We start from the raw sequence: 115,343 nt of genomic DNA, 5'->3' as shown, positions 1-115,343 counted from the left end.
TTCTGAATTGTGCGGATAATATTCTTCAGCTGTACCTCGCCGTTGCTGCCAAGCTCCGCCTTTAAAATATCATCATCAATTTTCACATCACTCTCAAATCCGTAAATCATCTTTCCATCCCGGATCTTATACTGCCACTTGGAACAGATTTCCCCTGTCATCTCGCCGCCCGGCGCCAGATAGGAAGCCGGCCCGCGGTCAAAATCGTAGAAAAGACCGCTGACCGGGCTTCTCCAGTCGTAAATCAGCGGCAGCTCGCCCGGCCGCTCCGCAAAATTGCCGATGCCGATATAGAAAATTTCCGGCTCATCATCCCCGTCATAGCGGAAATCCACACGCCCGAAGAACGGAGAATCCAGCATTTTCCGGAAGCGGCTCCGCAGAAGAAGCTGCTCCTGATTCGCATTCACCTGATGCAGCAGCGCCTGCTGATTGTCGTAATCCTCATATCCGTACTGGTCCATCTCGGTATAGTTCTGCCAGTAATAATCGTGCATATTTTCAATCTCTTTCTGTCCGTCCAGCAGAGACTGGCTGATCTCGGCAAGACGCGCCTGCAGCTTTTCCAGCACAAAAGAAAGATATTCCTGTCCGTTTTTCTGGTCTGTCATAAAAGGAAACCTCCTCTTAAAAATATAATGTCGAGTGCCGGAAAACCCGGCTGATCTTATCAGTATAGCAGACAGGCACGTTTCCTGCAATTCAAACATAAAATAAAGAAAAATCCCCTTTGAGGTGCCGCTTTTCTTGGAACCCTTTTTAAAACCACTGTCTGCACAGGAAGAAAAAAGCTGTCTGGATGCGTATCAGAGGGGCGATACAAAAGCCAGAGACATTCTGGTCGAGCGGAATCTGCGCCTGGTCGCGCACGTTGTGAAAAAGTATCAGGGTCTGCCCGATGATCTCGACGATCTGATTTCCATTGGAACGATCGGCCTCATCAAGGCGGTGATGACATATGATTCGAAAAAAGGAAACCGGCTGGCCGCATACGCCGCCCGCTGTATTGATAATGAGCTGCTGATGTATCTTCGGAGCAAAAAGAAAACGGCACGGGAGATTTCCCTCTACGAGCCGATCGGAACCGACAAGGAGGGAAATGAGATCCATCTGCTCGACATCGTGGAGGGCGGCGGGGAGGATATCGCGGAACAGTACAACCGGAAAGAGGACGCGGTGCGGCTGTACTGTTATCTGGATTCGGAATTAAAAGAGCAGGAAAAACAGGTGCTTCTTCTCCGGTACGGCCTTGGCGGAAAAGCAGAATACACACAGAAACAGGTCGCTGCCCGGCTCGGCATCAGCCGTTCGTACGTGTCGCGGATCGAGAAGAATGCAATTGAAAAGTTGCGGTTACGGTTTGCCGCTTCGTAAATGCTTGACATTTCAAACGGACTGCTTCTATAATAAAGGGTAAGGAAATCAGGTGCAGAAAAGGTTTCCTTATCCTTACTTTTTCGAACAAAAATCAAAGATAATATCTTCCCGGTGTTCTTGCCGGACATTTTCCCAAAATGAAAAATAAATAGGAACTATACGACCTGCTACTGAAAGAAAAGGAGGTTTTCTTTGTATTGCAGTGTATTATCAGCCACCGTCTCGGGCATGGAGATGATTCCGGTGCAGGTGGAGGCGGATGTCAGTGACGGCATGCCGCAGTTTACGATGGTCGGCTACGTGAGTGCCAGGTAAAGGAGGCGCAGGACCGCGTGCGGACAGCCCTCAAAAACATGGGAATTTCCCTGCCGCCGAAACGAATTACGATTAATTTATCCCCGGCGGACGTCCGAAAAGAAGGATCGCGTTTCGATCTTCCGATTGCAGCGGGCGTTCTGATGACGCTCGGCCGGATTCCGCCCGGGTCACTCCGGAAAACGATGGTGCTCGGCGAACTCGGCCTTGACGGCCATGTGCAGGAGATCAGCGGTGTATTTCCGGCAGCGGCGAAGGCGCGGGAGCTTGGATGCACAACGCTTCTTGTTCCAGCCGGAAATGCCGCGGAAGGGGGTCTGGTCGGCGGGCTTCACGTCGTTGGAATCCAGAATTTACAGGAGCTTTTGAACTACTGCTGTGAAGGGAAAATGCCGTCGCTTCCGTCTATAGAAAATCAAAAGAAGGAGGACGGAAAAGAGCCGGACTTTTCCGAAGTGCAGGGCCAGACGGCGGCGCGGCGGGCGGCGCTCATCGCTGCGGCCGGATTTCACAATCTGCTGATGCTGGGGCCGCCGGGCAGCGGAAAATCCATGATCGCAAGGCGGATTCCGACGATCATGCCTCCGATGTCTGAGGAGGAGCAGATGGAAGTAACGCGGATCTACAGCATCGCCGGAATGCTTGCCAAAGGAGAGGGTGTCCGCCGGGAGCGGCCCTTCCGTGCTCCGCATCACACGATGTCGCCGCAGGCTCTTGCAGGCGGCGGAAAACAGCCGTCTCCGGGCGAAATTACGCTGGCACACCGCGGCGTTCTCTTCCTTGATGAACTCCCGGAGATGACGCGCACAACCATTGAGATCCTGCGCCAGCCGCTCGAGGAGCACCGGATTGTGATTTCACGTGTCAGCGGAAACTATGTGTTCCCGGCGTCATTTCTGATGGTGGCGGCAATGAACCCCTGCCCCTGCGGCTTTTACCCCGACTTATCGCGCTGTACCTGCGCACCCGGCGACATCAGCCGGTATCTCTCGAGAGTCAGCCAGCCGTTCCTCGACCGCATGGATCTCTGCGTGCAGGTGGAAGCACTTTCCTACGAGGATCTGCACGGCGAGGAGCGGTGCGAATCCTCGGGCAGGATGCGGGAAAAAGCGACGGCAGCGGCGCAAATTCAGGCGGCGCGCTACCGGCAGGAGTCGATTCATTTCAATAGCGAACTGAAAGCAGGCCAGATCGAGAAATACTGTATCCTGGAAAAGGCAGCGGAAGAGCTTTTAGAGGATGCCTTCCGCCGCCTGCGCCTCAGCGCGCGTTCCTACCACGGGATTATCCGCACCGCGCGGACAATTGCGGATCTGGACGGGGCGGTCAAAATCGGCGTGCCGCATATCAGCGAGGCGATCTGCTTTCGGAGCGCCGACAAAAGTATATGGAGGATCTGACGTATGGCGATGGAAATCTTTACAGTCGGCCGCGGGCAGGAGGGCTATCCGGAGCGGCTTATGCCGTTCGCGGACATGCCGTCCCGCCTTTTCGTGCGGGGCGCGCTGCCGGCGGATGAGCAGAAAACAGCGGCGATTGTGGGCGCGCGGATATGTACGGCGTACGGAAAGAGCCAGGCGGCCTTTTTCGCGCAGGTGCTGGCGGCAAACGGCGTGGCGGTGATCAGCGGACTGGCGTGCGGAATCGACGCGGCGGCGCACGAGGGGGCACTGCGCGGAAAGGGAAAGACGTTTGCCGTGCTTGGCTGCGGTGTGGATATCTGCTATCCGAAACAGAATTACCCGCTGATGCGGCGGATGCTGGAAAACGGAGGCGGTGTCTTAAGCGAATTTCCTCCGGGCGCAGAGCCGCTTCCGTGGCATTTCCCGATCCGCAACCGCGTGATCAGTGCGCTGGCAGATGTCGTTCTGGTAATTGAGGCAAAAGAGAAGAGCGGCTCGCTCATTACGGCGGACTACGCGCTGGAGCAGGGAAAAACGGTATTTGCCCTGCCCGGACGGACAACGGATGCGACAAGCCGCGGCTGCAACCGCCTGATCGCGCAGGGAGCGGAAATTGCGATTTCACCCGAAACGATTCTCGAGGAGCTGGGCGTGAAAAAGGCCGGGACAAAAAGAGCCGCACCGCGTCCGCGCTATGGAAAAGAGGCGGAAATGGTTCTGAAAACACTCGCGGCAGAACCGCAGAATCTTGCACAGCTTGCCGGCAGCACCGGAATCCCGCTGCAGGAGCTGACCGGCATTCTGCTGGCACTCGAAATTGACGGCGTTATTGCGGAAAATCCGCCGGGCGTGTACATGGCGTTATCGTAAAAGGGACGAGGAAAAGAAAGGTTTTGTGATATTCCGCCCGGTGCACAATTATAATAGAAGAAAAAGAAAAAAGGGGGCTCTTCTGCGCCGCGTGCATGTCTGAAAAAGGAAAAAGAAAAGAAAAAAATCAGGAAAAATCGTTAAAAAATTGAAAAAATCCTGTTATTTTGTCGGGAAACATCGAAAAATGGTACATTTTAAAAATGGAAAACACTTGCAAGAAAAAACTTTTTGGTGTATAGTCAGTGGAAGTTACGACTAATTTAGGAATTATTCTGGAATTTGTAATGATGCAGAACTATGCGATATGAAAAACGCAATATAGATCTGGACAGTTATAAAAATATGTATTCAGGAGGCATCAGAGGTGGCAAAATATCTTGTAATAGTGGAATCACCGGCAAAAGTCAAGACGGTGAAAAAGTATCTCGGGGCAAATTACGAAGTTGCAGCATCTATGGGCCATGTGCGCGATCTGCCGAAAAGCCGGCTTGGAATTGATGTAGAACATGACTTTGAACCAAAATATATCACCATCCGCGGAAAAGGAGAGCTTCTGGCATCTCTTCGAAAAGCCGCAAAAAAAGCAGATAAAGTTTATCTCGCAACTGACCCTGACCGCGAGGGAGAGGCAATTTCCTGGCATCTGTCGATTGCGCTGAATCTCGATGAGAACAAGATGCGCCGCATCACCTTCAACGAGATCACAAATCAGCAGTCAAAGCGTCGATCAAACAGGCACGCGACATCGATATGAACCTGGTGGACGAGCAGCAGGCGCGCCGCTGCCTCGACCGTATGGTAGGTTATGAAATCAGCCCATTGTTATGGAAGAAAATCAAACGCGGACTTTCCGCCGGCCGTGTGCAGTCCGTTGCACTGCGCATCATCGGCGACCGCGAGGATGAGATCAATGCGTTCATTCCGAAAGAATACTGGACACTGGAAGCAGATCTGAAAATTCCAGGCGAGAAGAAACCGCTCGTCGCAAAATTCCACGGAAAAGGCAGTGAAAAGATGGCGATCGAGACGAAAGAGCAGCTCGATGAAATCTTAAAGGGACTGGAAAATGAGACCTTTACCGTATCCGAAGTGAAAAAAGGAGAGCGTTCCAAGAAAGCGCCGCTTCCGTTCACCACGAGTACCCTGCAGCAGGAAGCATCGAAGGTGCTGAACTTCTCCACACAGAAGACGATGCGTCTGGCGCAGCAGCTCTACGAGGGCGTGGAAGTAAAAGGAAAGGGAACGATCGCTCTGATTTCCTATCTGCGTACCGATTCTACACGAATCAGCGAGGAGGCCGATGCGGCAGCACGTTCCTTTATCCAGGAGCAGTACGGCACAAAATATACCGCAAGCGGAGACACGACGGAGAATAAAAACAGCAAGGCACAGGATGCGCACGAGGCCATCCGTCCGACCAATGTGACGAATACACCGGTAATGGTAAAAGAATCCCTGCCAAGAGATCTGTTCCGCCTGTATCAGCTGATCTGGAAACGCTTTGTGGCAAGCCGCATGCAGCCAGCCGACTATGAGACAATTTCCGCACGGATCAATGCAGGAGAGTATCTCTTTACAGCAGCTTCCTCCCGTCTGGCATTTGATGGTTTCATGTCCGTTTACACCGATCCGGATGAGGAAAAGAAAGAGAAAAACGCCGCTGTCCGGAGCCTGGAGGCAGGAACGGAGCTGGCACTGGAAAAGATGGATCCGCAGCAGCACTTCACACAGCCGCCGGCACACTACACCGAGGCATCCCTTGTCAAAATGCTTGAGGAACTCGGCATCGGCCGTCCAAGTACGTATGCGCCGACCATCACAACGATCATCAACCGCCGTTACGTGGCAAAGGAGAACAAGAACCTTTACATGACAGAGCTCGGCGAGGTGGTCAACAACATGATGAAAGAGGCATTCCCGAGCATCGTGGATGTCAACTTTACGGCAACGATGGAGCTCTGCTCGACAGGGTTGGAGATGGAAGTGTTCCGTGGAAGACAGTAGTCGAGAACTTCTGGCCGGATCTCTATGAGGCGGTCACAGAGGCAGAAAAGAACCTCGAAGAAGTTAAGGTAGAGGATGAGGTGACGGATGTCATCTGCGAGAACTGCGGCCGCAACATGGTGGTCAAATACGGCCCGCACGGAAAATTCCTCGCCTGCCCGGGATTCCCGGACTGCAAGAACACGAAGCCGTATCTGGAAAAGATCGGTGTTCCGTGTCCGAAGTGCGGAAAAGAAGTGATCCTGCGCAAGACGAAAAAAGGACGGAAATATTATGGATGCGAAAACAATCCGGAATGCGATTTCATGTCCTGGCAGAAACCGTCTGCCAAGAAATGCCCGCAGTGCGGCGGCTATATGCTGGAAAAAGGCAATAAGCTGGTCTGCGCGGACGAGCAGTGCGGCTATGTAGAAGCACGCGAAAAGAAAGACGAAGACTGAGAATGACAAAGCGGTCTGTACTGGTGAAAAACTGGTGCAGGCCGTTTTTTTTTGCTTATCGAGGCGGAAAAACAGGAAGATCCGAAAAAATTTAGCATGAATTTTTATAAAATTTATAGTTTTCTGAAAAATATATTGATTTCCGGAAAACTACATGATAGAATGAGCTTAGTTTTAAGGGTTGTCTGAAAAAGGCATCAGTGTGCATTTTTTTCGGCGGATACGCCAAAAAAATGCAGAAAATAAAGAAAGGAGAAGAACATGAGCGTACAACTGCTGGATAAAACCAGAAAAATCAACAAACTGCTTCATAACAATCACTCCACGAAGGTCGTGTTCAACGATATCTGTGAAGTCCTGATGGAAACGTTAAGTTCCAATATCCTGGTGATCAGTAAAAAAGGAAAAGTGCTGGGCATCAGCCTTTGCCCGGGCGTGGAAGAAATTACGGAGCTGATCGAGGATAAGGTGGGCGGTTATGTCGATGCCGCATTAAACGAGCGTCTCCTCGGCGTACTCTCCACAAAAGAGAACGTCAATTTACAGACCCTCGGCTTTGAGCGGCCTGGTGTAGAGCGCTACACCGCAATTATCTGCCCGATCGAGATCGCCGGAGAACGCCTTGGTACCGTATTTATGTACCGCTGCACCCCGCAGTACGATATCGACGATATCATCGTCAGTGAGTACGGCACAACCGTTGTCGGACTGGAAATGATGCGTTCCGTCAACGAGGAAAATGTGGAGGAAAACCGCAAGGTTCAGGTGGTTAAATCCGCATTCAACACGTTGTCCTTCTCCGAACTGGAAGCCATCATCCATATCTTTGATGAACTGAACGGGGATGAGGGCATTCTGGTTGCAAGCAAAATTGCAGACCGCGTCGGCATCACAAGATCCGTCATCGTAAATGCCCTCCGCAAATTCGAGAGCGCAGGCGTCATCGAGTCCCGTTCCAGCGGTATGAAGGGAACGTATATCAAGGTATTAAATGATTATATCTTTGATGAACTCGACGAGATCAAAGCAAGAAAGAACCTGAAAGGAAAGGGCGATGCCCATCCGGACGAGGCGAAAAAATAAAAAAGTGGAATGTAGAAAAGAATCGGAGCCGTTTAAGAATGGCGCCGTTTCTTTTTGTGCAAAAAAGCATTCGTGGAGCGGAAAAAAATGGTATCATTCCCGTTTTTAGGAATAAACTATAATTAGATTCTAAAGAGAGTATAAAATATGAAAAAGTTGCCAAAATAAGAAAAAACGAGGAAATAAGAGAAATTAAGAGTTATCACGAGAGAAAAAAAGAGAATTACAAAATTCATGCATTTGCGAAATGAGGTGGAAAACACTATAGTAAGAACCATCAAGTAGCACTCGAATGAACTGAGTGCTAATAAATAAAACTGAATGAAATCTTGAAGGAGGAAACATAAATGAAGTTAGTACCTTTAGGTGACAGAGTTGTATTAAAAGAGTTAAAAGCAGAGGAAACCACAAAATCCGGTATCGTACTTCCGGGACAGGCACAGGAGAAACCGCAGCAGGCTGAGGTTATCGCAGTAGGACCTGGAAAAGTAGAAGACGGCAAAGAAGTAAAAATGGAAGTTGCAGTCGGAGATCAGGTAATCTATTCCAAATATGCAGGAACCAACGTCAAACTGGAAGACGAAGAGTACATCATCGTAAAACAGGATGACATTCTGGCAGTTGTAAAATAAAGAATAATCAAGTAAAAATCAGGAGGCATGACAATCATGGCAAAAGAGATTAAATATGGAGCAGAGGCAAGAAACGCTCTTCAGAATGGTGTAAACCAGCTTGCAGATACCGTACGTGTAACCCTTGGACCGAAAGGAAGAAACGTTGTTCTGGACAAACAGTACGGCGCTCCGCTCATCACAAACGATGGTGTTACGATTGCAAAAGAGATCGAGCTGGCAGACGGCTTTGAAAACATGGGCGCACAGCTCATCAAAGAAGTTGCTGCAAAGACCAACGACGTAGCAGGTGATGGTACCACAACCGCAACCGTTCTGGCACAGGCTATGGTAAACGAAGGAATGAAAAACCTGGCAGCAGGTGCGAACCCGATCGTTCTTCGTAAGGGAATGAAGAAAGCAACCGATAAAGCTGTTCAGATCCTTGCAGAGATGAGCCAGCCGGTAGCAGGCAAAGAGCAGATTGCAAAAGTTGCAGCTGTTTCTTCCGGAAGCGAAGAAGTAGGCCAGATGGTAGCTGACGCTATGGAAAAAGTTTCCAAAGACGGCGTTATCACCATCGAGGAGTCCAAGACCATGCAGAACGAGCTGGAGCTGGTAGAAGGTATGCAGTTCGACCGTGGATATATCTCCGCTTACATGTGTACCGATATGGAGAAAATGGAAGCCGTTCTCGACAATCCATATATCCTGATTACCGATAAAAAACTCTCCAACATTCAGGAAGTTCTTCCGCTGCTGGAGCAGATCGTACAGAGTGGCGCAAGACTGCTGATTATCGCTGAGGATGTAGAGGGAGAAGCTCTCCAGACACTCGTGATCAACAAACTGCGTGGAACCTTCAACGTAGTAGCTGTCAAAGCACCGGGCTACGGCGACAGAAGAAAAGCAATGCTCGAGGATATCGCAATCCTGACCGGCGGCCAGGTGATCTCCGAGGAAGTTGGTCTGGAACTAAAAGACGCTACTCTGGAAATGCTCGGACGTGCAAAATCTGTTAAAGTTCAGAAAGAGAACACCGTTATCGTTGACGGTGCCGGCGCAAAAGATGCCATCGCTGCAAGAATCGGCCAGATCAGATCCCAGATCGAGGAGACCACTTCTGAGTTCGATAAAGAGAAACTGCAGGAGAGACTGGCAAAAATGGCAGGCGGCGTAGCTGTGATTCGTGTAGGTGCAGCAACCGAGACCGAGATGAAAGAAGAAAAACTCCGTATGGAGGATGCTTTAAATGCAACGAGAGCAGCCGTAGAAGAGGGTATCATCGCAGGCGGCGGTTCTGCATACATCCATGTAACAACACAGCTTGCAGAGCTGATTGACAGCCTGGACGGCGACGAGAAGATCGGTGCAAGAATCGTACAGAAAGCACTTGAGGCTCCTCTGTTCCACATCGTAACAAACGCAGGTCTGGAAGGCGCTGTTGTTATCAACAAAGTAAAAGAGTCCAAAGTAGGTGTTGGATTTGATGCATACAACGAAGAGTATGTAGACATGATCCAGGCTGGTATCCTTGATCCGGTTAAGGTTACCAGAAGCGCACTGCAGAACGCTACCAGCGTTTCCGCAACGCTGCTGACCACCGAGTCCGTAGTTTCCACCATCAAAGAGCCGGCTCCGGCTATGCCGGCAGGCGCAGACGGCGGAATGGGAATGATGTAATTTCCGGGATAAAAATGTCTGGTAAAACAAAATAAGAAAACCGGCTGGCAAAGACCGTAGCGGAACATGGGTTCCGAAGTCCTGTCTTTGCCGGCCGATTTTTTAGTGGAAAGTTTTTCTTCCATTTCGCATGGCCCTGAATCGTTACAAAAAATTTCAGAAAGTTTTCATGCTTTCGCCGGGCGGCGTATATGGACGCTTCCGGCGTTTTATGCTATACTGATTTGTAGGATGTTGGGGGAAATACAACAAAGGAGAAGAAACACACATGGCAAGTCGTTATGAATCCGACATGACAAGGAAGGAGAAGATGCAGCTCGAAAAAGAGAAGCTGTCGAAAATGAATTTTAAAGAGAAACTGGCCTATATCTGGGAATACTACAAGGCTGTCATTTTCGGCATCATCGCTGTTATCTTCATCATCGGCACGATTGTGAATATCCATGAAAATGCGAAGTATTATGACCTCGTGAGCATTGCCGTAGTGGATTACGCAGGACTGCAGGATGTAAGTCCGATCGAGGAGGACCTAAAAGAAGCGCTCGGAACCGGAGATAAGTACGAAAAGGTAAGCATCGATACAAGCTACAGCTTCGGTGAAAACCTGGAAAACGCGGATTACAACACGCTGATGAAATTCACAGCCGTGATTGCCGCACAGAGCATGGATGTTCTGATCTGTTCACAGGCCGTGTACGACAACTACAGCAAAGACGATTATTTTCTGGATCTGTCCACACTGTTTGACGAAGCGACGTGTGAGAAGTACGGGATAAAGGCGGGAGATACCTGCCTCGACATTTCCAAATTGAAAAAGTACCAGGATATGGGCCTTACGTACTATGAGCCGTGTTATCTGACCGTCGTAGTCAATACAAAGAACACGGACAATGCAGCAAAACTGATCGAATATCTTGAGGAGGATGGAGTAAATGAGTGATCTGTACACAGAAGTGCTGGTGAAAAAACAGCAGACAGGAAAAGACAAGGCGATCAAAGGAGTTCTGATCTTCTTTACCGTTCTTTTTGCAGCCGCAGGAATTATGATGAATCCGCTGATTCTGCTTCTTGCGCTGGTACTTGGAATCGTAGACTATATTTTTATCCCGAAGCTTTCGGTAGAGTTTGAGTATCTGTACGTCAACGGCGAGCTCGATATCGACCGTATCTATTCGCAGTCAAGAAGAAAAAGAGCCGCAAGCTATGAGCTTTCCAACATGGAAATCCTGGCTCCGTACCAGTCCCATCAGCTTGATTCCTACAAAAACAACCAGAGTATCAAACGTTACAACTATTCCTCCGGCATCGAAGGACAGGGCCACAAACCGTACGCATTCGTCATCTCCAAGGACAATGCCATGCAGATGGTGATCTTCGAGCCGGACGAAGTGATGTTAAAAGATATCCGCAACCGTGCACCAAGAAAAGTATTTATGGATTGACAGCTTTTTTGTTTTATGTTAAATTAGGTGATAAATCAAAAAGACTTAAGAAGAAAGGAAGAAATGAAAATGGGTACAATTATTGGTGATGGTATTACCTTCGATGATGTGCTTCTGGTTCCGCAGTATTCTGAAGTAACCCCAAACATGGTAGATCTGACTACGCATCTGACCAAGAAGATCAAGCTGAACATCCCGATGATGAGCGCCGGCATGGATACGGTTACAGAACACCGTATGGCAATTGCATGGCACGTCAGGGAGGAATCGGTATTATTCACAAGAATATGTCGATTGAGCAGCAGGCAGAAGAAGTAGACAAAGTAAAACGTTCTGAGAACGGTGTTATCACCGATCCGTTTTATCTGTCTCCGGAGCACACCCTGGAAGATGCCAATAATCTGATGGCAAAATTCCGTATTTCCGGTGTCCCGATTACCGAGAACGGAAAACTGGTTGGTATTATTACAAACCGTGATCTGAAGTTTGAAACTGATTTCACCAAGAAAATCAAAGAGTCCATGACCAGCGAAAACCTGATTACTGCAAAAGTAGGCGTTACGCTGGATGAGGCGAAAGCAATCCTTGCAAAATCCAGAAAAGAGAAACTTCCGATTGTCGATGACGATTTCAACCTCAAAGGTCTGATCACCATCAAAGATATCGAGAAAACCATCAAGTACCCATTGTCCGCCAAGGATGAGCAGGGACGTCTGCTCTGCGGTGCCGCAGTCGGCATCACGGCAAACGTGCTCGATCGTGTCGATGCGCTGGTAAAAGCACACGTAGACGTGATCGTCATCGACTCCGCTCACGGACATTCCGCAAATATCTTCAAAACACTTCGCCTCATCAAAGAGCATTATCCGGATCTGCAGGTAATCGCCGGAAACGTGGCAACCGCAGAGGCAACAAGAGACCTGATCGCAGCCGGAGCAGACGCTGTTAAAGTCGGTATCGGACCTGGTTCTATCTGTACGACCCGTGTCGTTGCAGGTATCGGTGTACCGCAGGTCACAGCCGTTATGGACTGCTATGAGGAAGCAAAGAAGACCGGAACTCCGATCATCGCCGACGGCGGTATCAAGTACTCCGGAGACATGACAAAGGCTATCGCAGCCGGTGCCAATGTCTGCATGATGGGAAGCATCTTCGCAGGATGCGATGAGAGCCCGGGAGATTTCGAACTGTTCCAGGGAAGAAAATACAAAGTATACCGTGGAATGGGATCCATCGCAGCCATGGAGAACGGAAGTAAAGACCGTTACTTCCAGACCGGCGCCAAGAAACTGGTTCCGGAAGGTGTGGAAGGCCGTGTGGCATACAAGGGTCTTGTAGAGGATACCGTATTCCAGCTGATCGGCGGACTTCGTTCCGGCATGGGCTACTGTGGAGCAAAAGATGTTGAGACCTTAAAGGAGACTGGAAAATTCGTGAAGATTTCTGCAGCATCCTTAAAAGAGTCCCATCCGCATGATATCCACATTACCAAAGAGGCTCCGAACTACAGCGTAGACGATAAATAAGAATAAAAAGTCGCAAAAGGCAGAAGGAGGAAAGGGCAGAAACTTTTCAGCTTCTGCCTTTTCAAATGAGGGGGCGCTTATTTGCAGCGGGGAGAGAACATATGGCACAGAAGAGACGGGGAAAAATGACAAGAAAACAGAGGCAGCGCCAGCTTCACCGCAGAATGTTTCTGACGGGAGTTCTGGTGGTGCTGATCTGCGTCGGCATTTACAGCGGCATCCGCCATCTGGCAAAGACGGAACCGGCCATGAGCGATGCACTGGCAGACGGCAGCAGCACTCAAGGCGGTCTTTTGGCAGATGACTATGAGGACAATGATATCACCGACTGGACCGGTGCTCCGCCGATCGATGTGGAGCTTCTGACGCCGAACAGCTGGTCCAGACCGCAGACCCGGCTGAAAAAAGTGAATGGCATTGTCATTCACTACACGGCAAATCCGGGAAGCACAGCGATGCAGAACCGTGATTATTTCGAAAATCTGCCGGAGACGCAGGAGGCACAGGCCAGCAGCCATTTTGTGATCGGTATCGAGGGAGAAGTCGTTCAGTGTATTCCGACGAGCGAATGGTCGTATGCATCGAACCAGCGCAATTTCGACACGATCTCAATTGAATGCTGTCACCCGGATGACAGCGGTGAATTTACCGATGAGACATACAATTCTGTGGTCCAGCTCGCCGGTTTCTTATGCAAGCGGTTCAATCTGACTTCGGACGATGTGATCCGTCACTATGATGTAACCGAAAAGCTCTGCCCTCTGTACTACGTGGAGCATGAGGATGCCTGGATTCAGATGAAGGCAGATATTCAGGCGTATGCGGATTCACTTTCCTAAGAGCTGTTTTTAAGAAAAATGAAAAAATCCCCGTTGGGAAAATCAGTTTCAGGAGAAATGATTTTTCCAACGGGGATTTTTCTGTTATCCAATATTTTTAGTAATAGTAACGCCGTCTGCGCCGCTTTCTTTTTTTCGTATTTCCGCCGAGTGCAATCCAGCAGAACAGCCGTACAAACGTGATGCCGAAGAGAACGCCGATGCTGTCGATGCCGACGTCCTTTACCGACGGGCCGCGGTTGGCGACCATCGTCTGGTGGAACTCATCGCTCGCGGCAAAGGCGACACAGAGGATGCCGGCAAGAAATGTGAGCGCGAAGCCGCGCAGGCCGTAGACGTAGAGCGGAAGCGAAACACAGATTGCAAGCAGACAGTACTCTGTCATATGAGCCAGCTTCCGTACCGGGTACTGATACTCGTCAGCCAGTTCCTGGATCTTCTCATCATCCCATCCGCGGTCCATGACGTGGTCGATTGTGATGAAAATGCCGCGCGCCACTTTTTCACTGAGCTGTGAGGATTCCGTTCCGTTCTGGGAAGAGAAGGAGAAAATCATCGACATCATCAGAATCGCCGGGATGAAGGAAAACGGTTTTAACAGTGCAATTACAATTCGATTCATAAAATACCTCCAGTAAAACAAAGCAGGTCAGATCGGAAACTTTTTATGCGGTATGCTCGCGGATTCCGGCAATCGCAGAAAAGATCAGGAATGCCAGCAGGTTCACGATTACGACCGTCGCTCCGGCAGGGGAGGACAGGAAAAATGAGAGGGACATGCCAAGAAGGAAGCACACCACCGAGAGAACCGCGGAGCAGATCACCACGCTCTGGAAGGTATGGCAGAGACGCATCGAGGTCAGTGCCGGGAAAATCAGCAGGCTGGAGATCAGAAGCGCGCCCATCATGCGCATGCCGAGGACGGTGGTGATGGCGGTTAAGAATGCCAGCAGCATGTTGTAAACCTCTGCGCGGACACCGGTTGCTTTGGCAAATGTCTCGTCGAAAGTGACGGCAAAAATACGGTTGTAATACAGGACGAACAGGATCAGCACGACGATGGAGAGCACCACGGAGAGAACAACGTCCTCATCACTCATCGCAAGGATGCTTCCGAACATGTAGTTGTTGACATCGGTGTTCATGCCGCTCGACCACGAAACCGTGATGACACCGATCGCAAGCGCAGAGCTTGAAATCAGGCCGATGGCGGCGTCGCCTTTGATCTTGCTGGATTCGTTCATGCGGAGCAGCAGAAAGGCGGCAAGCACGACGACAGGGATTGTGAAGGCAAGCGGAGCAAAACCGAGTGCCGTTGCAATCGCAAGAGAGCCGAATCCGACATGGGAGAGGCCGTCGCCGATCATGGAGTAGCGCTTTAACACGAGGCTGACGCCAAGCAGTGCGGCGCACAACGAGACGAGAATACCGACCACAAGGGCACGCTGCATAAACGGATAAGAAAGCATTTTCAGCAGATTCGAAATCATAAGTCGGCACCTCCTAAAAACTGTTTTCCAGCCTCGGTTTTCAGATACTCGTTCGTCGGACCGAAGAAGACCTGCTTCTGGTCGAGCTGGAGAATGTGCGTTGCGTCCGGCAGAATATTGCGGATATCGTGGGAAACCATGATGATCGTAACGTTCTGCTCGCGGTTGATGCGGCGGATGAGCTGGTACATTTCGTTTGTCATGACCGGGTCAAGGCCAGTGACCGGCTCGTCGAGGAGCAGCAGTTTCTTTGTGGCGCAAAGCGCACGAGCGAGAAGCACACGCTGCTGCTGGCCGCCGGAGAGATCACGGTAGCATCGTTTCTTTAATGGAAGGAGGTCGAGAAGCTCCATATTGCGGAGCGCGTCCTCTTTGTCTGCCTTTGTGTAAAACGGCGGGAAATGCGGGTGGTTCTGCCGGCCGGACAGCACGACTTCCCAGACGCTCGCCGGGAAATCCTTTTGTGCGGCGGTCTGCTGCGGCAGATAGCCGATCTCGCTTGGATGAAGCCCGTCGCCGGTTGTGATCGAGCCGGTGGACGGATTTTTTAAGTGAAGCAGTCCCTTGATCAGAGTACTTTTTCCGGAACCGTTCTCGCCCACAATACAGAGGTAGGAGCCGGCTTCCAGGGCAAAGTTGACATCGGTCAGGACCGGGATGCCCTCGTAGGAGAAGGTGACATCACTGCAGGTAAGTAGAGCCATTTAGTTTAAAGCCTCCTTTAATGCGGAAACGTTCTGTTCCATGAGGGAGAGATACGTAGCGCCGCTTTCGAAATCATCTTTGGATACATTGTGACAGGAATGAAGCAGCAGCTTTTTCGCGCCGGTCGCCTCACAGATGGAGTCCGTCATTTGTTCATTGGACAGCTCGGTGTGGAAAACGACGGGAATCTGTTCTTCCTTGATTTTATCAATTAAAAAAGAAAGGGTTTTGGCACTTGCCTCGGATTCCGAGGAGCAGCCGGGAAACGCCGCGTAGTAGTCGAGGCCGTAGGTGTCCGCAAAGTAGCGGAACGGGAAACGGTCGCCGAAAACAATGGTATGGCGGCTTGCAATTGCGGTGACATCGGAAAATTCCTCATCGAGGGAGGCAAGCGAAGCAAGATACGAGGCGGTGTTTGCCTGGTATTCATCCGCATGCTCCGGGTCGAGGCGGCAGAGGGAATCACAGAGCTTCTGGACAATCCGCATTGCATTTTTCGGCGAGGTCCAGACGTGCTCGTCCTGTTCGCCGTGGGATTCGTGCGCATGATCATGGGAAGATTCGTCGTGTGTATCCTCGTCCTCATGGTCGTGTACATCCTCGTGATCTGCATCTTCGTCCTCATGGTCGTGCGCATCCTCGTCCTCATGATCGTGTGCGTGGCCGTGGGTCTCCATTCCCTCGACGGTTTCCTCGGCAACGGTGTCAACGCAGTCCATCAGCGTCACTACCTCTTTGTTCGAGGTATCGACAGAATCAAGGATTGTCTCGACCCAGGCATCGGAATCGCCGCCGACGTAGACGAAGAGATCACATTCGGAAACCGTAATCATATCGCCCGGTGTCGGTTCAAACGAGTGACTTTCCGCACCCGGGGAAAGCAGCATGTGGAGATCGAGATGATCGCCGCCGATGGCGCGCAGAAAATCATACTGCGGAAAAATCGTAGCCACGGCGGAGAGTTTCGTGTTCTCCTGGGAATCCGCCGTCTCTTTTGAGGATCCCGCACAGCCTGTCAGAAGAAGGAGGGCAGGAAGGAGGAGAAGGCGTAACGTTTTTTTTGAAAAAAATGTCATGATACTCCTTTCTGAAAGAAAACACGGAGGCATTCGAAAAAGCTCCGTATCAGACTGTTTCGTGACAAATGCCGCAGGAGTGGGAAGCGGCAGACGGGAACAAATGTCCCCGAAAAAAGATCAGTTATCATCATATAGCAGGGAGGATTCATTTGTCAAGGAAAGGAAAACCAGTTATAGAAAAGAGGGAAAAAAACTGCCTTTCCCTGTAAAAAAGAAAGGCAGTTTTGAGAAAATTTCTTGATTTTAGGATACCCGGCGGAACTGTGCCTGGTAGAGCTGGTAGTACGCGCCCTGCTTTGCCATCAGTTCGTCGTGGGTTCCCTGCTCGAAAATCTTTCCGTGGTCGATCACGAAAATCCGGTCCGCATTTTTAATAGTAGAAAGACGGTGCGCAATGATGAACGAGGTACGGCCCTTCAACAGGCTTTCGATTCCCTGCTGCACCTGAATTTCTGTCTGTGTGTCGATGCTGGACGTCGCCTCGTCGAGAATCAGAATCCGCGGATCAGACACCATCGTTCTGGCAAAGGCGAGAAGCTGGCGCTGGCCGTTGGAAAGACGGGCACCGCGCTCGCTGATCTCGGTGTCGTAGCCGTCCGGCAGTTCTATGATAAAGTCATGGGCATGCACGGCCTTTGCGGCGGCAATGATTTCTTCCTCCGTGGCATCGAGCTTTCCATACGCAATGTTGTCGCGGATCGTGCCGGAGAAGAGAAAGTTGTCCTGGGTCATAACGCCCATCTGGGCACGCAGGCTGTTGATGGAGACATCCGTCAGGCTGTGGCCGTCGACGCGGACCGTTCCCGAAGTAATATTGTAGAAACGGCTGATCAGATTGACAATGGTCGTCTTTCCAGCGCCGGTCGGGCCGACGAGTGCGATCGTCTCACCGGGAGCCGCTGTAAAGCTGACATCTTTTAAAACCAGCGTGTCCGGATCATCGGAGTAGGCAAAGCTGACGTGGTCGAATGTTACTTCTCCTTTGATCGGCGGCAGTTCTGTGACGCCAGGCTTGTCGGCAACCTCCGCCGGTGTGTCGAGGATCTCAAAGATTCGCTCCGCAGCGGAAAGGTTCGTGATCAGCTTGTTGTAAAAACCGGCCAGGTTCTGGATCGGATCCCAGAACATCGTCAGATACATCGCAAACGCCGTGAACGTACCGATCGGAACGGCATCCACGCCGAGCACGGAAATACCGATAAAATACAGAAGAAACGTTCCGATGCCCCAGGTCACCTCGATCACAGCGGAAAAACCATCCGCCAGGCGGACCGCATGGATGAAGGAGTTCTGATGCTCAAGAAGAAGCCGGTCAAACTCGCCCTGCGATTCCTGCTCTGCGGTAAAGCTCTTGATGATGCGGATACCGGAGAAGTCCTCGTGGATATACGCCGTAACATTGGAAGATTTTTTCCGGAACGTCTGCCATCTCTTGTGTGCGACGATCTGAATAAAATACATGCCGATAGCGATCAGCGGCAGCACGAGAATCGCACTTAAGGAGAGCCAGATGTTTTTGATCATCATGATCACCAGAATAGCGATGATCGTGAGAATGTTCGGAATCAGCTTTGTGACACCGTCGTTCAGCACATCCTTTAACGAGTTGACATCGCCGATGATGCGCGCCAGAATCTTTCCGGCCGGACGGGTATCGAAAAAGCTGAAGCTTAAGGTCTGGATATGCGTGTAGAGCTCGTCACGGATTTCCAGAAGAATGTTGTTGGTAATGCGCGCCATCAGAAGCATCCGCAGGCGGACACCGGCCGCGTAAACCAGGTTGATCACAACCATGAATACGCAGAGGGCAACAAGCCCGCGCCAGTCTTTCTGCGCAATATTGACGTCGATGGCGTACTCCAGGAGCAGTGGGTTCACAGTGGAAATCGCAATGGTAACGGCGAGAACCACGAGAACAACGGCAACCTGGCGTTTATAATTTTTTAAGTAGGAGAAGAGGCGGCGGATGGTCGCGCTCTTTAAGACCTCTTTCTGCTCTTCATCTACTTTACTGGAATTGATAGCCATAATCGTATTGTTCCTCTCTTAACGGGTAAGTAAATACAGAAGTTGTCGGGTAACAGATTAAATTGAATTAAGCATTGGCAGGAAGTGCCTGCTCGAGGGCTGCCTTTGCTTTATGGTAATCACCGTACTGAGCCTCCCAGGTGGAGTAGTACAGGCCTTTCTGTGCCATCAGACTCTCATGCGTGCCGCGCTCGGCGATGCGTCCGTGATCGAGATACAGGATCTCATCGGCATTCTGCACCGAAGAAATGCGGTGGGCAATGATGATCTTGGAAACATCTTTTTTCTCGGCGAGATGGCTCTGGATTTCGTATTCGGTCTCCATATCGAGCGCCGAGGTGGAATCATCCAGTACGAGGATCGGAGCCTGTTTTGCCAGGGCGCGTGCGATGGAAAGACGCTGCTTCTGACCGCCGGAAAGTCCCATGCCGCGCTCGCCGATGACGGTTTCGTACTGATCGGAAAGGTGGTCGACGAACTCGGAAGCACACGCAGCGGAGACGGCGTTATGTACCTCTTCGGATTTCATTGTGCTGCGGCTGCCGAGGCGGACATTCTCAGAAATCGTGTCTGAGAACAGGAAGACGTCCTGCATGACGACGGAAGAAGTATCGCGCACGGTGCGCAGCGGCAGGGTGCGGATATCGTGGCCGTCGAGACAGATGGAACCGTTGGTGACATCGTAAAAACGCTCGAGCAGATTGACGATGGTTGTTTTTCCGGAACCCGTCATACCCATGATGCCGAGTGTGTGGCCCTGCTTTAAGGTAAAGTCGATATCCTGCAGAATCGGTGTGTCATGCAGGGAGAAATCGACGTGATGGAATTCCAGGTCACCCGGAAGTTTTGAAAGCTCCACCGGATTTTCCGGTTCTGCGATCTGCGGCTCCTCTGCGAGAATTTTGTTCAGCTTCTTGTTGGAAGCAATCGCAGAAGCGAAGCAGTTGCCGAGCCAGCCGACGTTTTCGATCGGCCAGGTGATCTTGGAGGTGTACTCCATAAAGGCCGTTAAAACACCGAGCGTAATGCGTCCGTGGATGACACCGTAGCCGCCCGCGAGAAGGACGAGCACGCGCATCAGCTTCGTAAGAAACGAGATGGCGGGATCGTATTTCATCAGGACGCGCGCCTGATCCATGTTGAGATCGCAGTATTTCTGATTGTGTTTCCGGAATTTTTTGATCTCATACGGTTCCCGTGCAAAGGATTTGACGGTGCGGACACCGGCGAGATTTTCCTGTGCAACGGTATTCATGACGGCGTTTTCCTCACTGATCGCATCGTAGACACGGTCGAGTTCTTTTTCGAGGCGGATTGCGATGCCTGCGACGAAAGGAAGGATCGCCACGGAGACGAGTGTCAGCGGCAGATCCAGTTTGACCATACTGACCATTGCCATCATGATACAGATCAGGCCTTCTAAGATCAGCATGCCGGCAAAGCCGAGGATATCCCAGATCCGGTCGACGTCATCGCGCACGCGGGCGAGGAGTTCGCCGGTATTGTTTTTGTCAAAGTATTCCACCGAAAGCCGCTGGACGTGGCGGAACAGGTTGTCCCTCATCTGGCTGGCGACGCGGACGCTGCTGACATCGAATAAAAATTCTTTGATGTACTGAAACAGGGCTTTTGCGGCACCGATCAGAAGAAAGGCGGCAAGGTATTTCCAGAGCAATTCCATTTTGTGACCGACCAGCACGTCATCCACGATGTGCAGCGTGACAAGCGGCGCGAGCATATCGAGAAAGACACTTAAGGCCATGGAACCAAAAGCGAAAACGTAGTAGTACCAGTTCTGGAGCAGGTACTTACCGATTGGATTTTTCTTCATGAATGTTAAAACCTCCTCATTGATGTCGTTTGGGTGTCTGGCAGAACATAGGCTTTCAAAAGCTCCGTAAGTGTGGGAACGGAACAACGGGAAACGAAAGCGAAGGCTGCGTTTGTATATAAAAGAAGGGAATCGATGCGGTAAGAAGACCGCGGAATCTGCCTGCCGGAAACGGAGCGAAGCCGGAAAGAACGGTTTCGTACTGTTTATAGCAATAAAAAAAGCCGCAGTATCGACGTACCGCGCCTTCTGTGCGAAATAGCAGGCATAAAGAATGCATAGAGATTTGTTATGCAGAGTTAATGCTTACAAAGAATTTCGAAAGAAGGGCAGCCACCTGGTTTGATCGCCATACGAAGTTTATTCTGTTTTACGCTGGATGCATAAATAAGATTGATCATAAGTGGTGTTCTCCTTTCATGATTTTTTCTGCCGCATCTGATCGAACACGACAGCTTATGATTCTAAGCTACTCCTGTTTTCCGGATTTGTCAATTGTTATTTTCAAAAATTAAAAAATAAAAGCTGCAAAAGGTATGAAAATTGCGAATTTGGGTAGCTGTTTTGGGGAATATGCGATATAATAAACGAGAGTATAAGCGGAAAAATCACAAGATAACATGTGAAACGAGGGGACAAAAAGATGGAAAAAATAATTGCAGGCCTGGTGCAGATGGATTCTGGGCCGGATATGAATGAAAATATGCGTATGGCCGAGCAGTATGTGCGGGAGGCGGCGGAACAGGGAGCGAAGCTGATTCTTTTCCCGGAGACCGCAGAATACACGGGAGCAGACATGCCGGGCCACGCAAGTGCAGTGCCGGGCTACGTCAGCCGCCGGTTTTCCAGCCTTGCCAAACGGTACGGTGTCTATCTGCACTGCGGCAGCATGACGGTACGGCGCCATCCGGGGCGTCCGTCCAACACGTCGTTTCTGTTCGGACCAGATGGAGAAACGATTGCAGAATACAGCAAAATACATATGTTTGACGTAAATATTCCGGGCAGTGTCTCCTACGAAGAATCACGCGAGATCTGCCCGGGAAATGAAATTGTTCTTGCGGACACGGCGCTTGGCCTGTTCGGCATGAGCATCTGCTACGATATCCGCTTTCCGGAACAGTACCGGCTGATGGCATCCTCCGGAGCAGATGCATTTCTGATAGCGGCGGATTTTACGAAAGCAACGGGAGAGCGCCACTGGGAAGCACTGCTGCGCACGCGCGCCATTGAAAACGGATGCTACGTGCTCGCCGCCAACCAGTGCGGCCAGAAAGCGCGGTTTGAGGCGTACGGCCATTCCATGATCATTGCGCCGGACGGCGAAATTCTTGCGGAGGCAGATGATACCCCGCAGGTACTCATCGCAGAGCTGGATCCGGAAGTGCTGGAGCGGACAAGAAATGAAATCCCGTCTCTGGAAAACAGGAGAGACGATCTTTACCGTGTAAGCTCGGGAAACGTACGGATTTATGAAGAATAAAAATGCAGGGAGGAAATAAGAAGATGGATCAGTTTATACAGTATACCCCGACGGAAGTCGTGTTCGGAAAAGAGACCGAAAACCAGGCAGGCGCTGAGGTAAAGAAATGGGGCGGCACAAAGGTGCTCGTCGTTTACGGAGGCGGAAGTGCAAAACGGAGCGGTCTTCTGGACCGAGTGGAAGCATCTCTTGCAAAAGAGGGCCTTGCCTTTGAAGAGCTTGGCGGCGTAAAACCAAACCCGAGACTTGCCCTTGCCGAGGAGGGTGTGAAAAAAGCAGTGGAAATGCAGGCAGACTTTATTCTTGCCGTCGGCGGCGGAAGCTCGATTGACACCGCAAAAGCCGTTGCACACGGAGCTGCAAATCCGGAGGAGGCACTCTGGGATATCTGGACGAAAAAAGTACCGCTGACAAAATCTCTCCCGGTAGGAGCGGTTCTGACGATTCCGGCAGCCGGAAGCGAGATGAGTGATTCCGCCGTTCTGACAAACGAGGCAATCGGCAAAAAGGCAGGCATCAACACGCCGTTCAACCGCTGCAAATTTGCCATCATGAATCCGGAGCTGGCAGCAACCCTGCCGAAATACCAGATTGCCTGCGGCGTAACCGACATCATGATGCACACGATGGAGCGCTATTTCATTCCGGAGAGCCAGTGCGAGATGACGGACGAGATCGCAGAGGGACTCCTCCGTACCGTAATCAAAAACGGACCGAAGGTTCTGGAAAACCCATCCGATTACAATGCGATGGCGGAAATCATGTGGTGCGGAAGTCTGTCACACAATGGACTGACGGAGTGCGGACGCGGCAAAGATTTTTCGGTACATAAATTCGGCCATGCGTTAAGTGCAAAATACGATGTAGCACACGGCGCATCCCTGGCGGCAGTCTGGGGTGCCTGGGCGAAATACCAGTACGATGATGAGACGGTTCTCTGGCGGTTTGCACGGTTTGCAGAAAAAGTCTGGGGCATCACAGAGGGAAGCGATCACAAACGGGCAACGGAAGGCATTGAGCGCACAGTAGCGTTCTTCCATTCGCTCGGCATGCCGACCTCCCTGCATGAGCTTGATATCCCGAACCCGTCGGATGAGGATCTGCGTGCCCTTTCCATGGATGCAACACAGCAGGACACTGTAAAACTGTCCCGCATCCGCAAGCTGGGCGCACAGGAAGTATATGAGATTTACCAGATGGCGCGATAAAAGGAGGAAAACCAGATGGCAAAAAAGAAAATCGCAGCACTGCTGATCGCAGCGGCCGTTGCGGCAGGAGGCTGGGCGCTTCCGGCAAGGGTAAGCGCAGCAGAAAATGACGGCACGGCCGTAACCTGGCAGCAGGATGAGACGGAAAGTTCCGAGCAGAATTCGGATGAGGAAGCGGCAGTGCAGGAGCAGAGCGGTACTTCGGAAAACGAGACGCCGGCTGTTACGATTCCAGGTGAGGACAACGAACAGGAGCCGGAAGAGAAACTTCCTGCCGGCTGGGTGAAACAGGAGGACGGAAGCTGGAAATACAGAAAAGAGGACGGCACGATGGCCGCCAGCGAGTGGATCACCCATCTGAACCGGAGATATTATCTGAATGCAGACGAAATCATGTGCACGGGTCTTTCGATGGTCAACGGAAAGCTCTATTATTTTGAGAGCTGGGGCGGAGCCGGATACAAAGGCTGGAAAAAAGTCGGCGGGGCATGGTACTATCTGAACGAGGACGGAAGCGTCAAAACGAATGAATGGTTCGTTCACGACAAGAGAACATACCATGTAGATGAAAACGGTGTGATGAGCACCGGACTGCAGAAGATTGACGGAACGCTCTACTACTTCGAGAGCTGGGGCGGAGCCGGATTCCAGGGCTGGAAAAAAGTCGGCGGAACATGGTACTATCTGAATGAGGACGGAAGTCTCAGAACGAATCAGTGGTTTGTGCATGATAAAAGAACGTACCATGTAGACGCAGACGGTGTGATGAGTACCGGCTGGCAGACGATTGACGGCGTTGATTATTACTTTGAAAGCTGGGGCGGCATGCGCGTGAACGCCTGGGCGGCCAAGGGCAGTGACTGGTATTACATGGACAGCAACGGAACCCCAAAAGGGGAAGGCTGGCTGCTGTATGACAAGAACTGGTATTATCTGAGGCAGGACGGCAAAATGATGCACAGTGAATGGCTGTGGTATGATAATAACTGGTATTACCTGCAGAGCTGGGGCGGCATGTATAAGAGCCAGTGGGTAACGATCAAAGGCGCAACGTATTACTTCCGGAGCTGGGGCGGTATTTACAAGAACGGCTGGCAGGAAGTGGACGGAAAAACGTATTACTTCCGAAGCTGGGGCGGCATCTATAAGGATACCTACATCGACGGCTATTACGTTGATAAAAACGGTGTCCGCCGGAACAGCAAAAATATCTGCGTGGCAATCGACGCAGGACACCAGAGAAGAGGAAACAGCGAGAAAGAGCCGATCGGACCGGGATCATCGACCTATAAGGCGAAGGTTGCTTCCGGAACATGCGGTGTGGCAACCGGCATCAATGAGTATGAGCTGAACCTTGCGGTATCCTTAAAGGTACGCGATATCCTTGAGGAGCGCGGCTACGATGTTTACATGATCCGCGAGACGCACGACGTCAATATCAGCAATTCCGAGCGTGCAAAACTTGCCGCGCAGAACGGAGCAGACATTCTCGTGCGTGTACACGCGAACGGCGATTCGAACCAGTCGGTTTACGGAGCACTTACGATGGCACCGAGCAGCAGAAATACGTATCTTTCCGGTGATGTGGTCAGCAAGAGCCAGAAGCTCTCCCAGAAGATGATCGCAGCATTCTGCAAAGACACCGGTGCGAAGAACCGCGATGTGATTTACACCGATTCCATGAGCGGCATCAACTGGAGTACCATTCCGGTCACGATCATTGAGCTTGGCTTCATGAGCAATCCTTCCGAGGACCGTTTGATGGCAACCGAGGATTACCGAAACAAGATGGCACAGGGAATTGCGGACGGAATCGACGCATATTACGAATAAACAAAGGGACCTGCCTGAAATGGGCGGGTCCTTTTTGCATGCAAAAAAAGAAAGCGGAGCGAGTCCGCTTTCTTTTGGGAATCCATAGGATCAGATCTTATTTGTTGTTGTTTTTCTCCAGCTCCTGCATTTTCATCGCACGAACCTTCAGCGGCAGACCGAACAGTGTGATGAATCCGTCTGCATCGTGGTGATCGTAGAGATCGCCGGTGGTGAAGGAAGCAAGAGACTCATTGTACAGGCTGTACGGAGAAGACTCGCCGGCTTTGATGATGTTGCCTTTGAACAGTTTGAATTTTACTTCGCCTGTTACGTATTTCTGGGTTACATCAACGAATGCCTGGATTGCTTCGCGCAGAGGAGTGTACCATTTTCCTTCGTAAACAACCTCAGCAAGCAGGTTTCCGAGATCTTTCTTTGTTTTCAGGGTCTCACGGTCGAGAATCAGCTCCTCTAACTGCTCATGTGCAGCCATCAGGATGGTTCCGCCAGGAGTCTCATAAACACCGCGGGATTTCATGCCGACAACACGGTTCTCAACGATATCAACAATACCGATGCCGTGTTTTCCGCCCAGCTTGTTCAGCTCGGTGATGATTTCAGAAACTTTCATTTCTTTTCCGTTTAAGGTCTTCGGAACGCCGGCCTCAAAGGTCATGGTTACGTACTCGCCTTCGTCCGGAGCTTTTTCCGGAGGAGTGGTCAGTACGAGAAGATCGTCGTAGTTCGGCTCGTTGGACGGATCCTCAAGCTCAAGTCCCTCATGGCTGATGTGCCACAGGTTACGGTCACGGCTGTAGCTGTGGTTTGCATCAAACGGAAGGTCGATGCCGTGTGCTTTACAGTAAGCCAGCTCGTCTTCACGGGACTGCATGGTCCATACATCGGTCATTCTCCAAGGAGCGATTACTTTGATATCCGGAGCAAGGGCTTTGATGCCGAGCTCGAAACGGATCTGGTCATTTCCTTTACCGGTAGCGCCGTGGCAGATGGCAACAGCACCTTCTTTTCTTGCGATCTCAACGAGTTTCTTTGCGATAACCGGACGTGCCATGGAAGTACCGAGCAGGTATTTGTTCTCATAAACAGCGCCTGCTTTTACGCACGGCATGATGAAGTCTTCACTGAACTCGTCGATAACGTTTTCGATATATAATTTGGAAGCGCCGGAAAGTTTTGCTCTCTCATCGAGGCCAACCAGCTCGTTTCCCTGGCCGCAGTCGATGCAGCAACAGATTACTTCGTAGTCAAAGGTCTCTTTCAGCCACGGAATAATGGCAGTAGTATCAAGTCCGCCGGAATAGGCAAGTACAACTTTTTCTTTCATAATGTAAGATCCTCCTTGGATTTCTCGTGCACCTATATGCGCGGTGCATCGTCAATGACTAAAATATACATCATACGACAGGATTATGCAAGCTTTTTTCAGAAATTCAAAAAAAACTTGCATAATATACATTTGAGGTGTATACTTATGCAATCGACGGTATATGACAGCAGAAAACAAAGATTTTTCATTGAAAAAAGAAAATAATTGAGCTATCATAAAGAGAAAAGAAAAAATGTCCGGCAAGACAAGAAAACGGGCGAAAGAAAAAAGGAGAAAAAGGTATGATCAGAGCAGGAATTATCGGTTCTACAGGATATGCAGGAGGCGAGCTGGTGCGTATTCTCCTGGGACACAAAGATGTGGAGATTAAATGGTATGGTTCCAGAAGCTATATCGATAAGAAATATGCGTCGGTTTACCAGAATATGTTTCAGTTAGTAGACGATGTCTGCAAGGACGACAACATGGAGCAGCTTGCAAAGGAAGTAGACGTCATTTTTACAGCAACTCCGCAGGGACTCTGTGCTTCCCTGGTAAATGATGAAATTCTTTCGAAAGTAAAGGTCATCGACCTGAGCGCCGATTTCCGTATTAAAGATGTAAAAACGTATGAAGAGTGGTACAAGATCGAGCATAAATCCCCGCAGTATATCGACGAGGCGGTTTACGGACTGTGCGAGATCAACCGTGAGAAAGTAAAACAAGCGCGCATCGTGGCAAACCCGGGATGCTATCCGACCTGCTCAACTCTTTCGATTTATCCTTTATTAAAGGAAGATCTGATTGATGGAAACACCATCATTATTGATGCAAAATCAGGAACTTCCGGAGCAGGAAGAGGAGCGAAAGTGGACAACCTCTACTGCGAGGTTAATGAAAATATCAAGGCATACGGCGTTGCCGGCCACCGCCACACACCGGAGATCGAGGAGCAGCTTTCCTATGCAGCCGGCTACCCGATCACCCTGAACTTCACCCCGCATCTTGTTCCGATGAACCGCGGCATTCTCGTAACGGCATATGCATCCCTGAAAAAAGATGTGACTTACGAAGAGGTTAAAGCCGTTTATGATAAGTATTATGCCAACGAGCAGTTTGTACGTGTTCTCGATAAGGATGTCTGCCCGCAGACGAAATGGGTCGAGGGAAGCAACTATGTGGATGTCAACTTCAAGATCGATCCGAGAACGAAACGAATCATCATGATGGGTGCGATGGACAACCTGGTCAAAGGCGCAGCAGGACAGGCGGTACAGAATATGAACCTGATGTTCGGCCTGCCGGAAAACGAGGCCTGTGCATGCCGCCGATGTTCCCGTAAAAAAGACAGAAGCAGACAACAGACGGAATTTACGAAAAGTGAGGATAAAAGAATGAAAAAGATTGAAGGAGGCATCACTGCTGCAAAAGGTTTTCAGGCAGCAGGCGGCGCAGCAGGAATTAAAAAACAGGGCGTAAAGGATATGGCACTTGTCTACAGCGAGGTACCGTGCGTAGCAGCAGGAACCTTTACTACAAACATCGTAAAAGCAGCTCCGGTCAAATGGGACCAGGAGATTGTATACAACCATCCAACCGCACAGGCAATCGTCTGCAACAGCGGAATCGCCAATGCATGCACCGGCGAGGAGGGCTATGGCTACTGCAGAAAAACCGCAGAGGCAGCATCAGCTGCACTTTCCATTCCAGAGGACTCCGTTCTCGTTGCATCGACCGGTGTTATCGGAAAACAGATCCCGATCGATAAGATCGCAGCCGGCGTGGAAATGCTGAAACCGCAGCTTGCAGCTACAAGAGAAGCCGCAGCTACAGCAGCACAGGCGATCATGACAACCGACACCGAGCCGAAGGAAGTTGCTGTTCAGATCGAAATCGGCGGAAAAACCGTAACGATCGGCAGCATGTGCAAGGGCTCCGGCATGATCCATCCGAATATGTGCACCATGCTGAGCTTCGTGGCAACCGATGCCAATATTTCAAAAGAGATGCTGCAGAAAGCGTTAAGCGAAGTCGTACCGGACACCTACAACATGGTTTCCGTAGACGGGGATACTTCCACAAACGATACCGTTCTCCTTCTGGCAAACGGTCTTGCCGGAAACCCGGAAATTACGGAAGAAAACGAGGATTACAAGATTTTCAAAGAAGCACTCTTTGAAGTCAATAAAACACAGGCGATGCACATCGCAGGCGACGGCGAGGGCGCAACCGCACTGTTCGAAGTGACGATTCAGGGAGCCGAGAGCAAAGAGCAGGCCGTGACACTGGCAAAATCCGTCATCACATCGAGTCTGACGAAAGCGGCAATCTTCGGCCATGACGCCAACTGGGGAAGAATCCTCTGCGCGATGGGTTACTCCGGAGCAAAATTCGATCCGGAAAATGTAGATCTCTACTTTGAGAGCGCAGCCGGAAAACTGCAGATTATCACGAAAGGTGTTGCCGTTGACTACAGCGAGGAGGAGGCAACGAAGATCCTCTCCGAGCCGAAAGTAACTGCGACCGCCGACATCCACATGGGAGAGGCGACAGCAACGGCATGGGGCTGCGACCTGACCTACGATTACGTAAAAATCAACGCAGATTATCGTTCCTGACCGGATCCGGAACAGGCACGGGAAAAGAGCATAAGAGGAGAAAAAATCATGGTAAATCAGATGTATCTGGACAAAGCAAATGTGCTGATCGAGGCACTTCCTTATATTCAGCGGTTCAATCGCAAAATCATTGTCATCAAATACGGCGGAAGCGCAATGGTGGATGAAGAGTTAAAGAGAAACGTCATCCAGGACGTGGTTCTTCTGAAACTGGTCGGCTTCAAACCGATCATCGTACACGGCGGCGGAAAGGAAATCAGCCGCTGGGTCGGAAAAGTCGGCATGGAACCGAAATTCGTCAACGGCCTTCGTGTAACGGATGCCGATACGATGGAAGTGGCAGAGATGGTGCTGAATAAGGTCAACAAAGAGCTTGTCACCATGATTCAGTCACTCGGAGTTAATGCTGTCGGCATCAGCGGAAAAGACGGCGGACTCTTAAATGTAGAGAAGAAGCTGTCCAAGGGCGAGGATATCGGCTTCGTTGGAAATATCAAGAACGTAAACCCGAAGGTGCTGTACGATCTTCTGGAGAACGACTTCCTTCCGGTTGTCTGCCCGGTCGGCATGGACGATGATTTCAACACCTATAACATCAATGCAGACGACGCAGCCTGCGCGATCGCAGAGGCGTTAAATGCGGAAAAACTGGCATTCCTGACCGATATCGAGGGTGTCTACAAAGATCCGAAGGATCCGGAGAGCCTGATTTCCGAGCTCCACGTACAGGAAGCAAGAGATCTCATCACAAATGGAAATGTCGGCGGCGGCATGATTCCAAAACTGCAGGGCTGCATCGATGCGATCGAGAACGGCGTATCGAGAGTCCACATCATGGACGGAAGAATCCCGCACTGCCTGCTGCTTGAGATCTTTACGAACAAAGGAATTGGTACGGCTATTTTAGGGGAAAACAAGGAGAAATTCAATCATGAAGACGAATGAGTATATGGAACAGACCGAGCAGTACGTGCTCCACACCTATAACCGGTTCCCGCTTGTGATCGACCACGGCGAGGGCGTTCATCTGTATGACACCGACGGAAAAGCATATCTGGACTTTGCGGCAGGTATCGCGGTATATGCGCTCGGCTACAGCAATGACGATTATAAAAAAGCAGTGAAAGACCAGGTGGACAAAGTCATCCATGTTTCCAACCTGTTCTACAATGTTCCGATGGGCTCCGCGGCAGAAAAGCTGGCGAAGGCATCCGGCATGGATAAAGTATTCTTTACGAACAGCGGTACGGAGTCGATCGAGGGAGCCATCAAAGTAGCGAGAAAATACGCTTACTTAAAAGACGGCAGCAACGATCACGAGATCATCGCGATGAACCATTCCTTCCATGGAAGAAGCCTTGGAGCGCTTTCTGTAACAGGAAATACGCATTATCAGGATCCGTTCAAACCGCTGATCGGCGGCATTAAATTTGCGGATTTTAATGATCTGGAGAGCGTAAAGGCACAGATTACCGACAAGACATGTGCGATCATCATGGAGACTGTACAGGGCGAGGGCGGTATCTATCCGGCAACGAAAGAATTTTTACAGGGCGTGCGCGATCTGTGTGACGAGCACGACATTCTGCTGATCCTCGATGAGATCCAGTGCGGCATGGGAAGAACAGGAAAGCTGTTCGCATGGCAGGATTACGGCGTACAGCCGGATGTCATGACGTGTGCAAAAGCACTTGGCTGCGGCGTTCCGGTCGGCGCCTTCGTGCTGAATAAAAAGACGGCAGAGCATTCGCTCGTTCCGGGAGACCACGGAACGACATACGGCGGAAACCCGCTGGCCTGCGCGGCTGTCAATGCTGTATTTGAATGCTATGAGAAACAGCATGTCGTAGAGCATGTAGCAGAGACGGCTCCGTATCTGGAGAAAAAGCTGGACGAACTGGTGGAAAAATATGACTGCCTCGCAGCACGCCGTGGAAAAGGCTTTATGCAGGGCCTTGTCGTAACGGGCCGTCCGGTCGGAGAAGTCATCAACCGCGCGATTGAGAACGGACTTCTTGTGATTTCCGCCGGAAGCGACGTTCTTCGTATGGTACCGCCGCTTGTGATTACGAAAGATGACATCGATGAGATGATTGAAAAACTGGAGAAAGCATTACAGTAATGTGAAATAGACAGCCGTCTGGTTTCCTAGGCAGGAGACCGGGCGGCTGTTTTCCTGCTGTCCCTGAGTTCTGTATAAAAACGGGGAAAAAAGGAATAGTATAAAATGTACTCTCGGAGCCTTTCTGCACTTGCTTTTATGGCCGATTTTCCGCCAGCTGCACCCAAATTTCATCAACGTACGCACCGCGTACGCCTCAGAAATTTGGGCACAACTGACAAAAAATCTTCTCGTAAAATCAAGCGCAGAAAGACTCCGAGAGTACATAAAAAAAACAGCAGGAGGAAAAATCAATGGCGGGAATTTTAACAGCGCTGCTTTCCGGCGCACTGATGAGTATTCAGGGCGTTTTCAACACAGAGGTGACGAAGCAGACGAGTACATGGCTGGCGGCCGGCTGGGTGCAGATTAGTGCGTTTGCCGTCTGTCTTGCGGCATGGTGCATCACCGGGAGGGAGCCGATCGGGGATTTGTTCCGCGTAAAGCCGTGGTATCTGCTGCTCGGCGGTGCAATTGGCGCGTTTATCACGATCACGGTTATCTGGAGTATGGCAGGGCTCGGCCCGGCGAAGGCGGCGATGCTGATCGTCATTTCCCAGCTCGCAGCGGCGTGGCTGATTGAACTGTTCGGCCTTTTCGGTATGGAAAAAACGGATTTCACCGTGCGCAAGCTGCTCGGCATGGCAGTGGCAGTTGTGGGAATTGTAGTGTTTCAGTGGGAATAACGATTAAGATTTCTACTTGTATTTTTATGCTTTCTTCGATACAATAGAAACGTAGTTATGCGTACACAAGGGACCCTTGCGCGTCAGATGCGAAGCGGAAGGGAGTACACAGCATGAAATTGAAAAAACAGCAGGACAGAGGCAGAAAACATGCAAAAATACTGGCGGCGATGCTGGTTTTTTTGCTCTGCGGATGCAACCACAGGGATACAGAATACAAACTGTCAGATAGCACAGGCGGGAGCACGGCGAAACCGTTTTCGGGAATCAGAAGGAAGTGGATGAGGAGCAGACGGTTTCCGAAAAAAGCGCCGGAGAAACCACAGGCATTCCGGAAAAACGTGAGGCACAGGAGGCAGCACCGGAAGAAACGGTGCAGGTTTATATCTGCGGTGCGGTCGCTTCCCCCGGTGTCTACACGCTGCCGGGCGGAAGCCGCGTAGTGCAGGCTGTGGAAGCGGCAGGCGGATTTCTGCCGGATGCTGAAGAAAAAATCCTCAATCTTGCACGGAAAATCGAAGACGGAGAGCAGATCACCGTCTGGACGCGCGAGGAGGCAGAAAACATGGAAATCACGGAAACGCCGCAGCAGAATACGGGCGGCACGGAGCAGGCTTCCGGTTCCGGCAAAGTCAACCTGAACACGGCCGGAAAAGAAGAACTGATGACACTCTCCGGCATCGGAGAGAGCCGTGCGGATGCCATCATCGCCTACCGCGAAGCAAACGGCCCGTTTGGTTCGATTGAGGAGATTATGAACATTGAGGGCATCAAGGGAAAGATGTTTGAAAAGATAAGGGGTTCTATCGAGGTTTAGAACAAGAAGGAGAAGAAATGGCAAAGAAAGTTCTTGTAGTTGATGATGAAAAACTGATCGTAAAAGGAATCCGCTTCAGCCTGGAGCAGGACGGCATGGAGGTTGACTGCGCATACGACGGCGAGGAAGCACTCTCCATGGCAAAAGAAAAAGAATACGATATGATCCTTCTGGATCTGATGCTGCCAAAGCTGGACGGATTGTCCGTCTGCCAGCAGATCCGTGAATTTTCCAACGTTCCGATCGTCATGCTGACCGCAAAGGGCGAGGACATGGACAAAATCCTGGGACTGGAATACGGCGCAGATGATTACATCACAAAGCCGTTCAACATTCTGGAAGTAAAAGCACGCATCAAGCCATCATGCGCCGTGCGGCCCGCCAGGAGCCAAAAGAAGAGAAAGCAAAAGTCGTACAGGTGAAAGACCTGCGGATCGACTGCGAGAGCAGAAGAGTCTTCATCGGAGACCGCGAGATCAATCTGACTGCGAAGGAGTTCGATGTGCTCGAGCTTCTCGTCTTCAATCCGAACAAGGTGTACAGCAGAGAGAACCTGCTGAACATTGTCTGGGGCTATGAGTACCCGGGCGACGTGCGCACCGTAGATGTACATATCCGCCGTCTGCGCGAAAAGATTGAGAAAAATCCAAGTGAACCGAAGTACGTTCACACAAAGTGGGGAGTTGGTTACTATTTCCAGGCTTAAAAACAAAGAAAAATGGAAGTTTCTGCGGAGTCTGCGCTTCCGCATCACGGTGATTCTTGTGATCATCGGCATTGTACCGTGTGTGATCCTTGAGAAGAGCATCGTAAACAGCTATGAGGACCGTGCGGTATCGGTGCGCAGCATTACCGTAAAAAATCAGTGCGATATTATCTGCAACCAGCTCATCCAGCAGAATTACATGGAAGATCCTGGATCTGATGTCATCAACGGACAGCTCAGTATGCTGACGAATATCTACGGCGGCAGAATCCTGATTATCGACCAGGATTTCCGCGTCATCAAAGATACGTACGATATGGACCGCGGAAAGACGATTATCTCGCAGGAGGTCATCCAGAGTTTTCAGGGCAAGGAGACGAGCCAGTACGACCGGAAAAACAGCTATCTGGAAATGACGGTGCGGATTCAGAATACCGAGACGAAGGAGACGCTCGGCGTTATGCTCGTCAGCATTTCGACGGATGAGATCCGTGCGAATATGAAAATTCTGGAGACGAAGGGAATGACGATTCTTTCGATCATTGCGCTTCTCGTGCTGGTTTTTGGCTATCTGCTCGCGGGCATTCTGATGAAGCCGTTCCAGAAGGTCACCCGTTCCATCGAGGACATCACCGACGGCTATCTCGACGAAAGCATTTCTGTTCCGGATTACCTCGAGACAGAGCTGATCACGGACGCATTCAACAAGATGCTGACCCGCGTCCGCACGCTCGACGATTCCCGCCAGGAATTTGTTTCGAACGTCTCGCATGAGTTAAAGACGCCGCTTGCGTCCATGAAGGTTCTGGCGGATTCGCTGAACGGGCAGGAGGGCGTTCCGGTGGAACTTTATCAGGAGTTCATGCAGGATATTACCTCGGAGATCGACCGCGAAAACCAGATTATTACCGACCTTTTGTCGCTGGTCAAGATGGATAAAAAGGTGGCAGACCTCAATATCACCCAGGTCAATATCAACGAGCTGTTAGAGCAGCTGCTGAAGCGGCTTCATCCGATTGCCGCACAGAAAAATGTGGAGCTCATTCTCGACAGCTTCCGCCCGGTCAATGCGGAGGTGGATGCGACGAAGCTCTCGCTGGCGTTCTCGAACCTGATCGAAAACGGCATCAAATACAACAACGAGAATGGATGGGTGCGTGTATCCTTAAATGCGGATCACAAATATTTCTACGTGACGGTGGCAGACTCCGGCATCGGCATCCCGGAGGAGTCGATTGCGCATATCTTCGAGCGTTTCTACCGCGTGGACAAGTCCCACTCGCGGGAAATCGGCGGAACCGGCCTTGGCCTTGCGATTGCGCGGAGCGCGATTGTCATGCACCGGGGAGCGATCCGTGTATACAGCAAAGAAAACGAGGGAACGACATTTTCCGTGCGGATTCCTCTGAATTACGTGATGTAGGAGGTGGCGCACATGAAACGGATACTTGGCGTACTGCTGGCCGGCGTGCTGCTTCTTAGCGGCTGCGGGCAGTGGCAGAAGAGCCAGAAGGAGTCGGCGTATCACCTGTACTGCCTGGACAAAACCGGCACAACACTGGTGCAGGAGCCGTATGAACCAAAAGAAGGAACGGATCAGAAACTGATCAAGGAGCTGGTTGACGCGCTGCAGGAGAAACCTGCCAAGGACGGAAACCAGGCACTTCTTTCCAATGGGATTTCCATCAAGACGTATACGCTGGAGAACGGGCTCCTTACGCTGAACTTAAGCGGAGAATACGGAGAGCTTGCGCGGCCGCAGGAGGTTTTGGTGCGTGCAGGACTGGTGCGTACCTTTGTGCAGGTTCCGGAGGTGGAGCGCGTGACGCTTCTGATTGACGGGGATCCGTTAAAGGATTCCAAAGGACGCGAGATCGGAACGATGACGGCGGACAGCTTTCTGGAAAATTCCGGAAGGGAAATTTATCAGTATCAGTATGCGACGCTGACACTGTATTTTGCAAATGAAGCAGGCGATCATCTTGTGAAAGAGACGCGGCGGGTGCCGTACAGCACGAACATTCCGCTGGAACGTGTCGTGGTGGAGCAGCTGATGAAGGGACCGAAAGAAGACGGCCACTATGCAGTGCTGCCGGATACGATGAATGTCTTAAGTGTCACGACATCCGATCGGATTGCCTATGTGAATTTTGACAAATCTTTTAAGGATTCTGCGCTTTCGAGTGTGGCGGAGCAGATTCCGATTTACGCGGTGGTGGATTCCATCACGGCGAACTGTAAGGTGGATAAGGTGCAGTTTTCCATCAACGGAGAGAGCGATGTAACCTTCCGTGAAACGATGAAACTCAATCAGTTCTACGAGGAAGACCTGTCTTATCTGGAGGAAAAAGATACATGAGAAAACGGCCCATGTGCCTGGCGTGTCTTGGATTCATGCTGGTGCTTGTGCTGCTGCGGATTGCGGGCGTGCCTCTTGGCACGCCTTTTTCTGACCCCAAATACGAAAACAAAGCGCAGCAGGGCAGGAAGGTGTGGATTGCAGGGACAATTGAAACGTATGAGAAAAAGAGCAGCAACAACGGGTATGTGCTGCGCGGGGAGGGAAGCAAAGGGAAAATTTATCTGCTCGCAAAGCGGGGAGATCTGCCGGTCGGAGCCGCTGTGCGGGTGTACGGAACTGTAAAAAAGCCGGAAAGCCCGCGCAATCCGGGGATGTTTGATGAGAAAACATATTATGAGGGAAAAGGCTGTGCGTTCTACGTGATTTCGGAGCGGGAGGAAGTTGTGGATGCCGGGCGGCGGAATCTCGGCGAAGCGCTCCGGCTGGAGCGGGAGCGGTGCTGTGCCGTTTTAAAAGAAATGATGCCGGAGGAGGAGGCAGGTGTGCTTTCTGCGATGCTGCTCGGGGAACGGTCGGAACTCACGGAAGAGACGTATCTGGCGTATCAGCAGAGCGGTCTGCTGCACCTGATTTCCGTTTCCGGCATGCATCTGATGCTGCTCGGCATGGCACTCCGACGGCTGCTGATGGCGCTGCATCTGCCGAAAACTCCCGCGTCTCTGGCAGCGGCCGCCGGTATGGTGCTGTATGGCATGTTTACTGGCAGCGGAACGGCGACCGTGCGTGCAGTGATGATGTTTGCGGTGCGGATGGGAGCTGTCGCAGTGGGAAGGACGTATGATTCCTTAAGTGCGCTCTCTCTTGCGGCAATTCTGATGCTGGCAGAAAACCCCTCGTATCTGGAGCAGAGCGGGTTCTGGCTTTCGTTTGGAGCAGTAACAGCCATTTCCGGGGTTTATCCGGTTCTGGCGGGGGAGAAGGCGGAACGGAAGAGACGCGGGGAAAAAACGGGGTTGGAAAAGCTTGCGGCGAAAGGAAAAGAGGCTGCGATGGTGTACCTTTCCCTGCAGCTTGTCATGATCCCGCTGCAGGCGTGGTATTTTTATGAGATTCCGCTCTTTGCGTTTCTGCCGAATCTGTTTGCAGGAGCTGTCATGACGGCGGTGCTGCTGACGGGTGCTGCGGGGCTTCTGGCGGGACTGGCAAGCGTGAAAGCGGGAAGTGTTGTTCTGCTTCCGGCGCGGTTCCTGCTCACACTTCTGCGGCAGATGACAGCGGCGGTCGCACAGATTCCGGGAAATGTGTGGATCTGCGGTCAGCCGGAAAAATGGCAGATGGCAGGATATGGAATCATTCTGACCGGTCTGCTGGTGATACTGTATGTGCGAAAACGAAAACGGGAGATGAATCCGGATGGGGCAAAACGAACAGGTGCGCAGGCACGAAGGCGGGAGCGGATGCTCTTTGGTATTACCATGTTTTTTGCCTGTGTTCTGCTTTTTTACCGTCCCCGGGAAACATTTTCCATTACAGCGCTGGACGTCGGCCAGGGCGATTCGCTGGTGGTGGAGAGCGGCCGTTTTGTGATGCTGAATGACGGCGGGAGCAGCAGTGCGTCTGCGGTCGGGGAAAAAAGGATTCTCCCATATCTGAAACAGCGCGGCATTGCCGCTCTTGATGCCGTTGTTATCACGCACCCGGACGCAGATCACACGAACGGAATCCTCGAACTGCTGGAGCTGATCGGGGAGCAGAAAACGGCGCTTCGCATCCGCCATCTGTTCCTGCCTGTGTGGATGAAAGGAAGCGAAAAAGAAAATCCTTTTATTTTGGCCGCACAAAAAGCGGGAATTATGGTAGAATATCTAAAAAAGGGAGACGAGATCCGTGCAGGAGAACTCACCGTATCGGTACTTCATCCGGGAACGGGCGAAGACTATACGGGAGAGGAAAACGCCGGAAGTGTTGTATTACAGCTTTCCTGCGGTGCCTGCCGCGCACTTCTGACGGGAGATCTGGAGGGAAGCGGAGAAGAAGAGGTCCTGGGGGCGGCAGAGCGGTGCCAGATTTTAAAGGTGGCGCACCACGGTTCGAAAAATTCAACGAGCGAGGCATTTCTGAACCGCATACAGCCGCAGATCAGCCTGATTTCCTGCGCGTGGCCGGGACGGTACGGCCATCCGCACCGGGAGCTGCTGGAGCGGCTTCGTGCCTGCAAAAGCCATATCTACGGAACACCGGTGGATGGAGCCGTGACAGTACAGCTGAAGCGTGACCGCCTGGCGGTTCACGGATACCGGGCGGATGTGGAATTTCCCGTCTCCTGAATGGTCAAAAGCTCCGGCTGCTGCGGCACTGCGCAAACGTGTTTCTGCCGGAACGAAAGAAAGAGGATGGAATGAAAAGCATTTTAGAAGATATCAAAACGCAGAATTTTAAGCAGGCCTACCTGCTCTACGGAGAAGAAGCCTATCTGAAGCATCAGTATAAAAACAAGCTGAAAAACGCACTGCTGCCGGAGGACGACACGATGAATTTCTCCCGCTTTGAGGGAAAAGGAACCGAGATTCCCAAAGTGATTGACCTTGCGGAGACGATGCCGTTTTTTGCGGACCGCCGTGTGATTCTGCTGGAAAATACAGGATTTTTCAAAAACAAAGCCGACGCGCTGGCAGACTACATGGGATCCCTGCCGGATTATCTGGTGCTGATCTTCGTGGAGGAGGAAGTCGATAAGCGGAACCGTATGTACAAGGCGGTGCAGAAGCAGGGAAGAGCAGTGGAATTTGCTCGTCAGGACGAAAAGACGCTGATGACCTGGGTACTCGGCATGATGAAAAAAGAGGGAAAAAAGATTACGCGCCAGGATATGGAAGATTTTCTGGAAAAGACGGGCACGGATATGGGAAATATCTCGCAGGAGCTGGAAAAACTGCTCAGCTATACGATGGGAAGAGATGTGATCACGCGGGCGGATATCGAGGCAGTCTGCACAACGCAGATTACGAACCGGATTTTCGAGATGATCCGCGCGGTAACGGAGAAGAAGCAGCGGAAAGCGCTCGATCTGTATCAGGATCTGCTGGCTTTAAAGGAGCCGCCGATGCGGATTCTCTTTCTGCTGGCACGCCAGTTTAATCTGCTGCTGCAGGTCAAAGAGCTGCTGGCAGAGCACTGCGATCAGGCGACGATCGCAAAACGGACGGGACTGCAGAGTTTCGTTGTGCGGAACTATATTCCCATGTCGCGCCAGTATGCGGCGGAGGAATTAAAAGCGGCGGTCAATGACTGCGTGCAGATGGAAGAGGACGTGAAGACGGGAAAAATTTCCGATCTGCTGAGCGTGGAGCTGCTGATTACGAAATACAGCAGGGCGGCGTAAGAGCAGAGTTTTCTATAGCAAGACCCGAAAATAATGCAAAAAAGGCAGTGCTGCTGAGCGCGAATTGCAAGGAACAGATTTGAAGGCGTACCGGGGTACGACGAAAATCTGTGACGCAGTAATTCACGCTCTGCGGTGCTGAATTTTTTGCATTATTTTCGGGGATTGCTATAAAAAGAACAAGGCGTACCGGTACAGGAAAACTGGCCGATACGCCTTGTTCTGTGTTTATCAAAAGATCTGTCGCGGCGCACTCTTTTGGTAAGCATAAAAAAAGAACCCAGCCACATGACGGTATGACTAAGTTCTCTTTGGTTTATATCTTTATTATGCGATTGAGTTTACAGCTTTGCTCAGATTGGATACTTTTCTGGCAGCGTTGTTTTTATGATAAACGCCTTTAGAAGCAGCCTTGTCGATGGTAGAGATCGCATTTACTAATGCAGCAGCAGCAGCCTCTTTATCGTTTGCAGCAACAGCAGCATCTACTTTTTTCATAGAAGTCTTAACTGCAGAACGGATTGCTTTGTTGCGGTCTGCCTTTGTCTGATTTACCAGGATTCTTTTCTTTGCGGATTTAATGTTAGCCAAACTGTACACCTCCAATATTTTTAAAATTAATGTGATTTAAGGGATGTTATTCAATGGAACAGACACGGGCGCTCCACTGAAACATGCTTTATTATCCTATAATATTTCGCATGTTTTGTCAATACATATTTTTGAAAAAATTGCAAAAACTACAACAAAAATACAGGAGAAGGAGAAAAGTATGATAGGAAAGTATAGGATGCGGACAGACCTGGCGATGGAGAATCAGGAAAAATTTGAGAGGGACCATGTGGAGATCTCCGGGGTCGAGATTGAGAAGAAGAAAAGAAAGGCGGAAATTCAGACAACCATTGTGAAAATCACATCGGAGCAGGGTGCAAAAATGATGGGAAAGCCGAAAGGGACGTATGTGACGATCGAAGCGCCGCTGCTTTTGACGGCAGACGAGGAGGAGAGCCGGAAAGCGGCGGAGGAGTTTTCTCACTGTCTGATGGAAATGGTGCCGGAAGCGTGCGGATCCGTTCTTGTGGCCGGCTCGGCAACCGCGGCATCACGCCGGATGCGCTCGGGCCGGAGACGGTGGAGCAGCTTAACGTTACGCGCCATCTGGTGCGCACCTACGGAAAGAAGGGCCGGGAAGTGAGTGCCCTTGCTCCCGGCGTTATGGCACAGACGGGCATGGAGGCAGTGGAAATCCTGCGCGGAACGGCAGAACAGACCCATCCAGATGTGATTCTCGCCGTGGATGCCCTTGCCGCATGCAGTATTCACCGGCTGAACTGTACGATCCAGCTTGCCGACACCGGAATCTGGCCGGGCTCGGGCGTCGGAAACCACCGCAATGCCTTAAATCAGGAGACGCTCGGCGTGCCGGTCATCGGAATCGGTGTGCCGACCGTTGTAGGGGCAGGAACGATCGTCCACGATGCCGTCGCAGGCGTTCTGGAATCGCTGGAGGAGTCCGAGATGGATGAATTTCTGGGAGAAGTCATTTCACCGGCGCTCGAAAGCCTTTACGTGACGACAAAAGAGATCGACGAGATGGTCCGCCGCCTGGCCGGGGTTCTTGCGGCAGGTATGAATCAGGCATTTTCCGGGGAAATGTAACATATCATGAATATGGTGATAATATGTGGAATGCCAGGCGAAATGGACGATGGTTCGGATGGGGATGTCTTTTCCTGTCCTGCAGTATACTGCTGTTCCGCAGTGCAGCGGTTCTCCGGAAAAATCATTTCTCAGAGGGGAAAGTTCTGCTGCAGCGGGCGGCAGCACAGGCGGAGCAGTTATCCGTGGATGTGATGATGCCGCTTCTTTTTTATGACGGAAAAGAGGACGGAAGGGGATGGATGGAAAATCTCCTCGCGGCAGTGCGGGATCAGATACCGGCGCTTCGGGAGGGAAGCACGGCAGAAAATACGCTGTCTGCCGGGACAGAAGCAGCGGAAACGGATACGGCGAAGCAGGATTCGAATCCGGGACCGGGAGCAGAAAGAGGGCAGACAGAATCGAAGGAGCAGGGAACTGAGGAAGATCAAAAGGATGGAACTCAAAAAGATGAAACTCAAAAAGATGGAATGGAAATCACGGAGCCGGAGCAGACGGAAACAGGAATCACAGAACCGGCAGCCGGAGAGTCGGCATCAACGGCAGAACCCGAAGCGCCGCAGTCTGTCCCGGAGGAGACCATCGAAACCGGCGGCGCACCGCGTGAGATTCTCTACCCGGAGGCCGACACGATTCAGGAGACAATTTCCCCTGACCTTCTTGCTGACCCGCAGGCGCTCCTGAACCGCTTCTTCGTTGTCGATCCCAACACTTCGGTCCTGCCGGGCGAGATCGACGGCAGCACCCTGCTCGGAAAAGACCTGACCCTGCCGGAAAATGCCGAGGCCCGCAGATTCTGATCTATCATACCCATTCGCAGGAAACCTTCGCCGATTCCCGTCCGGGAGAAAGAGCGGACACGGTAATCGGCCTCGGTGATGATCTGCAGGAGCTTCTGGAAAAGCAGTACGGATACGAAGTGCTTCATATTACAGAGGCATTTGACATGAAAGAAGGCTGTCTCGAGCGGAGCCGCGCCTACAACTACGCGGAGCCGGTCATCGCAGCGGCGCTGGAAGAACACCCGTCCATTCAGGTCGTGATCGACCTGCACCGGGACGGGGTCAATGGTTCAAAACGTCTTGTGACAGAAATCAACGGAAAGCCGACCGCGCAGATCATGTTTTTCAACGGCCTTTCCCGCACGAAAGAAAGCGGCGAACTGACAAGCCTGCCCAATCCGTATCAGGCGGAAAACCTTGCATTTTCCTTTCAGATGGAGTATGAGGCAAAACAGTATTATCCCGGCTTTTCGCGCTGTATCTATTTAAAAGGCTACCGCTACAACCTCCATCTCCGCCCGAGATCTGTTCTTCTCGAGGTTGGTGCGCAGACGAATACGGTCGAGGAGGTGAAAAATGCAATGGGGCCGTTTGCGGATATCCTGCATAAGGTTCTGTCGGGCAAAAGTCCGGCATCAGGCGGATAAATTTATCTTGCTTTTTTGAGTGGAATTTCGTATCATACAAAATAGACAGATTGCGGGAGTACGAAATATGGAGCAATCTGGTATCGTAGGGAAAAAGCAGGAGGAAAAAACTTGTCAGGAATAGATCAGAGTAAAATTCGTAATTTTTGTATTATTGCCCATATCGACCATGGAAAATCAACCCTTGCGGACCGTATTATTCAGAAAACAGGCCTTTTGACCGAGCGTGAGATGCAGGATCAGGTGCTGGACAATATGGATCTGGAGCGTGAGCGCGGCATCACGATCAAGGCACAGGCAGTCCGTACCGTATACAAAGCGGCCGACGGCGAGGAGTACATTTTAAACATGATTGACACCCCGGGCCATGTTGACTTCAACTATGAGGTTTCCCGAAGCCTTGCCGCATGCGACGGCGCACTGCTCGTTGTCGATGCATCGCAGGGTATCGAGGCGCAGACCCTTGCCAACGTCTACCTCGCCCTTGACCATGACCTGGATGTGTTCCCGGTCATCAACAAAGTAGACCTTCCAAGCGCCGAGCCGGACCGTGTAATTGCAGAGATCGAGGATGTCATCGGACTGGAAGCGCAGGATGCTCCGCGGATTTCCGCAAAAACCGGCCTGAACGTGGACGAGGTGCTCGAACAGATCGTACAGAAAATTCCGGCACCGGAAGGTGATCCGACGGAACCGTTAAAAGCACTGATTTTCGACTCCGTCTACGATGCATACCGCGGCGTCATCATTTCCTGCCGTGTGATGGAAGGAAGCGTGAAAAAAGGAACGAGAATCCGCATGATGGCGACAGGCGCTGTCGAGGAAGTTGTCGAGGTCGGCTACTTCGGCGCAGGCCGTCTGATCCCGTGCGACGAGCTCTCCGCCGGAATGGTAGGCTATATCACCGCCAGCATCAAAAACGTGCGCGACACCCGCGTGGGTGATACCGTGACCGATGCCGACCGTCCGTGTGCAGAAGCACTGCCGGGCTACAAAAAAGTCAACCCGATGGTATACTGCGGCATGTACCCGGCCGACGGCGCACAGTACGGCGATCTGCGCGACGCGCTGGAAAAACTGCAGTTAAACGATGCATCCCTCTTCTACGAGCCGGAGACATCGGCAGCACTGGGCTTTGGCTTCCGCTGCGGTTTCCTTGGACTGCTTCACCTGGAAATTATTCAGGAGCGCCTGGAGCGTGAGTACAATCTGGATCTCGTGACGACCGCACCGAGCGTTATCTATAAGGTTCACAAAACCGACGGAACCGTCATTGACCTGACCAACCCGTCGAATCTGCCGGACCCGTCCGAGATTGATTATATGGAAGAGCCGCTGGTAAAAGCAGAGATTATGGTGACGACCGACTACATCGGACCGATCATGGAGCTCTGCCAGCAGAGACGAGGCCAGTATCAGGGAATGGAATACATGGAGACGACGCGTGCGATGCTTCATTACCATCTCCCGCTGAATGAGATTATCTACGATTTCTTTGATGCCTTAAAATCCCGCTCCAAAGGTTACGCGTCATTCGACTACGAGCTGCTCGGCTATGAGAGAAGCGAGCTTGTAAAACTCGATATCCTCGTCAATAAAGAAGAAGTGGATGCGCTGTCCTTCATTGTATTCGAGGGATCTGCCTACGAGCGCGGAAGAAAGATGTGCGAGAAGCTCAAAGAAGAGATTCCGCGGCAGCTCTTCGAAATCCCGATCCAGGCGGCTGTCGGATCGAAGATTATCGCCAGAGAAACCGTCCGCGCGATGCGCAAAGACGTCCTCGCCAAGTGCTACGGCGGCGATATTTCCCGAAAGAAGAAGCTGCTGGAGAAGCAGAAGGAAGGTAAGAAGCGGATGCGCCAGGTAGGAAACGTGGAGATTCCGCAGAAAGCCTTTATGAGCGTGCTGAAACTGGATGAAAATTAAGAAATAAAAATGAGACCGGCCTGTCGGCGCCGCCTGCTGTTGCGGGAGCGCAGGGGCCGGTCTTTCGATCGTACGGAGGAAAAGCAGAATGAATAAAAAAAGAAAACCACTGGAACTCTATGTGCATATCCCGTTCTGCATCCGGAAATGCGCCTACTGTGATTTTGTCTCGGGACCGGGCACGAAAGCAATGCAGAAGGAGTATGAAGAGGCTCTGCTGGCAGAAATCGATGCAGCGGAAGAGACGGCAGAAAGTGAAGTGATTTCCGTCTTTTTCGGCGGCGGAACACCATCCGCAGTGGATGCCGGAATGCTCGCCCGTGTGATGGAAAAACTGCGGAGCAAGTACGTTTTTTCAGAGGATGCTGAGATTACGCTGGAGGCCAATCCGGGAAGCTGGATGCGGAAAAACTGAAATGTTACAGGAAGAGCGGCTTCAACCGGATCAGTATCGGCTGTCAGTCGGTTCACGATGAGGAGCTGAAACGGCTGGGAAGAATCCACACGTTTGCGGAATTTCAGGAGAGTTTTGCACTGGCACGGGATGCCGGGTTTGCGAATATCAACGTGGATCTGATGTCAGGTCTGCCGGAGCAGAGTGAAGAGAAATGGGAAGAGAGTCTTCGGACGATCGCGGAGCTTTCTCCGGAGCACATTTCCGCCTACAGCCTGATCGTGGAGCCGGGAACCCCGTTTGCGGAGCAGAAACTGGATCTGCCGGATGAGGACACAGAACGCGAAATGTATGCCAGAACGGCGGAAATCCTCGCAGAATACGGCTTTTTCCAGTATGAGATTTCCAATTATGCAAAGCCGGGCTTCGCATGCCGCCACAATATCGGCTACTGGAAAAGGACGGATTATCTGGGGTTCGGGCCTTCCGCGGCATCGTTATTCGGAAACCGCCGGTGGACGAACACGGCAGATCGATCTTTGTATCTGAAAGCGTGCGGAGCACTGGAAAAGATCCGTGAGGATGAGGAAATTCTTTCCCGGCAGGATGCCATGGAAGAATTTATGTTTCTCGGCCTCGAATGACACAAGGGATCTCGACGGCGGAGTTTGAGGAGAAGTTTGGAAAGGAGATCCATGCCGTATACGGCGGGGTTCTGAAGAAATACGAAGCGATGCATCTTTTACAGGAACACAGCGGGCGCCTGGCTCTGACACGCGATGGGATTTCCGTCAGCAATGTGATTCTGGCAGATTTTCTGCTGTAAAAAGATGATAAAGAAATAGAACAAATGTTTGCATAACGCACGGCGGTGTGCTATAATGGGAGAAAACGAGACAAGATTCCTGTCCCTGTCCGGACAGGGATTCCAATTAATAAGAGGAACAGTTATGGCAGAGAAAAAAGAGTTTATCAGAATACGGGGAGCCAGGGAGAACAACCTGAAAGCACTGAATGTCGATATCCCCAGAAACCAGTTTGTTGTATTTACGGGCCTCAGCGGTTCAGGAAAGAGTTCGCTTGCGTTTGACACGATCTATGCGGAGGGCCAGCGGCGGTACATGGAGAGCCTTTCCTCCTACGCGCGCCAGTTCTTAGGACAGATGGAAAAACCGAATGTGGACAGCATCGAAGGCCTGCCGCCTGCTATTTCGATCGATCAGAAATCGACGAACCGGAACCCGCGTTCCACCGTCGGAACCGTGACGGAGATTTACGATTACTTCCGTCTTCTGTACGCGAGAATCGGTATTCCGCACTGCCCGAAGTGCGGAAAAGTCATCAGCCGCCAGTCGGTGGACCAGATGGTCGATCAGATCATGGCACTCCCGGAGCGGACGAAAATCCAGCTTCTCGCGCCGGTTGTGCGCGGCCGCAAGGGAAGACACGAAAAGGTGCTCGAACAGGCAAAACGCAGCGGCTATGTCCGCGTGATGATCGACGGCAGCCAGTATGAGCTGTCCGAGGAGATTACGCTGGATAAGAACCTGAAACACAACATTTCCATTATTGTGGACCGTCTTGTAGTCAAACCGGACATTGAGAAACGTCTGACGGATTCCGTCGAGAACGTACTGGATCTGGCGGACGGCCTTCTGGTGGTCGACACGATGGACGGAAATCAGCTCAACTTCAGCCAGAGCTTTTCCTGCCCGGACTGCGGCATCAGCATGGAGGAGATTGAGCCGAGAAGCTTTTCCTTCAACAACCCGTTCGGCGCCTGCCCGAGCTGTGCCGGCCTTGGCTACAAGATGGAGTTCGACGAGGATCTGATGATTCCGGACAAGACCGTATCCATCGCAGACGGAGCCATCACCGTGCTCGGCTGGCAGTCCTGCACGGACAAATCGAGCTATACGAGAGCCATTCTCGATGCGCTCGCAGAGGAGTACGATTTTTCCCTTTCCACTCCGTTCTGTGAATATCCGAAAAAAATCCACGATATCCTGATTTACGGAACGAACGGAAAATCCGTCAAGGTGCATTACCGCGGTCAGCGCGGCGTCGGTGTGTACGATGTGGCTTTTGAGGGGCTGATCAAAAATGTAGAGCGCCGCTACCGTGAGACCGGATCGGATTCTACAAAACAGGAATACGAAACCTTCATGCGTGTGACCCCGTGCCAGGCGTGCCATGGCCAGCGTCTGAAACCGACGTCGCTTGGTGTGACGGTCGGAGATAAAAATATTTTTGAAGTAACATCCCTTTCCATCGACAATCTGCAGAAGTTTATGCAGAACCTCGAACTCTCCGAACAGCAGCTGCTGATCGGAAAGCAGATTTTAAAAGAGATCCGTGCGCGTGTGAGCTTCCTTGCGGATGTCGGATTAAACTATCTGACCCTGGCGCGTGGAACGGCATCGCTGTCCGGCGGTGAGGCGCAGAGAATCCGTCTGGCAACGCAGATCGGCTCCGGCCTTGTCGGTGTCGCCTATATTCTCGACGAGCCGAGCATCGGTCTTCACCAGAGAGACAACGACAAACTTCTCGCGACGCTGAAACATCTGCGTGACCTCGGAAACAGCCTGATCGTCGTGGAGCACGACGAGGATACGATGCGCGCCGCTGACTGCGTTGTCGATATCGGCCCGGGAGCCGGTGAGCACGGCGGAGAGCTGGTGGCGATCGGAACGGCGGAAGATCTGATGAAAAATCCGAATTCCATCACCGGAAAATACTTAAGCGGAGAGCTGAAAATTCCGGTTCCGTCTGAGCGCAGAAAGCCGACGGGCTGGCTGAAGGTAGTCGGAGCAAAAGAGCACAATCTGAAAAATATCAACGTGAATTTCCCGCTCGGTGTCATGACCTGCGTGACCGGAGTCTCCGGATCGGGAAAGAGTTCCCTTGTCAATGAAATTCTGTACAAACGGCTGGCAAGAGATCTGAACCGTGCGCGGACGATTCCGGGTGCACACAAAGACATCATCGGTATGGAACAGCTCGATAAGGTCATCGACATCGACCAGTCCCCGATCGGAAGAACACCGCGTTCCAATCCGGCAACGTACACAGGTTTGTTTGATCAGATCCGCGACCTGTTTGCGGCAACGCAGGATGCCAAGGCGCGCGGCTACAAGAAGGGAAGATTCAGCTTTAATGTGAAGGGCGGCCGATGCGAGGCCTGCGGCGGCGACGGTATCCTGAAGATCGAAATGCACTTCCTGCCGGATGTCTATGTGCCGTGTGAGGTCTGCCATGGAAAACGGTACAACCGTGAGACACTGGAAGTCAAATACAAAGGAAAGAGCATCTACGATGTGCTGAATATGACGGTCGAGGAGGCACTGGAATTCTTCAGGCCGGTACCGTCGATTTTCCGGAAATTACAGACCCTGTACGATGTCGGCCTTTCCTACATCCGCCTCGGCCAGCCGTCCACCACGCTGTCCGGCGGAGAAGCGCAGCGTATCAAGCTCGCAGCAGAGCTGAGCCGCCGCGGCACGGGAAAAACGATCTACATTCTCGACGAGCCGACGACGGGACTTCATTTTGCGGATGTCCACAAACTGGTGGAGATTCTGCACCGCCTGTCCGAGGGCGGAAATACCGTCGTTGTTATCGAACACAATCTGGATGTCATCAAGACGGCGGACTATATTATTGATATCGGACCGGAGGGCGGAGACGGCGGCGGAACCGTGATTGCGTGCGGAACGCCGGAGGAAGTGGCCAAGAGCCCGGTATCCTACACCGGAAAATATGTCGAAAAATATCTCTAAAAAATCCTTTCCATTTTAAAAGGGATTGTATATAATAAGAAGCGGGTTGGGTTCAGAACACATTCGATCCTTTTGTGTTTCGGGTGTTTTGAACCCGAACTTATTCTATACAAATTTCAAACAGATTAAAATAAAGAAAAATAAAAGAGAACAGGAAAGGGGATTACTATGGCTGCAACGACCGATATCGGAATTGATCTGGGGACGTCCAGCATCCTGGTCTATGCCAAGGGAAAAGGCATTGTATTAAAGGAGCCGTCCGTAGTTGCGTATGATAAAGATGCAGATAAAGTACGGGCAATTGGAGAAGAAGCGCGTCAGATGATTGGACGGACACCGGGCAATATTATGGCGGTCCGGCCCATGCGGCAGGGCGTGATCACGGACTTTCTGATCACCGAGCGCATGCTGCGCTACTTTATCCAGAAGGCAATGGGAAGAAGAGCATTCCGGAAACCGAGAATCAGCATCTGTGTGCCGTCCGGTGTGACGGAAGTAGAGCGGAAGGCTGTGGAGGAGGCAACGTACCAGGCGGGAGCCCGGGAAGTGCTGATCGTGCCGGAGCCGGTGGCAGCGGCAATCGGATCCGGAATTGACATTACGAAACCATGCGGAAATATGATCGTGGACATCGGCGGAGGCACGACGGATATCGCTGTGATCTCGCTTGCGGGAACCGTTGTTTCCAATTCGGTCAAGATTTCCAGTGAGACATTTGACCAGGATATCATCCGCTATGTACGGAAAACATACAACGTATTTATCGGAGAACAGACCGCAGAGGCAGTGAAAATCCGGATTGGTTCCGCTTATCCGCGGGCCGAGGAGAAAACGATGGAGATCAAGGGAAGAAACGTCATCACCGGACTTCCGGCGACGATTACGGTTTCCTCCGACGAAATCCGAGGTGCCCTTGCCCAGACGACAAACCAGATTGCGGACGCGATCTGTGCCGTACTGGAAAAAACGCCGCCGGAACTGGCATCCGATGTTTCCGACCGCGGCATTATCCTGACCGGAGGCGGCAGTCTCCTTGCCGGAATGGACGAGCTGATCCAGGAGCGGACCGGCATCAATACCGTGACAGCAGAAAATCCGGCGAGCGTCGTTGCGCTTGGAACCGGCCAGTACCGCGAAGTGATGAATGAATTTGAAAGCCAGTTTTGATAAAAGATGAGTGAAAAAGAAAAAGTAGAAGGCTACGTAGAACACATTATTTTCCGAAATGAGGAGAACGGCTATACCGTCCTGAATCTGAGCATGAAGGGGCGCGAGCTGACATGCGTCGGCACGCTTCCGATGATCGGAGAGGGCGAGCTGATCGAGGCTTCCGGAGATTATATTGAACATGCTGCCTATGGAAAGCAGTTCCGCATTGAATCCTATGAGACGAAAGTTCCACAGGATTCTGTTGCATTGGAGCGGTATCTCGGTTCCGGTGCGATCAAAGGAGTCGGTGCGGCGCTGGCGGCAAGAATTGTGCGCCGCTTCGGTGACGATACGCTTCGGATCATCGAGGAAGAGCCGGAGCGCCTCGCGGAGGTAAAGGGAATCAGCGAGCGGAAAGCGCGTGAAATTGCACAGCAGGTGGCAGAAAAAGCCGAAATGCAGAATGCGATGATTTTCCTCTCGGGATATGGCATTGCACTGAATCTCGGTGCAAAGATTTATCAGCAGTACGGGGACAATGTGTACCGGATTTTAAAGGAAAACCCGTATAAAATGGCGGAAGATATCGCAGGCGTGGGATTTCGGACGGCGGATGAGATTGCCGGAAAAATCGGGATTGCCGTGGACAGCGAATTCCGCATCAAGAGCGGTCTTTCGTATGTGCTGAATCAGGCGACGGCAGAAGGCCATGTCTATCTGCCGGAACCGGTGCTGCTTCGGAGAGGGCAGGAACTTCTCGGCGTAGAACCGGAGCGGATGCAGAAATCTCTGCAGGATATGGCAATCGACAAAAAAACGGTCATCCGCGAGCTCCCGGCCGAACGGGAAGGGGATGAGCCGCTGCGGATTGTGTACGCCAGCCAGTATTATTATCTGGAACTGAGTACGGCGCGCATGCTGCATGAGCTGAATATTACATGCGAGGAAGACCGTGAGGCAATCGAAAAGCGGATCGGAAAGATCGAGAAAAAATATCAGATCGAGCTGGATGAGATGCAGAAGACGGCAGTCGTTGAGGCGGCATACAGCGGTCTTATGATCCTGACCGGAGGTCCCGGAACCGGAAAAACGACGACCATCAATGCGATGATCCATTATTTTGAGGCAGAAGGCCTCGACATTTTCCTGGCAGCGCCGACCGGAAGAGCGGCGAAACGAATGACAGAGGCAACTGGCTGTGAGGCATGCACGATCCATCGTCTTCTGGAACTGACGGGAAATGTGGATGACTCCTCGGCAAATGTGCATTTTGAGCGGAACGCAGATAATCCGCTCGACGCGGATGTCATCATCATTGATGAGATGTCGATGGTTGATATCCACCTGATGCATGCCCTTCTTTCCGCGATTGTGCCGGGAACAAGGCTGATTCTGGTGGGAGACCAGAACCAGCTTCCAAGTGTCGGCCCGGGCAGTGTCCTCCGGGATCTGATCCGTTCGGAATGCTTTCCGATTGTCTGCCTGACGCACATTTTCCGGCAGGCATCCCAGAGCGATATTGTTGTCAATGCACATAAGATCCATAATGGGGAAGAGGTTATACTGGACAATAAGAGCAAAGATTTCTTCTTTTTGAAACGGTACGATGTCAACGTGATCTGGAAAGTGCTGGTGACGCTGGTGTCCCAGAAACTGCCGCGTTATGTGGATGCCCGCCCGCAGGATATCCAGATTCTGACTCCGATGCGGAAAGGTGCACTCGGCGTGGAAAATCTGAATCAGATTCTGCAGAAATACCTGAACCCGCCCGCACCGGACAAAGCCGAGCGGGAAAATGGAGGTAATATCCTCCGCGAGGGCGACAAGGTCATGCAGATCCGCAACAATTACCAGATGGAGTGGGAAATCCGCGGCATCAACGGAATCGTGGCGGAGCGCGGTATGGGTGTATTCAACGGAGACCTCGGCATGATCCGGAGCATCAACCCGTATACCGAGGTGATCACTGTGGAGTTTGAGGAAGGAAAATTCGCAGACTATACGTTCAAACAGGCGGACGAGCTGGAGCTCGCCTACGCCACAACGATACATAAAGCGCAGGGAAGCGAGTACCCGGCGGTTGTGATTCCGCTGCTCGGCGGCCCGCGCATGCTGATGACGCGGAATCTTTTGTATACGGCCGTGACGAGAGCCAGAAAGTGCGTCACCATCGTTGGAAGTGATGTGACATTCCAGGCAATGATCGGAAATCATATCGAGGCGAACCGGTATACAACGCTCGCCAGAAGAATCTGGGAAATGCGGGAAGAAAACGCGTAAACACGTTTTTCCGGGGCATGGATGCGGCTGCATCCGGCAGAGTGGATAAGGGAAAGCGCAGGTTACATGAAAGAAAAAAATAAAACAGGAAACTGGCTTTTAAACGCAGTTTATCCGAGACGATGTCCCATCTGTGACGGACTGCTGTCACGTGAGGAGCCGTATCTATGCCGGAATTGTGTGGAAAAGATCCATCCGATTCTGGGCGCGCGGTGCAAAAAATGCGGGAAACCCGTGGGCAGTGAGGAAGAGTTCTGCCGGGACTGCAGCAGAACGAGGCACAGCTTCGACCGCGGTTTTGCGCCGTACGGTTACCACGGGGAACTTGAGGCTTCCCTGATGCGGTTCAAATATCATGAACGGCAGGAATACGCCGGATTTTATGCTCACGCGGCGTTTTTCTATGTGGGAAAGCAGATCCAGAGAAGAAATCCGGAGGTGCTCGTTCCGGTGCCGCTTCATCCGGCGAGACAGCGGCAGCGCGGCTACAATCAGGCGGAGGTATTTGCAGAAAAGCTGGCAGAAGAAATGGAACTTCCCATGAATGCCCGCCTGATCCGCCGTGTGAAAAAAACAAAACGCCAGAAAGAGCTTAGTCCCGCCGAGCGGCGGAAAAACCTGGAGGGAGCTTTTGCATTGGCAAAGCCGGGACAGATGAAATACTGCCGGATTCTTCTGGTAGATGACATTTTCACAACGGGAAGCACGGTTGATGCCATTGCGTCACTGTTGAAAGTGAATGGAGCAGAACAGGTGGATTTTGTTTGTGCGGCAATTGTAAAATAGTGTGTGAATATTTTGAGAATAGCTTTCCAATATCGGAAACATATGGTAAAATAAACATAATTTAGAACGGGAAGAGGAGACCAAGAGGCATGTTGGACGAAAAAAGGATTCGTCAGATGACAAAACTGGCTTTTTTCGAAAAAAAGAAGAAAAAAATGCCTTACGAATCGGCCGCTATTTTCGGAGTGATTACATCGGAAAAGAGCTTCTGAAAAATTTTTTTCTGGCTTCCATCGGATACATTCTGGTACTTGCGGTTGCAGTCTTATATCATATTGAATGGTTGGTGGACGAGATAGACACAATCGACCTGCAGTTTGCAGCAGGGTGTCTGATCGCGTCCTATCTGTGTTTTCTGGCAGTCTATTCCATTGCCGTGTATGTGATCAGCACGATCCGTTACCAGGGAGCACAGAAAAAGCTGAAATGGTATGGAAAAGAGCTGGATGACCTGCAGAACATGTATGAGGAACAGGAAAAAAGCGGGAAGAAATCCGGGCGCAGGAGGAAGGAAACATGACAGTATTGATTGAACTGAAAGAAAAATTAAAAGAGTTTTACGGCTCCTGCAGCGGAATCGTACTTCCGATTGTGAAATTTCTGCTCGCTCTTGCTGTATTTCGTGGTATTAATTCCAATCTCGGCTATCTGAAGATGCTGGACAGCATGTATGTGGTATTGATTCTGTCACTGATCTGCGCCATCCTGCCATTGAATGGAATGGTTTTCCTTGCAATGCTGGTGATCATCGGCCACTGCTTTGCACTTCACATGGTAATCGCGGGTCTTGCGGCGCTGGTTCTGCTGGTGCTCTGGTTTCTATATCTTCGCTTTGTGCCGAAGGATGCGCCGGCACTCCTTTTGACACCGCTCGCATTCTGGCTTCACGTGCCATCTGCTGTTCCGGTTGCCTATGGTCTTGCCGGCACGCCGCTCTCTGCATTTTCAGCAGCCTGCGGTGTCGTTGTCTACTATATGTGCGACATGATTCACGGAAAAATGGAGCCGCTGCTTCATGCGGCGGAAGCACCGGAGATCACGGCAGTCGTACAGGAATTTTTCAACGGCCTCTTCCGCAATGAGGAAATGCTGCTGGTTCTGATCGCCTGCGCACTGACCGTACTTCTTGTCAATGCAATCCGCCACAGCAGTGCGGACTATGCATGGCAGATTTCCATTGTGGCAGGTTCGGTTGCCTATGCGGTTATTATGATTGCCGGAAGCCTGGCACTGGATGTACAGATTGCACTCCCGATGGTTCTGATCGGGGCGGCGGCCGGCTGTCTGGTTGGATTTGTTCTGGAGTTTTTCCTGTTCGGTGCAGACTACACCCGGACAGAATACCTGGAATATGATGACGACGATTATTATTACTACGTAAAAGCCGTTCCAAAATTCAATGTGACAAAGGCACAGCGCTGTGTGACTTATATTCGGAATGAAAAGAAAAAAGAACCGGATCTGACAGACGAGGAACTCGATGCTCTGGCAAATCTTGGACATACAGAAGAATCCGGGAACAGCAGGGATCTTGATGAGATCGAGGAAAAAGAAGAAATAGAAGAAATAAACGAAACAGAAGAAATAAACGAAACAGAAGAAATTCAGGAAGAAGAAATTCCGCCGCTGGACGAGGGCGATTATCAGGATGTGGATTATAAGAGCATGCTGGAGGACACCTTAAAGGATCTTTAAAAGAATTTTGAAAATCAGAAGAAAACCGGCCGTGGGAAAAGAAAGGAAGTGACAGTGTGCGTGGCGTGTGGAACTGGATTGTCACAAGAACGGCAGACTACGGGCTGCCAAAACAAATTGAACTGATTGATATTGTGCAGATTCTGCTCATTGCATTTTTCGTCTATCACCTGATCCGCTGGCTGCAGAATACAAAGGCCTATACGCTGATGAAAGGTATTTTTCTGATTGGTGTCTTTGTCATCATTGCAAACGTGCTGAAAATGCAGACGATTCTGTGGCTGTTCGGAAACATCGGCGGGGCGGCGATCACAGCGGTTGTAATTATCTTTCAGCCGGAGCTTCGAAGAGTGGTCGAGCAGATTGGAGAAAAGAATCCGCTGTCTGCCATTTCTTTTGCGAGCGGCCAGGAGGAAAATGAACGGTTCAGTGACAAAACCATCAATGAACTGGTAAGGGCCAGTTTTGAAATGGGAGAAGTAAAGACCGGAGCGCTGATCGTCATCGAAAAGACCATCACCCTGGAGGAATATGAAAAGACCGGAATCCCGATTGACGGCGTTCTGACCAGCCAGCTGCTGATCAATATTTTCGAACACAATACGCCGCTGCACGACGGAGCCGTGATTGTACGGAACAACCGTGTCACGGCAGCAACATGTTACCTGCCGCTGTCCGACAACATGGATCTGAACAAGAATCTTGGAACACGCCACCGTGCAGGTGTCGGCATCAGTGAGGTGACGGATTCCTTTACGATTATTGTCTCCGAGGAAACCGGAAATGTGTCGTATGCTTCCGGCGGAGAACTCCACACGGCAGTAACACCGAGCGACCTTCGGGACCAGCTTCACAAAATCCAGAAGCTCGCGAAAAAACCGGAAGAGAAGAAAGGATGGCATATCCGCGGAATGCGTCAGAAAGTGGAGGGAGAGAAGAAATGAAAAAGAAAATTCTGAAAAAGCTTCTGAACAATCTCCCTTTGAAAATTCTTTCTATCCTGATTGCCATTGTAATCTGGTACGTTGTGGTCAGTGTGAATGACCCGATTGTGAAAGAGCGCTTTGATGTCCCCGTGCAGGTGACCAATGAAGCCTACATCGCAGCCGGAAAGAAAACATACCAGATTGAGGAGGAATACCAGACGGTCACAGTTACTGTCACGGATAACAACTCGGTTGTCAGCCGGCTGAAAGCATCGGATATCACCGTCACGGCCGATCTGACCCAGATTGTGACGATGGATACAAACCCGGTTTATGTGCCGATTAAGGCAACGTGCTCCATGGTAAAACAGGAAAAACTGAGCACAGTGACAGCAACGATCCCTGTGGAAATCGAGGATGTGGACAGCGAAAAATTCCCGATCACAATTGACGCAGGAAATACGAAACCGGCAAAAGATTACGAAGTGGGAACGATGACTTCCGATCCGGAGAGCATCACCATTTCCGGCCCGACGTCCCTGATCAATAAGATCAGCAGTGTGGTGGCAAAAGTAGATGTAACCAATATGCGGAACTCCGGAACCGTCACGGCGGATCTGATGATTATTGATAAAAACCAGGATGAGATGTCGGAATCCCAGATGGAATTTTTGAATTTCGACAGCGGCTCCCCGCAGGTGGATGTGGATATTGAACTGTGGCGCCGTGTATCCGGTATTAAGCTGAGTGCACTGTACAGCGGAACTCCGGCAGACGGCTATCAGATTAAAAATATCTATACCACACCGGAGGAAATCACCGTTGCCGGATCCGAGGAGGCACTTGCAAAGCTGGCGGATGAAGGCAATACGATTGAAATTCCGGAAGACTATACCTCCGTTGCAGGACAACGCTCCGATGTGGAGACGACGGTTGACTTAAGCGATGTTCTCGCCGATGTGACAGATCTGAAAGTATCCTCCAGTTCGTCTGCATCCGTTACCGTTCACGTAACGGTTATGCCGAATGAGAGCAGGGAATTTGAACTTGATGTCGATCAGATCGAGACGAGCAATCTTCAGTCCACTTATACCGTTCTGTATGATCAGACACAGCTTGCAATCCGCATTAAAGCATCGGACAAAAATCTGGCCAAATTAGATACTTCCCAGATCAACGCATCCGTAGATCTGAATGGAATGGGTGTCGGGGATTACGAGGTACCGGTAAAAATCACACTGCCGGATGGCTATGAGCTCGTAGACAGTGTCAAGACAACGATTCATATCAAAGAAAAAGCAGTAGCAAATAAAACGACAGGAACAAATTAGGAGGGAAACCAATGGTAAGCGGAAAAGTGACCGTGAAAAATCCAACCGGCCTTCATCTTCGCCCGGCCGGAACCCTGTGCAAACAGGCAATGCAATTTAAATCATCTATTACATTCCACTACGGAGATGGAAATACAGCAAATGCAAAGAGCGTCTTAAGCGTCCTTGGCGCATGCGTCAAATGCGGAGACGAAATTGAGCTGTTCTGCGAGGGAGAGGACGAGGAGGAAGCTCTGCAGTTCCTTGTCAATTCCATCCGGACGGGACTTGGGGAAGAACTGTAAGGAGAAAGAACAATGAAGAAATATGATTATGTTCTGGTTGGCGCCGGTCTGTATTCCGGAGTGATTGCTTATCTTGCCGGTCAGGCAGGGAAAAGCTGTCTTGTACTGGAACGAAGAGATCATACAGGCGGAAATATTTACTGTGAAGAAATCGAGGGAATTCATGTACACAAGTATGGAGCGCATATTTTCCATACTTCGAATAAAGAGGTGTGGCAGTTTGTCAATTCGCTGGCAGAATTCAACCGTTATACAAACTCGCCGATTGCCAACTACAAAGGCGAAATTTATAATATGCCGTTCAATATGAATACCTTCAGTAAAATGTGGGGAATCCGCACACCGGAAGAGGCGAAAACAATCATCGAAGAGCAGAGAAAAGCTGTTCCGGGAGAGCCGAAAAATCTGGAAGAGCAGGCGATCAAACTGGTTGGAAAAGATATTTATGAAAAGCTGGTTAAGGGTTATACAGAAAAGCAGTGGGGAAGAGACTGCAGTGAGCTGCCGAGCTTTATCATCAAACGGCTTCCGGTGCGCTTTACGTATGACAACAACTATTTCAATGACCTTTATCAGGGAATTCCGATTGGCGGTTATAACGTTCTGACAGAGCGGCTTTTTGAAAAAGCGGATGTACAGACAGGTGTTGATTTTCTGGAAGATAAAGAAAAGTACCTGGCGATGGGTGAGACGGTGATTTACACCGGAGCGATTGATGCGTTTTACGATTATGCACTTGGCAAGCTGGAATACCGTACGGTGCGCTTTGAAACAGAAGTGCTGGATACCGACAATTATCAGGGCGTGGCTGTAGTAAACTACACCGATCGGGAGACACCGTATACGCGTGTGATCGAACATAAGCATTTCGAATTCGGAACCCAGAAAAAGACCGTCATTTCCAGAGAGTATTCCACCGACTGGAAAGAGGGGATGGAGCCGTACTACCCGGTGAATGATGCCAGAAACCAGGAACTTTATCAGAAATATGCCGCACTTGCGGAAAAAGAAGAGAAGGTTATCTTTGGCGGAAGACTTGGAGAATACAAGTATTACGATATGGACAAAGTCATTGAGGCTGCACTGAACCAGTGGGAGAAAATGCAGCGGTAGGAAAAAGAACTGCAAACGGAAATCAATCAAAACGGACTGCACACTTGACAGCAGCCCGTTTTTTGACTATATTATAAACGATATCCGGCTGAAAAATACCGGAAAATAAGAAAATGAAAGAGGTCGTTATGAGAAAAGAATATGATGACGAGGATGAAATCCCGGAAAGACGCCATTCCTCAGGAAAGAAAAAGAAGAAATTCGGCTGGGTTAATGTGCTCACCATCCTTCTCGTAGTTGTACTGGTTGTGCTCGTCGGTGTCTATGCTGTAATCAATCACTATTACAGCAAGAGTAACTACGTAAGCGATGATAAAATCACGATCAATAAATCCACAGAGGTTGAGACCGAAAGTACCGGGCTGACCGATGAGGAGACGGATGCCCTGCAGTCTGAGATTTTAAATGAGACACAGGACATTGAACTTCCAAACAACAATAACGTGTACAACATTCTGCTGATCGGTGTTGACCGTCGTGACAAAACGTGGTATGGAAACTCAGATTCCATGATTCTGTTATCCGTCAACAAAGATACAAAGCAGATTCACATGACATCCTTTATGCGTGACCTGTATGCAAATATTCCGGATGTCGGTGTAAAGAAGCTGAACGCAGCCTGCGCATACGGCGGCGGCCCGCTGGTTGTCCGTACCATTGAAGACAACTACAAGCTGCCGATTGATAACTACGCAAGCGTTGACTTTGATTCCATGATCGATATCATTGATGCCGTCGGCGGAATCGAGCTTTCCCCGAGTGATGATGAGGTACGTGTGGCAAACAACTATATCAACGAAATGTGCAAGCTTCGCAATGCAGATGCATCCGCACATCAGTATACGTCAAGCGGCGATCAGCACGTGGACGGTTATCAGGCGGTTGCATATGCACGAATTCGTTACGTCGGAAACTCGGATTATCAGAGAACCGAGCGCCAGAGAGAGGTATTAAGCAAAATGATGCAGGAGATGAAATCTTCCAGCGTAACAGAACTGAGCGCGCTGGCAGATACCATTCTTCCGAGTGTCACCCATAACATCGATCAGTCTACACTGATGACGCTGATCGGCGAGCTGCCGACGATCCTCTCCTATGAGATTGTACAGAGCCGTGTACCATACGATGATCTGTACTCCAGCAAGGGTGAGATGCTTGTTCCGGATTTCTCGGCAACCATTTCCAGACTTCAGACAGAAATCTACGGATCTACTACCGTAAACGAATAAAAAAGAAACAAATGAAAAACCTCCTGTATCCGGCAAGAAAACCGGAGCCGGGAGGTTTTTTCTGCCCGAAAAACCGGAAAAAACCATAAGAAATTTGTAAGGTATTTTACCGGCGGATAACTTGAAATAGATGGAAAAATGTAGTAAGCTATAAATTGTATAAGAGTAAAAAAATGGGAGGATGAATAAGAATGAAAAGAAAGTTTCTGGCCGCAGCCGTACTTGGCGTCATGGTAAGTGTTACACCAGCCGGTGCATATGCAGCTTCTACAGAAACCAGTCCATTACCGGTAAATTCGGAAAGTGATACTGTAGCTCAGGACGAAGACGAAGAAACGACTCCGACTCCGGCGCCAACTGAGACCCCAGAGGTTACACCGAGTGAGACTCCGGCTCCAACCGAAGCACCGACCGCAACACCAACCGTAACACCAACTGAGACCCCTTCCGAGACACCGACGCCGAGCGCAACTCCGGCTCCGGAAGTAAGTAATCTGAAGGAAGGCTGGAACAGCGTTGAAAGAGATGGAAAGAAACAGTTTCAGTACGGAGTTCTGGATGAGAATAATAAGGTGGTAGCTGCTACCGGACCAATAGAAATCGACGGTGTCGGTTATGTGTTTGATGAAAACGGCTACATGCTGACCGGTGAAGTAGAACTTACGGATAAAGATGGAAAAACCGGAACCTACTACTTGGATACAGAAGGGGAAGATCCTGCAAAAGACGGACTTGGTTCGATGCAGCAGGGTATCTGTGAAGGAAAAGTATTTGCACCGGAACTGAAAAGAAATGAACTTGTTACACTTGAATTTAATGATGGAAGCGTAGACGATTACTATGCGGATGAAAACGGCTATGCCATCTGGAGCAAGACCCAGAAGGTAGGAGATAAAACATATCTGTTTGGCGATGACGGCACCCGCGTAAAAGAGGCAGGTTTCCAGACTGTTGTCGATGAAAAAGGGGTAACGCATACCTACTATCTGAATGCAGACAGCACCGTATCTCTTGGAAACCACACCGTATATCAGCAGGAAGACCGTACCGTAAGCTGGCTGACAGTAGGTTCTACCTGGTATCTGGTAGATGCAGAAACTGGAGAACTCCTTTCCGGCTGGCAAAAGGTAGATACAGCAACCTACTATATGAAACCAGGTTCCTTTGATGCGAACGGAGACATGAAAGACGGAAGCTCGAGATGGAGACCGGCAATCAGAAAAATAAATCCGGCTGGGCTGAAATTGATGGAAAATGGTACAGCTTCCGAAGCTGGGGCGGCGTACGAATCGGCTGGTTCAATTACGATGGAAATAAATATTATCTCCACGAAGACGGCCATATGGAAGACAATGCACTGAATCTGAATGGAACCTTGTACTTCTTCCGAAGCTGGGGCGGTATGCGCGTCAATGATGTTGCTGAATATGAAGGCAATTATTACTATGTCGGAGCTGACGGAACCGTTTCGACCACAACTGGCTGGAAAAAAATTAAAACCGCAACTCAGACGATCTGGTACTGGGCAACGGCAGACGGCGGAAAACTGCTGACGAATTCCTGGCTGGATTACAATGGAAACAGCTATTATCTGAAAGCCGATGGAAAAATGGCTTTTAATGAGTGGCTGGATAACACCTATTACTTCCGCAGCTGGGGTGCGGCCTACAAAAACGCATGGGCAAAAGTCAACAATGTATGGTATTATTTTGACGGAAACGGAAAGAAATATACCAGCGGCTGGCTGACCTACAAAGGAAATAAGTATTATCTGAAATCCGATGGAACCATGCTTGCCAATGAATGGCTCGATGGAAAATACTACTTCAAGAGCTGGGGTGGTATGTATAAAAACGAATGGGGCAAGTCCGGCGATACCTGGTACTGGTTTAATGCAGATGGAACCAAACGGACGCAAAAAGGCTGGTTCCTCTATGATAAAAATTATTATTATCTGGATAAAGATGGAAAAATGCTGACCGGCTGGGTTTACCATGACGGTAACTATTATTACATGAAGAGCTGGGGCGGCATGGCACATGACGAGTGGATTCTTCATGATAAGAACTGGTACTACTTCAAGAGCTGGGGCGGCATGTACCATGATCAGTGGCTGACACTGAACGGTTCTCAGTATTATTTCCGCAGCTGGGGCGGAAGATATCAGAACTGCACAGCTACGATCAATGGAAAACAGTACAAATTCGATGCTTCCGGACGCAGAATCACGGAAGGATGGGAGTACATCGGAAAATACCGCCGTTACCGCAAAGCAGACGGTTCTCTGATGGAGGATGTGACAAGCATCTTCAATCCGTCATCCAAATACATCACAGTAGACAGAACCCGCGGACGTGTCACCATTTACGGCTATAACAGTGCAACCGGTTCTTACGATACCCCGATCAAATCAATGATCTGCTCCGTAGGAAATCCAATCAGTTACACTGCAGCAGGAACATATAAAATCGGCTGGCAGTTGAAAAAGAAGCAAATGAGAGGTGAAGATTATGTGTGCTGGGCACCATATGTATCACAGATTTATGACGCTGTTTACTTCCATGGCGTAGCAAGCAGCACACCGGATCTGAATATGATCTCTGCCGTAGACTTCAATTCCCTGGGATCACCGATGTCACATGGTTGTGTCAGACTGACTGCAATCGATGCAAAATGGATTTATGATAACGTCAGCAGCGGAACAACGGTCCGCATTGGCGACAATCTGGATTATCCGCTGACAAACCCGACCCGTTATACCTGGACAGGCGGTGCTTTCGGAAGCGATCCGACATATCGATAAAAAATAGAACAGGAATACCTGTATGAGAAAATCCATCGGGGCAGCAGTGCCGCCGATGGATTTTCTGATAAGAAGACATCGGCCATTTTACAGGAAAGGAAGACAGATACGATGGAATTACAGGAAAAGAAAAAGAACCGGACAGAACAGAAAACAGATATGCAGAATAAGGAAAAGGCATTGCTTACCCAACTTGACGAGATTGCAAAACAGGATCTCTGTCTGGCATTCTCCGGCGGTGTGGACAGCAGTCTGCTGCTGAAGCTTGTCATGGATGCATCTGCAAAATATGGAACAAAGGTTTATGCAGTAACCTTTCAGACACGGCTGCATCCGCCCTGCGACCTGGAGACAGCGACAAGAGTAGCAAAGGAGGTTGGCGCTGTTCATGAGGTCCTTTTTGTTGATGAGCTGGAGCAGGAGGCAATCCGTTACAATCCGGAAAACCGCTGCTATCTCTGTAAGCACTATCTATTTGGGAAACTTCTGGAATTTGCCCGCGATCACGGTGTCACCCAGGTACTCGACGGAACAAATGAGGATGACCTTCATGTCTACCGGCCGGGGCGAAAAGCGCTGAGAGAATATGGTGTCATCAGCCCGCTTGCAGCGTGTCATGTGACAAAAACAGAGGTAAAAGCACTTGCTGCAAAGTACGGCGTTTCCGTAGCACACCGTCCATCCACTCCATGTATGGCGACACGCCTTCCCTACGGGGCAGAAATTAACTATGACGTTCTGGATCGGATTGCGGACGGCGAAGCATGGCTTCATACGCTGTTCGGTGCGGAAGAGAATCTCCGTCTGCGTGTACATGGCGATGTGGTGCGTCTTGAAATCTCACCGGAGCGTATGGGGGAAGTGCTTGAGAAGAGAGAAGAAATGATTGCATATCTGAAAAAGCTCGGCTTTTCTTACCTGACGATGGATCTGGAAGGGTTCCGTTCCGGCAGTATGGATGAGAAAATAACACAGAAAGAGGAAACAAAATGAAAGCAATTTTAAGTGCGGACCGCAAATGGGGTCTGGGATATCAGGGACGGCTGCTGGTAAGTATTCCGTCTGATCTGCGGTTCTTCCGTGAAACTACGATGGGACACGTTGTCGTGATGGGAAGAAAGACACTTGCTACACTACCGGCAGGGCAGCCCTTAAAAGGCAGAACGAATATTATTTTAAGCCGTGATCCGGAATGGACTGTCCGCGGCGCAACCGTTGTCCACAGTATCAAAGAGCTGATGGAAGTATTAAAGCCGTATGAGGACGACGATATTTATGTTGCGGGCGGCGGAGAAATTTACCGTCAGCTTCTCCCATACTGTGATACGGCATACGTCACACGAATTGACATGACGTATCAGGCGGATACCTTCTTTGAGGATCTTGACGAATCACCGGATTGGGAGATGGTAGAAGAGGGTGATGAGCAGACCTGCTTTGATATTGAATTTTATTTCACGGAATACCGAAGAAAGAATGAAAAGGCAGAACGCCCGAGATAAGGGTAAGACAGGACGTAAAAAACGGAGAAACCACAGAAAAAGCGGCTTCTCCGTTTTTTTCATATAGGATACAAAAAGTATCAGTGCTGTCCGCCTGCAGAAAGCTCCAGCATTTTTTTCTTAATATCATTTTCGAGCTGTACCAGCTCAACTTCAGCGGCGGCACGTTTCTGGCGGCCGTCCTCCTGAATCTTCATCACTTCATCGAGGGTAGAGATCAGGCTCTGGTTCGTCTGTTTTAGGTTTCCATATCGACGATACCGCGCTCAGATTCTTTTGCAGTCTCGATCGTTGCCATCTTCAGATTCTCCGCATTCTTTTTCAGAAGCTCATTTGTCATATCCGAAACCTGGCGCTGTGCTTTGGCAGCTCAGTCGAGTGATGAACGCCGAGTGCAATGATCATCTGGTTTTTCCAGAGCGGAATGGTGTTGACGAGTGTGGATTGGATCTTTTCGGCCATTACAGAATCGCTGTTCTGAATCATGCGGATCTGCGGCGCTGTCTGGATCGAAACCATACGGGTCAGTTCCAGATCATACAGTTTCTTCTCAAATCGGTTGCAGAGATCTTCGAGATCCTTGGCAGCCTGTGCATCTTCGGCCTTTCCGGTCATCTGCGCTTTATTCTGCAGATCACGGAGTTCTGTGGAACGTACCAGCTCCAGCTTTTTCTTTCCAGCGAGAATGTACATGGTCAGCTCTTTAAAATAATTCAGGTTCTGTGCATACATCTGATCCAGAATGGCAATGTCTTTCAGAAGCTGCCGCTGGTGGCCGTCGAGCACGTCACAGATTTTATTGACATTCACCTCTGCCTTGTCATACTTCGCTTTCATTGCATTGATTTTGTTCGTGCTTTTCTTAAAGAAAGAGAATGGTCCCTTTTCTTCTTCTGCGTCAAACGTTTTCAGCTCTGTCACAACAGAGGTGAGCAGATCGCCGATTTCCCCGAGATCTTTGCTTCTGACGTTCTCCAGCGTTTTCTCGGAGAAGTCTGCCATTTTCTTCTGTGCACCGGCACCGTACTGCAGAATGCCGTTTGTATTGGCAAGATCAATCTGGGAAACAAAGGCATCCACCATGGCTTTCTGTTCGTCGGACAGAACAGAATCATCCATGACCTCTTTCTTTTCTTCCGGCTGCTGTACCGGAAGTTCCGGTTCCGGCTCCGGAGTGCCGAAACTTAAGCTTGGAATTTCAGTGGTGTCCTTTACAAAATCATTCATGTTTTCTATTCTCCTTTTCTTCGGTACGGAAACGTAACCGGTGATTTGATTTCAATTGTATAGCTTTGAATAGTTACATGTGAAGCGGCTCAATATCCTGCGTTGAAGGACCTGCCTGATTTGTCAGTCCCTCCTGCGCCAGCATCGTCTGCAGAACAGAGATATCAGAAGAAATATCCCATGCCGTTGTCTGGAACAGATCATCAAGCAGCTTTTCGAATGCGGCATTGATGGTATCCAGTGTGTCCTCGATTTCCTTCTTGGTTCGGAGGATATTGTCGCTTTGAATTGGTTCGTTCTCAAAGGAACGGTAAGCGTCGAGCAGCTTCCAGGTTGTCGGCATATAGTAATCCATAAATTTCCGCAGGGCGGCGGCTTCTTTTGGGCGCTTTTTTGCCTCCTCGAGAATCCGGGTAACAACCGTTTCGAGACGACTCAGCTTGGCTGTGATGACTTCACCCGGCAGATCCAGGTTGCACTGATGGATCTTCTGAATATACGATTCACATTCTTCCAGCATCTGCTGGTATTCCGGCGTTACACCGGAGGCCTCCAGCTGTTCACGTGCTTTCTGCTCAGCAATCTGCTGTTCCTTCTGGCTGGCGAGCATTGCGCGGTACTGGTCGTAGCAGTCATTTGTCACCATCAGACAGGTACCATTCTCGTCGAGGTGGCCCTGGCGCAGCATGGATTTATCAATCATGGTCGTAATATCGGTCAGAAGCTCACCTTTCTCACAGTGCATACTGTCGCAGAGTTCTTTCGTGGAAATATATTCCTTTGTGCCGATCAGCGTACAGATCTGGCGGAAATGGCGGACCAGACGCCGGTTTTTACTTCCCTTTTTCAGAAGAATGCCGCCGCCGATGGTAAATGCGGCAAAAATAAGAGAAGGAATCAGCGCGCTGTTGTCTGGACCTGCAAATAAGGAATAGAGACTAAGCGCTGTGCAGCAGCCGAACAGTCCGGTGACACCCCAGCCGGCGGCCGTCTGAAATCCGCCGACAAGTGCAAGATCGGTGGATGGCATAAAGCGCTCGCGCAGTACACGGCGTTCTTGTATGCGGCTGTTCCATTCCGTATTCTGGGGGGTCTGCCAGGTATGGGAAGGTTTGGGAACCGGGTTCGCGCTCTTACCCGGCATCGTGCCTCCCGGCCCGTAGGAATAGTGATGCGGTCCGGTCTGCTGCGCTGTATTATTATGGGAAGAATGCTGGCTGCTGTAGGAAGTATCTGCGGAATAGCCGCGGGACGGCTCCTGTGTGCCATTTGCACGGAATGGTCCCTTCCGGTTTGGGTAGACAAACTGGTTGATGGTGTCTGAAATCTTCCGGTTTAATTCCTGAAAATCCTGAGAATTTACAGCGTTATCCACAAGCTTTCCAATACTGTCGCCGACATCCTTTAAATCATCTTCAAAACTCATGACAGTTCCTTTCTGATGAGGTACTTTTTCTGTGTACCGTTTTCCATTTATTATACAATGCGATTGGAAATCTTACAAGCATACAGTGCTTAATTTTCTATGAAGCTGGAGCTGACGGGAATGGTTACAGTTCACAGGAAATGATTTTGTTTTTGGATGAGTTGAAAGAAAGCAGTAACTATTATATACTAAAGAATATCGAATGTCAGAAAAAATCAAATCAGAATAAAGGGGCCGCAATACTAAATGAATAAAAACGAAATTATCCAGATACAGGGAATGGAATATAAAGAAATGACAAAACAGCTTTTGAACAAATGTGCCTTAGCTACGCTCATTCCTTCGAAGGTCAGTCTCATCGGTATTAAGCCAAATCTGGTAGCACCTGTCCCGGCGGAGTTTGGAGGGACGACACATCCGGAGGTGGTTGCGGGGATCATCGAATATCTTCAGGAAAACGGATTTACTAACCTTCAAATCATGGAAGGCTCCTGGGTGGGAGATAAGACGGAGGAATCGTTTGAGGTCTGTGGATACCGTATGCTTTCGGAACAGTACGGCGTTCCGCTTATCGATGCGCAGAAGGAAAAAAGCATGCCGGTGCAGTGTGGTGATATGGAACTTCAGATTTGCGAATGTGCGAAAAAGGTGGATTTTATGATCAATGTCCCAGTCATGAAAGGCCATTGCCAGACTAAAATTACCTGCGCACTGAAAAATATGAAAGGTCTCTTGCCGAATAAAGAAAAACGTCATTTTCATGCCATGGGACTTCATCGGCCAATTGCGCATCTGGGGCTTGGGATTCATCAGGATTTTATTTTGGTGGATAATATCTGCGGAGACCTTGACTTTGAGGATGGCGGTAATCCGTTTATTATGAATCGCCTTTTCGCTGGGTTAGATCCGGTGTTGATCGATGCATATGTCTGCGCGGAACTGCATTATAAGCCAGAAGATGTCCCGTATGTCAAAATGGCAGAAGAGTTGGGCGTGGGCAGCGCTGATCTCACACGGCTTTCAAACCGCCAAATTGGCGAAATTGGTGAAAAAAGAGTGATTCCGGAAAAACGGAAGATCGTGGAACTGCAGGATGCCGTAGAGGAAGTTGAGTCCTGCAGTGCCTGCTACGGCTATCTGATCCCGGCGCTCGAACGGCTGAGGGAGGAAGGACTGCTACCGGAACTCCACGAAAAAATCTGCATCGGGCAGGGATACCGGGGAAAGAGCGGGGCGCTTGGTGTGGGAAGTTGTACTTCAGGGTTTAAATACAATCTGAAAGGCTGCCCACCGACCGATGAGCAGATGTATGAATTTTTGAAGCAGTACATTGCAACTAGACGAAAAACAGAAGCAGAAAAATAGCAACAGAGGAGAGAGTAAATGAAAAAAGCAGTCAAAGCCATTTTAAATGTATTGTCCTACGGCGGAATTGAAGTAGAATCCGCCCGTCGGCTTGCCGATATCAAGAAGCTGGATCCGATCCGTATTTTTCTGCGAAAATTGGATATGGAAATATATAATGGGGACTACAAGGTTCCGATTCGGCTGTTCTTCCCGGATGAAAAAATGGAGGAGCATGGTGCAAAAGAAGCGATTCTGTTCTTCCATGGCGGCGGCTGGACAACCGAGAGTGTGGAGACATACGACCGTGTCTGCGCACGCATGGCGCAGTCGACGGGGCAGATTGTTGTATCGGTAGAATACCGTCTTGCACCGGAGCATCGTTTCCCGACAGGCTTAGAAGACTGCTACGCCGCCGCCCAGGCAATGCTGCGCGGGGAGATTCTGCCGGAGGTAACGCCGGAAAATGTCACGATCATGGGCGACAGCGCAGGAGGAAATCTTGCGGCTGCGGTCTGCCTGATGGCGAGGGACAAAAAAGAACTGCTGCCGGGGAAACAGATTTTGATTTATCCGGCGGTGAATTCCTGTTACACAGAGAAATCACCGTACAAATCCGTGAAAACCAATGGAACCGGATACCTTCTGACCAGTGTCAAAATGGAAGATTATGTAATTCTGTATCAGCGGACCGAAGAAGACCGCAAAAATCCGTACTTTGCACCGGTGCTGGCAGAAAATCTGCAGGGACTGCCGGACACGCTGGTACTGACGGCGCAGTACGATCCGCTGCGCGATGAGGGCGAGGATTATGCGAAAAAGCTGAAAAGGGCTGGCAATCTGGTTGAACATCATCGGATCAAGGGCGCATTGCACGGCTATTTTGCGCTTGGCATTGAACACCTATATGTGCAGGAAAGTTTTCAGTATATGAATGCATTTTTAAGGAAAGAAAAACAGCAGAAAAATGCAGACGAAGAACTGGAAAACATAGCAGCAGTGAAGAAACAATTGACACACGGGAAGGCGTAAGGAGGCATAGAAAATGAAGAAAGAACATTCTTCGCGCTGGAGAAAGCTGGACAACGCGGCACAGGCATTTCCGGCGGCCACCGGAAAAAAGGATACGAGAGTCTTCCGGTTTTACTGCCAGCTGAAAGAGGACATCCAGGCGGATCTGCTGCAGAAAGCGCTGGAGCAGACAATGGAGCATTACCCGGTGTTTTCCATGGTACTGCGGAAAGGTCTTTTCTGGTTTTATCTGGAGCAGCGCGATCTGCCAGCAAAAGTAGAAGAGGAAAAGCGTCCGCCGTGCAGTGAGATTTACGTACCCGACCACAAAACGCTTCTTTTCCAGGTTTCTTACTATAAAACCCGAATCAATTTCGAAGTATTCCATGCCCTGACAGACGGTACCGGTGCGATGCTGTTTTTGAAAGAACTGGTAAGCAATTACCTGATCCTGCGCCATCCAGAGGAAACATTTTCCAAGGTCAGAGAAGATATGCTGACGGAAACGGATTTCGAGGAGGACAGCTTTTCCCAGTATTACACCGGAAAGAAAAATGAAAAAGAAAAAAGCCGCCCGGCATACCAGATCAAAGGCGAGTATCTGGAGCAGGAGGAGATGGAAATTACTGAGATTCTGCTTTCCGCGGAAGCAGTTCATAAGTGCGCAAAAGCACATGGCGTGTCGGTGACGGCGTACCTTGCGGCGGCGCTGGTATATGCGGTATATGAAGAAATCCCGAAAAGCAGGCTGAAAAAGCCGGTTTCTCTGATGGTTCCAGCCAACTTGCGTAACTTTTTCCCATCCGCATCGATGACGAATTTCTGGAGCTGGATCGAGATTGCCTGTGATCTTGGGCCGGAGGCATCGTTTGAGGATGCCCTGCAGATCACGGGAGCCGCGATGCAGAAAGAGGCGCTGAAGCAGGAGATTTCCACACGTATGAACGATCTGGTGCGGATTGAGCGGAATCCGGTGCTGCGCGCCGTGCCGCTGGAAATCAAAAATCTGGCGCTGATGGCGGGCACGACGCTCGGCGGACGAAGCATTACGACCGTCTATTCCAATATCGGCCGGATTCAGATGCCGCCGGAGTATGAAACATATATTGAGCGGTTCGGATTTTTCACCAGCACCGACAAAGTACAGATGTGTTCCTGTTCCTACGGTGACAGCATGGTGCTTGGAATCACATCTAAAATCGCTGATTCCAATATTGAACGGAACCTGATGCATCTGCTGCAGAAAGAGGGCATCGCCTGTGAACAGGAGGAAAATGATTTTCCGGGACAGAAAGAACAGCCGCACGGGACGGCCAAACTGGGATTGAAAATTTTTTCTTTCACCTGCATCGCGGCTGTCGTACTCTGCTGGATGATGAATTTCCTTGCAACGCCGCAGATGTGGTGGGCAGGTTATGCGACAGCGGGTGTGTTCTGCGCCTGGCTTCTGATCCGGGTGGGATATCAGAAACGGAAAAATCCACTCAAAAACAGTATGTGGCAATTGATCTTTATTATGATCGGTGCGATTCTGTGGGATTATGCGACGGGCTGGATCGGCTGGTCTGTCGATTTCGCAATTCCGCTCGCCGTTCTTATGAATGGCGCGACGATGCAGATTCTGGCAAGAGCGTACAAAATGGAGGTCAGTGAATATCTTTTTTATCTGATGCAGTCCGGAGCAGCAGGAATCGTTCCGGCGATTTTGTGGCTGACGGGAACTGTCCGCATTACCTGGCCGTCCGTGATCTGCGTGGGCCTTAGTGTGCTGTATCTGATCGGGCTGTTTTTTTTCCGCGGAAAAGATTTTATGCGGGAAATGCAGAAAAAATTCCGGGTATGAAGGGAAAAGGTGATAGAAAAAATAAGAAGAGCAGGTAAGAAAAGTGGATGTTGGTCCCTTTTCTTACCTGCTCTTTTGAAACTTGTGTGTGTCTGCGGCGGAAAAGCCTGGAGAGATATCTACTGCGCCTTCTCCTCACAGCCGCAGGAATCCCACGACGGCATTTCATCCCCATTTTTAATCGCATCGCGAACCGCGCTGTAATACCGCACTTTCTGCTGAATATGCTCGAGATCAGATTCCATGCGCTCGATTTTCTCGCGTGTATTCTGCTCATGTTCCTTGAGAATGGCAACCATCTGGTCAATATTTCCCGGGATATCGTTCTCAAGCCGGAAAAACTCCTGAATCCCCGCAATCGGAAGCCCGGTGCGTTTGAAGCAGAGAATTGCGGTCATGCAGTCAATGTGCTGCTGGGTGTAAATTCGTTTCTTACTTTCGGTATGAATGACATCCGTCAAAAGTCCGATCTCCTCATAATAACGAAGCGTAGAGGCCGGAAGTCCAAAACGCTCGGACATTTCACGAATGGTGTAGGTCTGCTGTTCCATGGAAAAACCTCCTTGAAATAATGAAAAATCAACTGCTTCAAGTATACTTTAGGAAGACAAGTTTGTAAAGTGTAAAACATGATTTCTGAAAAACACAGACCATAAAAAAGAGAAAATCAGAGCAACTTGTGACTGGACGGAACAGCAATTGGTTGTTAAAATGGTGTTAATGAGGTTTTATTTTGCAGAAAATGTTTAAAAACGAATGTGCAGATGGGGGATGGAGAAAAAATGGGGAAGCCAAAAAAGAGAAAAGAATATTCCCTGAAGAAAATTGTTTTAATGGTATTTGCATGCAGCAGTCTGCTCTGTCTTCTGCTGATTATTTTTGTCACGCGGATTTCCATGAAAGCCATGCGGGAATCTAAAATGGAAACATCGCTGAAAGCAACACTGGAGGAAGTGAATCAGGGCTTTGAGTCAGAGTACAATGTGCTGCTGCGTCTGTCACAGACGATGGCATCGAATGGACTGGTCGGGGAAAAATATGATGCTTATCGAACGGCAGAAGAGCAGTATGATAAAATTCTGGAGTATCAGGACTTTTATCAGACCCTGAATGTCGCAACCTGGGAGATGGAAGATGTTATGCTGGGCGCTTATCTGATTCAGGGGGAGAGCCGGGAAATGACACCGGAGATTCTATTTTCCACGTACAGCACAAAGAAGGAGACATTCCAGCCGGAAACACTGTCGAAGCTGGTTGATACGGGAGAAGTTACATATCATTCCATTCATCAAAGCTACAACAGTGTGAGAAATGATAATGTTGTTTCAATGGGACGCAGAACATCATTTTCAGATGGCACAGATGCCTGGATTTATTTAGAAGCAAAATCAGATGAAGCACTGATGCTGCAGAAACGTTCCGAATTAGAAAAAATACCATATGTGCTGCTGCAGCTGAATCCGGAAAAGAAAGTAGAGTATTCCAGCGAGAAAGCATTTGCAAAAGGAGATATCCTTGAACTGGATGAGGATGGCAGAATAGAGCAGAACGGATATGAGGGAGTTGCCAAAAAGAATATCTATGGATTTTATACGGTTTTGCTGCTTCCAACTTATGAATACCAGAGCGAAATTTATCAATGGACCCTGCTGACAGGAAGCGTGATTTTTATTTCACTGGCCATTCTTGCCGTAGTCGCAATTTCACAGATCTGGCTGGTATCGCATCCGATCAAAGTACTGGAAAAAGAAATGCGCCATTTTGGAAAAGGAGATTTTTCTGAGGCAGAGACACCGGTTCAGCTTGCGGAATACAATCAGCTTTTTGCAACGTTCAATCAGATGAAAGCGCAGATTCAGGAGCTGATTGAGAGTGAGCAGCGGAAGGAAAAAGAAAAAGCGGATCTGGAGCTGGAAAAGCTGATGTATCAGATCAATCCGCATTTTCTGATGAATGCGCTGAATTCTATTCATTGGATGGCGCTGACAAATCATCAGAAAGAGATCGATGATTACGTGAAGCATCTCGGCTTTATTTTGAGTTATTCCCTCGGGAAGGCGGAGCAGAACACGACACTGCGTACCGAATTGAAATACCTGCAGTATTATCTGGAACTGCAGCAGATGACGCATGATTTTTCCAGTGAATTTGATATTGCGGAGGGAGAGTACCTGAATACGCGGTGTGCCCGCTTTCTGCTGCAGCCGATTGCAGAAAATGCGGTCTGCCATAATATGGACGAATTTGGAACCCTGTGGGTAGAAGCGTCGGAACAGGATGGGATAATTACCATTCGAATCCGGGACGATGGAAAGGGCTTTGAAATATCGGAGAAGATGGAGCAGAATGCAAAAGACGAACGAAAGGGGATCGGTCTGCGTTATGTGCAGATGACACTGAAATCATTCTATGGAGAAGAAGCAGAGATCAAAATAGAGAGTGAACTGGGAAAAGGAACGGAGGTTACCCTGCATTTTCCGGTGCTTCCGGCATAAAAAAAGAACTACGAGAAGGAAAAGAGAAAAAGATAAAATGGGGTGGAACAAATGTATCAGGTATTGGTGATTGACGATGATAAGCTGGCAAGAAAGGGACTGATTTCACTGATTCCGTGGGAAAAATACGGAATGGAGGTCGCCGGAGATGTGGCGAACGGAGCGTTAGCACTGCAGTTTATTGAAACACATCCGGTGGATCTGGCTGTGGTGGATCTGACGATGCCGGTGCTCTCCGGGTTGGAGTTTATCTGCGAGTGCAGGGCGCGGGAAATTTCCATGGACTATATTGTGCTTTCCGCACATGAGGATTTTACGTATGTGCAGAAAGCATTGCGGCTCGGGGTAATTGATTATATTTCGAAGCTTCAGCTTGAACCGGAAGAATGCGGTGAGGTGTTCCTGCGTGCGGCGGAGCATATTCGAAAACGGAAAGAAAAAGAGCAGCAGATGCAGGCGGGGGGAAGAATAAATCGGAAAAAGACAGAGACTGTGGCAGATCAGGAAGAGAAGGAACAATGGAGAAAACTCTGGGAGGAGACGGCTTCGCTGACCTGGATTTATAATATAGAGGAAACACAGAAACTCTGTAATCTCAGGAAGGCAATTCCGACCAGTCAGAAACAGGAATACCGGTACACAATGCAGACGCTGCAGGAAATTCAGAATGCCTTTGGCATTTTCATGGAGGAGCAGGAATATGAAAATCTGCAGGAGCCGGAAAAACTGACAGAAAAAATACGACAGGATCTGTGGCAGCGGGTACAGAACGGAGAAGGACAGGCTGTTACGGAGATATTGATTTTAAAAGCGGTACTTTTTATCGAAGATCATCTGGTGGATTTTGAAGTGAAAGCGGAGCAGATTGCAGATGCTGTTGGAATGTCGAGAAGTTATTTTTCCGTCTGTTTCAAGAAATGCACAGGCTATTCGGTCAACAGTTATATCCGAAAAGAACGGATTGCACTGGCCTGCCGTCTGCTGCGGGAAAATCCGCAGATTTCAGCAGAACAGATGGCGGATGCTGTCGGGTATCATGATGAAAAATATTTTGTAAAACTGTTTCAGCAGAGTATGGGTATTGGCTTTGCCGAATATAAAAAACAGTTAAAACGGCAGGAGTTTTAGCAGAATGCCGGAGTGTGGGAACGAAAAAGCAGACATTTGTTTGAAGGACAGAGAACAAATGTCTGCTTTTTGGATGAAATGGATCCTGGTTTTGTATAAATGTTCGTAAAAAATAGAACACAAGGCTGTTTTAATTCGTCAAAATGTATCATAAAATAGACTTACAAGAAAACGAAAGAAACAAAATGACGAACGAGGAAAGGGGAAAACACATGAAAAGGAAAAAACTTGTTGCAATCTTACTCACAGCAGCGATGACCGCAGGCATGCTGGTCGGATGTGGAAGCAGCGGCGGCAGCACAGGAGGCACATCGGACAGTAAAGCATCATCTGAGAGCACAGCATCTTCCGGAACGGCTGATAATTCTTCTGAGGAAGATGGAGAGGATCTGGCGTTCAAAAAATTCCCGGAAGTTGTCGAGGTACACGTAGGACAGGGTGTCAGCGCAACCGATACTCTGCCGGACGGACTAAGCGTGGATAATAACCAGTACACCGACTATCTTCTGGAAAACTTCAACATCAAAGTCGTTGTAGACTGGACCGCAGCATCTGGAAATGATTACACACAGAAAGTAGCGCTCTGTATCGCAAGCAATACCCTTCCGGATGCGATGACGGTATCGAGAGAGTATATGCTGAAAGCCGCAAAAGCAGGTCAGTTATACGATCTGACCGATCTGTTCCAGAAAGTACAGTCTGATCAGGTAAAAGAAGTTATGGATTCGACCGATGGACAGGCTATCGCAGAAGCGAGCGTGGACGGCAGACAGTATGCAATCCCGGCAGTTGAGGTAGAAACAGGAAGCGTTCAGGTATTAAACGTTCGTCAGGACTGGCTCGATGAGTATGGTCTCGATGCACCGAAAACTCTGGACGATGTAGAAAATATTGCCAAAGTATTTGCGGAGAAAAAACCGGCAGGCGAAGATACCATTCCGCTGGCTGGTCCGGATAAAAATACAAAATGCTATACCAGTTTCCTGGATACCGGCACAACAACAGGCGGATTTGACGCAGTATTTACCGCAAACGGCGCATATCCGGGACTGTTCCTGAAAGATGATGACGGAAACGTAACATATGGAACCGACTCCGATGCAACCAGAAGTACACTGGAGCGTCTGGCGGACTGGTACGCAAAAGGCTATATTGATCCTGAGATGGGAACAAGAGATTCCACAATCGAGCAGATCAATGCCGGAAAAGTTGGTATGTTCTTCGGCGCATGGTGGGTTTCCGGTTATGGAATCGGTGATGCATACCGTAACGAGCCGGATGCAAACTGGCAGACCTATCCGATCTACACCGATGACGGTGAATGGAATGTAAGACTTGGATCTGCAACAACAGGTTACTGTGTCATCAACAAAAATGTTTCCGAAGATGTTGCCAAAGCAGTTATCATCATGGCCAACGTTCTGTTGAGAGATGAGAGCAAATTTGATGTTTCCGAGCAGCCGCTCAGCTTCTGGCCAGTCAGAACACTGATGGCTCCGGCTGATGAGTGTGAATACACTTATCATGAACTGATCAAAGTATTAAACGGCGAAACCCAGCCGGAAGATTATGCAGGTGTATCTAGTGCATACAAACTGCTGGCAAACGATGTTTCGGTTATTAAGGATACCGTTCCTGGATACGAAAAAGACAAACAGCTCTCTATCGAAGATTTCAGCACTGAAAACTTCGGTAACTTCCAGAGAATGTATTCTCTGCTGGTCGGCGACCGTCCGTACGCTACGACAGAAGTAAACAACAAAGTCAGAAGCTGCATCTTCAGCCAGACAGCTACCATGGAGAAAAAATGGGCAAACCTGCAGTCCATGGAAAATGAGATGGTTATGAAAGTCATCACCGGAAAATCGGATATCAGCGCATACGATGAGTTCGTGAAGAACTGGAAGTCTGAAGGCGGCGATACAATTCTAGAAGAAGTAGAAGAATACTAAAACAGGAAAAAGGCAGACCGTTTCAATGTGATTTTCAGATACTGAAAGATCACCTGCTTTGCGAAAAGGGGAGAGCAGTCAGCTTTCCCCTTTTTCACAGAATACGTTCTGTCCATCGGAAACAAAAGGAAAATACGGAAATGACAGGAGGGAGGATCTGTATGAAAGTAGCTTCTGCGTCAAAGAAAAAGGGAGTTCTGAAAAAAACAAGAAATTCCAGAACCATCTGGAACTATCATATTATGATTCTGATAGGAATGGTCTGGCTGTTCTTCTTTAATATTGTTCCAATGTTCGGAATTGTCATTGCATTTGAGGATTACAGTCCGATGTCCGGACTGTGGCATTCAGACTTTGTAGGAATGGAAAATTTTACATATTTATTTTCCATGAGTGACTGTAAACGAGTCATTTTTAATACGCTGGTTATCGCAGTTGCCAAATTGATTCTAAATATTATTGTGCCACTGGCATTTGCACTTTTATTAAATGAAATCCGTCAGGTGAAATTTAAAAAAGCAGTACAGACAATTGTTTATCTGCCGCACTTTCTTTCCTGGGTTATTCTGGCAAGTGTTCTGCTGGAAATGTTCGGCTATAAAGGTGTTATCAATTCCATCCTTGGTGTATTTGGAATCCGGGGAAAGATATGGTTCTCAGAGGAGAGCTGCTTTCGCCAGTTAGTCATCGGTTCGGATGTATGGAAAGAGTTTGGATTTAATGCCGTTATTTATTTAGCAGCTCTCACCGGGATCAGCCCGGAACTCTATGAGGCAGCGGCAATTGACGGCTGCAGTCGTTGGAAAGCGGTATGGAATATCACTATTCCAGGTATTGCAAGTACGATCGTTGTATTAAGTATTCTCGGACTTGGAAATGTACTAAACGCAGGCTTCGATCAGATATTCAACCTGTACAGTCCGTTGGTTTACTCCACAGGAGATATCCTTGATACATGGGTTTACCGCATGGGTCTTTTAAATGTACAGTTCTCGCTGGCAACAGCAGCAGGCCTGTTTAAGTCGGTCATCAGCTTTACCCTGATTGTCATTTCCTACATCATTGCATATAAAGCCGCAGACTATAAGATTTTCTAAGGAGGGACAAAATCATGATTCAAAGCAAAAGTCTTGGAAGTAAAATATTTAATGTGTTTAACATCATTTTAATGAGTCTGCTCTCCTTAAGCTGTCTGTATCCCCTGTGGTATACACTCTGTCTTTCTGTTTCCGACAAGGCCGCGGCAAATTCGGGCAAGGTAAGTTTTTATCCGGTTGGATTCTCCCTGGCTTCCTATCAGCAGATCATGGGAGACACGCAATTTTTTCGTTCCTTCCTGATTTCTGCAGAGCGGACGATTTTTGGAACAGTCTTTACCATTGTAGTGCTTGCTATCTTTGCCTATCCGTTGTCTAAATCAGCAAATGAGTATCATCCGAAAAATGTGATTATGTGGATCGTTATTTTTTGCATGCTGTTCAACGGTGGAACGATTCCATGGTATATTACGATGGTAAATTACGGTATGATCGACAGTATGATCGGTCTGATTCTCTGTGGAGGCCTTCCGGTTTTTAATCTGATTTTGTTGATTAACTTTTATCGAAGCCTGCCAAAAGAACTGATGGAAGCAGCAGAAATTGACGGTGCCGGTGTCTGGACAGTTTTGTTCCGTATTGTTGTTCCGTGTGCAATTCCGATTTTTGCGACGCTAATTCTCTTTACCAGTGTCGGTTACTGGAATGAATATTTTCAGGGGCTGGTACTTTCAAGTGGCGAGCAGCATTATCCGTTACAGACTTATATTAAGCAGATGGTCGTTAATATCCAGACGACAAATCTTTCGATGGATCAGATCGAAAAAATGGACAAGCTGTCCAATCAGTCTTTGGATGCGGCAAAGGTATTCATCGCGATGATCCCAATGCTGGTGGTATATCCGTTCCTGCAGAAATACTTTATCAACGGTATTATGCTGGGAGCTGTAAAAGAATAAGAAAAAAGAGTGACAAGGCTCTGATGGAGTGAAAATCCATCGGAGTCTTTTTTCATGGCAGGGGATAAAAAGTGCATTGCTTATCTGTATCAGAATGGAATATAATAGAAGACAGAAAAAACGAAAAAATGTGAGGAATCATCGTGAAACAGGAAATTATAGCAGACCTGTCCAGGATCACCGAGGAGGAACAGGCAATTCTGGACGGCAAGACGGAAGTGGAAAAGGAGCGGTATTCGAGCGGACAGAAGTTTGTAATGGATGCGGGAAAGCTGCTGAAGCGGGGAAAATTGATTGATATTCGGCCGCACACGCGGTTTATTCGTTTTCCGGCGCACAGCCACAATTATGTCGAGATGATCTACATGTGCCAGGGAAGCACCGTGCACACCATCAACGGGGACCGGATCGAGCTGAAAACGGGTGAGCTGCTGATTCTGAATCAGAATGCAGTGCAGGAAATTGAACCGGCAGGGCGTGACGATATCGCGGTCAACTTTCTGATTCTGCCGGAGTTTTTTGACCAGACGCTGCGAATGATCGGGGCAGAGGAGAATCAGTTAAAGGATTTTATCGTCGGCTGTCTGAAAAGCGGGGAGGTACCGCTCTGTTATCTGCATTACAGAATCGCGGATGTCCTTCCGGTGCAGAATCTGATCGAAAATCTCGTCTGGACGCTCTTACATCACCAGAGCAATAAGCGGAGCATCAATCAGATTACGATGGGCCTTTTATTCCTGCAGCTCATGAACTACACCGAACGCGTGCAGGTGGGAGAGCAGTATTTTGAACAGGAGATGCTGCTCGGCGTATACCGCTATATCGAGGAACATTACCGGGAGGGCAGTCTTTCGGAACTGGCGGAAGAACTGCACTACGATTTTTACACCTTAAGCCGCATGATCCGCCGCCTGACCGGGAAAAACTACACTGAACTTGTCCAGAACAAACGCCTCACCCAGGCCGCGTATCTGCTGGAAACGACAGGACTTTCCGTGGCAGACATCGGCGAGCGGGTCGGGTACGAGAACATGAGTTATTTTCATCGGATTTTTAAAGAGCGCTATGGAATATCGCCGAAGAAGTACCGGGTGGAGAAGAAAATAGAATAGAAATAGAAAAATCCACAGGGGGATAAGGGCTCTGTGGATTTTTTTGCTGTTATCCTATTTTAGCGGAAAACAAATCCTCATAAAGATAATTCTGCTTTTATAATAGATTTGTCCAGCATAGTAAGATGTTGGGCATTCGAAAAAGAAAAAGCAGAGAAAGAGTGGAAAAATAGACAACTTTAGAATATAATTGACTAAGAAAAAATGGAAAAACAGGAAAAACTCGATAAAATTATATTTTACGTCGTAATTGTCATAGGAATTTTAATGATTTTGCTGCAAAATGGAGGTAAGAAAAAACAGAAACGGAGTGAATAAAATGAGTTTATATATCGGGACAAATTATCATCCGCATGATTGGCCGAAGGAGCGGTGGGAAAAGGATTTTCAATTGATGAAAGAGGCTGGATTTGATACAGTACGGCTGGGACATCTGTGCTGGGACAGCTATGAGCCGGAGGATGGCGTTTATACCTCGAATGGTTTGATCAGGTTATGGAGTTATGCGTAAAATACAAATTGAATGTAATACTGGATGTGTCGATGCATCCGGCACCGATCTGGGTTCATAAACTTTGCCCGGGATGCAATGTAGGAGGAAAAAATGGAGCTCCACAGGCACCGCTGCGCCGATATATGGACGATGTTTCTGATCCAGAGTATCAGAAGTATGCACTGCGGTTTGCTGAAAAAATCGTTTCCCGTTATAAAAATCATCCGGCGCTGTTTGCGTTTGGACTGTGCAATGAGCTGGGAGCAGGCTATCCATCCTATTCTGAAGCGTCGAAGAAGAGATTTCAGAAATGGCTGGAAAAGAAATATAAAACAATAAAAGCACTAAATCATGCCTGGGCAACCCAGCGCTGGAGCCGAAAGCTTTCATCTTTCGAAGACGTTGCAATGCAGGTAAATGAATACGAAATCGGGGCACCGGAGGCATGGCTGGATATGCGGCGCTTCTTTTCCGATGGTATCGCAGATTTTATTACAGAACTGGCAGAAACGGTAGAACAAAATGCGCCGGGAAAGGCTCATACATCGAACCACTTTGCAGAATATGAGACGCTTGGATTTGATTATTTGAAGACAGCATCTGGATTTGTTGACTATCCTGGCATCGGTTTTTATCCTGGCTATGGAAACAGGGAGAGTATGGGATTCTGGAAAACGGGTTCCTGGTACATGAAACGGATTGCTGAAACTGGAAAACCAATGTGGTGCATTGAATTTGTGACAGGTGGTTTCGGGATTCATCATGCGGCAATGGGTATGAACAGAATGTATGCGTTCTGGTGTCTGCTGCATCGGATGCAGATGATGCTGGGATGGACCTGGCGAAGCATGCTGAATGGCGAAGAACAATATCTGACCGGTATGCTGAATCATGATGGAAGACCGAATGAAAATTATCGGGAATACCAGTGGATTGCATCGGATTTTCGGAAGCTGGAAAAATACGGATTTCCATATCTGCCGCAGCCAGAGATTGCTGTTTCTTACAGTTATGACAGTGAGCTTATGGCTGCGTATGCAAAAATGCAGTATCGAATGCCATACAGCAACAACCTTGCCATCGCGCATCGGATTCTGGAAGAGAGAAACCTTGATTATAATGTTGTAGATTTGCATCAAATGACAGAACAATATCAGATCCTGATTATTCCGGGTGAAATTGTAATGGATCACGAGCAGGAAAACACGGTGCGGGAATTTATAAAAAATGGCGGTACGGCAATTATGACAGGGTATTCTGCATGGGTAAAAGAAACCGGTCAGGTATTTGACACGTCGAGACCAGGAAACCTGACTGATGTATTTGGAATAGAAATTGTTGGATATCAGAGAACCGCAGGTATGGAAGTTTCTGAAAAAGAAGAGCAGAAGCTTCGCAGAAATCCGGCAAACGGAAGAGAACTTCTGAAAGTGAGAGAAAAATGGATTGATGTGGATTATTATGAGCAGATCGAAGCAACAGATGCAGAAGTCCTGCAGCGTGAGGAGACACATCAGATTCCAGCTATAACCAGAAATCGGTATGGAAAAGGAGCGGCGTATTATTTGTTTTGTGAAACAGAGCCGGAACTTTTAGGCGAGGTTCTTGATGAATGCTGCAGGGAAAAAAGTATGCAGTCCGTGGTTACACCGCAGGGAGTAATTGGAAGAAAAATAGCGGAAAACCAGTATTTTTATGTGAATCTGACGGGAAAGGAGCAGAAAATAGAGCTTCCAGAGAATGGATATGGGGTGCTGCAGGAGAAAAAGATGGAAGATACCTGCACGCTGCAGGCGTTTGATGGTGAACTGGTGATTTGTTAAAGAAGATTGCATGAGGAAAAGAAAATGAAAAAAACAGAGGACAAGTCAGTTATTTACAAGTCACTCTGGATCATGGGGACAGTTATGATTTTAGCTGTCCTCATTATTGAGCTTGTAAGTATTTTTCTGATTCAGAGAGACAGAAGAAAGACGGAGAGGCTATTTTCTAATACGATAGAGAGCTACGGCCAGTTCTGGGAGGATAAATTTGCATCAACTTCAAAAGCGCTTCTGCTGATGAGCGGAACGGATTCAACACCATATTATCAGCAGCTGTGTATTTCGAAAGATCCGCTAACGGTGGAAACTGCTAAAGTACAGCAGCAGAAAATCATGATCGAAATGGGAGAACGGTATGGAAGGGAAATGATGCTGTTTGTCTATGTGCCGGAACGAAATATTTATTTTGTAAGCACAGAGGAAGGGACAACTTATGCCTATCAGAGAGCGTTTAAAGAGAAAATCATTTCTTATATCGCGAACCAATATCAGGAACCAGAGAAAAACTGGATTTTTATGGAATTTGATGGACATCAGTACCTGGCGCGTATTTATTCGGCTGAAAATGGATACATTGGAGCTGCATTTTCTTTGGAAAGAATTGTATCTGGTTTTGTCGGAGAACGAAAAGATCTTTGCGTAGAAGTGCGGGATAATGAGACAGGAGAAGTAAAAATACACCAGGGGACAAGAAAAAGCGGAATTAGTACAACTTGTGTTTATCCACTGAAATATACAAATGCACAGATTTATGTCAGTATGGATGAAGGAATGCTGGACCCGGGAGGAACGTTCGGAACGCTTCTGCTAATGGGAGTCATGATGCTTGCAATTGCCAGCATTCTGATGGCAATTGGTCTGCAGGGAAAAACAGTCTTTGCGCCATTAGAACAGCTTCGAAGAGCCATGGAGCAGTACAGTACCGGGGATTTGGACGTACGTCTGCCGGAGCGGGAAAATGTATCTCAGATCGGACAGCTCTATCAGACCTTTAATCATATGGCAGATCAGATTCAGATTTTAAGAATTGATGTTTATGAAAAAGAGCTGGAGCGGCAGAGGGCGCGAAGCCGTTTCCTGCAGGTGCAGATTCAGCCGCATTTTTATACCAATATTTTAAATCTGATTCATGGAATGGCACAGATTCAGGATTTTGAAGAAATTCAGAAACTCTGCCGGGTATCAGCTGCATATTTCCGTTATCTGATGGGGCAGAAAGGAACCTTTGTACCATTGAAAGAAGAACTTCGATGTCTGATAAGCTATGTTGAAATTCAGCACTGCCGTTATAAAGATATGCTGGAAATTCAGGTAAACGTAGAACCGGAAATGGAGGATGAAATGATTCTTCCACTGGTGATTCAGACTTTTGTTGGAAACAGTGTAAAACATAATATTATGCTGGTTCCGCATCTGGAAATCGAGCTGACAGTAAAAAGAGAAGGCGAGCATGATCTGCTGATTCTGATCGAAGATAATGGTTTAGGATTTAAGAAAGAAATTCTTGATAAAATTAATCGGAATGAGTCAATTGAAGAAGAAGGAGAACATATCGGAATACAGAATGTGAAGGAACGTATCCGTGAATTTTATGGGGAGGCGTATGAATTAAAAATTACAAGTCAGCCGGGATATAGTGAAATTCGCATTTTACTGCCGAGAATAGAAAAACAGTAGAAAGAAGGGAGCAAAAATGAATCTGCTGCTGGTAGATGATGAAATTGCCATGCTGCATATTATGGAGAAGGCAATTGACTGGAAAAAGAAGGGAATTCAAAAGGTTTTTACGGCCTACAATACGGATCTTGCACGGGACATTATCAGTAGTTCCAAAATTGATCTTGTGATCTGCGATATTGAAATGCCAAAAGAGAATGGTCTGAGTCTGATTCAATGGATTCAGGATATGTATCCTGAAATTATCAATATTATTCTGACTGGGTACCCGGATTTTAATTATGCGAGAAGTGCAATTTCCCTTGGGGTTTACCGGTATTTACTGAAACCGATTGCATTTGATGAACTGGAAGAAACAATTGCTTCAGCAGTGGAAAAGCTGGAGGAGTATAAAACAAAAAACAAACCGGAAGCAGATCCGGAGATGGCAGATGCGGTCAATACGATTAAAAAGTATCTGGAAAGCCATTACAGTGAAGTGATTACACGAAAGAAGATTGAAGAATTGGTGCATCTGAACCAGGATCATATCAACCGGGAGTTTAAGAAACAGACAGGATATACACTGATGGAGTATGTACAGCATTATCGAATTTTGATGGCAAAGAAAATGCTGCGGGAGACGACGCTGTCGATTTCTGAAATCAGTATTCGGACAGGCTATGATTCGCCGGCCTATTTTTCTAAAATATTTAAAAAACAGACCGAACGTACACCATTGGAATATCGTGCGGCAAAAGCAAAAGGATAAGTCGTTTTTGTTATAAAACGGGTCGGGATTGAAATTGAGAGAGAAGTGGAAGTGCGGTAAGATAAAACCATCAAAAAACACGGGAGGTAACACAAATGAGAAAGAAAATGGCAGCAGCAGTTTTGATGGCGGCAATGACCGCATCACTTCTTGCAGGATGTGGGGACAGCAAGAGTTCGGACAGCACAAAGGCAGATTCTGCGCAGACAACAGCATCGAACCAAAGTGAAGCAGGAGATAGTACATCCGATCTGAAGGATGGAAAAACAGAAGAACTTCTGATGGTATGGCCAGGATCTAATGCATCACCGGCAGATATGCAGGCCGTAGAGGATGCAATGAATGAGATCATCGGAGAAAAGGTAGATGCAAAAGTAAAACTTCAGATTATTGAATGGGGTGCTTATAACGACCAGACGAACCTGATGCTTTCGAGCGGTGAAAAACTGGATATGGTATTTCTGATGTCCAATATTCGTGAAGATGGACAGAGAGGACAGCTCTATCCAATCAATGATCTGATAGAGACGTATGCACCGGATGCATACAGTGCAATGGAACGTTATATTGAAGCATGCTATTTCGACGGTAATCTGTATGGACTGCCGACGTATCGTGACCTTGCATCCCAGGCAGGATTTATGTGCCGGGCAGACATTCTGGAAGAGCTTGGATATAAAGCGGAAGATATCAAAAACTTTGATGATATCGAGGAAGTACTGAAAAAATGCCAGGAAGTACATCCGGAACTTTATCCGATGATTCCGTCGGATCTGAACAATGGATGTTTCCTGAACTATGTAAAAGGAGAGTTTGATGTTGTAACTTCAGGTGTCGGCGTTGATATCGATGATGATGCATCCGATGGAATCACCGTTATTAATACGTATGACACAGAAAAGTACAAAGAGATGGCTGAAAAAGCATATGACTGGAACCAGAAAGGCTATTTTATGCCAGATTCTACAACGAATACAACAACCCGTCAGGATCTGTTCCGTGCCAATACAGCGTTCAGCTATTATGGAAACCAGCATCCGGGAACTGCAACACAGGAAACAATGAACTCCGGTAAAGAAATCGTTTCGATTCCGATTGGAAGAAGCACTATCAGTACCTCCTCTGTTAACTTCTGCCAGTGGGCAATTCCGGCACAGTGCGAGAACCCGAAAAAAGCTCTTGCAGTCCTGAATCTGCTGTACTCAGACTCCGACTTCCAGAATCTGTTCCGATATGGAATTGAAGGCAAAGATTATGTTGTATCGGATGGAATTGCATCTTATCCAGATGGAGTAACTTCTGATTCGGTAGGCTGGGGCAACGAGCTGTGGCTCTGTGGTAATGGTTCTGTTGGCTATGCATGGGAAACTGATCCGGAAAATGTATACGAGAAATTTACGGAATACAATGATACTGCACAGGAATCTCCGCTGTATGGATTCATTTATGACACGACAAATGTAAAAAATGAAATTACAGCAATTACAAACGTAACAGATAAATATAAAGCAATCATCGAAAACGGCGATGCAGATCCAAGTACGACACTGCCGCAGTTCAATGAAGAACTGAAATCAGCAGGTATCGACAATATTATCGAAGATATGCAGAAACAGGTAGACGAATGGCTTGCAAATAAATAAACAAGGCAGACAGGGTCGGACGATGAGAATCGGCCGGCCCTGGCTTTTGAGACAGAAAAAGAGGGATTTCTATGGGAAAAAAGAAAACATGGAAAAATATAAAAAGAGCATTTCCATTATATATAATGGTAGCGCCGGGATTTTTATATCTTTTAATTAATAACTATGTGCCGATGACCGGTATCATCATTGCTTTTAAACATTTGAATTTTGCAAAAGGAATTTTGCACAGTGACTGGGCGGGGCTTTCCAACTTTGAATATCTGTTTAAAACACCGGATGCAGCACTGATTACAAGAAACACATTATTATACAATTTTGCATTTATTGTCGTTAATACGACGGTATCTATTCTGATTGCAATTTTACTGAGTGAATTAAGAAGCAAGACAAAAGTGAAAATTTTTCAGTCTGCTGTTCTGATTCCATCTTTGATTTCGATTATCATTGTCAGCTATCTGGTATATGCGTTCTTAAGCGGACGTACTGGCTTTGTTAATGGACTGCTGACTTCTCTTGGAAAAGAAAATATCTCATTTTACACCGAGTCAAAATACTGGCCATTCATCCTGATTTTTGTAAACTGCTGGAAGGGAGCCGGATATTCATCCATTATTTATCTGGCAGCGATTCTTGGAATTGACCAGGAAATGTATGAGGCAGCTGAGATTGACGGAGCAACAAGATGGCATAAAATCAAATGTATTACCCTTCCGCTGCTGAAATCTACAGTAGTCACAATGACACTGCTGTCCATCGGAAGAATTTTCTATTCTGATTTTGGTCTGTTTTATCAGGTACCAATGAACTCGGGAGCGCTGATCAATGCAACCAACACGATTGATACTTACGTATATCGAGGACTGATAGAGCTGGGTGACATCAGTATGTCATCGGCAGCCTGTGTATATCAGTCGCTGATGGGATTTGCACTTGTCATGATTGCAAACTGGCTTACAAAACGTTACAGCAGTGAGAATGCACTGTTCTGACAGAAAAGAGGACAAAATTATGGTAGGAAAACAGGAACGGCGTTATCAGAGAATGATCACGGTAGTTCTGGCACTGATTTCACTGATTATGGTGATTCCGCTGGTGCTTCTGGTGGTTGCATCGTTTACAAGCAACAATGAGATTGTGCTGCATGGATATTCTTTCTTCCCAAAAGAACTGAGTCTGGAAGCATACAGGTACATTTGGAACGAGAGGGCACAGGTTTTCCATGCATATGGAATCACCATTCTGGTAACCGCGATTGGAACAACGATTGGCGTGATGATGACACTTTTGTATGCGTATGTACTGGCACATGAGAAATTTCCTGGAAAAACATTTCTTGCATTTTATCTGTTTTTCACGATGCTGTTTAATGGTGGACTGGTACCGACCTATATTATGTATACCCGCTACCTGCACATGAAAAATACGATTCCGGCATTAATTATACCGGGTCTGCTGATGAGTGCTTTTAATGTGATTCTGACAAGAACGTATATTCAGTCAAATGTACCGGCGGCATTAAGTGAGGCTGCCAAAATTGATGGTGCAACAGAGTTTCAGGTATTCCGCAAAGTAGTTCTTCCTATGTGTAAACCGATCATTGCAACGGTCGGATTATTTGCCGGACTTGGTTATTGGAATGACTGGACGAATGGATTATACTATATTACAGATACTAACAAATTCAGCATTCAGCAGCTTTTGAATAATATGATTAAAAACATCGAATTTCTTTCCAAAAATGCGAACAGTAATATCAACCTGGCCAGCGTAGGAGGGGGAATCCCGCAGGAGACCGTGCGTATGGCAATCGCCATCGTCGGACTGCTTCCGATTCTGATCGTATTCCCATTCGTACAGAAATATTTTGTAAAAGGAATTTCTATTGGAGCTGTAAAAGGCTGAGAAAAAATTGGGGGAAAGCAAATGAAAATAAAAGAGATGGAAACAGAAAAACTGATTTCGCTTCTCTGCGGCGATCAGTTTATGAATACAAAAGCACTGCCGGAATACGATATTCCATCCCTGGAAATGAGCGATGGACCGATGGGGCTTCGCTATCAGAAAAAGGATAAGGATTCTCTTGGCATTAATCGAAGTGAACCGGCGACCTGTCTGCCGGCGGGAGTAGCAGTAGCGGCATCCTGGAACCCGGATGTAGCAGAGCAGGTAGGAACAATCATTGGATCAGAGGCGGCTGCGTACGGAGTGGATCTGGTGCTTGGACCGGCGGTTAATTTGGAACGGAATCCCCTCTGCGGAAGAAATGTGGAATATCTTTCCGAGGATCCGCTTCTTGCAGGAAGACTGGGAGGTGCCTATATCCGCGGCGTGCAGTCACAGCAGGTCGGCGCATGTATCAAGCACTTTGCTGCAAATAATCAGGAGACCGAACGGGAATATCTGAATGTAATCTGTGAGGAAGATGTCCTGCGGGATCTGTATTTAAAAGCATTTGAAATTGCAATCCGTGAGGGAAAACCGGCAGCGGTCATGACGAGCCTTTCGAAGATCAATGGAACATACTGTGCAGAAAACCGCTGGCTGTTCGATATTCTTCGAAAAGAATGGGGATTTGACGGACTGGTCATGACGGACTGGTTCGGACTGGACGATCGGGTGAAATCGGCAGAGGCAGGACTGGATCTTGAAATGCCGGGAACGGATGGAAAAAGCACTGCTTATATGGTGGAGCAGTGGAAACAGGGCAGACTGGACGAACACGTGATCCGTGAGCGGGCAGAATGCATCATACGAAATGCGAGAAAGTGGAAGATTCCGAAAACGAAAAAGACAGAGGAAGAACGAGAGCTGCTTTTAAAAGAAAATCATGAAAAAGTCTGCGCAGCAGCAGAAGAAGCCATTGTTCTGCTGAAAAATAAAGAGGATATTCTGCCGCAGCAGCAGGGCAGAAAGCTGGCGGTTATTGGAGAATATGCGAGAGAACCTCTGTTTCAGGCGGAGGGCTCCGGAAAAGTAGAAGGAGCAGGAAAAGAAGACGCCTGGGAATGTGCAGAAAAATGGAACGGAGCAGATAATACACCGTTTGCGATGGGATATCGCAGGAACAATGCGGGAAGTGAAGCGGAGCAGCAAAAACTCCGGGATGAGGCGGTGAAAACAGCAGCGGATGCAGATGCGGTTCTGTTTTTCCTTGCTATGGATTTTGGTTTTGAAGGAGAAGGAAATGACCGTGTGCAATATGAACTGCCGGAATACCAGGTGGCTCTTTTAAAAGAAATTGCTGCAGTTAATTCAAATGTAATTGCGGTTGTGATGAACGGCGGAGCCGTTGCCATGCCGTGGGCTGACGAAGTAAAGGCGATTCTGGAATGCTTCTACGGCGGTCAGGGGATTGGAAGAGCGATTGTGAAAGTGATAAGCGGAGAGGTGAATCCGTCCGGACATATGCCTGTGTCAGTTCCGGCGTTCCGGGAACAGATTATCTCGGATGAAAATTTTGCAGAGCAGACGGAGCAGGTGACGTACCGCGAGGGTATGTTTATGGGCTACCGAGGATACGAGACGAAAAAAATTCCGGTGCAGTTTCCGTTTGGATTCGGACTTTCGTATACAACATTTGAAATTACGGAGTGCAGCGTGGAGCAGGAGAAAATCACAGATTGTGAGAAAACAGTTCTGCGTGGAAAAATTAAAAATACGGGCAACAGAAAAGGGGCTCAGGTCGTTCAGCTCTATGTGAAAAATCCAAGAGCATGGAAAGCAAGGCCAGCCAGGGAACTTCGCGATTTTCAGAAAATTATACTGGAGGCGGGAGAAGAAAAAGAGTTTGTATTTTCCATTTCACGTGAACTGTTTGAACTCTACGATGAACGCGTTGATGAGCGGACGGTACCGCAGGGAATGTATGGACTTGAGCTTGGATTTTCAGTACAGGATATCCGTGCAGCACAGAAGATCGAAGTAACACCGGTTTTTCCAGTACCAAGACAGATCCAGGGATGGGATAAAACGGAGCGTCTGCTGGAAACGAAGGCTGGGGAACAGATTTTTGAAGAGCTGTATCGTAAAATTACAGAAAAAGCAGGAGGAATCTTCGCGCAGCGTCTGAAAGAAGAGAAAAATGTAAGAGAAATGCTTCTTTCTCAGCCCATTCGTATCGTTCACCTGATGATCTGGAATGAGATGACAGATTCAGAATTAATTGCTATATTGGAAAAGGTAAATCAAGAACTGTATCATGACTACCGGGAAAAGATGCGGAGTTTGGCGAAAAAATGAAAACAATAGAAGAAATGAAATCCTTTCCGGCGGCAAGAAAAAATTACAGACCGGAAAAGGTAGAAAAACTGTCGGAAGAACAGATGAAATGGTTCCGGGATGCGAAGTTTGGCATGTTTATTCACTGGGGAGTATATTCGATGCTCGGAAAAGGGGAATGGGTGCTGATGAATGAGCATCTGGATGTGCGGAAGTATGAGACACTGAAGGATGACTTTCTTGCAGAAAATTTTGATGCGGAACAGTGGGCCAAAAATGCAAAGGCAGCGGGGATGAAGTACATGGTGCTGACAACACGCCACCACGATGGCTTTTGCCTGTTCGATTCGAAATGCAGTGATTTTACCGCAATGAAAGGAGCTGCACATCGGGATTTTGTTAAAGAATATGTGGAGGCGTGCCGGAAAGAAGGAATGAAAGTTGGCTTTTATTATTCTCCTCTCGACTGGCGCTTTCCAGGATATTTCATGCCGGATCTTTACTGGGAGAGTGCAGAGGCACTGAAAAAACAGTGCCATGATCAGCTGATGGAGCTGATGAGTAATTATGGAAAGATTGATCTGCTCTGGTTCGACGGTGAGTGGCTTGCACTTGGAGGAATGGACTGGAATGGAGAAAGAGGCTGGTACAGGAAAGATGACTGGCAGACCAGTGAATATATGAGGGTCAATTATTTCTGGGAGTCGGAGAAACTGATAAATGAAATTCGACAGCTGCAGCCGGATATTATGATCAATAACCGCGGCGGCTGGGAAGGCGATTTCCATGTGCGGGAACGCAGAATCGACGGGATGCGGACGGACAAGCCGTGGGACAGCAACGACTGTATTGCGGATTCCTGGGGCTATATCCCGGGCAGACCAGTGCTGCCGCTGCGCCAGCTGATTCAGAATCTGGTTTCAATCGCTGTGCGGGACGGCAATTATCTGCTGAATATCGGCCCGGACGGAACGGGAAAAATGGATGAGGAGCAGGTAGAACGCCTGCGCCAGGCCGGAGAATGGCTTTCGAAATACGGCGAAACGCTGTACGGCCTGCGCGGCGGCCCTGTGATTGCGGACCGCTGGGGCGGAACGACGTACCGCGACAATATTGTTTATGTGCATATTCTGGAATGGGAAAAAGATCAGATCACGTTTGAAATTCCGGGGAATACAATGGAAAAATGGGAAGTGATTTCCGGCGGAAAAGCAGAACTGACGGAAGAAAACGGAACCTTTTCGATCTCCGTCCCGATTCCGGAGCGCGACAGCATTGATACCATTCTGAAACTTACCTTTGCAGAACCGATTGTATGGGAGGGCTGCAAAGGACGGGAAAATGATGTGTATGGACTTGCGGACGGTCTGAAAGAAGAATAGAGGATACAAAAAAACGGATCGAGTATCTGACTTTAAAATCAGATGTTCGATCCGTTTTTTGCGTGTAAATCGTATCAATTACTTACTGTTCATTTTCATCCTTCGGCAGCCGCACGATCCGTACCTTGTCGACTCTCCGGTCTGCCATTTTCAGTACGGTTACGTCGAGGCCATCCGAGACGAAATGATCGCCTTCCTTTGGCACGCGCTCGAGGATCCCCATGATCCATCCGCTGACCGTAAAGACGTCAAATTCTTTGTCAATATCGAGCTCTTCATACACCTTGTCGATGCTTGCCGTTCCGGTCACGAGGTATTCGTTTTCGGAAACTTTCTGGATTTCCTGTACAACCGCATCATGCTCATCCCAGATTTCGCCGACGAGCTCTTCGAGGATATCTTCCATGGTGATGATACCGTCGGTGCCGCCGAATTCATCAATGATAATGGCAATATGCGATTTCTTCGCCTGCATTTTTTTCAGCAGCGGGCCGACCTTCGTATTCTCGGTTACAAAGAGCGCCGGGCGGATGATGCTGCTTAGCGGTTTGTTGGTGTGGTAAATGTGGTTGTGGAAATCCTTCTGATACACAATTCCCACAATGTGGTCGATATCATCATCATACACCGGCAGCCGGGAAAATCCGGTGTCGGAGAAAGTCTTAGCGATCTCGGATTTCGTCGCATCGAGCGGAATGCCGATGACGTTGACACGCGGAGTAAAGATCTCTGCGGCCTCCATCTCCATGAAGCCGATTGCATTCTGAATCAGATCGCCTTCCTGATCGTCGATGTCGCCCTCCTGGGTCGCCTCCTCGACGATGGTCATCAGTTCCTCATCGGTGATGCCGTGGTTTTCCGAGGATTTGAAGATGCGGGAGAGCAGCTTCTTCCACTGGGAAAAGAAAAACGTCACCGGGGTCAGCACGATCATCAGAATGTGGAGAAACGGTGCGGAAAATTTGGCGATCGTCTCCGGAGATTCTTTTGCAATGCTTTTCGGGGAAACTTCGCCGAAGATCAGGACCACGATAGTGGTTACGATCGTGGAAACCGTCGCACCGGAGTCGCCGCCGAGAAGCTTGATAAAAAGCACCGTGGCAAGGGAGCTGAGTCCGATGTTGACGATGTTGTTGCCGACGAGAATCGTGGAGAGCAGCTTGTCAAAGTTCTCCAGCAGCTTTAACACCAGTTCCGCCCGCTTGTCGCCTTTTTCTGCCATATTTTTCATGCGGATGCGGTTCAGCGAGGTGAAGGAAGTCTCCGTCGCCGAAAAGTAGGCTGAGAGCATGACGCAGATAAGAATGATGATGAGTGACACAATGTCGCTGTTCATTTGTTTTTCCTTTCTTAGGAAACCGGGACACGATGCAAAAAATGTACAAAAAGACATAACCTATCTTGAATCTGGCGGAATCAAAGATAGATTATGTCTCCGTTTATCAAATGATGAAAATAAAGCATCGTCGAGGCATACTGCCTGAGTCGTCCATGTTTCTGTAATCCTTTCGTTGATCAGTAATCCCTTTTATTGTACGGTATGTGGGAATAATTGTCAATAAGGCATGCGAAAATCACAGGAAATACGAAACCGCATTGTTGTAGCTGATATTTTCCACCATCTCTTTCAGAAACTCCAGGTTCGCCGGGTACTCCCCGTTTTCCACCCAGTTTCCGATTTGATTGCAGAGAATCCGGCGGAAATATTCGTGGCGCGGGAAGGAGAGGAAGCTGCGGGAGTCGGTCAGCATGCCAATGAAGGTGGAGAGCATGCCGATGCTGGAAAGCGTCGCAAGCTGGGATTCCATGCCGTATTTGTGATCGTTGAACCACCATGCGGTACCGAACTGCACTTTCGAGCGGATGCCAGGCGCAGCAAAGTTTCCAGCCATGCTTGCAAGCATCGGGTTGTCGCCCGGGTTCAGAGAGTAGAGCACAGTTTTCGGCAGTGCGTCGTCCTCGTCCATATCGTTTAAGAAAGCGCCGAGCATCGGGGCAAAGGCGAAATCGTTCATGCTGTCAAAGCCGGTATCGGCACCGAGCGCACGGAACATCCGCTTCGAGTTGTTACGGAGTGCTTTGATATGAAGCTGCATGGCGATATTGTGCTTATGATACAGCCGTCCGAGGTTCGTCAGAAGGAAGCCCTTGTACATGCCGAGCTCTTTTTCAGTGAGAGCACTGCCGTTCATGCGATTTTCAAATACATCATTCGCCTCAGCAGCCGTGCATGGCACATAGAAGCAGCCCTCAAGGCTGTGGTCGCTGACAACGCAGCCGGCGGAGAGGAAGAAGTCGAGGCGGCAGGATAGGGCATGCACCATATCCTCTGCGGATGCAATCGTCCTGCCGGCGGCAGCGGCAAGCTTTTCCACGTATTCCGGGAAATCCGGCTTTTCGAGATGAACGGCGCGGTCCGGGCGGAAGGACGGCAGAACGCGGCAGGCAAAGTATTCCTTCTGTAATGCCAGATGGCAGTGCAGATCATCTGCAGGATCGTCGGTGGTGCACAGATGCGACACATGCTGGTTCAGAATCAGATTGCGCACGGTAAACTCCTTCGTCTGCAGTTTTGCATTCGCCTCATCCCAGATCTCCTTCGCTGTTGCGCGGGAGAGCGGTGTCGTGATGCCGAAGTACCGCTGCAGCTCCAGATGTGTCCAGTGGTATAAAGGATTGCCGATCGCGTTCTCAATCGTCTTGGCAAACGCCAGATATTTGTCGTAATCATCGGCGTTTCCGGTGATCAGATCCTCCGAAAAGCCCATCGCACGCATGGCACGCCATTTATAATGATCCCCGCCGAGCCAGACGCGTGTCAGATTCTCCATCTGGCGGTCTTCGAGAATCTCCTGCGGATTCAGATGGTTGTGATAGTCAAAAATGGGCATTTTTTCAGCTGCCTCGTGGTACAGCGTTTTCGCCGTATCGGTCTGCAGCAGAAAGTCAGCGTCCATAAAAGGTTTCATATGGAAATACCTCCCTTTTAGAATTGAGCAGTCAGCGCAGCAAGCGTATCTGCCACAGCGCCAGGTCCCTGAAGCATCGAGACAAAAGCATTCAGCACACGGTCAGAAAGTCCGGCGAAAATCAGATCCACACCGAAAATCGAAGCATCGGAGAGCAGCGGAGCCAGAGTTTTGGAAAGGGTCTCGCGGTCAGCCGGTGCGCCGAGTTTCAGATCCTGCACATACGGGCGGACCGTGGCAAGCAGCGGATCCGGGCTCAGATCAAATGCATCACCGTTGTCATCCACGCCCATCAGATACCGCAGCCATCCCGCAAATACAGCCGGAATTGCCTGAAGATCCGAGAGTGACAGCTCCGGAGAAGCAAGATACGATTTGATCGTCTCACCGAACCGGATCGACAGCTTCTGTGACGTATCGGTTGCAATTCGCTGCGGCGTATCCGGCATAAACGGATTCGGGATGCGGATGTTCAGCACTTCATCGATAAACTGCTTCGGAGAGAGAATACCAGGATCGGTGACAACCGGAAGTCCTTCGATATATCCGATGCGCTCCACGAGCTTTTTCAGTACCGGATTTTTCATCTCCTCACTGATCAGTTCGTAGTCCAGCAGGCAGCCGAACACAGCGAGTGCGGTGTGCAGCGGGTTCAGGCAGGTGCAGACCTTCATGCGCTCTGTTTTGTTGACAGTTTCCCGGTCGGTAAAGATCCATCCGCTCTTTTCCATCGGCGGCCGTCCGTTCGGGAAATGATCTTCGACTACGAGGTACTGGCATTCCTCTGCATTGACGAACGGAGCAACGTAGGTGTGGCGGGAGGTGACGATCGACTGTGCATCAGCGAGGCCGTTCTCCTCGAGTATCTTTTCGATGGAACCATCCGGCCGCGGGGTGATCTTGTCGATCATGGTCCACGGGAAGCTGACTTTTTCCGGGTTCTGCAGATAGGAGAGGAAGCCTGGCTGTACCAGCTTGTTTTCTTCCCATGCAGAAGCGTAGGCTGTCAGGGCAAGGGAAAGTTTTTCGCCATTGTGGGAGCAGTTGTCGGTGCTGACCATCGCAACCGGTTTTTCGCCTGCAAGAAATCTTTCATATAAAAGAGAAGCAACTTTTCCCATATAGCTGGTAACGGAAGAAGGTCCGGCAGCAAAATCGGCAGCAACAGACGGCAGCAGTTCGCCCGCACCGTTTTTCAGGGAATATCCCTTTTCGGTGATCGTAAACGTCGCCATCTGCAGGGAATCCTTGGTAAAGATTTCTTTTAACCGGGCAAAATCCGGAGAATCCGCCGTATCGGCAGCCAGCGATTCTGCGATGCTCCCAACAACGGTTTTCTCGACAGAACCATCGGCTTTTAAGGTCACCAGAATGCTTAAATTATCGTGCGGCTGGTACATATCACGGATGATTTCTGTATCGAAGCCCTCTGCGACGATGACACCGCGGTCAAAGGTACCGTTGTTCAGCAGTTCCTGTGCTGTATTTGCCTGGAAGGCACGGAAAATATTTCCGGCTCCGAAATGCACCCAGCACGGAGATTCTTTCGTGCGGGTGATCATTGCTTCGCGGTCATAGGATGGAAGCGCATAGCCTGCGGCTTCCCACGCTTTTTGATCTGCCAGTCCGGCAGCTGTTAAGTTAAGAGACATCAGTAAAAACCTCCTTTAAATTCCACGTTTGTGACTCTTGTCAATAGCTTCCCAGAGTCCGTTTAAATAAGTCGCGCCGAGTGCGCGGTCATACAGTCCATAGCCCGGCATTGCCTTCTCGCCCCAGATCATACGTCCGTGGTCCGGGCGGATCGGGCCGTCAAAGCCGATGTCGTACAGCGCTTTCATGATCTCATATATATCGAAGCTGCCGTCAGAGGAAAGGTGTGCGGCCTCCTCGAAATCCTGCTGGCTGTGGAATTTCAGATTGCGGACGTGAGCGAAGTGGATGCGGTCCTTTAAGGAACGGATCATATCCGGCAGATCGTTCTCCAGGTTTGTTCCGTAGGAACCCGAGCAGAAGGTCACGCCGTTGTGCGGGTCATCGACCATCTTCATCATGCGCAGAATGTTTTCTTTATTAATGATGATTCTCGGAAGACCGAAGACACTCCATGCCGGGTCGTCCGGGTGAATGGCCATTCTAATGTCGTACTCGTTGCAGACCGGCATGATGCGTTCGAGGAAGTATTTGAGGTTGGCAAACAGTTTCTCATCATCCACATTGCGGTAAGCGTCAAAGAGCTCTTTCACTTTTGCCATGCGCTCCGGCTCCCAGCCGGGAAGAATTGCGCCGTTTGCATCACCTGCGATAGATTCAAACATTTTTTCCGGAACAAGTGCGTCTACGGCGGACTGTTTGTAGGCAAGTACGGTCGAGCCGTCCGGACGGACGCGTGCGAGTTCTGTTCTGGTCCAGTCGAAGACCGGCATGAAGTTATAGCAGACAAGGTGAATGTCTTCCTCGCCGAGGTGCTTTAACGTTTCAATATAATTATCGATGTACTGCTCACGGTCCGGGCTGCCGATTTTGATGGCGTCGTGGATGTTGACGCTCTCGATGCCGGAGATGTGAAGTCCAGAGGCCTCAATCTCTTCTTTTAACGCGTGAATCGCTTCGCGTGTCCACACCTCGCCCGGGGTAGTGTCGTACAGAGTTGTGATGACTCCGGTTACGCCCGGAATCTGGCGGATCTGCTCTAAGGTAACGGTATCAAATTTGGAACCATACCAGCGAAATGTCATTTCCATAAGAAAAACTCTCCTTTATTTTGTAATGTACTCTCGGAATCTTTCTGCACTTGCCTTTGCAGCTGGCGGAAAATCATCTCACAAAAACAAGCACAGAAAGATTCCGAGAGTACATTGTATTTTGCAAGTGGTGTTCTTTGCTTTTTATTGTATCGTTTCTTAAGAAAAAAGCCATGACAAGAATTGTTGAGCACATTGCAAAAGTTGCGGCGGTTGGCCGGGAAAAAGCAAAATCAGCCTACAGGTGTGATAAGTAATATCTTTCTGATATGACTAACCAATAGGAAAAACCTATAAGCGATTCATCGAAATAACAATTACCAAAAGGCGTTTTAGGGGTTGCACATAGAAAAAATATGCATTATAATATGCCATGTAATCGAGAAACACATTAAACATATCGACTTAGTGGGAAAGGAGAACAGCAAATGAAAAAAACAGACAACAGACGGATGCAGGAGAACAGAATGATGGAGATGTGTTGTTGCTGTTGCTGCAGCTCCAATCAGAATAAAGAAAAATAAGAAACATTCGCAGGCAGAAAAAGCATAGCAGAAATTGCATGTGCGGGCAGGCCGGAACGAATGCCTGCTATTTTTTTAACCTTTTTTAAAAGAAATGAGAATAAACAACATAAGAATAGATAATAAACAGACATAGAAAACGGAGGACAAAAACATGAGCGGATGCGGATGCAGCTTCACCCCAGTTGAAAATAAAGAAACCGAAGAAATCAAATACACAGATGCACTGGCAGAACAGTTTGCAGCAGAAGTCGGAGTAGACCCAAGACCAAATGAAACCCTTGTAGAGATCGATGAGCGCGGCGCTTTCATCCGTCAGCCAAATGCATTTATCCAGCCATTCGGCGATAAAGAAGGCGGTCTGAAAGCAGAAGCAAACCGCTTCGGGATCTACTGGGCAACCGGATGCAACTGGTCCAACCGTCCGATCATCGTGCGGGAGCTTTTAGGACTGCAGGATGTGATCTCGGAGACGAGAGTTTCTCCATCCGGCGAGACAAACCGTTACGGACATGCATTCGGACAGTATCCGGATTTCAAGGATCCGGCGACAGGCGCTTACTTCTTAAGTGAGTTCTATAAAAGAGCAAACCCGGACTTCAAAGGAAGAGCAACGACACCGACCCTGGTGGATGTCAAAGAGAAAAAGGCTGTGAACAACGATTATCACCGCCTGACGAACTACCTCGAAGTGCAGTTCCGTCCATTCCAGCCAAAAGATGCGCCGGACCTGTACCCGAAAAAATTCCGGAAAGAGATCGATGAGTTTAACGACTGGCTCTTCCCGCATGTCAACAACGGCCATTACCGCATGGCATTCTGCCAGTCACCGGAAGCATACGATGAGGCATACGAAGATTTCTATGAATCCCTCGATAAGATGGACAAACGGCTGGAGACGAACCGTTTCCTGTTCGGCGACTACATCACCGACAGCGATGTCCGCGCTTACGTCACTCTGATCCGTTGGGATGTCAGCTACTTCCACAACGTAGGACCGGTGAAGAAACCGATTCGTGATTACAAAAATATCTGGGGCTACTTAAAAGAGCTGTATGCGATCCCGGCCTTCCGTCACGGAAGCGATCCGCAGGTGCTGGCACTTTCGAGACCTGGAAAGAAATTAGGCGAGGTTCTCTTCCGCGGATACAACGAACGAATCCTTGCAAAAGTAGATTTCGAGAAGCTGATGGCAGACGATGGATCGAGAAGAACACTCAGTAAAACACCGGACGAAGTATTCCTTCGCCATCCGGAGGGAGAGACCTACGAGGATTACGCAGGAGAAATCTCAAAAACCATCTGGAACAGCCCGAAATGGGAAGACAGAAACCCGAAGAATGGCGTACTTTCCGTGGATGCATCGATTAATCCGCTGAAAGGACTTTTATAAAGAGATAAGACAGAAGAATCCGGAGCGCTCTGGTGGAATACTCTCAGGCAGCCGGGGCGCGGCCGGAACTGAAAAGAACGAGGAAATGAGGAGGATTTTATTATGAAAAAGACAAAGAAATTCTGGGCAGTATTGGCAGCGGCGGGCCTTTTGGCAGCAAGCTTTGCAGGATGCGGAAGCAATGCATCAGCAAATGCAGGAAGCAGCAGCGGTTCCGCAGCATCATCTTCCGCAGAAGGCAGCTCCGCATCGGATTCCGGTGAGAAAAAAGTGATCAAAGCTGTAACAAGCGGCACACTGGCACCGTACTTTTACGTAAATGATGACAACGAGCTGACCGGTGTCGATATCGATATCGTAAAAGAAGTGTTCAACCGCCTTCCGCAGTATGAACTGAAAATTGAGCAGGCAGATGCACTGCAGGGTGTGCTGAGCGGTCAGTACGACATCGCAGTCAACAACTATGGATATACCGATGAGAGAGCAGAATCCTACTACTTCTCTTTACCATATAAAACCAGCTTCAACGAATACATTCAGAGAACCGGCGATGAGCCGCTGACTTCTCTTACCGATCTGGCAGACCGCGGATACAAAATTGAGCTGAGTGCAGGAAGCCTTACCGCAAATGCACTGGAAAAATGGAATACAGACAACCCGGATCACCAGATCAATATCGTATATTCCAATGCAAACTTCCAGATCCGCTACCAGCACATCGTAGATGGAACCGCTGATGTGGCAATCGACGACGGACCGATCATCGACAACCTGCTTCCGCAGTTCGGACTGGAAGATCAGCTGGAAGCAAACGAGATCGACGAGGAGACCGAAGATTTCCTGTTCCCGCAGAACAATACCTACTTCCTGTTTGGAAAGAACGAAGAGGGCGCAGCACTCCGCGAGGATGTTGACAAAGCCTTAAAAGAGATGAAAGAAGACGGAACTCTTTCCAAGATCACAACCGAGTATCTCGGCGTGGACACCAGCCCGGACGAGAAATACTTTGATGAGACACCAAACTAGAATATCGTTTTCGAAATAAAAACAGAAGAGATTACAAAACAGACGGGAAGCGGATCGAGAACATCCGTTTCCCGATTCTAAAAGGAGCGAAAAACATGGCAGAAATTTACCGGGTAGAAAAGGGAAGCGAAGAGTGGAAATACAAAGCATATGATTACGTCAGAACCGATGCGTTCTGCTGCGGACAGAACATTCCGATTGAACTGGAATTCGGACAGGACGAGAGCAAAGATGATCTGCAGGCGATTCTGCTGACAGAAGATCACAAGCCGGTAGCCGGCTGCCGCATCGCATTTCCGGCGGAAAAGACAGGAAAAATCGAGCGTGTCTGTGTTGTCAGAGAAAAACAGAAAAGCGGATACGGCCGCGTGCTGATCGAAGCCGCTGAGAAATGGCTGAAAGAATACGGTGTCGATCACATCGTCATCACGAGCCAGGACCGCGCCGCAGGCTTTTATGAGAAATTAGGCTACAAACTGAATCCGGACGCTGACCTGTCGGTATACGACCACCATGCACCGAAGAAAGACGAAGAGCCGAAAAAGCCGAAGAAAAATCTTGGCTTTACCTGTGTACTGGTAGAAAAATACGTGTAAGAGAGGAAAAAAATCATGGGAAAATTATTTGACGTTTCACTGGTATTTTCATCCATACCAGAATTGCTGACAAAGCTGCCGATCACGCTGGAACTGGCCGTGGTTTCTATGCTGATCGGACTGGGACTGGGACTTGTGATGGCGATCATCAAAATGAAAAAAATCAGAGTGCTGACGCAGATTACGAATCTTCTGATTTCACTGCTCCGCGGCACGCCGGTCATCGTACAGCTGTACGTTGCGTTCTTTGGTATTCCCATGATGTTCAAGGCAATCAACCAGCAGTTCGGAACGAATCTGGCGGTTGCCAATATTTCCGGTTTCGTCTATGCGATGATCGCTCTGGGACTGAACCAGTCGGGCTTTATGGCTGAGATTATCCGTTCGGCCCTGCAGTCCGTTGACCTGGGCCAGATCGAAGCAGCACATGCACTCGGCATGACGTATCCGCAGACACTGCGCCGCATCATTCTGCCGGAGGCCTTTGAGGTTGCGCTTCCGACCCTTGGAAACTCTTTTATCAGTATCATCAAAGGAACGTCTCTTGCCTTTACCTGCGCCGTTGTCGAGATTACCGCACAGGGCCAGATTATTGGAGGAAGAACGTATCGCTACTTTGAAGTTTACGTTTCACTGGCCATCATTTACTGGCTGGTAACACTGGTGATCGAGCAGATCATCCGCGTAATTGAAAATAAAATCCGGATTCCGGACCAGGTAGAGCTGGCGTCCGCAAACGGGGAGGGTAAGAAAAATGATAAAAATTGATCATTTATCAAAAAAATATAACGACAACGTGGTGCTCGACGACATCAGCCTCGAGATCAAAAAGGGAGATGTTGTGGGAATCATCGGTCCTTCCGGAACCGGAAAATCAACGCTTCTGCGCTGCGTCAACCGCCTTGAGACACCGGAGAAGGGAACGGTGACGATCGGGGACAAGGTGATCGGCCTTTCCGAGCGGAAACCGAAAGAGCTTCTGTATTTAAGACAGAACACAGGAATGGTGTTCCAGCGGTTCAATCTGTTTGAGAAGAAAACCGCACTGGAAAATGTGATGGAAGGCCTGATTGTTGTCAAGAAGATGAAAAAAGACGAGGCCAGAGCCATTGCATTAGAAGAACTGAAACTGGTCGGCATGGAGAAATGGGCAAACCACTATCCGAAACATATGTCCGGCGGACAGCAGCAGAGGGTGGCGCTCGCAAGAGCCCTCGCCATGAAACCGCAGATTCTGCTGCTCGACGAGCCGACTTCAGCCCTTGACCCGGAGCTGGTTGGAGAGGTTCTGGATGTTATTAAAAAAGTTGCGGCACAGGGATATACAATGCTTCTGGTTTCCCATGAGATGAACTTTATCCGCCATGTGTCGAACCGTGTGATCTTCCTTGATAAAGGACACGTAGTAGAAGACGGAACACCGAAAGAAGTATTCGAGCATCCGCAGAATCAGAGAACACGGGAGTTCTTCAGCAAGATGCATATTATGGCGCAGCCTGAGTATGTTATTTAAATTGCGGACATAGCCAAAGAGTAGGAGAAAATATTATGATAGATGAGAAAAGAATTGCTGATTTTTTTGCGGAGCTGGTATCTATCGATTCGCCGTCCTTAGAGGAGCGCGAGATGGCGGACACCTTAAAAATAAAATTCGCCGAAATCGGGGTTACGCTTACAGAAGATCATACGCAGGAGCAGACCGGCTCCAATGCGGGCAATCTGTTCGCGCGCATTCCGGGCAGCCTTGCAGGAGCCCCGGTTCTCTTTGCGGCCCACATGGACACTGTTGAGCCTGCAAAAGGAAAAAAAGCCGTCTCCCATGAGGATGGAACCGTAACGAGCGACGGCACGACAGTTCTTGGCGCCGACGACCTCGCCGGTGTGACAGCCATCTATGAAGCTGTCCGCCACCTCATCGAGACCAAAACACCGCACCGCCCGATCGAAATTCTGATCTCGACTGGTGAGGAGCTGTACTGCAAAGGCGCAAATGCCTTCGACTACAGCCAGGTGCAGGCAAAAGAAGCATACGTTCTGGATTTAAGCGGCGCGATCGGTGCAGCCGCCTACGCGGCACCGACACTCGTTTCCTTCGCGGTGAAAATCCAGGGAAAAGCCGCCCACGCCGGTTTCCACCCGGAGGACGGCATCAACAGCATCCAGGCGGCCGCCCGCGCAATCGCACAGCTTCCGCAGGGCCACGTGGATGAAAGCACCACTGCCAACATCGGAAAAATCGGCGGCGGCTCCGGTACCAACATCGTTTCGGAAAGCTGCGTGATCGAAGGCGAAATTCGAAGCCTGAACCACGAGACGGCCATGGAGCTTCTGGAAACATATCACAGAATCTTCCAGCAGGAAGCAGAGAAGATTGGTGCGAAGCTGGTCTGGGAAGAAAAACTGAATATCCATGCGTATGAGACGCTGCTGACAAGCGATGCCGCAAGGCATTACGAGAGCGCCGTTGCAGAAGAAGGCCTGACCGCTGCATTCGAAAAAACTTTCGGCGGCAGCGACAACAACGTCTTTGCACAGCACGGCATCGAAGGGCTTGTCATCGCAACCTCGATGAATCAGGTACACAGCTGCGCCGAGTACACAAAAATTCCGGAGATAGCCAGGTGGCGCGGATTGTGGCCAATCTTGCCGCACCGCAGGAAGCCTGAACAGATCCCGGACGAAAAAACAGAATACGTAAAAAATCCCCAAAGCCCGCCGGCAGATGTGAAAACAAAAACCGGCGGGCTTTTCCTGTTTCCGGCACGGCTTGCCACGCAGAGAAAAATAGTCTATAATAGGGAAAAGCTTCCGGTGCATGCCGGAATTTAACACCAGTAGACAAGAAGTCCCCCGCTTCTAAAGCGGTGGGATGAATTATTAAAAGAAACATAACGGCAGTGGCGGGCGGAGAAAAATCGGTATCCTCCACTGACATGAGGTAAGTCACAGTCGAACTATTTTCGACATGTCAGACTCTGTGAAAATACCGACTGTGAGTGAAACAAGAATAAAAGAGGAGAAACAATGATACAGACACCAATTCAGAAACTGGAATTTCCAAACGACAGAAATGTCCGACTGTACTGCAAGAGAGAGGATCTTCTCCCGTTTTCCCTGGGCGGAAATAAAGTGCGGATCGGACGCGCCTTTTTCCGTGACATGCAGGAGAAAAACAAAGACTGCATGATCATCTACGGAAACAGCAGATCCAACCTCTGCCGCGTGCTGGCCAATCTGTGCTGTGCCGAGAAAATTCCATGCTATATGATCTGTCTTCCGAAGAAAACGAGGAACAACCGATCGAAACCAACAACAGCCGTCTGATGAAATGGCTCGGAGCCGAAGTCATTCCGTGCAGAAAAACAGAGATTGCACAGACCGTCGAGAAGACGATGAACCGTTTGACAGAAGAGGGATATCACCCATATTATATTTTCGGGGATAAATTCGGAACGGGCAATGAAGGCACACCGGTACAGGCCTACGTGGACGGCTACCGCGAGATTCTTGCGTGGGAGAAAGAACAGAACATTTCTTTTTCTCATATCTTTGCAGCATCCGGAACCGGCTCGACCCAGTGCGGCCTGGTAAGCGGAAAACTGCTCGAGCAGGGAACGGAGCAGATCATCGGCCTTTCGATTTCATCCCGCGAGTACGACCGAGCCATCCGCATCATGGAGAGCGGCATTTCCGATTATTTTGCGAAGAATCATCTCGTGCTGCCGGAAGGATGGGAGAGTGAACTTCATCTGGAAATGGGATACCGCCAGGGCGGATACGGCCAGTACGATGAGCGGATTTTACAGGTGATCCGGGAAGAGTTCTGCCGGAACGGCCTTCCGCTGGATCCGACGTACACCGGAAAGGCATTCTGGGGAATGAAGCAGTACATAGAAGAACATCAGTTACAGGACTGCGATGTGCTTTTTATCCATACCGGAGGCACGCCGCTGTTCTATGACTGCATTCTGAACGATACCGATGGAGGAAAAAAATGAAACTGATTTCAATAGTCATCCCATGCTACAATTCCGAGGCAACGATCCGGAAAGTTGTAGAGATGGTGATGGAAGAATTCAAGAAAATGGACGGATATGACTGCGAATTTGTCCTGGTGAACGACGGTTCCCCGAAAGACAATACGTATGGGGAGATCAAGAAGCTCGGTGAGCAGTATCAGAATGTCAAGGGCATCAACCTGCTGCGCAATTTCGGCCAGCACAATGCGCTGATGGCGGCACTCCACTACACCGAAGGAGACTTTATTCTCGGCATGGACGATGACATGCAGACACATCCGTCCCAGATCAGCAAACTGATCCACAAGATGGAAGAAGGATACGATCTGGTTTACGGCTGCTATCCGAAACGGAAAAATTCGTTCCTGAAAAATGTCACCAGCAAACTGAACGAAGTTTCCTCCCGGATTCTTCTCGGACGGCCAAAAGACATCGTTTCCAGCAATTTCTGGATGATTACCCGCCAGATCAAGGACGAGGTGGTAAAATACGACAGCTTCAATCCCTATATTGACGGCATTTTCTACCGCACGACACACAAAATCGGAAATGTAGAGGTGGAGCATTTCAAACGTGCAGTGGGAACTTCCAACTATACGTTAAAGAAACTGATCAAATTGTGGCTTGCCTACTGGAACTATTCTGTAATTCCGCTTCGCATATCGTCCGTTCTCGGCGGAGTTTCTGCAGCCGGCGGTTTTCTGGCAGCCATCATGATTGCCATCCGAAAGCTCATCGATCCGACCGTGATGGTTGGCTGGTCTTCTACGATCTGCGCCATCGTTGTCTTTTCCGGATTGATTCTGATGGTGCTCGGCATCATCGGAGAATATATCGGAAAGATGATTCTGATTCTGAACCGCACGCCGCAGTATATTGTGCGGGAAACCATTAACGTATCTGATGAGGAAGAAAAAAAGTGAAAAAAATCATGATTTTAGGTGCCGGTATTTACCAGGTGCCGCTGATCCGGACTGCACGCAGAATGGGTCTTTACACAATCGTAGTGAGTATTCCCGGCGATTATCCGGGTTTTGCACTTGCAGATAAAATTTATGAACTGAATACGCGGGATAAAGAAGCGATTCTTGCGGCGGCGGAAAAAGAACAGATCGACGGAATCTGTACATCGGGAACCGATGTGGCCGTCAGCACAATCGGCTATGTCTGTGAAAAGATGCATCTGTCCGGCATTCCGTATGAGGCGGCGGAAATTCTGACCGATAAGGCAAAGATGAAAGACGCATTCCGGCAGGGCGGCGTTTCCGCGGCAGACGGGATGCGGGTAAGAAGCGCAGAGGAGGCACAAAAAGCCGCAGAACAGCTTGGATACCCGGTTGTCGTAAAACGGGTGGACAGTTCAGGAAGCCGCGGAATTACCGTGGTGGAGCATTCCGGACAGATCGAAGAAGCGTATGAAAATGCGAGAAACGGTTCGGCAAGAGATTATGTGCTGGTTGAAAAATTCCTCCGCGGAACGGAGATCGGCGTGGATGGATTTGTGCAGAACCACAAACTGGTCTTTCTGGCACCGCACACGAAATTTGTATACCGCGGTGCACACACGACCGTTCCGGTCGGCCACGCATTTCCGTATGGATGCAGCGGGGCACTGCGGGAAGAAATTGCCCGCCAGATGCAGCTGGCCGTCACCGCATCCGGTGCCGATCAGTGCTCCGTCAATGCGGATGTCTTTGTGGACGGAGAGAAGGTCTGGATCATTGAAATGGGCGGAAGAACCGGGGCAACCTGCATTCCGGAACTGATTTCAACGTATTACGGATTTGATTTTTATGAGCAGATGATCAAAAGCGCCTCGGGGAAGAAACGGATTTTCAGCAGACGGAAAGCTGCCCGTGCATGGCAAAACTGCTGCTGAGTCCGGTAAGCGGAACCATCACACAAATCGACCGGGATCAGGTCGAACGTCTGCGTCAGGAAGGGCTGGAGCTTGTCCTGGATTATCCGGAGGGGCATGAAGTTTCTGCCATGGCAGATGGAACTGACCGGATCGGCCATGTGATTGTAAAGACTGACCGGGAAGCGGAACTGGATGAGCAGATGAAGCGGGTGTACCGCTGTATCTGGATTGATGGAAAAAATCTGGAGACAATCTGGGAAGAGAAAACAGCAAAATAAAAAACCCGGAATCTTTTCAAGACCTCAGAAGAGGAGCGAAAGGATTCCGGGTTTTGCGTTGCCAGGCATATCAATATCCGGTGGACCAATTTTGATTACACTGTTTTTAAAGGCTTCATCATCATCCGATAGTAGACTGGAATCAGCAGTGCAATTGCACCGAACCAGGCAAGCGGGCTTGCGATGCAGACGGCAGTGTAGCCTAAGAAGCGTGACAGCCAGACGGTAGCAGCAAGACGCATCACAAGCTCGACCATGCATGCGGCAAACGGTGCGCGTCCGTTCTGCATACTCTGAATCGAGGTGCGGTAGACGGCGAGAAGGCCGAGCAGGAAGTAGAACGGCGCTTCGATCGTCAGGAATGCATCGGAATAATGGTAAGAATCCGTGATTTCGCTCGAAAAGCTTGGTGAGCAAGTGCATCTGTCCCGCGAGGTCTGCTGCCGCCTCTTCCGGAAAATGACGGGAAAGACGGTGACGCAGTATCTCGAGGAATACCGTGCGTCCAAAAGCCTGCCGCTCGTCGAAAGCGGCTTTTTGCCACGAAAAATATGTTACATCTGTTTGATTGCCTGCAGCATTTCAAGATCCGAAGCAGTCACCTTGATATTGGAAACCATCGTTCGTCCGTCCGGCTTTTTCACCGTGACTTCGAGAATCGTTCCCTCCTCGATCTGCGAGGATGCGAGATCGCTCATGAATTTTACGAACTTCGGGTGGTTTTGGGCGAAACGGTCTCTCAGATTTTTTAATTCCATTAACTTCATTGGGTTAAATGCCATTCTTTTTTCTGTCCTTTCTATTCGAAACTTCTTTTGAAACATGAAAGTATTGTAACATGGAAAAGAAAAAATGCAAGCGGATAAAAAGAGAAAAGACAGAGATACTGGGAATAAGAGAAAAGATTCTCAATTAGAATGGGAGAAAAACGAATGAAAGCGAAGAAGTATCTGCTGTTTTTTCTTTTGGGCTACTGCATTTATATTGCCATCGAAGTCACCTACCGCGGTTACAGCTTCCGCCTGATGGGTATTGCCGGAGGACTGTCCCTTGCAGGAATCGGAATGCTGGAAGACGCCGGGCTGCGCCGCTTTCCGCTGGCGTTTCAGATGATGGTATCCGCCGTCCTGATTACGGCCATCGAGCTGTATTCGGGGATGTTTTCCCTGAGGGTGCTGCATTACCGCATGTGGGACTATAGTACGCTGCCGTTTTCCCTCTGTGAAGGATTAATCTGCCCGTGGTTTTTCGGGATCTGGTATCTGCTCTCGGTGGTTGGGATTTTTCTTACGGACTATGTGAGCTATTATATCTTCCACGAGGGGACGCACCCGGTGTATCGAAAGAAGAAAAAGGGTTGTGCCGAAGGGGAGTTCGTTATAAAATAAGAAAAAACAACCCAGGCAGGAGGTCCTCATGGAAAACGAAAAAAATTATCTGGAATATCTCGCAGAATTGTACCCGACCATCGAAAAAGCAGCGACCGAAATCATCAATCTGCAGTCCGTTATCAACCTTCCCAAAGGCACGGAGCATTTCCTTTCGGATATTCATGGCGAATACGAAGCCTTTTCTCATGTACTCCGCAACGGTTCCGGTGCCGTGCGAAAGAAGATTGACGATGTCTTCGGCCACACGCTCGGCATTTCGGAAAAACGTGCGCTTGCAACCCTTATCTATTACCCGAGAGAGCGCCTGGAGATGGAGAAAAAGCAGCAGGAGGACATCGATGACTGGTACAAGGTCATGCTGTACCGCCTGATCGACGTCTGCAAAATCGTTTCTTCCAAATACACCCGTGCCAAAGTGCGGAAAGCCCTGCCGGCGGATTATGGCTATATCATCGAGGAGCTGATTACCGAAAAGCCGGAGGTGCTCGACAAAGAAGCATACTACGAGGCGATCATCCAGACTATCCTCGAAATCGGAAGCGCCGAGAACTTCATCATTGCCGTGGCAGAGCTGATTCAGCGGCTCGTTGTTGATCATCTCCACATCATCGGCGACATCTTTGACCGCGGTCCGGAGCCGTATAAAATCATGGACTGCCTGATGAATTACCATTCCCTCGATATCCAGTGGGGCAACCACGATGTGCTCTGGATGGGCGCTGCGACCGGCCAGCCGGCGTGCGTGGCCAGCACGATCCGCATCTGCCTCCACTACGGCAATCTCGATGTGCTGGAGGACGGCTACGGCATCAATATGCTTCCGCTTGCCACCTTTGCTCTCGAGACGTACGGCGATGATCCGTGCGAATGCTTTGCCGCAAAAGGCGGCGAGGACAGCGGAAATTCCCAGCAGATGCTGGAGCGCCGCATGCACAAGGCCATCACCGTAATGCAGTTAAAGCTCGAGAACCGTCTGATCCGTGAGAACCCGGAGTACGGCATGGAAAACCGCCGTCTGCTGGAAAAGATCGATTACCAGAACGGAACGGTGACGATGGGGGAGAAAACGTATGCTCTGCGCGACAAGAGCTTTCCGACGATCGACCCGGCGCATCCGGACGAGCTGACAGAAAAAGAGGCAGAAGTGCTCGATAAGCTGATCTTCGCCTTCCGAAACAGCGAAAAACTGCAGGCGCACGTCGATTTCCTGCTCAAAAAAGGAAGCCTCTACCTCGTTTACAATGGAAATCTGCTGTACCACGGCTGCATGCCGATGAATGAGGACGGCACCTTAAAAGAGGTACAGGTCGACGGAAAGAAATACAAGGGAAAAGCACTGTACGATATCCTCGAGCACAACGTGCGCCGCGCATTTGTAAGCCGCGATCCGAAAAAACGGGAGCAGGGCCGCAATACGCTGTGGTATCTGTGGACCGCGCCGAATTCCCCGCTGTACGGCCGCGACAAGATGACAACATTTGAGCGGTATTTCCTCGCAGAAAAAGAGACCTGGACCGAGGTGAAAAACGCGTATTACCGCCTGATCGAGAAAGAGGAGACGGCGGACCGGATCTTACAGGAGTTCGGGCTTGCCGGTGAAAATGTACATATTATCAACGGCCACGTCCCGGTACACCAGAGTGCCGGTGAAAGCCCGGTCAAATGCGGCGGCAAGGTGCTGATCATCGACGGCGGCTTCTGCAGGGCGTACCACAAAGAAACCGGCATCGCGGGTTACACGCTGATTTACAACTCGTACGGCCTCAGCCTCACCGCGCACGAGCCGTTTGAATCGACGGAAAAAGCAATCCAGGAGGAGAAGGATATTGTCTCCCGCCAGGTGGCGGTGCGGTACAACATGAAGCGCCAGTTAGTCGGCGATACGGATCAGGGACGGCAGATCCGGCAGCGCATCCGTGAATTAAAGGAACTGATCGAGGCGTACCGCACGGCTCAGTTAAAAGAGCTTCTTTAAATCAAGGGTTTTCAACTGCGCCGGAAAATGGTATAATCAAAACAGTGTGCGCAGATGGAAACACTGTGCGCTGGAACAGATGGAAAGAAGGAAGAAACATATGAGGCATGGATTGCCAGGATGACAGAAGATAACATAGATCAGAGCGCGATCGAAAAAGCAGGAGAAATTCTGAAAAACGGCGGTCTGGCGGCATTCCCGACCGAGACCGTATATGGTCTTGGCGGAAATGCGCTGGATGCCAAAGCTTCCGAGAAAATTTATGCGGCAAAGGGCCGTCCGTCGGACAACCCGCTGATCGTCCACATCGGAAGAATGGAGGACCTCGAAACCGTAGCGGCAAACGTGCCGGAGAGTGCACGCAAACTGGCAGCTGCATGCTGGCCGGGACCACTGACGATGATTTTTGAGAAAACAAATGCCGTTCCGCTCGAGACGACGGGAGGCCTTACCTCCGTAGCCGTGCGCTACCCGAGCAACAAAGTGGCAAACGCACTGATCTTAGCCGGAGGCGGCTTCATCGCAGCGCCGAGCGCCAATACATCAGGCCGGCCGAGCCCGACGAAAGCCGAGCATGTGATCGAGGACCTTGGGGACAAAATTGACTGTATCATCGACGGAGGAGACGCCGAGATCGGCCTCGAATCCACCATCGTCGATTTTACAGAGGAGATTCCGACGATTCTCCGCCCGGGCTATTACAACAAAGAGATGCTGGAAAAAGTGCTTGGAACCGTGCGTGTCGATCCGGGAATCCTTGCGGAGGACAGCCATGTGCGTCCGAAGGCACCGGGCATGCGCTACAAACATTATGCGCCGAAGGCAGACCTTACGATTATCCAGGGCGAGATGGAACGGGTGATTCCGGAAATCAACCGCCTTGCCGCAGAACAGGAAAAGGCAGGAAAGAAAGTGGGCGTAATCTGCACCGATGAGACACGGGAGCAGTACACCACAGGAGATATCAAGAGCATCGGGCTGCGCGCCGAAGATGAGACGATCGCGCATCACCTGTTTGCGATTCTGCGCGACTTCGATGAGGACGGCGTGGAGGTGATTTATTCCGAGGCTTTCGACACCCCGCGTATGGGGCAGGCGATCATGAACCGCCTGTTAAAAGCCGCAGGCCACAAAGTAGCAGAGGTATAACAGTGAAACATTACAGCAGGATTTTATTTGTGGACGCGGACGATACCGCGCGCGCACCGATGGCGAAGGCGATTCTGCAGAGCAAAGAGCTTCCGTGGCCGATGGAAATTGGTTCCCGCGGGCTTGTCGTTCTGTTTCCGCAGCCGGTCAACCAGAAGGTAGAGGCAGTGCTTGCGCGCAACGGGCTTTCGGCCAAAGACCACACCACCACACCGCTTACCGCGGAGGACATCAACGACGACACGCTGCTTCTTGTGATGGAGGACAGTCAGAGGGAAAAGATCCGTGAGGACTTCCCGGATGCGCCCCATCTGCAGACGATCGCCGGATTTCTGCGGCTGGCAGGAGACATCCCCGCCTTTACGGGGAACCGCTTACCGAATACGGAAAATGTTATGAAGCGCTGGAATTCCTGATTGAAGGTGTTCTTGCGCGGCTGAAAGAGGAGGAAGAACAATGATAGCTTTAGGATGCGACCACGGCGGATATGAGCTGATGCAGGAGGTAAAAGCATATCTGGACAAACAGGGACTGGAATATCAGGACTTCGGATGCTACAGCAACGAGGCAGTTGATTATCCGGTTTACGCCAGAAAAGTAGGCCATGCGATCCAGAACGGAACGTGTGATAAGGGAATCCTGATCTGCGGAACCGGCATCGGCATTTCTATCACGGCAAACAAAATGGAAGGAATCCGTGCAGCACTCTGCACCGACTGCTTCTGCGCAGAGGCAACCCGCCTGCACAACGATGCCAACGTACTGGCGATGGGAGGACGCGTTGTAGGCCCTGGCCTTGCAATCAAAATCGTAGAAACCTTCCTGAACACTCCATTTTCCGGAGAAGAGCGTCACGAACGCCGGATTCACTTGATTGAGCATGAAGGAGAAAATGAATAAATTTTAAACAAAGGAGAAGGGAAAATGGCAAGAACAGTCATCATGGATCACCCACTGATCCAGCACAAAATCGGTATTATCAGAAAGAAAGACACAAGCTCCAAGGAGTTCCGCGAGATGATCAGCGAGATTGCAATGCTGATGTGCTACGAGGCAACCAGAGAGCTGCCGCTCACAGACGTTGAAATTGAAACCCCGATCTGCAAAACAACCGTAAAAGAGCTCGAAGGAAAGAAAATGGCAGTTGTGCCGATCCTCCGTGCCGGTCTTGGTATGGTAGAAGGTATGCTGGCTATGATTCCGGCAGCAAAAATCGGACACATCGGTCTGTACCGTGATCCGGAAACCCTGGCACCGGTTGAGTATTACTGCAAACTTCCGTCAGACATCGCAAGCCGTGAAGTATTTGTAACCGACCCGATGCTGGCAACCGGCGGTTCTGCAACGGCAGCCATCACCATGCTGAAAGAAAAAGGCGCAAAGAAGATCCACTTCATGTGCATCATCGCATCTCCGGAAGGAATCGAGAAAATGCATGAGGTTCACCCGGATGTCGATGTTTTCGTCGGAGCACTGGATGACCATCTGAACGAGCACGGCTACATTGTACCAGGCCTCGGCGATGCCGGAGACCGTATCTTCGGTACGAAATAAGAGCGGAAGCAAAGTACGTTAAGAAAACACAGGGGAAATGGGTATGAGCGATAAACGAGAGGATTATATTTCCTGGGATGAATATTTCATGGCAGTTGCCCAGCTTGCCGGTATGCGCTCGAAGGATCCGCACACACAGGTGGGAGCCTGCATTGTGAGCGAGGACAACAAGATTCTGTCCATGGGATACAACGGTTTCCCGAGAGGCTGCTCGGACGACGAGTTCCCGTGGGGAAAGACAAGTGAAAATCCGCTGGAAAACAAGTATCTTTACACAACGCACAGTGAACTGAACGCCATCCTGAATTACCGCGGCGGAAGCCTCGAGGGAGCCAAGCTGTATGTGACATTGTTCCCATGCAATGAGTGCTGCAAGGCGATTATCCAGGCGGGAATTAAAACGGTGATCTACGACTGCGACAAGTACGCGGACACCCCGTCCGTGATCGCATCGAAACGGATGATGAAGGCGTCCGGAGTCACTTTTCAGAAATACCACCGCACAGGGCGGGAAATTACCATGTCCCTGTAGCAGAAAAGATAATAGAAGGAGCGCGCCTGAACGAACAGAAAGTTCAGACGCGCTTCGTCTGTATACACGAAAAGACAAGAAACGGGAGGGCACCATGGAGAGCAATTTCGAATGGATTACGGCAAACGGGGATATCGGCATCCGCTTTTTCCACAGCATCGACGATGGCGGCTACAGCAACCCGCCGCACTGGCACAACGATCTGGAGATCATTTATCTTCTGGAAGGCCGTCTGAAAGTGCGTTTCGGTGACGGCGGCGAGCGGCAGATCGGGGCAGATGAACTTCTCGTCATCAACTCCGGCACGATCCACGCCGTGACAGCCTATCCGAATCAGGCCATCGTCCTGCAGGTTCCGTACGAGATGCTGCTGCAGTACATGGAGCGTTACGATCAGCTTTACTTTGTTGTGGATGAAAGACCGGCCAGTGAGGCGGAAAAACAAAAACTCGCAGAATTCAAAGCAGTTCTCCGGGAGATGGACGAGGTGTACGGTGCGCAGAAAGAAGGGTATCAGTTAAAATTCGACAGCCTTCTTCTTGAAGCACTGTACCGCTTACTGGTGGACTATGCGGTGCGGATCGGAAAAGAACACATTCCGCAGAATCAGAAGGCCGTACAGCAGATCCGCGAGGTCATGCGGTATATTGAGGAGCATTACGCCAAAAAGCTGACGGTGGCGCAGGTCGCGGAGCACTTTGGTTATACGCCGAATTATCTGTCGAAGCTTCTGAAACGGTACCTCGGTCTGACGGTCTACCAGTATCTGTATGAAATCCGGCTCGACCGGATCTGCCGCGACCTGCAGCATCCCGAGGCGCGGATCATGGAACTTCTGCCGAAACACGGCTGCGAAAACTACAAGTCGGTGTCGCGTCTGTTTAAGGAGCGGTACGGCTGCAGCATGAAGGAAATGCAGAAGCGGTATGAAAAGGAAAAAGGAGACCGCCCGATGGGCCAGTGGGTAAGAATCAGAAAAGCGGAAATGCCTAATTTTCTGCCGAAAAAGGCACTAAACAAGAAGAAGAGAGCATGGTATAGTGGAAGCATGAAACAGCGGATTTTCAGTAAATGCCGCAAAACATGTGAAAAATGGAGTGTGGAAAATGAAAGCAAAACAGATTACAACGTACCATGTAAAAGGGGAAGCAAAAACCTGGGAAAAAGCGCTGGCACCGGAAGACGAGTCCAAGAGCGTAAAAATGATTGAGTCGAACGTCATCAACCTGTATCCGGACTTTGCGTTCCAGACCATCGAGGGCTTCGGCGGCGCCATGACCGAGAGCAGCGCATACCTGCTGTCCCGTATGGATGAGGAAACACAGAATCAGGCATTACAGGATATTTTCGGACCGGACGGCCTTCATGCAAGATTTGTCCGCGTGCCGATCGACAGCTGTGACTATTCCCTTGAGGAGTATCAGGCAGTCGCAGACCCGATCGCAGACCCGGATCTGGCAACCTTCTCGATCGACCGCGACCGCAAATATGTCCTTCCGATGCTGAAAAAAGCCATCGAAATCTCCGCAGAGCCGATCAGTGTTCTGATGAGCCCGTGGTCTCCGCCGTATCAGTGGAAAACTGCACCGAAGATCGCAAAGAATGATGCTGCTGTTTACGGTGCAATGGGAATGCCGGTTCCGGAAGAGATTCCGCAGAGAAACCACGGCGGCAGCCTGAAACCGGAGTATTACGGAAGCTGGGCAAAATACGTCGTAAAATATCTGCAGGCATACCTCGATGAGGGAATCCCGGTGACGATGCTGAGCCTGCAGAACGAGACCGTAGCGGCTACCACCTGGGACAGCTGCGTATGGACACCGGAAGAGTCCAAAACCTACCTGAAAGATTATCTGTATCCGGAGATGAAAAAAGCAGGCCTGACGGACAAGATCGGCATCTTCATCTGGGATCACAACAAAGAGCGTATGATCGAGCACGTTCTGACCGTCCTTGACGAGGAGACCATGGACATGGTAGCCGGTATCGCATTCCACTGGTATTCCGGCGACCACTTCGAGGCTGTTGAGCTGATGAAACAGAAATACCCGGACAAAACCTTCATGCTTTCCGAGTGCTGTGCCCTTCACATGCCGGGCAGAATCGGTTTTGGCGACGGTAGTTTCGGACCGGTGAACTTCCAGACACCAGAGTACGTCGATTACCTTGACGCCGCAGATTATGCACACGATATGATCGGAAACCTGAACGCCGGCATGAACCGCTGGATCGACTGGAACTTCCTCGTAGACAAAGACGGCGGCCCGCGCCACGTACCGATGGGATTCA

General features: G+C 49.5%; 97 protein-coding genes and 7 pseudogenes (2 of these 104 running past the window's edge). 86 read left to right on the top strand and 18 right to left on the bottom strand.

The annotated features are described in order from the left end of the window. Nucleotides 1-611, bottom strand: the beginning of a protein-coding gene (locus tag DWZ60_RS03200) for a HelD family protein (protein ID WP_119221228.1). Its footprint begins 1,441 nt before the window's first position; 611 of the gene's 2,052 nt are visible here — the first part of the coding sequence; its start codon is at nt 609-611; its stop codon lies off the left edge, out of view. Between the two features lie 136 nt (nt 612-747). Here DWZ60_RS03200 and sigK point away from each other — a divergent pair, with 136 nt between their 5' ends. The 12 genes and pseudogenes from sigK (at nt 748) to DWZ60_RS03145 (ending at nt 13,596) form a co-directional block, all read left to right on the top strand. Then, nucleotides 748-1,374, top strand: a complete 627-nt coding sequence (sigK, locus tag DWZ60_RS03195) for an RNA polymerase sporulation sigma factor SigK (RefSeq protein ID WP_022462180.1) — start codon at nt 748-750, stop codon at nt 1,372-1,374. A 195-nt stretch (nt 1,375-1,569) separates the two neighbouring features. After that, nucleotides 1,570-1,692 (top strand): hypothetical protein, encoded by a 123-nt coding sequence (locus DWZ60_RS19155; protein WP_330415163.1) that lies wholly within the window; start codon nt 1,570-1,572, stop codon nt 1,690-1,692. Between the two features lie 17 nt (nt 1,693-1,709). Continuing rightward, nucleotides 1,710-3,092 (top strand): YifB family Mg chelatase-like AAA ATPase, encoded by a 1,383-nt coding sequence (locus DWZ60_RS03190; protein WP_330422070.1) that lies wholly within the window; start codon nt 1,710-1,712, stop codon nt 3,090-3,092. A 3-nt stretch (nt 3,093-3,095) separates the two neighbouring features. Beyond that, on the top strand, nt 3,096-3,965 hold the full coding sequence (gene dprA, locus DWZ60_RS03185) for a DNA-processing protein DprA (RefSeq protein WP_022462182.1): 870 nt from the start codon (nt 3,096-3,098) through the stop codon (nt 3,963-3,965). Between the two features lie 367 nt (nt 3,966-4,332). Next, a pseudogene (gene topA, locus DWZ60_RS20605) lies at nt 4,333-6,412 on the top strand (type I DNA topoisomerase). A 261-nt stretch (nt 6,413-6,673) separates the two neighbouring features. Then, nucleotides 6,674-7,495 carry a GTP-sensing pleiotropic transcriptional regulator CodY gene (codY, locus tag DWZ60_RS03175; RefSeq protein WP_022462184.1) on the top strand — a complete coding sequence of 274 codons (822 nt, stop codon included), beginning with the start codon at nt 6,674-6,676 and terminating at the stop codon, nt 7,493-7,495. Between the two features lie 347 nt (nt 7,496-7,842). After that, nucleotides 7,843-8,127, top strand: a complete 285-nt coding sequence (groES, locus tag DWZ60_RS03170) for a co-chaperone GroES (protein WP_022462185.1) — start codon at nt 7,843-7,845, stop codon at nt 8,125-8,127. A gap of 36 nt (nt 8,128-8,163) precedes the next feature. Beyond that, on the top strand, nt 8,164-9,789 hold the full coding sequence (groL, locus tag DWZ60_RS03165; RefSeq protein ID WP_022462186.1) for a chaperonin GroEL: 1,626 nt from the start codon (nt 8,164-8,166) through the stop codon (nt 9,787-9,789). Between the two features lie 268 nt (nt 9,790-10,057). Next, entirely contained in the window at nt 10,058-10,729 is a 672-nt protein-coding gene (locus tag DWZ60_RS03160) for a hypothetical protein (protein ID WP_119221227.1), read from the top strand. Next, complete coding sequence (locus tag DWZ60_RS03155) at nt 10,722-11,231, top strand: DUF6106 family protein (RefSeq protein ID WP_055227377.1); 510 nt, start codon at nt 10,722-10,724, stop codon at nt 11,229-11,231. Before DWZ60_RS03160 ends, DWZ60_RS03155 begins: the two co-directional genes overlap by 8 nt. 69 nt (nt 11,232-11,300) lie before the next feature. Continuing rightward, a pseudogene (gene guaB, locus DWZ60_RS03150) lies at nt 11,301-12,757 on the top strand (IMP dehydrogenase). A 101-nt stretch (nt 12,758-12,858) separates the two neighbouring features. Beyond that, complete coding sequence (locus tag DWZ60_RS03145) at nt 12,859-13,596, top strand: peptidoglycan recognition protein family protein (protein WP_199669394.1); 738 nt, start codon at nt 12,859-12,861, stop codon at nt 13,594-13,596. Between the two features lie 97 nt (nt 13,597-13,693). On the opposite strand, the gene DWZ60_RS03140 is transcribed toward DWZ60_RS03145, so the two are convergent. The 4 genes from DWZ60_RS03140 to DWZ60_RS03125 are packed head-to-tail and all read right to left on the bottom strand — an operon-like array spanning nt 13,694 to nt 16,744. Next, on the bottom strand, nt 13,694-14,218 hold the full coding sequence (locus tag DWZ60_RS03140; RefSeq protein ID WP_118741897.1) for a VanZ family protein: 525 nt from the start codon (nt 14,216-14,218) through the stop codon (nt 13,694-13,696). A 43-nt stretch (nt 14,219-14,261) separates the two neighbouring features. Continuing rightward, a complete protein-coding gene (locus tag DWZ60_RS03135) occupies nt 14,262-15,086 on the bottom strand; it encodes a metal ABC transporter permease (protein WP_119198210.1) in 825 nt (274 codons plus the stop codon). Next, entirely contained in the window at nt 15,083-15,790 is a 708-nt protein-coding gene (locus tag DWZ60_RS03130; protein ID WP_117804114.1) for a metal ABC transporter ATP-binding protein, read from the bottom strand. Before DWZ60_RS03130 ends, DWZ60_RS03135 begins: the two co-directional genes overlap by 4 nt. After that, nucleotides 15,791-16,744, bottom strand: a complete 954-nt coding sequence (locus DWZ60_RS03125) for a metal ABC transporter substrate-binding protein (protein WP_242856691.1) — start codon at nt 16,742-16,744, stop codon at nt 15,791-15,793. A 13-nt stretch (nt 16,745-16,757) separates the two neighbouring features. Between DWZ60_RS03125 and DWZ60_RS17415 the strand changes: the two genes are divergently transcribed. Beyond that, entirely contained in the window at nt 16,758-17,111 is a 354-nt protein-coding gene (locus DWZ60_RS17415) for a hypothetical protein (RefSeq protein WP_173815799.1), read from the top strand. 2 nt (nt 17,112-17,113) lie between these two features. Here DWZ60_RS17415 and DWZ60_RS03115 read toward each other — a convergent pair whose 3' ends face one another. Together DWZ60_RS03115 and DWZ60_RS03110 are read right to left on the bottom strand one after the other, a co-directional pair. After that, the gene (locus DWZ60_RS03115; protein WP_117761029.1) at nt 17,114-18,898 is read right to left on the bottom strand and encodes an ABC transporter ATP-binding protein; all 1,785 of its coding nucleotides are present in this window, start codon (nt 18,896-18,898) and stop codon (nt 17,114-17,116) included. Nucleotides 18,899-18,965: 67 nt separating this feature from the next. After that, nucleotides 18,966-20,729 (bottom strand): ABC transporter ATP-binding protein, encoded by a 1,764-nt coding sequence (locus DWZ60_RS03110; RefSeq protein WP_119221226.1) that lies wholly within the window; start codon nt 20,727-20,729, stop codon nt 18,966-18,968. A gap of 643 nt (nt 20,730-21,372) precedes the next feature. Between DWZ60_RS03110 and DWZ60_RS03105 the strand changes: the two genes are divergently transcribed. The 3 genes from DWZ60_RS03105 to DWZ60_RS03095 are packed head-to-tail and all read left to right on the top strand — an operon-like array spanning nt 21,373 to nt 25,253. Continuing rightward, nucleotides 21,373-22,212: a carbon-nitrogen hydrolase family protein gene (locus DWZ60_RS03105; protein ID WP_022462198.1), complete on the top strand. Its 840-nt coding sequence runs from the start codon at nt 21,373-21,375 to the stop codon at nt 22,210-22,212. A 23-nt stretch (nt 22,213-22,235) separates the two neighbouring features. Further along, entirely contained in the window at nt 22,236-23,420 is a 1,185-nt protein-coding gene (locus tag DWZ60_RS03100; RefSeq protein WP_118595124.1) for an iron-containing alcohol dehydrogenase, read from the top strand. A gap of 15 nt (nt 23,421-23,435) precedes the next feature. After that, nucleotides 23,436-25,253: an N-acetylmuramoyl-L-alanine amidase gene (locus tag DWZ60_RS03095; RefSeq protein WP_117801491.1), complete on the top strand. Its 1,818-nt coding sequence runs from the start codon at nt 23,436-23,438 to the stop codon at nt 25,251-25,253. Between the two features lie 97 nt (nt 25,254-25,350). Here DWZ60_RS03095 and DWZ60_RS03090 read toward each other — a convergent pair whose 3' ends face one another. Next, nucleotides 25,351-26,583, bottom strand: coding sequence for an argininosuccinate synthase (locus tag DWZ60_RS03090; protein WP_055218598.1), 1,233 nt, complete (start codon nt 26,581-26,583; stop codon nt 25,351-25,353). Nucleotides 26,584-26,864: 281 nt separating this feature from the next. Here DWZ60_RS03090 and argC point away from each other — a divergent pair. From argC to holA, 11 genes and pseudogenes are all read left to right on the top strand, one after another. Further along, nucleotides 26,865-27,904 (top strand): annotated as a pseudogene (gene argC / locus DWZ60_RS20600) (N-acetyl-gamma-glutamyl-phosphate reductase). Between the two features lie 52 nt (nt 27,905-27,956). After that, a complete protein-coding gene (gene argJ, locus DWZ60_RS20595; protein WP_022462203.1) occupies nt 27,957-29,180 on the top strand; it encodes a bifunctional glutamate N-acetyltransferase/amino-acid acetyltransferase ArgJ in 1,224 nt (407 codons plus the stop codon). A 48-nt stretch (nt 29,181-29,228) separates the two neighbouring features. Continuing rightward, nucleotides 29,229-30,125, top strand: coding sequence for an acetylglutamate kinase (argB, locus tag DWZ60_RS03075; RefSeq protein ID WP_022462204.1), 897 nt, complete (start codon nt 29,229-29,231; stop codon nt 30,123-30,125). Continuing rightward, complete coding sequence (locus DWZ60_RS03070; RefSeq protein WP_022462205.1) at nt 30,112-31,302, top strand: aspartate aminotransferase family protein; 1,191 nt, start codon at nt 30,112-30,114, stop codon at nt 31,300-31,302. The genes argB and DWZ60_RS03070 overlap by 14 nt, the downstream gene beginning before the upstream one ends. A gap of 293 nt (nt 31,303-31,595) precedes the next feature. Further along, nucleotides 31,596-32,027, top strand: a complete 432-nt coding sequence (locus DWZ60_RS03060) for a DMT family transporter (RefSeq protein ID WP_055218605.1) — start codon at nt 31,596-31,598, stop codon at nt 32,025-32,027. Between the two features lie 277 nt (nt 32,028-32,304). Continuing rightward, nucleotides 32,305-32,844 carry a helix-hairpin-helix domain-containing protein gene (locus tag DWZ60_RS03055; RefSeq protein WP_119221224.1) on the top strand — a complete coding sequence of 180 codons (540 nt, stop codon included), beginning with the start codon at nt 32,305-32,307 and terminating at the stop codon, nt 32,842-32,844. A gap of 17 nt (nt 32,845-32,861) precedes the next feature. Next, a pseudogene (locus DWZ60_RS20590) lies at nt 32,862-33,550 on the top strand (response regulator transcription factor). After that, complete coding sequence (locus DWZ60_RS03045; protein ID WP_022462210.1) at nt 33,495-34,973, top strand: sensor histidine kinase; 1,479 nt, start codon at nt 33,495-33,497, stop codon at nt 34,971-34,973. The pseudogene DWZ60_RS20590 and the gene DWZ60_RS03045 overlap by 56 nt, the downstream one beginning before the upstream one ends. Before the next feature lie 12 nt (nt 34,974-34,985). Then, nucleotides 34,986-35,909, top strand: a complete 924-nt coding sequence (locus tag DWZ60_RS03040; RefSeq protein WP_055227346.1) for a GerMN domain-containing protein — start codon at nt 34,986-34,988, stop codon at nt 35,907-35,909. Continuing rightward, on the top strand, nt 35,906-38,179 hold the full coding sequence (locus DWZ60_RS03035; protein ID WP_119221223.1) for a DNA internalization-related competence protein ComEC/Rec2: 2,274 nt from the start codon (nt 35,906-35,908) through the stop codon (nt 38,177-38,179). Before DWZ60_RS03040 ends, DWZ60_RS03035 begins: the two co-directional genes overlap by 4 nt. Nucleotides 38,180-38,250: 71 nt before the next feature. After that, entirely contained in the window at nt 38,251-39,234 is a 984-nt protein-coding gene (gene holA, locus DWZ60_RS03030; RefSeq protein WP_055227342.1) for a DNA polymerase III subunit delta, read from the top strand. Between the two features lie 327 nt (nt 39,235-39,561). Here holA and rpsT read toward each other — a convergent pair whose 3' ends face one another. Next, the gene (gene rpsT / locus DWZ60_RS03025) at nt 39,562-39,825 is read right to left on the bottom strand and encodes a 30S ribosomal protein S20 (protein ID WP_022462214.1); all 264 of its coding nucleotides are present in this window, start codon (nt 39,823-39,825) and stop codon (nt 39,562-39,564) included. Nucleotides 39,826-40,006: 181 nt separating this feature from the next. Between rpsT and DWZ60_RS19115 the strand changes: the two genes are divergently transcribed. The 21 genes and pseudogenes from DWZ60_RS19115 (at nt 40,007) to DWZ60_RS02935 (ending at nt 63,519) form a co-directional block, all read left to right on the top strand. Further along, nucleotides 40,007-40,429 (top strand): GPR endopeptidase, encoded by a 423-nt coding sequence (locus DWZ60_RS19115; RefSeq protein ID WP_330422066.1) that lies wholly within the window; start codon nt 40,007-40,009, stop codon nt 40,427-40,429. After that, nucleotides 40,366-40,893 carry a GPR endopeptidase gene (gpr, locus tag DWZ60_RS19110; RefSeq protein WP_330422076.1) on the top strand — a complete coding sequence of 176 codons (528 nt, stop codon included), beginning with the start codon at nt 40,366-40,368 and terminating at the stop codon, nt 40,891-40,893. Before DWZ60_RS19115 ends, gpr begins: the two co-directional genes overlap by 64 nt. Nucleotides 40,894-40,916: 23 nt before the next feature. Next, nucleotides 40,917-41,693: a hypothetical protein gene (locus tag DWZ60_RS17790; RefSeq protein WP_243036495.1), complete on the top strand. Its 777-nt coding sequence runs from the start codon at nt 40,917-40,919 to the stop codon at nt 41,691-41,693. Beyond that, nucleotides 41,687-42,322, top strand: coding sequence for a stage II sporulation protein P (locus tag DWZ60_RS03015; RefSeq protein ID WP_330421020.1), 636 nt, complete (start codon nt 41,687-41,689; stop codon nt 42,320-42,322). The genes DWZ60_RS17790 and DWZ60_RS03015 overlap by 7 nt, the downstream gene beginning before the upstream one ends. A 111-nt stretch (nt 42,323-42,433) precedes the next feature. Next, nucleotides 42,434-44,248: a translation elongation factor 4 gene (gene lepA / locus DWZ60_RS03010; protein WP_022462217.1), complete on the top strand. Its 1,815-nt coding sequence runs from the start codon at nt 42,434-42,436 to the stop codon at nt 44,246-44,248. An 88-nt stretch (nt 44,249-44,336) separates the two neighbouring features. After that, nucleotides 44,337-45,468: pseudogene (gene hemW, locus DWZ60_RS03005) on the top strand (radical SAM family heme chaperone HemW). A gap of 124 nt (nt 45,469-45,592) precedes the next feature. Beyond that, entirely contained in the window at nt 45,593-48,421 is a 2,829-nt protein-coding gene (gene uvrA / locus DWZ60_RS03000) for an excinuclease ABC subunit UvrA (RefSeq protein WP_117509506.1), read from the top strand. A 168-nt stretch (nt 48,422-48,589) separates the two neighbouring features. Then, the gene (locus tag DWZ60_RS02995) at nt 48,590-49,588 is read left to right on the top strand and encodes a rod shape-determining protein (protein ID WP_117761048.1); all 999 of its coding nucleotides are present in this window, start codon (nt 48,590-48,592) and stop codon (nt 49,586-49,588) included. A 6-nt stretch (nt 49,589-49,594) separates the two neighbouring features. Continuing rightward, entirely contained in the window at nt 49,595-51,850 is a 2,256-nt protein-coding gene (gene recD2, locus DWZ60_RS02990) for an SF1B family DNA helicase RecD2 (RefSeq protein WP_119221222.1), read from the top strand. A gap of 66 nt (nt 51,851-51,916) precedes the next feature. Further along, nucleotides 51,917-52,636: a ComF family protein gene (locus tag DWZ60_RS02985; RefSeq protein ID WP_158576291.1), complete on the top strand. Its 720-nt coding sequence runs from the start codon at nt 51,917-51,919 to the stop codon at nt 52,634-52,636. Nucleotides 52,637-52,922: 286 nt separating this feature from the next. After that, nucleotides 52,923-53,156 carry a hypothetical protein gene (locus DWZ60_RS02980; protein WP_119188535.1) on the top strand — a complete coding sequence of 78 codons (234 nt, stop codon included), beginning with the start codon at nt 52,923-52,925 and terminating at the stop codon, nt 53,154-53,156. Next, the gene (locus DWZ60_RS02975) at nt 53,153-54,331 is read left to right on the top strand and encodes a hypothetical protein (protein WP_117761052.1); all 1,179 of its coding nucleotides are present in this window, start codon (nt 53,153-53,155) and stop codon (nt 54,329-54,331) included. The genes DWZ60_RS02980 and DWZ60_RS02975 overlap by 4 nt, the downstream gene beginning before the upstream one ends. Nucleotides 54,332-54,387: 56 nt before the next feature. Continuing rightward, a complete protein-coding gene (gene cdaA / locus DWZ60_RS02970) occupies nt 54,388-55,275 on the top strand; it encodes a diadenylate cyclase CdaA (protein ID WP_022462228.1) in 888 nt (295 codons plus the stop codon). Beyond that, nucleotides 55,272-56,588 (top strand): CdaR family protein, encoded by a 1,317-nt coding sequence (locus tag DWZ60_RS02965; RefSeq protein WP_158576289.1) that lies wholly within the window; start codon nt 55,272-55,274, stop codon nt 56,586-56,588. The genes cdaA and DWZ60_RS02965 overlap by 4 nt, the downstream gene beginning before the upstream one ends. Nucleotides 56,589-56,599: 11 nt before the next feature. After that, entirely contained in the window at nt 56,600-56,872 is a 273-nt protein-coding gene (locus tag DWZ60_RS02960; RefSeq protein ID WP_022462230.1) for an HPr family phosphocarrier protein, read from the top strand. A 12-nt stretch (nt 56,873-56,884) separates the two neighbouring features. Further along, on the top strand, nt 56,885-57,985 hold the full coding sequence (gene glf / locus DWZ60_RS02955) for a UDP-galactopyranose mutase (protein WP_117801481.1): 1,101 nt from the start codon (nt 56,885-56,887) through the stop codon (nt 57,983-57,985). A 128-nt stretch (nt 57,986-58,113) separates the two neighbouring features. Continuing rightward, complete coding sequence (locus DWZ60_RS02950) at nt 58,114-59,214, top strand: LCP family protein (RefSeq protein WP_022462232.1); 1,101 nt, start codon at nt 58,114-58,116, stop codon at nt 59,212-59,214. Nucleotides 59,215-59,405: 191 nt separating this feature from the next. Beyond that, a complete protein-coding gene (locus DWZ60_RS17785) occupies nt 59,406-60,575 on the top strand; it encodes a hypothetical protein (RefSeq protein WP_243038188.1) in 1,170 nt (389 codons plus the stop codon). Next, nucleotides 60,458-62,017, top strand: a complete 1,560-nt coding sequence (locus DWZ60_RS02945) for a L,D-transpeptidase family protein (RefSeq protein ID WP_243038190.1) — start codon at nt 60,458-60,460, stop codon at nt 62,015-62,017. Before DWZ60_RS17785 ends, DWZ60_RS02945 begins: the two co-directional genes overlap by 118 nt. Before the next feature lie 111 nt (nt 62,018-62,128). After that, nucleotides 62,129-63,010 carry an ATP-dependent sacrificial sulfur transferase LarE gene (gene larE / locus DWZ60_RS02940; protein WP_330410110.1) on the top strand — a complete coding sequence of 294 codons (882 nt, stop codon included), beginning with the start codon at nt 62,129-62,131 and terminating at the stop codon, nt 63,008-63,010. Continuing rightward, nucleotides 63,007-63,519, top strand: a complete 513-nt coding sequence (locus tag DWZ60_RS02935) for a dihydrofolate reductase (RefSeq protein ID WP_055218639.1) — start codon at nt 63,007-63,009, stop codon at nt 63,517-63,519. The genes larE and DWZ60_RS02935 overlap by 4 nt, the downstream gene beginning before the upstream one ends. Before the next feature lie 80 nt (nt 63,520-63,599). Here DWZ60_RS02935 and DWZ60_RS02930 read toward each other — a convergent pair. After that, a pseudogene (locus DWZ60_RS02930) lies at nt 63,600-64,746 on the bottom strand (toxic anion resistance protein). 73 nt (nt 64,747-64,819) lie between these two features. After that, complete coding sequence (locus tag DWZ60_RS02925) at nt 64,820-66,172, bottom strand: 5-bromo-4-chloroindolyl phosphate hydrolysis family protein (protein WP_118595090.1); 1,353 nt, start codon at nt 66,170-66,172, stop codon at nt 64,820-64,822. 246 nt (nt 66,173-66,418) lie between these two features. Here DWZ60_RS02925 and DWZ60_RS02920 point away from each other — a divergent pair, with 246 nt between their 5' ends. Genes DWZ60_RS02920 through DWZ60_RS02910 form a run of 3 tightly spaced genes read left to right on the top strand, consistent with a single transcriptional unit; the run spans nt 66,419 to nt 70,370 of the window. Beyond that, on the top strand, nt 66,419-67,537 hold the full coding sequence (locus tag DWZ60_RS02920; RefSeq protein ID WP_118595091.1) for a DUF362 domain-containing protein: 1,119 nt from the start codon (nt 66,419-66,421) through the stop codon (nt 67,535-67,537). An 18-nt stretch (nt 67,538-67,555) separates the two neighbouring features. Continuing rightward, the gene (locus DWZ60_RS02915; RefSeq protein ID WP_117761068.1) at nt 67,556-68,548 is read left to right on the top strand and encodes an alpha/beta hydrolase; all 993 of its coding nucleotides are present in this window, start codon (nt 67,556-67,558) and stop codon (nt 68,546-68,548) included. Between the two features lie 13 nt (nt 68,549-68,561). Further along, nucleotides 68,562-70,370, top strand: a complete 1,809-nt coding sequence (locus DWZ60_RS02910; RefSeq protein ID WP_117509492.1) for a DUF6320 domain-containing protein — start codon at nt 68,562-68,564, stop codon at nt 70,368-70,370. A gap of 119 nt (nt 70,371-70,489) precedes the next feature. On the opposite strand, the gene DWZ60_RS02905 is transcribed toward DWZ60_RS02910, so the two are convergent. Then, complete coding sequence (locus tag DWZ60_RS02905) at nt 70,490-70,921, bottom strand: MerR family transcriptional regulator (RefSeq protein WP_055227315.1); 432 nt, start codon at nt 70,919-70,921, stop codon at nt 70,490-70,492. Between the two features lie 231 nt (nt 70,922-71,152). Between DWZ60_RS02905 and DWZ60_RS02900 the strand changes: the two genes are divergently transcribed. The 15 genes and pseudogenes from DWZ60_RS02900 to DWZ60_RS02830 all read left to right on the top strand — a co-directional run bounded on the left by DWZ60_RS02900 (nt 71,153) and on the right by DWZ60_RS02830 (nt 91,043). Beyond that, nucleotides 71,153-72,865, top strand: a complete 1,713-nt coding sequence (locus tag DWZ60_RS02900; protein ID WP_158576288.1) for a sensor histidine kinase — start codon at nt 71,153-71,155, stop codon at nt 72,863-72,865. A 51-nt stretch (nt 72,866-72,916) separates the two neighbouring features. Continuing rightward, nucleotides 72,917-73,993: a response regulator transcription factor gene (locus tag DWZ60_RS02895; RefSeq protein ID WP_119188528.1), complete on the top strand. Its 1,077-nt coding sequence runs from the start codon at nt 72,917-72,919 to the stop codon at nt 73,991-73,993. Nucleotides 73,994-74,205: 212 nt separating this feature from the next. After that, nucleotides 74,206-75,945 (top strand): extracellular solute-binding protein, encoded by a 1,740-nt coding sequence (locus DWZ60_RS02890; RefSeq protein ID WP_119221217.1) that lies wholly within the window; start codon nt 74,206-74,208, stop codon nt 75,943-75,945. A gap of 161 nt (nt 75,946-76,106) precedes the next feature. Further along, nucleotides 76,107-77,042 (top strand): ABC transporter permease, encoded by a 936-nt coding sequence (locus tag DWZ60_RS02885; protein ID WP_119221216.1) that lies wholly within the window; start codon nt 76,107-76,109, stop codon nt 77,040-77,042. 14 nt (nt 77,043-77,056) lie between these two features. After that, entirely contained in the window at nt 77,057-77,941 is an 885-nt protein-coding gene (locus DWZ60_RS02880) for a carbohydrate ABC transporter permease (RefSeq protein WP_118697455.1), read from the top strand. 143 nt (nt 77,942-78,084) lie between these two features. Beyond that, a complete protein-coding gene (locus DWZ60_RS02875) occupies nt 78,085-79,053 on the top strand; it encodes an AraC family transcriptional regulator (protein ID WP_119188527.1) in 969 nt (322 codons plus the stop codon). Between the two features lie 283 nt (nt 79,054-79,336). Next, a pseudogene (locus DWZ60_RS21060) lies at nt 79,337-80,439 on the top strand (beta-galactosidase); the annotation flags it as partial. After that, nucleotides 80,428-81,369, top strand: coding sequence for a beta-galactosidase trimerization domain-containing protein (locus DWZ60_RS21055; RefSeq protein ID WP_442857788.1), 942 nt, complete (start codon nt 80,428-80,430; stop codon nt 81,367-81,369). The pseudogene DWZ60_RS21060 and the gene DWZ60_RS21055, both read left to right, overlap by 12 nt. Before the next feature lie 24 nt (nt 81,370-81,393). Further along, entirely contained in the window at nt 81,394-83,046 is a 1,653-nt protein-coding gene (locus DWZ60_RS02860; protein WP_117509490.1) for a sensor histidine kinase, read from the top strand. A gap of 16 nt (nt 83,047-83,062) precedes the next feature. Beyond that, nucleotides 83,063-83,797: a response regulator transcription factor gene (locus tag DWZ60_RS02855; protein WP_117509489.1), complete on the top strand. Its 735-nt coding sequence runs from the start codon at nt 83,063-83,065 to the stop codon at nt 83,795-83,797. A gap of 95 nt (nt 83,798-83,892) precedes the next feature. After that, nucleotides 83,893-85,440: an ABC transporter substrate-binding protein gene (locus tag DWZ60_RS02850; RefSeq protein ID WP_022462071.1), complete on the top strand. Its 1,548-nt coding sequence runs from the start codon at nt 83,893-83,895 to the stop codon at nt 85,438-85,440. Between the two features lie 71 nt (nt 85,441-85,511). After that, on the top strand, nt 85,512-86,432 hold the full coding sequence (locus DWZ60_RS02845; protein WP_022462072.1) for an ABC transporter permease: 921 nt from the start codon (nt 85,512-85,514) through the stop codon (nt 86,430-86,432). A gap of 19 nt (nt 86,433-86,451) precedes the next feature. Beyond that, nucleotides 86,452-87,345, top strand: coding sequence for a carbohydrate ABC transporter permease (locus tag DWZ60_RS02840; protein WP_022462073.1), 894 nt, complete (start codon nt 86,452-86,454; stop codon nt 87,343-87,345). A gap of 21 nt (nt 87,346-87,366) precedes the next feature. After that, nucleotides 87,367-89,682 (top strand): beta-glucosidase family protein, encoded by a 2,316-nt coding sequence (locus DWZ60_RS02835; protein ID WP_119221213.1) that lies wholly within the window; start codon nt 87,367-87,369, stop codon nt 89,680-89,682. Further along, the gene (locus tag DWZ60_RS02830) at nt 89,679-91,043 is read left to right on the top strand and encodes an alpha-L-fucosidase (protein WP_022462075.1); all 1,365 of its coding nucleotides are present in this window, start codon (nt 89,679-89,681) and stop codon (nt 91,041-91,043) included. The genes DWZ60_RS02835 and DWZ60_RS02830 overlap by 4 nt, the downstream gene beginning before the upstream one ends. A gap of 82 nt (nt 91,044-91,125) precedes the next feature. On the opposite strand, the gene DWZ60_RS02825 is transcribed toward DWZ60_RS02830, so the two are convergent. From DWZ60_RS02825 to uxuA, 4 genes are all read right to left on the bottom strand, one after another. Beyond that, a complete protein-coding gene (locus tag DWZ60_RS02825; protein ID WP_117509487.1) occupies nt 91,126-92,379 on the bottom strand; it encodes an HlyC/CorC family transporter in 1,254 nt (417 codons plus the stop codon). 238 nt (nt 92,380-92,617) lie between these two features. Then, entirely contained in the window at nt 92,618-94,012 is a 1,395-nt protein-coding gene (gene uxaC, locus DWZ60_RS02820) for a glucuronate isomerase (protein ID WP_118659208.1), read from the bottom strand. 17 nt (nt 94,013-94,029) lie between these two features. Beyond that, the gene (locus DWZ60_RS02815) at nt 94,030-95,664 is read right to left on the bottom strand and encodes a mannitol dehydrogenase family protein (protein WP_119221212.1); all 1,635 of its coding nucleotides are present in this window, start codon (nt 95,662-95,664) and stop codon (nt 94,030-94,032) included. A gap of 15 nt (nt 95,665-95,679) precedes the next feature. Continuing rightward, nucleotides 95,680-96,756 (bottom strand): mannonate dehydratase, encoded by a 1,077-nt coding sequence (gene uxuA / locus DWZ60_RS02810; RefSeq protein WP_119221211.1) that lies wholly within the window; start codon nt 96,754-96,756, stop codon nt 95,680-95,682. 678 nt (nt 96,757-97,434) lie between these two features. Here uxuA and DWZ60_RS02800 point away from each other — a divergent pair. The 11 genes from DWZ60_RS02800 to DWZ60_RS02750 all read left to right on the top strand — a co-directional run bounded on the left by DWZ60_RS02800 (nt 97,435) and on the right by DWZ60_RS02750 (nt 106,453). After that, the gene (locus DWZ60_RS02800; RefSeq protein ID WP_119221209.1) at nt 97,435-98,673 is read left to right on the top strand and encodes a glutathione S-transferase C-terminal domain-containing protein; all 1,239 of its coding nucleotides are present in this window, start codon (nt 97,435-97,437) and stop codon (nt 98,671-98,673) included. A 102-nt stretch (nt 98,674-98,775) separates the two neighbouring features. Next, nucleotides 98,776-99,699, top strand: a complete 924-nt coding sequence (locus DWZ60_RS02795) for a transporter substrate-binding domain-containing protein (RefSeq protein WP_119221208.1) — start codon at nt 98,776-98,778, stop codon at nt 99,697-99,699. Between the two features lie 95 nt (nt 99,700-99,794). Next, on the top strand, nt 99,795-100,295 hold the full coding sequence (locus DWZ60_RS02790; protein WP_117509481.1) for a GNAT family N-acetyltransferase: 501 nt from the start codon (nt 99,795-99,797) through the stop codon (nt 100,293-100,295). A 15-nt stretch (nt 100,296-100,310) separates the two neighbouring features. Next, complete coding sequence (locus DWZ60_RS02785; RefSeq protein WP_117509480.1) at nt 100,311-101,063, top strand: amino acid ABC transporter permease; 753 nt, start codon at nt 100,311-100,313, stop codon at nt 101,061-101,063. After that, the gene (locus DWZ60_RS02780; RefSeq protein ID WP_119221207.1) at nt 101,050-101,808 is read left to right on the top strand and encodes an amino acid ABC transporter ATP-binding protein; all 759 of its coding nucleotides are present in this window, start codon (nt 101,050-101,052) and stop codon (nt 101,806-101,808) included. Before DWZ60_RS02785 ends, DWZ60_RS02780 begins: the two co-directional genes overlap by 14 nt. A gap of 35 nt (nt 101,809-101,843) precedes the next feature. Further along, complete coding sequence (locus DWZ60_RS02775) at nt 101,844-103,124, top strand: M20/M25/M40 family metallo-hydrolase (RefSeq protein WP_243038187.1); 1,281 nt, start codon at nt 101,844-101,846, stop codon at nt 103,122-103,124. A gap of 195 nt (nt 103,125-103,319) precedes the next feature. Next, nucleotides 103,320-103,619: a pyridoxal-phosphate dependent enzyme gene (locus DWZ60_RS02770; protein ID WP_119199152.1), complete on the top strand. Its 300-nt coding sequence runs from the start codon at nt 103,320-103,322 to the stop codon at nt 103,617-103,619. Beyond that, nucleotides 103,553-104,293: a pyridoxal-phosphate dependent enzyme gene (locus DWZ60_RS02765; protein ID WP_119199151.1), complete on the top strand. Its 741-nt coding sequence runs from the start codon at nt 103,553-103,555 to the stop codon at nt 104,291-104,293. The genes DWZ60_RS02770 and DWZ60_RS02765 overlap by 67 nt, the downstream gene beginning before the upstream one ends. Further along, nucleotides 104,290-105,237: a glycosyltransferase family 2 protein gene (locus tag DWZ60_RS02760; RefSeq protein ID WP_118659200.1), complete on the top strand. Its 948-nt coding sequence runs from the start codon at nt 104,290-104,292 to the stop codon at nt 105,235-105,237. Before DWZ60_RS02765 ends, DWZ60_RS02760 begins: the two co-directional genes overlap by 4 nt. Beyond that, the gene (locus DWZ60_RS02755) at nt 105,234-106,193 is read left to right on the top strand and encodes an ATP-grasp domain-containing protein (protein ID WP_119188522.1); all 960 of its coding nucleotides are present in this window, start codon (nt 105,234-105,236) and stop codon (nt 106,191-106,193) included. Before DWZ60_RS02760 ends, DWZ60_RS02755 begins: the two co-directional genes overlap by 4 nt. Beyond that, nucleotides 106,175-106,453, top strand: coding sequence for a hypothetical protein (locus DWZ60_RS02750; protein WP_117813669.1), 279 nt, complete (start codon nt 106,175-106,177; stop codon nt 106,451-106,453). Before DWZ60_RS02755 ends, DWZ60_RS02750 begins: the two co-directional genes overlap by 19 nt. A 95-nt stretch (nt 106,454-106,548) precedes the next feature. Here DWZ60_RS02750 and DWZ60_RS02745 read toward each other — a convergent pair whose 3' ends face one another. Beyond that, on the bottom strand, nt 106,549-106,962 hold the full coding sequence (locus DWZ60_RS02745; RefSeq protein WP_243038186.1) for a hypothetical protein: 414 nt from the start codon (nt 106,960-106,962) through the stop codon (nt 106,549-106,551). Between the two features lie 45 nt (nt 106,963-107,007). Next, entirely contained in the window at nt 107,008-107,235 is a 228-nt protein-coding gene (locus DWZ60_RS02740) for a hypothetical protein (RefSeq protein ID WP_118697467.1), read from the bottom strand. A gap of 150 nt (nt 107,236-107,385) precedes the next feature. On the opposite strand from DWZ60_RS02740, the gene DWZ60_RS02735 reads away from it, so the two are divergent. From DWZ60_RS02735 to DWZ60_RS02695, 9 genes are all read left to right on the top strand, one after another. Beyond that, nucleotides 107,386-107,841 (top strand): putative ABC transporter permease, encoded by a 456-nt coding sequence (locus tag DWZ60_RS02735; RefSeq protein WP_158576284.1) that lies wholly within the window; start codon nt 107,386-107,388, stop codon nt 107,839-107,841. A 28-nt stretch (nt 107,842-107,869) separates the two neighbouring features. After that, the gene (locus DWZ60_RS02730; RefSeq protein ID WP_119221205.1) at nt 107,870-109,819 is read left to right on the top strand and encodes a fructose-1,6-bisphosphatase; all 1,950 of its coding nucleotides are present in this window, start codon (nt 107,870-107,872) and stop codon (nt 109,817-109,819) included. A gap of 54 nt (nt 109,820-109,873) precedes the next feature. Continuing rightward, on the top strand, nt 109,874-110,968 hold the full coding sequence (locus tag DWZ60_RS02725) for an L-threonylcarbamoyladenylate synthase (protein WP_199669393.1): 1,095 nt from the start codon (nt 109,874-109,876) through the stop codon (nt 110,966-110,968). A 29-nt stretch (nt 110,969-110,997) separates the two neighbouring features. Then, the gene (locus tag DWZ60_RS02720) at nt 110,998-111,384 is read left to right on the top strand and encodes an arsenate reductase/protein-tyrosine-phosphatase family protein (RefSeq protein ID WP_147397711.1); all 387 of its coding nucleotides are present in this window, start codon (nt 110,998-111,000) and stop codon (nt 111,382-111,384) included. 40 nt (nt 111,385-111,424) lie between these two features. Further along, complete coding sequence (gene rpiB / locus DWZ60_RS02715; RefSeq protein ID WP_055218692.1) at nt 111,425-111,868, top strand: ribose 5-phosphate isomerase B; 444 nt, start codon at nt 111,425-111,427, stop codon at nt 111,866-111,868. A gap of 24 nt (nt 111,869-111,892) precedes the next feature. Then, entirely contained in the window at nt 111,893-112,522 is a 630-nt protein-coding gene (gene upp, locus DWZ60_RS02710) for a uracil phosphoribosyltransferase (RefSeq protein WP_022462095.1), read from the top strand. Between the two features lie 43 nt (nt 112,523-112,565). Continuing rightward, a complete protein-coding gene (locus DWZ60_RS02705; protein WP_022462096.1) occupies nt 112,566-113,054 on the top strand; it encodes a deoxycytidylate deaminase in 489 nt (162 codons plus the stop codon). 94 nt (nt 113,055-113,148) lie between these two features. Next, nucleotides 113,149-114,264 carry a helix-turn-helix domain-containing protein gene (locus DWZ60_RS02700; protein ID WP_119221204.1) on the top strand — a complete coding sequence of 372 codons (1,116 nt, stop codon included), beginning with the start codon at nt 113,149-113,151 and terminating at the stop codon, nt 114,262-114,264. Next, nucleotides 114,161-115,343: the 5' portion of a glycoside hydrolase family 30 protein gene (locus DWZ60_RS02695; RefSeq protein ID WP_119221203.1), read on the top strand. Its footprint extends 287 nt past the window's final position; only the first 1,183 of its 1,470 coding nucleotides appear in the window; its start codon is at nt 114,161-114,163; the stop codon falls past the right edge of the window. Before DWZ60_RS02700 ends, DWZ60_RS02695 begins: the two co-directional genes overlap by 104 nt.

The sequence above is a fragment of the Blautia sp. AF34-10 genome (genome assembly GCF_003477865.1).
Lineage (GTDB): Bacteria > Bacillota > Clostridia > Lachnospirales > Lachnospiraceae > Fusicatenibacter > Fusicatenibacter saccharivorans.
The sequence above is the reverse complement of the archived record's forward strand: the minus strand, read 5'-3'. Positions and strand labels throughout refer to the sequence as shown.

Excerpts from the sequence above, each read along its gene's own strand:
- dprA (WP_022462182.1), top strand. The coding sequence starts at position 3,096 with ATGGCGATGGAAATCTTTACAGTCGGCCGCGGGCAGGAGGGCTATCCG.
- codY (WP_022462184.1), top strand. The coding sequence starts at position 6,674 with ATGAGCGTACAACTGCTGGATAAAACCAGAAAAATCAACAAACTGCTT.
- groES (WP_022462185.1), top strand. The coding sequence starts at position 7,843 with ATGAAGTTAGTACCTTTAGGTGACAGAGTTGTATTAAAAGAGTTAAAA.
- groL (WP_022462186.1), top strand. The coding sequence starts at position 8,164 with ATGGCAAAAGAGATTAAATATGGAGCAGAGGCAAGAAACGCTCTTCAG.
- DWZ60_RS03160 (WP_119221227.1), top strand. The coding sequence starts at position 10,058 with ATGGCAAGTCGTTATGAATCCGACATGACAAGGAAGGAGAAGATGCAG.
- DWZ60_RS03155 (WP_055227377.1), top strand. The coding sequence starts at position 10,722 with ATGAGTGATCTGTACACAGAAGTGCTGGTGAAAAAACAGCAGACAGGA.
- DWZ60_RS03145 (WP_199669394.1), top strand. The coding sequence starts at position 12,859 with ATGGCACAGAAGAGACGGGGAAAAATGACAAGAAAACAGAGGCAGCGC.
- DWZ60_RS03140 (WP_118741897.1), bottom strand. The coding sequence starts at position 14,218 with ATGAATCGAATTGTAATTGCACTGTTAAAACCGTTTTCCTTCATCCCG.
- DWZ60_RS03135 (WP_119198210.1), bottom strand. The coding sequence starts at position 15,086 with ATGATTTCGAATCTGCTGAAAATGCTTTCTTATCCGTTTATGCAGCGT.
- DWZ60_RS03130 (WP_117804114.1), bottom strand. The coding sequence starts at position 15,790 with ATGGCTCTACTTACCTGCAGTGATGTCACCTTCTCCTACGAGGGCATC.
- DWZ60_RS03115 (WP_117761029.1), bottom strand. The coding sequence starts at position 18,898 with ATGGCTATCAATTCCAGTAAAGTAGATGAAGAGCAGAAAGAGGTCTTA.
- DWZ60_RS03110 (WP_119221226.1), bottom strand. The coding sequence starts at position 20,729 with ATGAAGAAAAATCCAATCGGTAAGTACCTGCTCCAGAACTGGTACTAC.
- DWZ60_RS03105 (WP_022462198.1), top strand. The coding sequence starts at position 21,373 with ATGGAAAAAATAATTGCAGGCCTGGTGCAGATGGATTCTGGGCCGGAT.
- DWZ60_RS03100 (WP_118595124.1), top strand. The coding sequence starts at position 22,236 with ATGGATCAGTTTATACAGTATACCCCGACGGAAGTCGTGTTCGGAAAA.
- DWZ60_RS03095 (WP_117801491.1), top strand. The coding sequence starts at position 23,436 with ATGGCAAAAAAGAAAATCGCAGCACTGCTGATCGCAGCGGCCGTTGCG.
- argJ (WP_022462203.1), top strand. The coding sequence starts at position 27,957 with ATGAAAAAGATTGAAGGAGGCATCACTGCTGCAAAAGGTTTTCAGGCA.
- argB (WP_022462204.1), top strand. The coding sequence starts at position 29,229 with ATGGTAAATCAGATGTATCTGGACAAAGCAAATGTGCTGATCGAGGCA.
- DWZ60_RS03070 (WP_022462205.1), top strand. The coding sequence starts at position 30,112 with ATGAAGACGAATGAGTATATGGAACAGACCGAGCAGTACGTGCTCCAC.
- DWZ60_RS03060 (WP_055218605.1), top strand. The coding sequence starts at position 31,596 with ATGGCGGGAATTTTAACAGCGCTGCTTTCCGGCGCACTGATGAGTATT.
- DWZ60_RS03040 (WP_055227346.1), top strand. The coding sequence starts at position 34,986 with ATGAAACGGATACTTGGCGTACTGCTGGCCGGCGTGCTGCTTCTTAGC.
- DWZ60_RS03035 (WP_119221223.1), top strand. The coding sequence starts at position 35,906 with ATGAGAAAACGGCCCATGTGCCTGGCGTGTCTTGGATTCATGCTGGTG.
- holA (WP_055227342.1), top strand. The coding sequence starts at position 38,251 with ATGAAAAGCATTTTAGAAGATATCAAAACGCAGAATTTTAAGCAGGCC.
- DWZ60_RS19115 (WP_330422066.1), top strand. The coding sequence starts at position 40,007 with ATGATAGGAAAGTATAGGATGCGGACAGACCTGGCGATGGAGAATCAG.
- DWZ60_RS17790 (WP_243036495.1), top strand. The coding sequence starts at position 40,917 with ATGTGGAATGCCAGGCGAAATGGACGATGGTTCGGATGGGGATGTCTT.
- uvrA (WP_117509506.1), top strand. The coding sequence starts at position 45,593 with ATGGCAGAGAAAAAAGAGTTTATCAGAATACGGGGAGCCAGGGAGAAC.
- DWZ60_RS02995 (WP_117761048.1), top strand. The coding sequence starts at position 48,590 with ATGGCTGCAACGACCGATATCGGAATTGATCTGGGGACGTCCAGCATC.
- recD2 (WP_119221222.1), top strand. The coding sequence starts at position 49,595 with ATGAGTGAAAAAGAAAAAGTAGAAGGCTACGTAGAACACATTATTTTC.
- DWZ60_RS02985 (WP_158576291.1), top strand. The coding sequence starts at position 51,917 with ATGAAAGAAAAAAATAAAACAGGAAACTGGCTTTTAAACGCAGTTTAT.
- DWZ60_RS02975 (WP_117761052.1), top strand. The coding sequence starts at position 53,153 with ATGACAGTATTGATTGAACTGAAAGAAAAATTAAAAGAGTTTTACGGC.
- DWZ60_RS02965 (WP_158576289.1), top strand. The coding sequence starts at position 55,272 with ATGAAAAAGAAAATTCTGAAAAAGCTTCTGAACAATCTCCCTTTGAAA.
- DWZ60_RS02960 (WP_022462230.1), top strand. The coding sequence starts at position 56,600 with ATGGTAAGCGGAAAAGTGACCGTGAAAAATCCAACCGGCCTTCATCTT.
- glf (WP_117801481.1), top strand. The coding sequence starts at position 56,885 with ATGAAGAAATATGATTATGTTCTGGTTGGCGCCGGTCTGTATTCCGGA.
- DWZ60_RS02950 (WP_022462232.1), top strand. The coding sequence starts at position 58,114 with ATGAGAAAAGAATATGATGACGAGGATGAAATCCCGGAAAGACGCCAT.
- DWZ60_RS17785 (WP_243038188.1), top strand. The coding sequence starts at position 59,406 with ATGAAAAGAAAGTTTCTGGCCGCAGCCGTACTTGGCGTCATGGTAAGT.
- larE (WP_330410110.1), top strand. The coding sequence starts at position 62,129 with ATGGAATTACAGGAAAAGAAAAAGAACCGGACAGAACAGAAAACAGAT.
- DWZ60_RS02935 (WP_055218639.1), top strand. The coding sequence starts at position 63,007 with ATGAAAGCAATTTTAAGTGCGGACCGCAAATGGGGTCTGGGATATCAG.
- DWZ60_RS02925 (WP_118595090.1), bottom strand. The coding sequence starts at position 66,172 with ATGAGTTTTGAAGATGATTTAAAGGATGTCGGCGACAGTATTGGAAAG.
- DWZ60_RS02920 (WP_118595091.1), top strand. The coding sequence starts at position 66,419 with ATGAATAAAAACGAAATTATCCAGATACAGGGAATGGAATATAAAGAA.
- DWZ60_RS02915 (WP_117761068.1), top strand. The coding sequence starts at position 67,556 with ATGAAAAAAGCAGTCAAAGCCATTTTAAATGTATTGTCCTACGGCGGA.
- DWZ60_RS02910 (WP_117509492.1), top strand. The coding sequence starts at position 68,562 with ATGAAGAAAGAACATTCTTCGCGCTGGAGAAAGCTGGACAACGCGGCA.
- DWZ60_RS02905 (WP_055227315.1), bottom strand. The coding sequence starts at position 70,921 with ATGGAACAGCAGACCTACACCATTCGTGAAATGTCCGAGCGTTTTGGA.
- DWZ60_RS02900 (WP_158576288.1), top strand. The coding sequence starts at position 71,153 with ATGGGGAAGCCAAAAAAGAGAAAAGAATATTCCCTGAAGAAAATTGTT.
- DWZ60_RS02895 (WP_119188528.1), top strand. The coding sequence starts at position 72,917 with ATGTATCAGGTATTGGTGATTGACGATGATAAGCTGGCAAGAAAGGGA.
- DWZ60_RS02890 (WP_119221217.1), top strand. The coding sequence starts at position 74,206 with ATGAAAAGGAAAAAACTTGTTGCAATCTTACTCACAGCAGCGATGACC.
- DWZ60_RS02885 (WP_119221216.1), top strand. The coding sequence starts at position 76,107 with ATGAAAGTAGCTTCTGCGTCAAAGAAAAAGGGAGTTCTGAAAAAAACA.
- DWZ60_RS02880 (WP_118697455.1), top strand. The coding sequence starts at position 77,057 with ATGATTCAAAGCAAAAGTCTTGGAAGTAAAATATTTAATGTGTTTAAC.
- DWZ60_RS21055 (WP_442857788.1), top strand. The coding sequence starts at position 80,428 with ATGCTGAATCATGATGGAAGACCGAATGAAAATTATCGGGAATACCAG.
- DWZ60_RS02860 (WP_117509490.1), top strand. The coding sequence starts at position 81,394 with ATGAAAAAAACAGAGGACAAGTCAGTTATTTACAAGTCACTCTGGATC.
- DWZ60_RS02855 (WP_117509489.1), top strand. The coding sequence starts at position 83,063 with ATGAATCTGCTGCTGGTAGATGATGAAATTGCCATGCTGCATATTATG.
- DWZ60_RS02850 (WP_022462071.1), top strand. The coding sequence starts at position 83,893 with ATGAGAAAGAAAATGGCAGCAGCAGTTTTGATGGCGGCAATGACCGCA.
- DWZ60_RS02845 (WP_022462072.1), top strand. The coding sequence starts at position 85,512 with ATGGGAAAAAAGAAAACATGGAAAAATATAAAAAGAGCATTTCCATTA.
- DWZ60_RS02840 (WP_022462073.1), top strand. The coding sequence starts at position 86,452 with ATGGTAGGAAAACAGGAACGGCGTTATCAGAGAATGATCACGGTAGTT.
- DWZ60_RS02835 (WP_119221213.1), top strand. The coding sequence starts at position 87,367 with ATGAAAATAAAAGAGATGGAAACAGAAAAACTGATTTCGCTTCTCTGC.
- DWZ60_RS02830 (WP_022462075.1), top strand. The coding sequence starts at position 89,679 with ATGAAAACAATAGAAGAAATGAAATCCTTTCCGGCGGCAAGAAAAAAT.
- DWZ60_RS02825 (WP_117509487.1), bottom strand. The coding sequence starts at position 92,379 with ATGAACAGCGACATTGTGTCACTCATCATCATTCTTATCTGCGTCATG.
- uxaC (WP_118659208.1), bottom strand. The coding sequence starts at position 94,012 with ATGAAACCTTTTATGGACGCTGACTTTCTGCTGCAGACCGATACGGCG.
- DWZ60_RS02815 (WP_119221212.1), bottom strand. The coding sequence starts at position 95,664 with ATGTCTCTTAACTTAACAGCTGCCGGACTGGCAGATCAAAAAGCGTGG.
- uxuA (WP_119221211.1), bottom strand. The coding sequence starts at position 96,756 with ATGGAAATGACATTTCGCTGGTATGGTTCCAAATTTGATACCGTTACC.
- DWZ60_RS02800 (WP_119221209.1), top strand. The coding sequence starts at position 97,435 with ATGAGCGGATGCGGATGCAGCTTCACCCCAGTTGAAAATAAAGAAACC.
- DWZ60_RS02795 (WP_119221208.1), top strand. The coding sequence starts at position 98,776 with ATGAAAAAGACAAAGAAATTCTGGGCAGTATTGGCAGCGGCGGGCCTT.
- DWZ60_RS02790 (WP_117509481.1), top strand. The coding sequence starts at position 99,795 with ATGGCAGAAATTTACCGGGTAGAAAAGGGAAGCGAAGAGTGGAAATAC.
- DWZ60_RS02785 (WP_117509480.1), top strand. The coding sequence starts at position 100,311 with ATGGGAAAATTATTTGACGTTTCACTGGTATTTTCATCCATACCAGAA.
- DWZ60_RS02780 (WP_119221207.1), top strand. The coding sequence starts at position 101,050 with ATGATAAAAATTGATCATTTATCAAAAAAATATAACGACAACGTGGTG.
- DWZ60_RS02775 (WP_243038187.1), top strand. The coding sequence starts at position 101,844 with ATGATAGATGAGAAAAGAATTGCTGATTTTTTTGCGGAGCTGGTATCT.
- DWZ60_RS02770 (WP_119199152.1), top strand. The coding sequence starts at position 103,320 with ATGATACAGACACCAATTCAGAAACTGGAATTTCCAAACGACAGAAAT.
- DWZ60_RS02765 (WP_119199151.1), top strand. The coding sequence starts at position 103,553 with ATGCTATATGATCTGTCTTCCGAAGAAAACGAGGAACAACCGATCGAA.
- DWZ60_RS02760 (WP_118659200.1), top strand. The coding sequence starts at position 104,290 with ATGAAACTGATTTCAATAGTCATCCCATGCTACAATTCCGAGGCAACG.
- DWZ60_RS02750 (WP_117813669.1), top strand. The coding sequence starts at position 106,175 with ATGGCAAAACTGCTGCTGAGTCCGGTAAGCGGAACCATCACACAAATC.
- DWZ60_RS02740 (WP_118697467.1), bottom strand. The coding sequence starts at position 107,235 with ATGGCATTTAACCCAATGAAGTTAATGGAATTAAAAAATCTGAGAGAC.
- DWZ60_RS02735 (WP_158576284.1), top strand. The coding sequence starts at position 107,386 with ATGAAAGCGAAGAAGTATCTGCTGTTTTTTCTTTTGGGCTACTGCATT.
- DWZ60_RS02730 (WP_119221205.1), top strand. The coding sequence starts at position 107,870 with ATGGAAAACGAAAAAAATTATCTGGAATATCTCGCAGAATTGTACCCG.
- DWZ60_RS02725 (WP_199669393.1), top strand. The coding sequence starts at position 109,874 with ATGGAAACACTGTGCGCTGGAACAGATGGAAAGAAGGAAGAAACATAT.
- rpiB (WP_055218692.1), top strand. The coding sequence starts at position 111,425 with ATGATAGCTTTAGGATGCGACCACGGCGGATATGAGCTGATGCAGGAG.
- upp (WP_022462095.1), top strand. The coding sequence starts at position 111,893 with ATGGCAAGAACAGTCATCATGGATCACCCACTGATCCAGCACAAAATC.
- DWZ60_RS02705 (WP_022462096.1), top strand. The coding sequence starts at position 112,566 with ATGAGCGATAAACGAGAGGATTATATTTCCTGGGATGAATATTTCATG.
- DWZ60_RS02700 (WP_119221204.1), top strand. The coding sequence starts at position 113,149 with ATGGAGAGCAATTTCGAATGGATTACGGCAAACGGGGATATCGGCATC.